The 111,670-nt window shown below is 65.2% G+C and carries 104 protein-coding genes (2 of these 104 cut by a window edge); 50 read left to right on the top strand and 54 right to left on the bottom strand.

Features of this window, described 5'->3' with window-relative positions:
- From ACSFCA_RS15970 to ACSFCA_RS15950, 5 genes are all read left to right on the top strand, one after another.
- Positions 1–958 carry the 3' portion of a VWA domain-containing protein gene (locus ACSFCA_RS15970; protein WP_435460157.1) on the top strand. The gene continues 23 nt to the left of window position 1, outside the view, so the window shows 958 of its 981 coding nt (coding positions 24–981); the start codon falls outside the window, past its left edge; its stop codon occupies positions 956–958.
- 7 nt (positions 959–965) lie between these two features.
- Positions 966–2,306, top strand: coding sequence for an adenylosuccinate synthetase (locus ACSFCA_RS15965; protein WP_435460156.1), 1,341 nt, complete (start codon positions 966–968; stop codon positions 2,304–2,306).
- Positions 2,303–2,740 (top strand): hypothetical protein, encoded by a 438-nt coding sequence (locus ACSFCA_RS15960; protein WP_258353645.1) that lies wholly within the window; start codon positions 2,303–2,305, stop codon positions 2,738–2,740. The genes ACSFCA_RS15965 and ACSFCA_RS15960 overlap by 4 nt, the downstream gene beginning before the upstream one ends.
- Positions 2,741–2,818: 78 nt before the next feature.
- Positions 2,819–3,967, top strand: a complete 1,149-nt coding sequence (locus tag ACSFCA_RS15955) for a DUF4419 domain-containing protein (RefSeq protein ID WP_435460155.1) — start codon at positions 2,819–2,821, stop codon at positions 3,965–3,967.
- A 22-nt stretch (positions 3,968–3,989) separates the two neighbouring features.
- Positions 3,990–4,868, top strand: coding sequence for an alpha/beta hydrolase (locus ACSFCA_RS15950; RefSeq protein WP_435460154.1), 879 nt, complete (start codon positions 3,990–3,992; stop codon positions 4,866–4,868).
- Between the two features lie 30 nt (positions 4,869–4,898).
- On the opposite strand, the gene ACSFCA_RS15945 is transcribed toward ACSFCA_RS15950, so the two are convergent.
- Positions 4,899–6,146, bottom strand: a complete 1,248-nt coding sequence (locus ACSFCA_RS15945; protein WP_435460153.1) for an MFS transporter — start codon at positions 6,144–6,146, stop codon at positions 4,899–4,901.
- Positions 6,147–6,215: 69 nt separating this feature from the next.
- Between ACSFCA_RS15945 and ACSFCA_RS15940 the strand changes: the two genes are divergently transcribed.
- The 11 genes from ACSFCA_RS15940 to ACSFCA_RS15890 all read left to right on the top strand — a co-directional run bounded on the left by ACSFCA_RS15940 (position 6,216) and on the right by ACSFCA_RS15890 (position 14,316).
- On the top strand, positions 6,216–7,010 hold the full coding sequence (locus ACSFCA_RS15940; RefSeq protein WP_435460152.1) for an AraC family transcriptional regulator: 795 nt from the start codon (positions 6,216–6,218) through the stop codon (positions 7,008–7,010).
- A gap of 28 nt (positions 7,011–7,038) precedes the next feature.
- A complete protein-coding gene (locus ACSFCA_RS15935; protein ID WP_435460151.1) occupies positions 7,039–7,575 on the top strand; it encodes a GrpB family protein in 537 nt (178 codons plus the stop codon).
- A gap of 15 nt (positions 7,576–7,590) precedes the next feature.
- Positions 7,591–7,731, top strand: coding sequence for a hypothetical protein (locus ACSFCA_RS15930; protein ID WP_435460150.1), 141 nt, complete (start codon positions 7,591–7,593; stop codon positions 7,729–7,731).
- 45 nt (positions 7,732–7,776) lie between these two features.
- Complete coding sequence (locus ACSFCA_RS15925) at positions 7,777–8,223, top strand: SRPBCC family protein (RefSeq protein WP_435460149.1); 447 nt, start codon at positions 7,777–7,779, stop codon at positions 8,221–8,223.
- A gap of 8 nt (positions 8,224–8,231) precedes the next feature.
- A complete protein-coding gene (locus ACSFCA_RS15920) occupies positions 8,232–9,071 on the top strand; it encodes a DUF6348 family protein (protein WP_435460148.1) in 840 nt (279 codons plus the stop codon).
- A 332-nt stretch (positions 9,072–9,403) separates the two neighbouring features.
- Positions 9,404–9,718 (top strand): 1-deoxy-D-xylulose-5-phosphate synthase, encoded by a 315-nt coding sequence (locus tag ACSFCA_RS15915; protein WP_258353654.1) that lies wholly within the window; start codon positions 9,404–9,406, stop codon positions 9,716–9,718.
- A 671-nt stretch (positions 9,719–10,389) separates the two neighbouring features.
- Positions 10,390–10,935, top strand: a complete 546-nt coding sequence (locus tag ACSFCA_RS15910) for a hypothetical protein (RefSeq protein ID WP_435460147.1) — start codon at positions 10,390–10,392, stop codon at positions 10,933–10,935.
- Between the two features lie 80 nt (positions 10,936–11,015).
- Positions 11,016–11,288: an immunity protein Tsi6 family protein gene (locus tag ACSFCA_RS15905; RefSeq protein WP_435460146.1), complete on the top strand. Its 273-nt coding sequence runs from the start codon at positions 11,016–11,018 to the stop codon at positions 11,286–11,288.
- A 392-nt stretch (positions 11,289–11,680) separates the two neighbouring features.
- Entirely contained in the window at positions 11,681–12,667 is a 987-nt protein-coding gene (locus ACSFCA_RS15900) for a glycosyltransferase family 2 protein (RefSeq protein ID WP_435477005.1), read from the top strand.
- 7 nt (positions 12,668–12,674) lie between these two features.
- Positions 12,675–13,943 (top strand): TCR/Tet family MFS transporter, encoded by a 1,269-nt coding sequence (locus ACSFCA_RS15895; RefSeq protein ID WP_435460144.1) that lies wholly within the window; start codon positions 12,675–12,677, stop codon positions 13,941–13,943.
- A gap of 82 nt (positions 13,944–14,025) precedes the next feature.
- Positions 14,026–14,316: a DUF1330 domain-containing protein gene (locus ACSFCA_RS15890; RefSeq protein ID WP_258353659.1), complete on the top strand. Its 291-nt coding sequence runs from the start codon at positions 14,026–14,028 to the stop codon at positions 14,314–14,316.
- Positions 14,317–14,345: 29 nt separating this feature from the next.
- Here ACSFCA_RS15890 and ACSFCA_RS15885 read toward each other — a convergent pair whose 3' ends face one another.
- Positions 14,346–15,236, bottom strand: coding sequence for a LysR family transcriptional regulator (locus ACSFCA_RS15885; RefSeq protein ID WP_435460143.1), 891 nt, complete (start codon positions 15,234–15,236; stop codon positions 14,346–14,348).
- A gap of 82 nt (positions 15,237–15,318) precedes the next feature.
- Between ACSFCA_RS15885 and argC the strand changes: the two genes are divergently transcribed.
- The 7 genes from argC to ACSFCA_RS15850 all read left to right on the top strand — a co-directional run bounded on the left by argC (position 15,319) and on the right by ACSFCA_RS15850 (position 21,973).
- Positions 15,319–16,257 (top strand): N-acetyl-gamma-glutamyl-phosphate reductase, encoded by a 939-nt coding sequence (gene argC, locus ACSFCA_RS15880; RefSeq protein ID WP_435460142.1) that lies wholly within the window; start codon positions 15,319–15,321, stop codon positions 16,255–16,257.
- Between the two features lie 166 nt (positions 16,258–16,423).
- Positions 16,424–16,945 carry a hypothetical protein gene (locus ACSFCA_RS15875; RefSeq protein WP_435460141.1) on the top strand — a complete coding sequence of 174 codons (522 nt, stop codon included), beginning with the start codon at positions 16,424–16,426 and terminating at the stop codon, positions 16,943–16,945.
- Positions 16,946–17,148: 203 nt separating this feature from the next.
- Positions 17,149–17,805, top strand: a complete 657-nt coding sequence (locus ACSFCA_RS15870; RefSeq protein ID WP_435460140.1) for a hypothetical protein — start codon at positions 17,149–17,151, stop codon at positions 17,803–17,805.
- Between the two features lie 93 nt (positions 17,806–17,898).
- Complete coding sequence (locus ACSFCA_RS15865) at positions 17,899–19,170, top strand: acyl-CoA thioesterase/bile acid-CoA:amino acid N-acyltransferase family protein (RefSeq protein ID WP_435460139.1); 1,272 nt, start codon at positions 17,899–17,901, stop codon at positions 19,168–19,170.
- Positions 19,171–19,303: 133 nt separating this feature from the next.
- Entirely contained in the window at positions 19,304–19,756 is a 453-nt protein-coding gene (locus tag ACSFCA_RS15860; RefSeq protein ID WP_435460138.1) for a hypothetical protein, read from the top strand.
- 579 nt (positions 19,757–20,335) lie between these two features.
- Positions 20,336–20,824 (top strand): DUF2262 domain-containing protein, encoded by a 489-nt coding sequence (locus tag ACSFCA_RS15855; protein ID WP_435460137.1) that lies wholly within the window; start codon positions 20,336–20,338, stop codon positions 20,822–20,824.
- A gap of 147 nt (positions 20,825–20,971) precedes the next feature.
- Positions 20,972–21,973 (top strand): hypothetical protein, encoded by a 1,002-nt coding sequence (locus ACSFCA_RS15850; protein WP_435460136.1) that lies wholly within the window; start codon positions 20,972–20,974, stop codon positions 21,971–21,973.
- A 223-nt stretch (positions 21,974–22,196) separates the two neighbouring features.
- Here ACSFCA_RS15850 and ACSFCA_RS15845 read toward each other — a convergent pair whose 3' ends face one another.
- On the bottom strand, positions 22,197–22,625 hold the full coding sequence (locus ACSFCA_RS15845) for a hypothetical protein (protein WP_435460135.1): 429 nt from the start codon (positions 22,623–22,625) through the stop codon (positions 22,197–22,199).
- A 68-nt stretch (positions 22,626–22,693) separates the two neighbouring features.
- On the opposite strand from ACSFCA_RS15845, the gene ACSFCA_RS15840 reads away from it, so the two are divergent.
- Entirely contained in the window at positions 22,694–23,632 is a 939-nt protein-coding gene (locus ACSFCA_RS15840) for a hypothetical protein (protein WP_435460134.1), read from the top strand.
- 78 nt (positions 23,633–23,710) lie between these two features.
- Positions 23,711–25,336 carry a phospholipase D family protein gene (locus ACSFCA_RS15835; protein ID WP_435460133.1) on the top strand — a complete coding sequence of 542 codons (1,626 nt, stop codon included), beginning with the start codon at positions 23,711–23,713 and terminating at the stop codon, positions 25,334–25,336.
- Between the two features lie 34 nt (positions 25,337–25,370).
- On the opposite strand, the gene ACSFCA_RS15830 is transcribed toward ACSFCA_RS15835, so the two are convergent.
- Positions 25,371–27,272, bottom strand: coding sequence for a GspE/PulE family protein (locus ACSFCA_RS15830; RefSeq protein WP_258353664.1), 1,902 nt, complete (start codon positions 27,270–27,272; stop codon positions 25,371–25,373).
- A 236-nt stretch (positions 27,273–27,508) separates the two neighbouring features.
- Between ACSFCA_RS15830 and ACSFCA_RS15825 the strand changes: the two genes are divergently transcribed.
- Complete coding sequence (locus tag ACSFCA_RS15825; RefSeq protein WP_435476999.1) at positions 27,509–27,859, top strand: hypothetical protein; 351 nt, start codon at positions 27,509–27,511, stop codon at positions 27,857–27,859.
- Positions 27,860–27,884: 25 nt separating this feature from the next.
- On the opposite strand, the gene ACSFCA_RS15820 is transcribed toward ACSFCA_RS15825, so the two are convergent.
- The 10 genes from ACSFCA_RS15820 to ACSFCA_RS15775 form a co-directional block, all read right to left on the bottom strand.
- On the bottom strand, positions 27,885–28,349 hold the full coding sequence (locus tag ACSFCA_RS15820; RefSeq protein ID WP_435460205.1) for a GNAT family N-acetyltransferase: 465 nt from the start codon (positions 28,347–28,349) through the stop codon (positions 27,885–27,887).
- A gap of 51 nt (positions 28,350–28,400) precedes the next feature.
- Positions 28,401–29,348, bottom strand: coding sequence for a CobW family GTP-binding protein (locus ACSFCA_RS15815; RefSeq protein ID WP_435460132.1), 948 nt, complete (start codon positions 29,346–29,348; stop codon positions 28,401–28,403).
- Positions 29,349–29,355: 7 nt separating this feature from the next.
- Complete coding sequence (locus ACSFCA_RS15810) at positions 29,356–31,032, bottom strand: amidohydrolase (protein WP_435460131.1); 1,677 nt, start codon at positions 31,030–31,032, stop codon at positions 29,356–29,358.
- 5 nt (positions 31,033–31,037) lie between these two features.
- Positions 31,038–32,075, bottom strand: coding sequence for an ABC transporter ATP-binding protein (locus ACSFCA_RS15805; RefSeq protein ID WP_435460130.1), 1,038 nt, complete (start codon positions 32,073–32,075; stop codon positions 31,038–31,040).
- The gene (locus tag ACSFCA_RS15800; RefSeq protein ID WP_435460129.1) at positions 32,072–33,118 is read right to left on the bottom strand and encodes an ABC transporter ATP-binding protein; all 1,047 of its coding nucleotides are present in this window, start codon (positions 33,116–33,118) and stop codon (positions 32,072–32,074) included. The genes ACSFCA_RS15805 and ACSFCA_RS15800 overlap by 4 nt, the downstream gene beginning before the upstream one ends.
- Positions 33,118–34,035, bottom strand: a complete 918-nt coding sequence (locus ACSFCA_RS15795) for an ABC transporter permease (RefSeq protein WP_435460128.1) — start codon at positions 34,033–34,035, stop codon at positions 33,118–33,120. The genes ACSFCA_RS15800 and ACSFCA_RS15795 overlap by 1 nt, the downstream gene beginning before the upstream one ends.
- On the bottom strand, positions 34,032–35,009 hold the full coding sequence (locus ACSFCA_RS15790; RefSeq protein ID WP_093058462.1) for an ABC transporter permease: 978 nt from the start codon (positions 35,007–35,009) through the stop codon (positions 34,032–34,034). Before ACSFCA_RS15790 ends, ACSFCA_RS15795 begins: the two co-directional genes overlap by 4 nt.
- Before the next feature lie 12 nt (positions 35,010–35,021).
- Positions 35,022–36,626 carry an ABC transporter substrate-binding protein gene (locus tag ACSFCA_RS15785; RefSeq protein WP_258353670.1) on the bottom strand — a complete coding sequence of 535 codons (1,605 nt, stop codon included), beginning with the start codon at positions 36,624–36,626 and terminating at the stop codon, positions 35,022–35,024.
- A gap of 198 nt (positions 36,627–36,824) precedes the next feature.
- The gene (locus ACSFCA_RS15780; RefSeq protein WP_258353671.1) at positions 36,825–38,315 is read right to left on the bottom strand and encodes an NAD(P)/FAD-dependent oxidoreductase; all 1,491 of its coding nucleotides are present in this window, start codon (positions 38,313–38,315) and stop codon (positions 36,825–36,827) included.
- Between the two features lie 62 nt (positions 38,316–38,377).
- Complete coding sequence (locus ACSFCA_RS15775; protein ID WP_435460127.1) at positions 38,378–38,773, bottom strand: nuclear transport factor 2 family protein; 396 nt, start codon at positions 38,771–38,773, stop codon at positions 38,378–38,380.
- A gap of 137 nt (positions 38,774–38,910) precedes the next feature.
- Here ACSFCA_RS15775 and pdxR point away from each other — a divergent pair, with 137 nt between their 5' ends.
- The 4 genes from pdxR to ACSFCA_RS15755 all read left to right on the top strand — a co-directional run bounded on the left by pdxR (position 38,911) and on the right by ACSFCA_RS15755 (position 43,580).
- Positions 38,911–40,449, top strand: coding sequence for a MocR-like pyridoxine biosynthesis transcription factor PdxR (pdxR, locus tag ACSFCA_RS15770; RefSeq protein WP_435460126.1), 1,539 nt, complete (start codon positions 38,911–38,913; stop codon positions 40,447–40,449).
- A gap of 166 nt (positions 40,450–40,615) precedes the next feature.
- The gene (gene tauA, locus ACSFCA_RS15765) at positions 40,616–41,629 is read left to right on the top strand and encodes a taurine ABC transporter substrate-binding protein (RefSeq protein ID WP_435460125.1); all 1,014 of its coding nucleotides are present in this window, start codon (positions 40,616–40,618) and stop codon (positions 41,627–41,629) included.
- A 285-nt stretch (positions 41,630–41,914) separates the two neighbouring features.
- Positions 41,915–42,703 carry a taurine ABC transporter ATP-binding protein gene (locus ACSFCA_RS15760; protein WP_435460124.1) on the top strand — a complete coding sequence of 263 codons (789 nt, stop codon included), beginning with the start codon at positions 41,915–41,917 and terminating at the stop codon, positions 42,701–42,703.
- Entirely contained in the window at positions 42,696–43,580 is an 885-nt protein-coding gene (locus ACSFCA_RS15755) for an ABC transporter permease subunit (RefSeq protein ID WP_435460123.1), read from the top strand. The genes ACSFCA_RS15760 and ACSFCA_RS15755 overlap by 8 nt, the downstream gene beginning before the upstream one ends.
- Here the strand turns inward: ACSFCA_RS15755 and ACSFCA_RS15750 are convergent.
- Positions 43,498–44,511 (bottom strand): LysR family transcriptional regulator, encoded by a 1,014-nt coding sequence (locus ACSFCA_RS15750; protein ID WP_258353676.1) that lies wholly within the window; start codon positions 44,509–44,511, stop codon positions 43,498–43,500. The two genes, ACSFCA_RS15755 and ACSFCA_RS15750, sit on opposite strands and share 83 nt — an antisense overlap.
- A 149-nt stretch (positions 44,512–44,660) precedes the next feature.
- On the opposite strand from ACSFCA_RS15750, the gene arr reads away from it, so the two are divergent.
- Positions 44,661–45,056, top strand: a complete 396-nt coding sequence (gene arr / locus ACSFCA_RS15745; protein WP_258353677.1) for an NAD(+)--rifampin ADP-ribosyltransferase — start codon at positions 44,661–44,663, stop codon at positions 45,054–45,056.
- A gap of 182 nt (positions 45,057–45,238) precedes the next feature.
- On the opposite strand, the gene ACSFCA_RS15740 is transcribed toward arr, so the two are convergent.
- Positions 45,239–45,784, bottom strand: a complete 546-nt coding sequence (locus ACSFCA_RS15740; protein WP_435460122.1) for a hypothetical protein — start codon at positions 45,782–45,784, stop codon at positions 45,239–45,241.
- Positions 45,785–46,184: 400 nt separating this feature from the next.
- Between ACSFCA_RS15740 and ACSFCA_RS15735 the strand changes: the two genes are divergently transcribed.
- Positions 46,185–47,342 carry a serine hydrolase domain-containing protein gene (locus ACSFCA_RS15735; protein ID WP_435460121.1) on the top strand — a complete coding sequence of 386 codons (1,158 nt, stop codon included), beginning with the start codon at positions 46,185–46,187 and terminating at the stop codon, positions 47,340–47,342.
- 211 nt (positions 47,343–47,553) lie between these two features.
- On the opposite strand, the gene ACSFCA_RS15730 is transcribed toward ACSFCA_RS15735, so the two are convergent.
- The 10 genes from ACSFCA_RS15730 to ACSFCA_RS15685 form a co-directional block, all read right to left on the bottom strand.
- Complete coding sequence (locus tag ACSFCA_RS15730) at positions 47,554–48,099, bottom strand: hypothetical protein (RefSeq protein WP_435476990.1); 546 nt, start codon at positions 48,097–48,099, stop codon at positions 47,554–47,556.
- Positions 48,100–48,149: 50 nt separating this feature from the next.
- Positions 48,150–48,473: a hypothetical protein gene (locus ACSFCA_RS15725; protein WP_435460119.1), complete on the bottom strand. Its 324-nt coding sequence runs from the start codon at positions 48,471–48,473 to the stop codon at positions 48,150–48,152.
- A gap of 130 nt (positions 48,474–48,603) precedes the next feature.
- Positions 48,604–48,879 (bottom strand): hypothetical protein, encoded by a 276-nt coding sequence (locus tag ACSFCA_RS15720; protein WP_435460118.1) that lies wholly within the window; start codon positions 48,877–48,879, stop codon positions 48,604–48,606.
- Between the two features lie 28 nt (positions 48,880–48,907).
- Positions 48,908–49,288, bottom strand: coding sequence for an armadillo/beta-catenin-like repeat-containing protein (locus tag ACSFCA_RS15715; protein ID WP_435460117.1), 381 nt, complete (start codon positions 49,286–49,288; stop codon positions 48,908–48,910).
- 310 nt (positions 49,289–49,598) lie between these two features.
- On the bottom strand, positions 49,599–49,937 hold the full coding sequence (locus ACSFCA_RS15710) for a hypothetical protein (protein ID WP_435460116.1): 339 nt from the start codon (positions 49,935–49,937) through the stop codon (positions 49,599–49,601).
- Between the two features lie 89 nt (positions 49,938–50,026).
- The gene (locus ACSFCA_RS15705; protein WP_435460115.1) at positions 50,027–50,287 is read right to left on the bottom strand and encodes a CPCC family cysteine-rich protein; all 261 of its coding nucleotides are present in this window, start codon (positions 50,285–50,287) and stop codon (positions 50,027–50,029) included.
- Positions 50,288–50,406: 119 nt separating this feature from the next.
- Positions 50,407–50,832: an NIF family HAD-type phosphatase gene (locus tag ACSFCA_RS15700; protein ID WP_435460114.1), complete on the bottom strand. Its 426-nt coding sequence runs from the start codon at positions 50,830–50,832 to the stop codon at positions 50,407–50,409.
- 88 nt (positions 50,833–50,920) lie between these two features.
- Entirely contained in the window at positions 50,921–51,208 is a 288-nt protein-coding gene (locus tag ACSFCA_RS15695) for a hypothetical protein (protein WP_435460113.1), read from the bottom strand.
- Positions 51,209–51,366: 158 nt separating this feature from the next.
- Positions 51,367–52,236, bottom strand: a complete 870-nt coding sequence (locus ACSFCA_RS15690) for an NmrA/HSCARG family protein (RefSeq protein WP_435460112.1) — start codon at positions 52,234–52,236, stop codon at positions 51,367–51,369.
- 40 nt (positions 52,237–52,276) lie between these two features.
- Positions 52,277–53,221: an NADP-dependent oxidoreductase gene (locus ACSFCA_RS15685; RefSeq protein ID WP_435460111.1), complete on the bottom strand. Its 945-nt coding sequence runs from the start codon at positions 53,219–53,221 to the stop codon at positions 52,277–52,279.
- A 105-nt stretch (positions 53,222–53,326) separates the two neighbouring features.
- On the opposite strand from ACSFCA_RS15685, the gene ACSFCA_RS15680 reads away from it, so the two are divergent.
- Positions 53,327–54,202: a LysR family transcriptional regulator gene (locus ACSFCA_RS15680; protein WP_435460110.1), complete on the top strand. Its 876-nt coding sequence runs from the start codon at positions 53,327–53,329 to the stop codon at positions 54,200–54,202.
- 61 nt (positions 54,203–54,263) lie between these two features.
- A complete protein-coding gene (locus tag ACSFCA_RS15675; RefSeq protein ID WP_435460109.1) occupies positions 54,264–55,901 on the top strand; it encodes an alpha-amylase family glycosyl hydrolase in 1,638 nt (545 codons plus the stop codon).
- Positions 55,902–55,905: 4 nt separating this feature from the next.
- Here ACSFCA_RS15675 and ACSFCA_RS15670 read toward each other — a convergent pair whose 3' ends face one another.
- Genes ACSFCA_RS15670 through ACSFCA_RS15655 form a run of 4 tightly spaced genes read right to left on the bottom strand, consistent with a single transcriptional unit; the run spans position 55,906 to position 62,646 of the window.
- The gene (locus tag ACSFCA_RS15670; protein WP_435460108.1) at positions 55,906–58,209 is read right to left on the bottom strand and encodes a CocE/NonD family hydrolase; all 2,304 of its coding nucleotides are present in this window, start codon (positions 58,207–58,209) and stop codon (positions 55,906–55,908) included.
- Complete coding sequence (locus ACSFCA_RS15665) at positions 58,206–59,966, bottom strand: ABC transporter ATP-binding protein/permease (protein WP_435476985.1); 1,761 nt, start codon at positions 59,964–59,966, stop codon at positions 58,206–58,208. The genes ACSFCA_RS15670 and ACSFCA_RS15665 overlap by 4 nt, the downstream gene beginning before the upstream one ends.
- On the bottom strand, positions 59,963–61,360 hold the full coding sequence (locus tag ACSFCA_RS15660) for a glycoside hydrolase family 15 protein (protein ID WP_435460107.1): 1,398 nt from the start codon (positions 61,358–61,360) through the stop codon (positions 59,963–59,965). Before ACSFCA_RS15660 ends, ACSFCA_RS15665 begins: the two co-directional genes overlap by 4 nt.
- Positions 61,357–62,646, bottom strand: coding sequence for a glucoamylase family protein (locus tag ACSFCA_RS15655; protein ID WP_435460106.1), 1,290 nt, complete (start codon positions 62,644–62,646; stop codon positions 61,357–61,359). The genes ACSFCA_RS15660 and ACSFCA_RS15655 overlap by 4 nt, the downstream gene beginning before the upstream one ends.
- Before the next feature lie 139 nt (positions 62,647–62,785).
- On the opposite strand from ACSFCA_RS15655, the gene ACSFCA_RS15650 reads away from it, so the two are divergent.
- On the top strand, positions 62,786–64,930 hold the full coding sequence (locus ACSFCA_RS15650) for a glycoside hydrolase family 3 N-terminal domain-containing protein (RefSeq protein WP_435460105.1): 2,145 nt from the start codon (positions 62,786–62,788) through the stop codon (positions 64,928–64,930).
- 295 nt (positions 64,931–65,225) lie between these two features.
- Positions 65,226–65,543, top strand: coding sequence for a hypothetical protein (locus ACSFCA_RS15645; RefSeq protein ID WP_435460104.1), 318 nt, complete (start codon positions 65,226–65,228; stop codon positions 65,541–65,543).
- 274 nt (positions 65,544–65,817) lie between these two features.
- On the opposite strand, the gene ACSFCA_RS15640 is transcribed toward ACSFCA_RS15645, so the two are convergent.
- The gene (locus ACSFCA_RS15640) at positions 65,818–67,974 is read right to left on the bottom strand and encodes a KAP family P-loop NTPase fold protein (protein WP_435460103.1); all 2,157 of its coding nucleotides are present in this window, start codon (positions 67,972–67,974) and stop codon (positions 65,818–65,820) included.
- A 281-nt stretch (positions 67,975–68,255) separates the two neighbouring features.
- Between ACSFCA_RS15640 and ACSFCA_RS15635 the strand changes: the two genes are divergently transcribed.
- The 3 genes from ACSFCA_RS15635 to ACSFCA_RS15625 are packed head-to-tail and all read left to right on the top strand — an operon-like array spanning position 68,256 to position 71,124.
- Complete coding sequence (locus tag ACSFCA_RS15635; RefSeq protein ID WP_435460102.1) at positions 68,256–69,299, top strand: SAM-dependent methyltransferase; 1,044 nt, start codon at positions 68,256–68,258, stop codon at positions 69,297–69,299.
- Complete coding sequence (locus tag ACSFCA_RS15630) at positions 69,296–70,099, top strand: DUF1295 domain-containing protein (protein ID WP_258353710.1); 804 nt, start codon at positions 69,296–69,298, stop codon at positions 70,097–70,099. The genes ACSFCA_RS15635 and ACSFCA_RS15630 overlap by 4 nt, the downstream gene beginning before the upstream one ends.
- 23 nt (positions 70,100–70,122) lie before the next feature.
- The gene (locus tag ACSFCA_RS15625) at positions 70,123–71,124 is read left to right on the top strand and encodes an alpha/beta fold hydrolase (protein WP_435460101.1); all 1,002 of its coding nucleotides are present in this window, start codon (positions 70,123–70,125) and stop codon (positions 71,122–71,124) included.
- Positions 71,125–71,133: 9 nt separating this feature from the next.
- Here the strand turns inward: ACSFCA_RS15625 and ACSFCA_RS15620 are convergent, their stop codons facing one another.
- From ACSFCA_RS15620 to ACSFCA_RS15610, 3 genes are all read right to left on the bottom strand, one after another.
- Positions 71,134–74,184, bottom strand: coding sequence for an autotransporter outer membrane beta-barrel domain-containing protein (locus ACSFCA_RS15620; RefSeq protein WP_435460100.1), 3,051 nt, complete (start codon positions 74,182–74,184; stop codon positions 71,134–71,136).
- Positions 74,185–74,506: 322 nt separating this feature from the next.
- Complete coding sequence (locus tag ACSFCA_RS15615) at positions 74,507–75,145, bottom strand: LysE family translocator (protein WP_435460099.1); 639 nt, start codon at positions 75,143–75,145, stop codon at positions 74,507–74,509.
- Positions 75,133–75,438 (bottom strand): DUF2917 domain-containing protein, encoded by a 306-nt coding sequence (locus tag ACSFCA_RS15610; RefSeq protein ID WP_435476979.1) that lies wholly within the window; start codon positions 75,436–75,438, stop codon positions 75,133–75,135. Before ACSFCA_RS15610 ends, ACSFCA_RS15615 begins: the two co-directional genes overlap by 13 nt.
- A 152-nt stretch (positions 75,439–75,590) precedes the next feature.
- Between ACSFCA_RS15610 and ACSFCA_RS15605 the strand changes: the two genes are divergently transcribed.
- Entirely contained in the window at positions 75,591–77,045 is a 1,455-nt protein-coding gene (locus ACSFCA_RS15605) for an aminotransferase-like domain-containing protein (protein WP_435460097.1), read from the top strand.
- On the opposite strand, the gene ACSFCA_RS15600 is transcribed toward ACSFCA_RS15605, so the two are convergent.
- Positions 77,031–77,708, bottom strand: a complete 678-nt coding sequence (locus tag ACSFCA_RS15600) for a TetR/AcrR family transcriptional regulator (protein ID WP_435460096.1) — start codon at positions 77,706–77,708, stop codon at positions 77,031–77,033. The two genes, ACSFCA_RS15605 and ACSFCA_RS15600, sit on opposite strands and share 15 nt — an antisense overlap.
- Positions 77,709–77,790: 82 nt before the next feature.
- On the opposite strand from ACSFCA_RS15600, the gene ACSFCA_RS15595 reads away from it, so the two are divergent.
- A complete protein-coding gene (locus tag ACSFCA_RS15595; protein ID WP_435460095.1) occupies positions 77,791–78,456 on the top strand; it encodes an O-methyltransferase in 666 nt (221 codons plus the stop codon).
- A 149-nt stretch (positions 78,457–78,605) separates the two neighbouring features.
- Positions 78,606–79,814: an MFS transporter gene (locus tag ACSFCA_RS15590; RefSeq protein ID WP_435460094.1), complete on the top strand. Its 1,209-nt coding sequence runs from the start codon at positions 78,606–78,608 to the stop codon at positions 79,812–79,814.
- On the opposite strand, the gene ACSFCA_RS15585 is transcribed toward ACSFCA_RS15590, so the two are convergent.
- The 6 genes from ACSFCA_RS15585 to ACSFCA_RS15560 all read right to left on the bottom strand — a co-directional run bounded on the left by ACSFCA_RS15585 (position 79,777) and on the right by ACSFCA_RS15560 (position 85,690).
- The gene (locus tag ACSFCA_RS15585) at positions 79,777–80,118 is read right to left on the bottom strand and encodes a hypothetical protein (protein WP_435460093.1); all 342 of its coding nucleotides are present in this window, start codon (positions 80,116–80,118) and stop codon (positions 79,777–79,779) included. The two genes, ACSFCA_RS15590 and ACSFCA_RS15585, sit on opposite strands and share 38 nt — an antisense overlap.
- A gap of 36 nt (positions 80,119–80,154) precedes the next feature.
- On the bottom strand, positions 80,155–81,462 hold the full coding sequence (locus ACSFCA_RS15580) for a c-type cytochrome (RefSeq protein ID WP_097198582.1): 1,308 nt from the start codon (positions 81,460–81,462) through the stop codon (positions 80,155–80,157).
- Positions 81,459–83,825, bottom strand: a complete 2,367-nt coding sequence (locus ACSFCA_RS15575; RefSeq protein ID WP_435460092.1) for a xanthine dehydrogenase family protein molybdopterin-binding subunit — start codon at positions 83,823–83,825, stop codon at positions 81,459–81,461. Before ACSFCA_RS15575 ends, ACSFCA_RS15580 begins: the two co-directional genes overlap by 4 nt.
- Positions 83,720–84,223: a (2Fe-2S)-binding protein gene (locus ACSFCA_RS15570; RefSeq protein ID WP_258353721.1), complete on the bottom strand. Its 504-nt coding sequence runs from the start codon at positions 84,221–84,223 to the stop codon at positions 83,720–83,722. Before ACSFCA_RS15570 ends, ACSFCA_RS15575 begins: the two co-directional genes overlap by 106 nt.
- 164 nt (positions 84,224–84,387) lie before the next feature.
- Entirely contained in the window at positions 84,388–84,609 is a 222-nt protein-coding gene (locus ACSFCA_RS15565) for a DUF1059 domain-containing protein (protein ID WP_093179937.1), read from the bottom strand.
- 19 nt (positions 84,610–84,628) lie between these two features.
- A complete protein-coding gene (locus tag ACSFCA_RS15560) occupies positions 84,629–85,690 on the bottom strand; it encodes a class I SAM-dependent methyltransferase (protein ID WP_435460091.1) in 1,062 nt (353 codons plus the stop codon).
- A gap of 147 nt (positions 85,691–85,837) precedes the next feature.
- Here ACSFCA_RS15560 and ACSFCA_RS15555 point away from each other — a divergent pair, with 147 nt between their 5' ends.
- Positions 85,838–86,311, top strand: a complete 474-nt coding sequence (locus tag ACSFCA_RS15555; RefSeq protein ID WP_435460090.1) for a helix-turn-helix transcriptional regulator — start codon at positions 85,838–85,840, stop codon at positions 86,309–86,311.
- A gap of 19 nt (positions 86,312–86,330) precedes the next feature.
- Here ACSFCA_RS15555 and ACSFCA_RS15550 read toward each other — a convergent pair whose 3' ends face one another.
- Together ACSFCA_RS15550 and ACSFCA_RS15545 are read right to left on the bottom strand one after the other, a co-directional pair.
- On the bottom strand, positions 86,331–87,644 hold the full coding sequence (locus tag ACSFCA_RS15550) for an MFS transporter (protein ID WP_435460089.1): 1,314 nt from the start codon (positions 87,642–87,644) through the stop codon (positions 86,331–86,333).
- A 60-nt stretch (positions 87,645–87,704) separates the two neighbouring features.
- The gene (locus tag ACSFCA_RS15545; RefSeq protein WP_435460088.1) at positions 87,705–89,345 is read right to left on the bottom strand and encodes a GMC family oxidoreductase; all 1,641 of its coding nucleotides are present in this window, start codon (positions 89,343–89,345) and stop codon (positions 87,705–87,707) included.
- 114 nt (positions 89,346–89,459) lie between these two features.
- Here ACSFCA_RS15545 and ACSFCA_RS15540 point away from each other — a divergent pair, with 114 nt between their 5' ends.
- Complete coding sequence (locus ACSFCA_RS15540) at positions 89,460–90,278, top strand: IclR family transcriptional regulator (RefSeq protein ID WP_435460087.1); 819 nt, start codon at positions 89,460–89,462, stop codon at positions 90,276–90,278.
- Positions 90,279–90,294: 16 nt separating this feature from the next.
- On the opposite strand, the gene ACSFCA_RS15535 is transcribed toward ACSFCA_RS15540, so the two are convergent.
- Together ACSFCA_RS15535 and ACSFCA_RS15530 are read right to left on the bottom strand one after the other, a co-directional pair.
- Positions 90,295–91,350 (bottom strand): DNA methyltransferase, encoded by a 1,056-nt coding sequence (locus ACSFCA_RS15535; RefSeq protein ID WP_435460086.1) that lies wholly within the window; start codon positions 91,348–91,350, stop codon positions 90,295–90,297.
- A complete protein-coding gene (locus tag ACSFCA_RS15530) occupies positions 91,343–92,527 on the bottom strand; it encodes a hypothetical protein (RefSeq protein WP_435460085.1) in 1,185 nt (394 codons plus the stop codon). Before ACSFCA_RS15530 ends, ACSFCA_RS15535 begins: the two co-directional genes overlap by 8 nt.
- A gap of 103 nt (positions 92,528–92,630) precedes the next feature.
- On the opposite strand from ACSFCA_RS15530, the gene ACSFCA_RS15525 reads away from it, so the two are divergent.
- The gene (locus ACSFCA_RS15525) at positions 92,631–93,857 is read left to right on the top strand and encodes a DUF2252 domain-containing protein (protein WP_435460084.1); all 1,227 of its coding nucleotides are present in this window, start codon (positions 92,631–92,633) and stop codon (positions 93,855–93,857) included.
- Positions 93,858–93,879: 22 nt separating this feature from the next.
- The gene (locus ACSFCA_RS15520; protein ID WP_435460083.1) at positions 93,880–94,647 is read left to right on the top strand and encodes a barstar family protein; all 768 of its coding nucleotides are present in this window, start codon (positions 93,880–93,882) and stop codon (positions 94,645–94,647) included.
- 124 nt (positions 94,648–94,771) lie between these two features.
- On the opposite strand, the gene ACSFCA_RS15515 is transcribed toward ACSFCA_RS15520, so the two are convergent.
- From ACSFCA_RS15515 to ACSFCA_RS15480, 8 genes are all read right to left on the bottom strand, one after another.
- Positions 94,772–95,569 carry a sulfite exporter TauE/SafE family protein gene (locus ACSFCA_RS15515; protein ID WP_435460082.1) on the bottom strand — a complete coding sequence of 266 codons (798 nt, stop codon included), beginning with the start codon at positions 95,567–95,569 and terminating at the stop codon, positions 94,772–94,774.
- Complete coding sequence (locus tag ACSFCA_RS15510) at positions 95,566–97,083, bottom strand: AMP-binding protein (RefSeq protein WP_435460081.1); 1,518 nt, start codon at positions 97,081–97,083, stop codon at positions 95,566–95,568. Before ACSFCA_RS15510 ends, ACSFCA_RS15515 begins: the two co-directional genes overlap by 4 nt.
- Positions 97,084–97,085: 2 nt before the next feature.
- Complete coding sequence (sauS, locus tag ACSFCA_RS15505; RefSeq protein ID WP_435460080.1) at positions 97,086–98,522, bottom strand: acylating sulfoacetaldehyde dehydrogenase; 1,437 nt, start codon at positions 98,520–98,522, stop codon at positions 97,086–97,088.
- Positions 98,523–98,539: 17 nt separating this feature from the next.
- Positions 98,540–99,529, bottom strand: coding sequence for a tripartite tricarboxylate transporter substrate binding protein (locus ACSFCA_RS15500; protein ID WP_435460079.1), 990 nt, complete (start codon positions 99,527–99,529; stop codon positions 98,540–98,542).
- Positions 99,526–100,338: an IclR family transcriptional regulator gene (locus ACSFCA_RS15495; protein ID WP_258353732.1), complete on the bottom strand. Its 813-nt coding sequence runs from the start codon at positions 100,336–100,338 to the stop codon at positions 99,526–99,528. The genes ACSFCA_RS15500 and ACSFCA_RS15495 overlap by 4 nt, the downstream gene beginning before the upstream one ends.
- Before the next feature lie 122 nt (positions 100,339–100,460).
- On the bottom strand, positions 100,461–102,197 hold the full coding sequence (locus ACSFCA_RS15490; protein WP_435460078.1) for a cobaltochelatase CobT-related protein: 1,737 nt from the start codon (positions 102,195–102,197) through the stop codon (positions 100,461–100,463).
- Complete coding sequence (locus ACSFCA_RS15485) at positions 102,194–103,177, bottom strand: AAA family ATPase (RefSeq protein ID WP_435460077.1); 984 nt, start codon at positions 103,175–103,177, stop codon at positions 102,194–102,196. Before ACSFCA_RS15485 ends, ACSFCA_RS15490 begins: the two co-directional genes overlap by 4 nt.
- 27 nt (positions 103,178–103,204) lie before the next feature.
- Positions 103,205–104,023, bottom strand: a complete 819-nt coding sequence (locus ACSFCA_RS15480) for an IclR family transcriptional regulator (RefSeq protein ID WP_435460076.1) — start codon at positions 104,021–104,023, stop codon at positions 103,205–103,207.
- A 172-nt stretch (positions 104,024–104,195) separates the two neighbouring features.
- On the opposite strand from ACSFCA_RS15480, the gene xsc reads away from it, so the two are divergent.
- Together xsc and ACSFCA_RS15470 are read left to right on the top strand one after the other, a co-directional pair.
- A complete protein-coding gene (xsc, locus tag ACSFCA_RS15475; protein WP_258353735.1) occupies positions 104,196–106,019 on the top strand; it encodes a sulfoacetaldehyde acetyltransferase in 1,824 nt (607 codons plus the stop codon).
- 8 nt (positions 106,020–106,027) lie between these two features.
- On the top strand, positions 106,028–107,230 hold the full coding sequence (locus ACSFCA_RS15470; protein WP_435460075.1) for an acetate/propionate family kinase: 1,203 nt from the start codon (positions 106,028–106,030) through the stop codon (positions 107,228–107,230).
- Between the two features lie 7 nt (positions 107,231–107,237).
- Here the strand turns inward: ACSFCA_RS15470 and ACSFCA_RS15465 are convergent, their stop codons facing one another.
- A complete protein-coding gene (locus ACSFCA_RS15465; RefSeq protein WP_435460074.1) occupies positions 107,238–108,182 on the bottom strand; it encodes a LysR family transcriptional regulator in 945 nt (314 codons plus the stop codon).
- 82 nt (positions 108,183–108,264) lie between these two features.
- On the opposite strand from ACSFCA_RS15465, the gene ACSFCA_RS15460 reads away from it, so the two are divergent.
- Both ACSFCA_RS15460 and ACSFCA_RS15455 read left to right on the top strand, forming a co-directional pair.
- On the top strand, positions 108,265–111,204 hold the full coding sequence (locus tag ACSFCA_RS15460) for a molybdopterin oxidoreductase family protein (RefSeq protein WP_435460073.1): 2,940 nt from the start codon (positions 108,265–108,267) through the stop codon (positions 111,202–111,204).
- A protein-coding gene (locus ACSFCA_RS15455; protein ID WP_435460072.1) for a 4Fe-4S dicluster domain-containing protein crosses the window boundary here: on the top strand, positions 111,201–111,670 show its 5' portion. Its footprint extends 370 nt past the window's final position; the window shows 470 of its 840 coding nt (coding positions 1–470); it begins with the start codon at positions 111,201–111,203; its stop codon lies beyond the right edge, outside the window. Before ACSFCA_RS15460 ends, ACSFCA_RS15455 begins: the two co-directional genes overlap by 4 nt.

Genomic DNA, 111,670 nt, shown 5'->3' with positions numbered 1-111,670 from the left:
CGCCGCCCACACGGCGCTCATTGCCGATCGTGCCGCCAAGCCCGGCGCCGAGGTCTTCACGCAGCGCTCCACCCACCCGCTGATGAACCCGAAGGGCCTGAAGGTGCGTGAGTCGCGCGACAACGCCGACCACCCCAACTCGCTGGGCATCGTCTTCGCGCTCGACGTCACCGGCTCCATGGGCGACATCCCGCAGACCCTGGCGCGCCGCGAGCTGCCCACCTTCATGAAGCTGCTTACCGATTGCGGCGTGGCAGACCCGCAGCTCATGTTCATGGCCATCGGCGACGCCACCTCCGACCACGCGCCGCTGCAGGTCGGCCAGTTCGAGTCGACCGCCAACCTCATGGACCAGTGGCTCACCTGGAGCTATCTCGAAGGCGGTGGCGGCGGTACCGGCGAAGAGAGCTACGAGCTGGCCTTCTACGTCATGGCGCAGCACACCGACATGGACTGCTGGGTCAAGCGCAAGAAGCGCGGCTACCTGTTCGTTACCGGCGACGAGCTGCCGTACCCGGCCGTCTCGCGCCACCAGGTCGAAGGCCTAGTCGGCGAGAAGCTCGACGAGGACATTCCCATCGAAGAAGTCATCGCCGCCGCGGCCGAGACCACCAACCTGTTCTTCCTGATTCCCGACGCCCAGCGCCGCCGCCGCTGCGAGCCGCGCTGGCGCGAATTGCTGGGCGATCACGTCATCTGCATGGATTCGCCCGACGATGCCTGCGCCGTGGCCGCCGGCATCGTCGCCCTCACCGAGAAGGCCGTGCCCAGCCTCGAAGCGCTGGCCGGCGTGATGAGCGGCACCGGCATGGCCAAGGAGCGCGTCGGCGGCGTGCTGCATGCGCTCGACGGCTATGCCGCGCTGCTCGACCCGAGCGCATCGCGCCGCGCACCGCCGGCCGTGGCCACCGCGGCAGCGGGCCCGCGTTCGTCGTGGTGGAAGCGGCTTTTCGGCTGATGGCCGTGTGACTGCCGCCACGCGCTACGTCTCGCTGCTGGGCCTTGGATTCGGAGACTGCGGCAAGGGACTCTTTACCGACCACCTGTGCGGCGCGTTGCAGGCCCACACCGTGGTGCGCTTCAACGGCGGCGCGCAGGCCGGGCACAACGTGGTGCTGGCCGACGGTCGGCATCACACCTTCTCGCAGTTCGGCGCCGGCAGCTTTCAGGCGGGCGTGGGCTCCGTGCTTGCGAGCCCGGTGGTGGTGCACCCGACGGCACTGCGCGTAGAGGAAGCGGCATTGCGCCGTGTGGGCGTCGAAGACGCCTTCTCGCGTTTGCTGATCGACGCACGCTGCCGCGTGACCACCCCGTTCCATCAGGCTGCAGGGCGGTTGCGCGAATGGGTGCGAGGGGAGGGCGCGCATGGCAGTTGTGGCGTGGGTGTTGGCGAGACCGTGCGGCACGCGCTTGCTTCACCCGACGAAGCCTTGCTCTACGGCGACTTGCTGCAGCCCGCACGCGCACTTGAAAAACTGGAAGCCTCGCGCACCACGCTGCTGCGCGAGTTCGCAACCAACTCAGTTCCCTCGCATGCCGATGCCGCGCAGGAGCTCGCCATGCTTCGAGACGACACGCTCGCACAGCGCTGGCTGGATGCCGTGGCGCCGTGCCTGAAGCAGTCGCCGCCCGCAAGCTCGGACCGCATCGCTGAACGCCTCGCGCAGCCCGGCACCATGATCTTCGAAGGCGCGCAGGGCGTGCTGCTCGACGAGTGGCGCGGGTTTCATCCGCACACCACGTGGAGCACCATCTCGACCACAGCGGTCGAAGCGGTGCTGCGCGACATGAGCATCGATGCGCCCGTGCAGCACCTCGGCGTGCTGCGCAGCTATCTCACGCGCCACGGCTCAGGTCCGCTGCCCACGCACGACCGCGCGCTCGACGCGCGGCTGGCCGAACCGCACAACGCTGACGACGGCTGGCAAGGGGCGTTTCGGCGAGGGCATCCGGATGCGGTGCTGCTGAGGTACGCGCTCGATGCGGTCGGCAAGCTCGATGGGTTGGTGGCGAGCCATCTCGATGCCATCGAAGGATCGAACCTGCGCTGGTGCTCGGGCTATCGCAGCGCAGATGGTTCACGGCTCGACTCGCTGCCTCTCAGCGATGCGCCTGACCTCGATCACCAGCATGCCCTGATGCAACTGCTGCAAAGCGCGCAGCCGCTGTACGAGTCCGATGCCGTCGCCACGCCGCAGGAATGGATCGAGCGCGTCGAGACCCTGAGCGGCCTTGCCGTGCGCTACGGCGCCTTCGGCCCGATGCGGAACGCGGTGAGCGCACTGAAGCCCATCATTCGTCTTTGAAAGACATCGTGCCCTGCAACATTCCCCTGATCGTCGGCGCCGCACTCAGCGCCATCGCCGCACTGCTGCATATCTGCGTGATCTTCGGTGGGCCCGCGTGGTATCGCTTCTTCGGCGCGGGCGAGCGCATGGCCGCAGGTGCGGCGGCCGGGCATCTGTATCCGCCCATCGTCACGTTGCTGATTGCGTGCGTGCTGGGGGTGTGGGCCGCGTATGCGCTCTCGGGGGCAGGGGTGCTGCAACCGCTGCCGCTGCTGGTGTTCGTGCTGCCTGCAATCACGGCTGTGTACCTGTTGCGCGGGCTCGTCGTATTGGCGTTGTTCGTCTTCGATCGGCGGCGCTTGACGGCCTTCTGGGTGTGGAGTTCGGCGATCTGTCTCGTGTTCGGCATCTTCCATCTGGTCGGATTGATCCAGGTGTGGGATAGGCTTTGAATTTGTCGAATGCGCGTCCGATCGGTTCGTACGCATCTGCGCATTGGTAAAAAAATAGATGAAACAAGGGATCAAGACATGAAGAAATTCGTGGTTTCCGATGTGGCCCGTGGCGGGCCATGCGAGACGCTCGATGCGCAGGAAAGCATCCGCAGCCTGCTCGCCAAGCCTGTCGAAGACCTGTACTGCGCGGCCTCTCGTCTCGTCTCATGCGATACACAGCATGCCTTGGTGAAGGCAGCGCACGACGCCTTCTACGATCACCATCCCCTGGTCATCCGACCAGACGACATCTGGTTCTGCATTGCCCAGGGTTTTGCGACGCATGTGGGGCAGAACGTCGAAGCGCTCCGGTCACGATTCGTCGCGCATGAAGGCAAGAAAACACTCGTTGTTGAAAGAGCAGACTTCGTTCTCGGCCAGCCAAACCCATGGCCCGAAGTTTTCGATGCTTTCTCCGCTCAGATCGGTGAACATGTGGGCGAGCTGAGGGACGTTGTCGGTGCCCGCTTCTCGACCACCACACCTACCGAGGCAGCCGCGTTCGACGTGTGCCTGATGGAAACCTTCGAGGGGTACTTCGACTATGAAGTGCGCTGCGGTTGCGGCATTCCTGAGATCACGCTGCTCGGCACCCCGGAAGACTGGGCTTCGATGATCCCGCGCGTGAAGCAGCTCGCGACCTACGGGCTCGAGGAGTGGGGTGAAACGCTCTGCGGTGTTCTGGACAAGATCCAGCGCGCTGCAGCGGGCGAGGTCGACATCGATTTCTGGCGCTCTTTCTTTCGCTACCAGAGTGGTTCGGGGTCCTCCGAGCTGACCGGCTGGATCGTTACCTTGTTCCCCTACCTGATCGTCGATTGGAGAACCAAGGCGCTTGGGCCAAACAAGTACCTGGGCAACTGGAAGGCGCACTTCGACGCTGCGAATGCGCGCACGGGATGGCTGCGTTACGACGTGCCATCAGAAGGCCCTGGCATCCATGCGGTGCCGCAGGCGCTGGCCAGCGCGCCCTTGCGCTGCATCGATCTGCTGAACGGCTCGAAGAAAGAGCTGCGATTTGTGGCGGGTATGTTCGGCGTCGCGCAGGATGGTGACACCGGCGCGCTGTCGGCGAGCTTTGGATGGGCGGTGGTGCATGAGCTGGCGGTTGATGAGGCCGCCAGCCCGCTTGCCGAGCCAGTGCCTGTTCTCGATGAAGTCACGGGACAGTCTGGCTTCCACTAAAACCATCATCAAGGAACGCGACATGGAGACAAGAGGGATTCTTCGCAGGCTCATGTTCACAGCGGGCTGCGCCCTGCTGCTGGGTCTTTCAGGCTGCGGCGGAGGAGGCGGTGGTGGCGGAGGGGGCGGAGGGGGCGGCGCAGCGGTATTGCCCGTAGCTCCTGTAGTCACCACACCGCCGCCCGCGAACACCTCGAGCGGCCGGGTGGTCAGCATCTCGATGAAGTCGGATGCCACGGGCGCGACCTATCCCATCCAGTTCTATCTGCCGGCCGGATACGACAGCGCGACGTCGTCCTATCCCGCGATCTACATCACCGATGGCGACGCCGTCTACAACAACAGCGTGACGCGCTTCAAGAACTTCACGGACATCCTCGAGGCGGCGGGCAAGAAGGCGATCGTCGTTGGCATCGGCGGCACCGCGCGCCGCAACACCGACTATCTGATGCCGGGTGCCAAGGCGTACCACGACTTCCTCACCGGCCAGCTGGTGCCGTACGTCGAGTCGAACTACCGTGCCAACCCGGCCAAACGCATGCTCTCGGGCTTGTCGAACGGCGGCATCTTTGTCGCATGCGCCTTCTTCATGGAGGGCGCGAGCCAATTCACCTTCCAGTATTTCTTCTCTTCCGAGGCGCCTTTCAACGGCGCACACGACCAGATCGATCCGCTCGAAAGCCAGATGTACGCGAGCAGCAGCGGGCGGGACATCCCCGTGACCTTGCTGCTCGGATATGGCATCGGCAACGTCGGAGGAACGGTGATCACCGCGATGTACGACCAGATCGCCAGTCGCAACTACAAGGGCCTGCAGCTGAGCGTGAAGGGCTATCCGGGCGGCCACACGCAGATGGACTTGCCGTCCTTCGAGGACATCGTGGCGAGGTTCATCGATTAGCAGCGCAAGCCGGTCCCCTTCTTCCATCGGTCAGGCCCGGCGGGTGCCCTTGGGCAACAGAGCCGCCACCACGCCCAGCAGCGGCAGGTAGGCGATGGTCTGGTAGACGAAGGCGATGCTGGTGTGGTCCGCGAAGATGCCCAGCACCGCGGCGCCCAGCCCGCCCATTCCGAAGGCGAAGCCGAAGAACAGGCCCGACACCATGCCCACCTTGCCCGGCATCAGTTCCTGCGCATAGACCAGGATCGCAGAGAAGGCCGAGGACAGCACCAGCCCGATCACGACGGTCAGCGCCGTGGTCCAGAACAGATCGGCATGCGGCAGCAAAAGCGCGAACGGCGCCACGCCCAGAATAGACACCCAGATCACCGGCTTGCGACCGATGCGATCGCCAATGGGGCCGCCGACCAGCGTGCCCAGCGCCGAGGCGAACAGGAAGAAGAACAGGTGCAGCTGCGCGCTCTGCACTGACAGGCCGAAGCGCTCCATCAGGTAGAACGTGTAGAAGGTACTGATGCCCGCAACGTAGAAGTACTTCGAAAAGATCAGCACCAGCAGCACCGCGATGGCGCCCATCACCACCTTGGGTGGATACGGCGCCGCGGCGGCCGGCTTCTTGCGGCCGGCGGCGGCGACATGGTGCGTTGCATACCAGCGGCTCACCTGCAGCAGCAGGACGATGCCCAGCAATGCCGCCAGCCCGAACCAGGCCACGCTGCGCTGGCCGAAGGGCACGATGACGGCGGCAGCCAGCAGCGGCCCGATGGCCGTGCCCGTGTTGCCGCCCACCTGGAACACCGATTGCGCGAAGCCGTGCTGCCCTCCCGAGGCCAGCCGCGCGATGCGCGACGACTCCGGATGGAAGATGGACGATCCGATACCCACGAACGCCGCGGCCAGCAGCACGAAGCCGAAGCTGGGCGCGAAGGCCAGCAGCATCAGGCCAATCAGCGTGGACACCATTCCGAAGGGCAGCGAATACGGCTGCGGCCGGCGGTCGGTGAACAAGCCCACCAGCGGCTGCAGCAGCGATGCGGTCAACTGATAGGTCAGCGTGATCAGCCCGATCTGGGTAAAGCTCAGCGAGAACTCGCCCTTCAGGATGGGATACATCGCCAGGATCAGCGACTGCATCATGTCGTTGATCATGTGCGAGCTGCTAATGCCGGCGAGGATGCCGAAGGCCGGCTTGGCTTTTTGAGAAGAAGAGGTCGGATCGCTGGCCGCGCCGGTCGGCGTGGCGCTGGCGTCCAGGGATGCTGCTGCGGAGGTTGTCATGGGAGAATTATCGAAAGCGCCGCAGCGCCTGTCTCGCGCCAATCCACCAGAAACCCTCGCGAAAAGGACATGGACTCATCTCGCAAGCCCAAGGCCCTGCCTCAGGTGCTCAAGGAGATCGACGACGCGCCCACGCCCGTCACCGGCCGGGCCACCGACTACCCAAGCGGCTGGTACATCGAACCGCACGTGCACGCCAAGCACCAGCTGATCTATGCCGTGCGCGGCGTCATGGTGGTGCAGGCCCGGGCGGGCCGCTGGGTGGTGCCGCCCACTCGCGGCATCTGGATGCTGGCCGGCATGACCCATGAGATCCGCTGCATCGGGGAAGTGCACATGCGCAGCCTGCAGGTGGCGACCGATGCCGCTCCCAAACTGCTGGGCGAGACCCGGGCGGTGGGCATATCGCCCCTGTTGCGCGAACTCATCCGAGCCGCCATGGAGGTGCAGCAGCCTTACGTGCCCGGCACCCGCGACGGCCGCGTCATGCGCTTGATCTTGGACGAGCTGCGTGCCTTGCCGGTGCTGCCACTGCACCTGCACATGCCGTCCGACCCGCGGCTGTTGCAGATCTGCGAACTGCTGCAGCAGCAACTGGACGACTCCTCCACCATGGCCGATTGGGCGCGGCGCCTTGCGGTGAACGTGAAGACCATCCAGCGCCTGTTCGTGAACGAGACCGGCATGACCTTCGGCCAATGGCGGCAGCAGGCTCGGCTGCTGCGGGCGCTTGAGCTGCTGGCGGCCGGAGAGAAAGTCATCGATGTTGCCCTTGCACTGGGTTACGAAAGCCCCAGTGCCTTTGCCACAATGTTCCGCAAGCAGTTCGACCAGACGCCCAGCCAGTTCTTCGCCGAAGGCTGAGCCCTCGCGGTAATCATTGGAACGAGCCATGAAGATCGACGCATTCGACGAAGGCCTTGAGCACCGGAATATCGTTCCGTATGACGCTGCATACGCCCGAGTCTTCGCCGGGGTGCAAGAGTACGTGCGAATGCATCTGAGCGACGTGGAACTCGTGCACATCGGGAGCACGGCGGTGGTCGGACTGCGTGGCAAGCCGATGATCGACATCACGGCGATCACGTCTCGCGATGACCTTCGGGAAGAGCAGAGGGCGTTCGAGCGCATCGGCTTTCACCGTCGGCCGGTCTGGGTCGACAGGGATGAGAAGCCGTATGTCTGTGGCTCCGTCTTGCACGAAGGGCGGCGCTTCAACGTCAACATCCACATCTGTCATCGCGGCGATCCTGTTCACAAGGATTCGCTGGCCTTCATCGACATACTCAGCCGCCGCCCGGATCTGCGCAGAAGGTACGAAGAAGCGAAGGATCGTGCCCATGCGGTAGACCCGGCCAATCCCCAGGTCTACAACCGGGAGAAAGAGGCCGTGATCAAGGAGATAGAGGCGCAGATTCCGAAGGCCTGAACAAAGGACGGATGCATGGAAGTTCATCAAATTGGCGCTTCGGAACTCAAGGATCTTCTGGCCTTGTACAGGCATCTCCACGACGCCGATGACCCCTTGCCCGACGCCGCAACTGTCGCAAAAGCGCCTGCCGACCAGGGCCGTTCCTTTCCGTGAGCCTCGGAACGAGGCTCATCCTCTTCACTTCAGGAGAACACAACCATGGCTACCAACACCGTCCGTCTGCACCGCGTGCTGCGCGCTCCGTCAGACCGGCTCTACCGTGCCTTCGTCGAGCCCGGTGCTTTCGAGCGCTGGCTGCCACCATTCGGATTCACCGGAAAAGTCCACAGCATGGAGCCCGTGGTCGGAGGTGCCTGGCGCATGTCGTTCACTAACTTTGGAGCCGGCCACAGCCACTCGTTCGGTGGGAAGTACCTGGAGCTCGTCCCCGGCCAGCGCATTGCATACGACGCGACGTTCGACGACCCCAACCTGCCAGGCACCATGAAGACCACCGTGACGCTGACCCCTGTGTCCTGCGGCACTGAAATGTCCGTCGTGCAGGAAGGCATCCCCGATGTCATTCCTGTCGAGATGTGCTACCTGGGCTGGCAGGAGTCGCTTGTCGCACTGGCCCAGTTGGTCGAGCCGAACATTCCGGGTTGAGGGGGCGCTTGCAGCTTGCGCTCAGCCTTGGCCGGGTGGTGCCACCTCTCATCTCTCTGGAGAAGGGTGTTGCGACCTGGCCAGAATTTGCTGACCAAAACTTCAGAGGAAAGGGTAATTCAATGCACCCTGTGATCCGTCTTTTTGCAACCCTCATCGTGTTGTTGAGTAGCGTGGCACACGCAGGACAGGGGCGCGAGTACGTCAACTCCTATTTCGAACTCTGGCTCAAGGCCCACAACTTCACGAAATTCGAGAAGACGCCGAATGGGCTTTTCTTCCCCGCGCAAGGGGTACTTCTCGACGGTGAGATCCATGAGGCAAAGGAGTTTTCCTCCAGCAAGTTGTACTCGGTCGAATCCCGGGTTTCCATCACGTTCAAGGGTGGGCGTCGGCTCGACGATTTTGTCGTGGGCATAGGGAGCACCGCCGAGGAAGCGTTCAAAGACTCGCTGCAGAACTTCTGTCTTACGACGTTGCACCCGATCTACGCAGAGCTCTTCGATCATGCCGACTCCCATGTCAGAAAGGATGCATGGGAGATCAACGGCACTCGGCGCCGGATTTTCTTGTCCGAGTGGGGGCAGCGGGGTGTGTCGATCAATGAGGCCACCCAGAAGCAGATCGAGCAGTTGATCGCTGCGGAGTTGCGGAACAGCTCCCCGACAAAGGAACTGCAATGGGCGAAGCTGGTTGTTCTGATCGTCAAGGGGAAGGTGGAGCAGGTGGTGTTCACGGTCAACGGCATGCAGGACGAGCGCATTACGCGACGGCTCTCCGCCTTCAAGTGGCCAGCCTCCGGCGAATTTACGATGGCGAAATTGTTCTTTGTGATCGGCGGGGTGTAGTCGCTCGAGCTGGCGCCGCCCTGTGTGCAGATGGAACTCACGGGCGACAGCCAGGCATCCGACCCGCGCGCCATGCCGCTTGCCGCGTACGTGGCGGAGGTCATGCAGCTGCTCCTCAACAGCGCGCGCTCTCCTGAAACAACGCCGCTGCCTCTTGCGCCAACTCCGCCGCGAGCCAGAGCACGTTGTTCAGATGTTCCCTAGGAAGTCTCGATTTGCGGGAATAACTTTTCTTCAGCCCACAATGGCAGCTTGAGTACAACGAAGTCGTGGCGTCGGGTTTCTTTTCCACTTCTTCACAATGGGAGCGCGACCTGATGAAGAGCCGAATCATGTACATCGAAGCGAAGTCGGGCGGCCTGACAGGACCGGCCCGCATCGGCCGAGTCACCAGTTCCAAGTCGGGGGCAACCCTGTACTACGGAGGAAAGGCCTTTCGCAGCCTGAAGGGAAGCGGCTTCAAGTCGAACTATTTCGACGTTGAAACCGGCGAGCACTATTGGATTTCAGGGCCTCGACGGGACGGGAAAGACGCCCTCTATGCGACGCACATTCGGCCCGTTATAGACGATGACGTTCGAGACGAGTATTGGTCGAAGATTCGCGGGGAGGCGGTGCTATGCGGGGGTGAGAAGCAACTCGCGTGAGTGCCGGTAGGCGCGACCCAGGGGTTCTACCAAGCAGCAAACTTCAAACCATGCCAGCAGCAAATATGCAGAAGTCCCGCTCGATAGCTCGGCGGGCACTAGTTCTTTCCGCGGTGTTATTGGTGACAAGCGGATGTGCTCCCATCGAAGTGAGGGAAAGTCAAAAGCTTGATGCCGTCTTGACAGCTTCCAAGGGAGCGCCGCCTGCAAAATTGGCTCAGAAGTTGGCTCTGCAAGGCTATACCTGTACTGCAGCCCTGAGGTTCCATCGAGCAAGAAGGCGATGCTGCAGTGCTCAAGTCAGAGAGACAACCTGTGGCCGCCCTACTCTTGCATCTTCCGCGTCGACCTGGAAGCTGAACCGCAGGCAGGCTCGAGCGGAACATCTCCAGTCGTGAGCCATGCATGCGCTGGACTATAGGCGGAATCCGGCCAGGCCCAGTCGCTCGGAAACTCGACTCAGCTCGCCCGGTAGTGGGCGTTCGAAGCTTCCGGGCAAGGGTGCGTTGGACCGCTGGAAGCCTGCCTTCGAGTACGATGCGCCTCGACTACGGGGAGCGCGCATGCGAATTGGAATCCGTGGCCGGGCCGTCGTGACGCTGAGCCTTGCTCTGGCGTGTGCAATTGGTCTGGCGCAAACCCCGTCCGAGCGGGACGGCAAGCTATCACCCATGAAGCTCGAACACGGCGTTTCTATTGACGCGCCGATCGACTGGATAGCGTCCAACACAGCGGGACGCCAAGCACTACTCGGAAAAATGGCGTCGACCTCCGGGGACGCTGGGCGCATCGCCCAAAAAGAGTCGATGGTGACCACGCTACTTGCGCGTCAGGCTGGGCCCCAGCCGTTCGGTACGAGCGTGCGCATCGTGAGCCAGCCTCCCAACACCTCCGAAGCCACTATTGCAAAAGCCACTGAAGAGGATCTTCGTGCCTACTCAAAGCAGGCCGAAATGGTCATGAGCAGCACGCTCCGCTCGTTGGGCATGGAACTTCTCAAGCTTTCACCTTTGCGGCGAGTTACGCTAGCGGGACGCCCCGCACTGTTCAGCGAGGCGGTGCAGACGACGCCGAGAGGCGATCTCTATGTACGGCAGTACATCGTGGCGACAAGTGACCACAACTTCCGTGTGACGTTCCAGATGCAAGACAGAGAGCGCGCGACCTGGATGCCCATGGTGGAACTGATGGAACGGTCGATAAAGTTAGCGGATTGAACAGCCGTCAAAGGCCGGCGGGGCGATTGGTCGGCGTTCGGCCCACAAGCGGACCTGGAACCTCGCACTTCGGATGAAGCATGAAAGAAGCACTTCTCGAGAAGATCGACGCTGCCCTCGCTGAGATTCGGCCCATGGCCGCGCAGTCGTTCGAGCCGGCCATAAGCATAGAGCGCCAACTTAGGTGGTGCCGAAACTTCGTTCTGGGTGGCTCTCAGAACGACCGGCCAGGTTCGTTCTCGATGGGCCTCATCGCCGTTCGCGAGTTCGATATGTACGGGGACCGGCCCGAACTCGCGGTCCTCATCAACGAAGTTCAAGGCCTGATGCAAGCAAAGTTGGGACGGTGCTGACAGGCTGAATCCAGCCAGAATCCGTTTTCGTTCTGTGTCTTTGTTGATGCAAAGGGATACTTTGCCGGTATCGACGTCGATTGCCGCACCAACTTTTTTCGTATCTATCCGACCACTGCGCCACTTCCTTCAGATGGACGTGACGTCTTGCTAGGGCGGCAAGACGCTCAAGCGAGCCGCACTCATACTTTGTTATGAACGCGGACAGGAACTCGCAACCTCTCCTCGCCATTCATCGCACCAGACTAGTACTTCGGTGAGCTCGATCGCGTATCGCTTTTGCGCAAAACCAACCGCCGGAGCGGCATATCGATCCGCGCCCGTAACAACGCTTGAAATTGTCATCGGTTCGGGCCCACACTCCGAACGCCTGTCACTCTGGATAGATCGCGATGTCCTTTTCGTTCGGTGCCGTTGTCGTCACCTATTTCCCTACAGACGGGCAACTGACGAACCTCCATTCGCTTGCAGAGGCGTGCCCGCGCCTTTGCGTGGTCGACAACACGCCAGAAGTGGGCGACTGGCATCGCGCGCTCATCGACGCGGAGATCCCCGTGCTGCACAACGGCAACCGTGGCGGCATCGCGGGTGCCTTCAACTGCGGCATCGTCGAACTCGAAGCGCGGGGCGTCGAACTCTTCTTTCTGCTCGACCAGGATTCGGAGCTGCCGCCCGGCTACTTCGACGCCATGTGCCGGGCTGCGGTAGCGGCACAGGGCAGGAAACACGACCGCGGCACAGGCGATGCCGGCGAGAGAGAAGAAGACGCTGCCTTCCTGATCGGCCCGCTCGTCCACGACACGAACCTGGACGCGCTGATCCCGCAATTCGGCATCGAGGGCAAGCGTGTCTATCAGTTCGACCTGCGAAAGCCCTTCACCGAGCCGCTGGTTCGCTGCGCCTTCCTGATCTCTTCTGGCTCTTTGATTTCGCGCGCGGCCTGGGCCAGGATCGGCCGCTTCGACGAGCGCTACGTGATCGACCACGTCGACACCGACTATTGCATGCGCGCACTGCACTGCGATGTACCGATCTATCTGAATCCGCAGGTCGTGCTTCGGCATCAGATCGGCGATCTCCAGGCGAAGTCGCTGTTCGGTTGGAAGATATACGTCATCAACTATTCGGCCGTGCGCCGCTATTACATTGCGCGCAACGCCCTCGACCTCTCGCTGGCGCATGTGCGTGCCTTTCCTGCGATTTTGTTCATCAACGTCTATACGCTGAAGCAGATCCTGCCCATGCTGATGTTCGAGCGCGATCGTTTGAGAAAGTGCATTGCGCTGATGGTCGGCTTATTCGATGGCCTGCTGGGTCGGCTTGGCGGCATCCGCGAGGCGCGTCCCCGGATGAGCAAGTACCTGAGCCGCAGCGGTTGAACTCGCGATGACTTCGACCCTTCAAGCGCCGCGCGCCCGCCGTGCCGCGCTCGCTTTCATATTCGTGACCGTGCTGATCGACTTCCTGGCGTTCGGGTTGATTCTTCCTGGTCTGCCGCATCTGGTGGAGCGCCTCGCTGGCGGCAGTACCGCGACAGCGGCGTACTGGATCGCAGTGTTCGGCACGGCGTTTGCGGCGATTCAGTTCATCTGCTCGCCGATTCAGGGCGCCTTGTCCGATCGCTTCGGGCGGCGGCCGGTGATCCTGCTGTCATGCCTGGGGCTGGCCGTGGACTTTGTGTTCATGGCCCTGGCCAACAGCTTGCCGTGGCTGTTCATCGGCCGGGTGGTGTCCGGTGTGTTCTCGGCCAGCCTCACGGCAGCCAATGCCTACATCGCCGATGTGACGGCGCCAGAGGAGCGCGCCAAGAGCTACGGCATAGTGGGCGCGGCGTTCGGTGTGGGCCTGGTGCTCGGGCCGGTGCTCGGCGGGCAACTGAGCCACATCGATTCACGCTTGCCGTTCTGGTTCGCGGCCGGCCTGACCATGCTCAACTTCTGCTACGGATGGTTCGTGTTGCCGGAGTCGCTGCCGCCGGAACAGCGCAGCCAGAAGTTCGACTGGTCGCATGCCAACCCGATCGGATCGCTGGTGCTGTTGAAGCGCTACCCGCAGGTGTTTGGGTTGGCGGCGGTGATCTTCCTTGTGAACCTCGCGCAGTACGTTTATCCCAGCGTGTTCGTGCTGTTCGCCGACTACCAATACCGCTGGAAGGAAGACGCCGTGGGTTGGGTGCTCGGACTGGTAGGCGTGCTCAGCGTGCTGGTCAACGTGCTGCTGATCGGGCCAGGCGTGAAGCGCTTCGGCGAGCACCGCACCCTGTTGTTCGGGCTGGGTTGCGGCGTGCTCGGTTTCGTTATCTACGGCTTCGCCGATGTCGGCTGGGTCCTTGTGGCTGCGCTGCCGTTCGGCACGTTGCTGACGGTCGCCGGACCAGCGGCACAGACGCTGCTCACCAAACAGGTCGATGCCAGTGAGCAAGGTCGTGTTCAGGGCGCGTTGACGAGCCTGGTGTCAGTGGCAGGTATCGTCGGGCCAGCGATGTTCGCCGGCAGCTTCGGTTATTTCATCGGCGCGGACGCGCCGGTGCACTTGCCAGGCGCGCCATTTTTTATCGCCGCGGTGTTTCTCAGCATCGGCGCGCTGATCGCATGGCGCTACGCACGGCCGACGGTGGTGGTGGACGCAACAACAGCGGTAGTCGAGCCGACCTAGCACGGTCTTCTCGACCATGCCCAGGCAAGGTCATGGGCAACGGAAGCTATATTGTTCATTCAGCAACAGGAGAGAAGTCACCATGGCAAAAGCCTATTGGGTCAGTGCGTACCGTGCCGTCAAGGACGCCGACAAACTTGCAGCCTATGCGAAGCTGGCTGGTCCGGCGATTACTGCTGGCGGTGGGCGCTTTCTGGCGCGTGGCCTGCCCGCCAAGGTCTACGAGTTCGGTTTGTCCGAACGCACCGTGTTGATCGAGTTCGACAGCATCGAGCAAGCTACGTCCACGCATGACAGCCCTGACTACCAAGCCGCGCTTGTCGCTCTGGGCGACGGTGCCGAACGGGATCTACGGATCATCGAAGGGGTCTGAGCAACCGCGGGCCAGGGCCCGGTGCCGACTCAGGCAGCCGAGTCCCTCGCAGGCAGCAACGCCTCCAGGACGAAACGTGTCGGGCCGCTTGCGCCCCGGTCACTGACCGCAAGACCGAGCTGCCGCCACAGAGCCGGGCTGAGCGGACGCACGGCGATGCGAGGATCACGCGCGGGCTCGTGCGATTCCTCCGGCAGCAAGGCCGCTCCGTAGCCGGCGGCGATCAGTGTCCTGATCGCATCGTTGTAGTTGAGCTCGATGCGCGGCCGACAATGGACGCCAGCCGCAGAGAACCATTCCGCTGTCAGCCGGTAGAGACGTGTGGAAGAGTCGTTCATGATCAGCGGACGCTGGGCCAGCCACTGCGGGGTAAGCCGCTTGGGTGCTTTCCAGTCCGCCGGCAGAAAGGCGACGACAGACTCGCGCCGCAGGGGAGTGACATGAACGCCCCGCACAGGCGCCTGCGGTAGCGCCACGACCGCCAAGTCAAGGCTGCCTGCGGCGAGCCGGGCCATGCTGTCGTTGGAGGTCAGTACCTGCACGTTCACGTCGATACCGGGATGGTTCCGGGCAAGGCGTTCGAGCGCGGGCGGCAGCAAGTGCGCAATGGCGCCCGTCGAGGCACCCACTCGCACGCGGCCTGTTTGGCCGGCGAGCTGACGTCGAACGTCCTCCACTGCGTCGTCCGCGTCCGCCAGCAGCCTGCGGGCACGCGCGATGAAGCGCTCTCCCAAGGCGGTCGCCTGCGCGGGGCCTCGCCCGCGAACGAGCAATTGGCCACCCAGGCGCGACTCCAGTTCCGCAATCTGAACGGTGACGGTGGGGGCCGCCAGGTGAAGGGCGCGCGCGGCATTGGCCAAAGACCCGAGGTCGGCGATGGCGACAAGGGTGCGCAGATGGTCAAGGCTCAGTTCTCGCATATCGCTAATTTAACTTTTCTTAATCTGGGGTTCCATATATTTAGCTGGAGCCATCGAGGTCGTATCCCTACGATTGCGCTCCATGGACCTCAATATCTTCATCGACGGCGACCAGGGCACCACCGGCCTTGATCTGCAGAACCGCTTGCGGGGCGGGGAATTTCGCATCCGCACATTGCCGACAAGCCTGCGCAAGGATGCGGCTGCCCGCCGGGCCGCTCTCAACGAGTGCGACATCGCAATCCTTTGCCTGCCCGATGCCGCGGCGCGCGACGCGGTGGCGATGATCGAGAACCCTGCCGTGCGTGTCATCGACGCCAGCTCGGCCCACCGCACCAGCCCGGGTTGGGTCTACGGCCTGCCGGAGCTCGATGCGCAGCAAGGCGAACGTATCGCCTCGGCACTGCGGGTCACGAATCCGGGCTGCTATCCCACCGCCGCGGTCGCCCTGCTGCGACCGCTGACGGATGCGGGCCTGTTGCCCACCGACTATCCGCTGGTCATCCATGCCGTCTCAGGCTATTCGGGTCAGGGCAGGGCGGGGGCGGAAGCGCACGAGGCCGCAGCTGGCGGCGCAGGAGCGCATTCGCTGAAGGTCTATGGCCTTGCACTCGAGCACAAGCACGTCGCGGAAATCGAGGCCTATGGCGGTTTGGCGCAGCGGCCCATCTTCGTGCCGGCCTATGGCAGCTACCGACAGGGCATCGTGCTCACCATCGGATTGCACGCGCGGATGCTTCCCTCTGATGCTTCGGGCCTGCGCATCCACGAATGCCTTGCGGAACGATACCGCGATGCGGCGCATGTGCGTGTGATGCCGATGTCGCCTGCAGCGCCGATGACCGAACTGGATCCGCAAGTCCACAACGGCTCGAACGACATGAGTCTGGCTGTTGCATTCAATGAACGCACAGGTCAGATCGTCTTGAGCGCTGTTCTCGACAATCTGGGCAAAGGTGCTGCAGGTGCGGCCGTGCAGAACCTGCGGTTGATGGCGAGAGCTTCGCAGCCCACGTGGTGAATACGGAGCGTTGATGGGAAGAGGGTGCACTTTGGGGAAAGGTATCGCCAACCTCGGTATGGCGAACTTCTGTTTTGGGTCCGATGTCGCGACACAATCAGTCGAGCAGTGAGGCCGGACCCGGCCACAAGCTATCCCCCAAACTACCGCATCAGATGAAATTTTCATGGCACTGATTTCAAAGTTGCTCAACTCACTTTGCATCGCCTCTTTCATGCTCTTCCCCCTCGGGGCGCATGCCGCCGCGGCCGATTTCAAGACGATGGATGAAGCGATGACAGCGGGTGCTGCCCGCGCTGTAGAGCTGGCCGCTGCTGCGGGGATCAAGCTCGACTACTCACCGGAAAGCGTCGAAGTCGTCGAGCGCCAACTTGGCGGGCTTCATGACACCTTGCAGAAGAGTGTCCAGAATCCTGTTGGCATGGCCCCTCCTTCAGATCGAGAGATCGTAGTCATGTCGTTCACGTTTGGCGCGTACATCGCTGAGGTTCTCAAGCGCAAATACGGCGGTACTTGGTCCAATCAGAGCGCTTTGTATCCTGGACGGGAAATTCCCACCTTTCATGTTGGGGCCAATCGAATGGAGATGTGGCCGCAGATCAAGGTACAGAAACGTCTTCAGAACGGTGCTGAAGACAATGTTTGGCACTATTTCCAGGTGTCGGTGAAGACGCTGGAGTCAAAGTAGGCAGGGCGGCAAACGGCCAGCAACCGACATCCGCAGGCGAGGCCCAGTTCGTCCCGCTGCAGACATTCGCGGCATCGACACAACAGGTTGCGACGCGGTTGGCGTTGCAAGCACGAAGCGCGTGCACACCAACCGGCCCTGCAGGAACAATCGGCATTCAAGATTCCAAGGACTCAGTCGTGCCAACTATCCGCTTCTCGGCAATGACCTCCGCATTCGCCCCCCGCCGGTCTGACCAAGGCGAATTCGTTGAAGACCGAGGCATTCTGCAAAGGCTGCATGTGCTCATCCTTGCGGTGTTCCTTGTCTTGAACGGATGTACTACCGTCGGAAGAGGCGTTGCTTCAGACATGTCAAACGTTCCACTGGGGAAGGGCATCGTCATTTTCTCGACGAGTTCGGCTGAGACCAGCCTTTCGTTTCCGTGGAAGATGACGCTCGTCGACGGCGCCTCCAGGAAACGATTCGACAAAGTCATCATCTTCATTGACGCCAAAACGGCGGCACCCACGTTCTCGGCGCGAAATACTATCGTCCGCTCTCTGACCCTAAATGCCGGAACTTACTATCTTGTCCCTCTGCCAGGCAATCCGGCGATGAGGGTCGTCAACACGCCCATCTTCACGTTTTCGGTTGAAGGAGGACAGATTCAGTACGTTGGAAACGTGATGCTAGGCAATCACGGTCTGTCAGTTGCGACCGATGGACGCGACCGCGACGTCGACTTCTTCATGGCCAAAAACCCGTCCCTGAAGGCCACGTCCGTGGTCACCCGGTCGATGACTGTCGACAGCTACATTGCGCCTGGGAGTCGCAATCCGTTTGCGATCGATGGGGTCATCTGGGAAGCACCGCAATAGGGCGCATCTTGCAATAACGCCGGCTTGCGGCCAGAAGCGGTCGCTCGCGGCCACGGCGGAATATGCTCAAAACCTGACATTCCTTCCTAGCCAATGAAGTTCGACACATTGCCCCAAACCTGTCTCGTTGACGAGACCGTTGCGATTCGTGTTCTGGACCTTCAGCCCGGGGTGGTAATTACCTTGAAGCTCTGGAGCAGCTTCAATGATGTTGTTCTCTTTTCGAGTGCCGCCTTCAAGGCGGACTCCAACGGAGTTGTGGACCTCAGTAGTCATGCCCCGATTTCGGGCTCATACGAAGGTGTGGATGCCATGGGGCTCTTCTGGTCTCGGGCGCCAGTGGATGGAGACCTTGCCAAGGGCTTCGAGGGCATGAGTAGGGACCCTCTTACCGCGACAATGGTTGCGGAGATGGAAGGCGAATCATCGCCGATCTCTCATCAAATTCGTCGCGTCTATGTCGGTCCAGGCGTCGTGTCGCGAGAGGTGCGAGAGGGCGGGCTTTTCGGCAAGATGTTTGAGCCCGCCCAACTCGGACCACACCGGGCTGTGCTCGTAGTTGGTGGTTCCAACGGAGGGCTGGCCTGGTCTCAGGAGATGGCGGCATTGTTGGCATCCCACGGGTATGCGGCGCTCGCTTTGGCGTATTTCGCCGCAGAAGGCTTGCCGCCAACGCTCGACCGCATCCCGCTCGAGTACTTTGGCACGGCACTGGATTGGATGTCGGCTCAAACTAGCGTCGCCGCGAAGCACATCGGCGTCGTGGGTGTCTCGCGAGGCGGCGAACTTGCATTGCTTCTAGGTGCGACCTACCCTGAGATTCGGACGGTGGTCGCCTACGTGCCCAGCGGAATCTTGTGGCCGTCGTACCCCGAAAGCGGATACGGCGCGTGGACGCAGAGCGGCCAAGAGATTCCCTATGCCCGAACACTTACCTATGAGCAATGGGACAAGGCGCTGGCCGCCGACGATGCAAGAAAGGACAGCTTCGACTGGTATTTCATTCCGTTGAGAGATGCTGCATACGCGAATAGAACTTCCATCCGAGTAGAAAGAATCAACGGGCCCGTCCTCATGATTACCGGCATCGATGACAAGCTTTGGCCGTCGACCGAACTGACGGAGTTCGCCGTTCAGCGCTTCAAGCAACAAGGCTTTCACCATCGCGTCGAGCATCTGGCGTACGCGGGTGCGGGACACAGCATTGCCTGGCCGAATGCTCCGACAACAATGCTCAAGTCGAAGCATCCCGTGTCCGGCGAAGCAATGGACATGGGTGGGACGCCTGAAGGTACGGCACGTGCACGACGGGAGTCGTGGCCCAGAATGCTCGCGTTCCTGCGCAGCGCCCTGGTTGACGACTAGGACTACAGTCGGCCACGACCGGTCCGTCGCTCCAACAGGTCAAATTCTGGCAGAGCTGGACGGTCGAGGAGCGGGCAGAATTTGCCTGTTCAAGAATGTTGAGTGAGCAAAACCTGCATCAAATGGAGCAAGCATGGCGGTCTCTCCCGAACAACTCAGCGCGCTGGTCACGTATTGCACCGACTTCGCTCGAACGATGCTCGAAGACGCGGGGGACTTCTATCCGTTTGGCGCAACGTTGACTAACGACGGCAAGCTCGGAAGTGTGGGCGGTCACAACGGCGAGGAGCGGCCGAATCCCCAGGAGATTTACGCACTGCTTGGCGGCAGCTTCGCTGCCGATGCGGCCGCCGGGAAGCTGTTGGCCGCGGCACTGGCCGCGAACGTAAACATTCCCGCTGAATACTCACCAAGCGCCCCTGACGGACTTCGTGTGCACCTCGAAGCATCAGGGTTCTCACGCTTCATCTACGTGCCCTACCGCATTACCGAAAAGGGCTTTCTGAAAAAGAAACGAGTCGCGGAGTTCGGCGAATCGTTTGCCGTCGCAATTGCTCCGCATTTCTTCCGGGCAAGCGACGGTTAGCCCGTATACGGCCAGAACCGGACACTGAAATGAGGGATGGAATGCGACTATTTTTCGCAACCTTGGGAGCTATAGCCGTTCAGCCTATCGTGTTGCTTGCCTCCCTGATTCCTGTGTACTTAACGAGTATGGAGTCGCTCGACGGCCTCGGATTCCTTATTGCCGCTGTGCTTGGCGTCAGTTTCGCGGTGATGGTCTGCTTGGGGCTTCCTGCCTTCTTCCTACTCCATAGATACAGACTCGACAGTTGGCTAACCATAGCGGCGGCAGGGATCATCCTTGGTGCCTTGCCCCTCGGAATCTTTTGGCCTCGCCAACTTCCCGGCTATTCCGCAGGAAACAACTGGCACGGCACCTATGTCGAGACGTACACGGATGGGGAGCCAACCAGGTTTGCTTGGTTCCAGTATGTTGAAAGTTTGGCCGTCTACTCGCTTCACGGTCTAGCAGGCGCTCTGATGTTCTACGCCATCCGGCGGGCTTACAAATCGCTCCGCTAGTGTCGACTTTGGGCCCTTTGCGCTAGTCAATCGTGAGGCTACAGTCGGCCACAAGCGGACCTAAACGAAGCTACATCAGATGAAGCGAATCAAACTCGCCGGCCTGGACCATCCGGTTCTGGGCAGGCTTGAACCGCACGAGACACTATCTGGCGTTCTTGCTACGTCCAAAAAGTTAGGTGATGTTGAACTGGAGATTTGGGTTGATTCAGACGGCGGCCCGCTTGACGATGCGCTAACGCTTGCGGCAAACGCGATGCCAAGGCTTGCAGAACTTGATGCTCGGTGCCGGACGCTCATCGCGGCTGACCTTCTACCGTCCTACAACACAGAATGGCGCTTTGGTCGAGTTACCAAAGCGGACGGTGCCATGGAGGAGTTCGAGAAGCCCGCACTCACGGAAACTGAGTTTGCGGCAAACCTTTCTCCGACTTCATTCCAGGTTACGGGTGGAGGCCTTATTGATTTCTGGTACTCCGACGGGGAGATGTTCTGGGGGCATAGCGTCGGATTGACCTCTTTCGATGGCTTAGCCCTGACCGACGTGCATGTCGGGATGTTCGGTTAGCTGGGGCCGGCTGCTTTCGCTCGCGATGAGCCTCCGCTTTGGCCTCTTCTCGACGGTGATTCCACCGGCTACAGTCGGCCAAGACTGGTCGGTCGAACCTCAGTTCCACACAGAAGACATGCAGAGGTTGACGAATCAATGAAGCCCATGAGATTTCTTTCAGCTATGGCCGGAGCCTTTGTATTTACAAGCCTCTTGGGAGTGGCGCATGCAGCAGACCAATCACCCTCATGCATGAAGGACGGCGAGGAAGCCGCGATGCGTTTCGTCACGCACGCGGCCTCTGACCGCGCCAAGACGCTGGACTTGCTGAACCGGGTATCGCTCAATCGATACCGCCAACGAGTACAGCAGCTCATGGACGACGAGTATTCGCCAGGGTCGAAGGCTTTCCGTGAACGTCGCCTAGGCGTTGATTGGACCTTTGCTCGGCTGAAGGCCGCGACAGACAGGGAATTCGCCACAGCCTTCTTGACCGCAGAAGGCTCGTCGACGCGGGTAAAGGACGTGGTCATTCTTAGTGGCGCGCCACAGTGGTTCGGGGAGGAGATCGTTGTTGGCTACACCACCATTGGTGAGCCCAATCCAGGCCGCAAACAGCGCATTCTTACCGTCAAAAAGTCGAACGCCTGCTGGACGGTAGAGATGCCGCAAGAGGCTTGGCTTCGTCTTGATCAAATTGCGGATCAGCTGAAGGCAACTCGAGCGAACCTACCTCCGGCACGCCTTGGCCCGTCCAGCGTTTCGCTCCAAGTGAAGCTGGCCAGTTACATAGAAGTTCCCGGCATGGAGGAGGCACGCCAGAGAGGGGGAGCAGGTCCACATGGCAGGGTATGGCTCTCCAAAGAGTCCGTTCTCTCGGACGTGGACATCGAGAGCGCGACAGCTGGCTCAGACTGCAACGTGACCACGCAAGAACTTGAGGAGCCATCGGTGCTGCTCACCTTCACAGATGAAGGAGCTGAGCGGCTCAAGCGCTGGTCGTCGGCCCACATGGGTCAGGTGCTGGCGGTAACTGTGGGAGACGAACCCATAGTCGTTGCCAAGGTGGCAGGCATTTGGGGAAAGAAGCTATCAATGTGCCTCAAAGAAGCTCGGATGGAAGAGGCCAATCTTATGGCTCGTCAATTGATGGGATGGCAGAAATAGGCCTGCTACCGGCGGTCGTAGCTTATCCGTTCTCTCTCGTATGCGACGGCTGAATTGAACGGCTGTTTTTCGCCGCCGCGTAGACCCGCAGTGGGCCCTAAACCGCCATCCAGCAGCATTCTTCGTCGACTCTCAGGATCCAATCGCAAAGCAGCCGTTCGAAACTCTGATACGAATCGCAGCGCGGTACATCGACGGCCCGCCGCAAGGCGATACGGTTCACTCAGCTCACGTTGCTGATGGTGGTGCCGGCGCCGCCGTTGGCGTTGAGTTGCAGCGATGTGCCGCCCGCGCCGTGCTGCGCCGAATTCTGCGCGAGGGACTGCGCAGTCGAGGCGGTCTGCTGCACGGTGTAGAGCTGGCTGCCGTTGACGGCATCGGTGCTCGTGGCGTTCACCGCGCCGGCACTGACGTTGACCAATGCGCGCGTCTGGCCGGCAGAGCCGAAGGAGACAGCATTGGCCGCGGTGGCGAGCGAGTTCGCATCGATGGCGACGCTGTTGGTCGCGCCGCCGGCTACCTGGCTGCCGGAGCGGAGGGCCACGCTGCCCGTGACCAATGCCGCCGCACCCGAAGACCCGCCGTTCGCGCCGCCGCTCGCCGAGGCCTGGGCGCCGCTTCCAAGGTGCGGGCCGGCGGCTCGCGTGACCAATTCATGGGAGGTGAAAAGTATTCATTCGATGGGAGACTCATCGCCTCCCGGTTTTCAAGGTGCCACGCATGCCCAGGCTGTCCGACTACGTCCGTCAGAACTTTCCCATCGAGTTGCAGTTGGGCAAGGTTCGCCACGCCATCCAGTTTGCAGACGGCCTCGGCCTCGGATTGATGAATCAGGAGCTGACGGTCGAAAGATGCCGGGAAATCGTCGACCAGGTGGTGCTGAAGCCCGCTGCCGGCAATCACCGCCATGTGCGCTTCGTCGGATTCGACCAGGCACGGGTCGACGAACTGGGGACTTGCCTCGACACCGCACTCCTGATGCTCCAGGAAGCCAGGCGCCATGTCGGCCTGTACACATGGCCGGGCAAGACGAGCTACGAAACCATTTTCGGCTCACGGGCGTGGCACGGCAGCAGCGCGACCCGCAAGGCAGGTGTTGCCGGTGGCAACGCAAGCGCCGAGTCCGGGTTCGCGTCGCGCGCGAGCTATGTGCGAACCAAGATCGACCAGATGGTGGTCGACCTGCGCGATCCACGCTGGATGGTGTACGACAGCAAGGAAAAAGGCGACGCCGCCCTGTTGAAGGGCGGCCGGGGCGGCTATCTCATGGCGATCGGGCCGGCATTTCCCAAGGGGGCGGTCGGGCACTTCCATGCCGGTGTGCTGATCCACGAAGTGGGGCACAACCTCGGACTCGCCGACATCTGCGGAGTGTGTCAGGAGCATCATGACCTGCTCAATGCCGCTCACTACGCGCCCCGTGCGGATGCCAATATCCCGCAATGCAGCGGCAACAACGCTCATGGAGAGCTGGCGGCTTCAGGGCGGGGCCACTTCATCGGATCGAAGCAGGTGAAGCGCCTTGCGGATGGACACAAGAACGCCACCATCTACAACACTGACTCCTACCGCTGGTACTGCTACGCCTTCTTCAAGAATCAGGTGGACGCGGGCATTGCGCAGCACAAGGCGTTGTCGCGGGCGGTGCCGACGGTCTGACGGTCAGGCTCGCGTCATACTCTCGGCCGGATCATCCCCTCGCGGGATGTTGCGCCAACCGAGCCGGGAGTAGAAGAAATGATGACTGCATGCTGGCGTGCGTCGCTTGCCGCACTGGCGCTTGCCTTCTCGATGCTGATGAGCGCCTGCTCCAGCCTGCCGCCCCGTGTGCCGGAACAGCCCGTCAGCGCCATCTCCGATTTCTCGGCCACGCCGTTGAGCGTGATCACGCAGAAGGTTCTGCCGCAGGACGCCCGCTCGGGCTTTCAGCTGTTGCCCTACGGCCCCACATCTTTCGTCACCCGCATGGAAATGGCGAAGCTCGCCACGCGCAGCCTCGACGTGCAGTACTACCTGCTGGCCGCAGACAACACGGGCCGTGCCCTCATGCGCGAGCTGCGCGACGCCGCGCTGCGCGGAGTGCGCGTGCGGCTGCTGGTCGATGACCTCTACACCACTGGCGAAGACGATCTGCTGCTGGCGCTCGCCAGCTATCCGAACGTGCAGGTGCGCCTGTTCAACCCGTTCCCGGGCGGGCGCGGCAGCGACGTGACGCGCTTCATCAGCTCGGGCCTGGACTTCGACCGCATCAACCGGCGCATGCACAACAAGCTCTTCGTGGCCGACAACGCCGCGGCCGTGGCGGGCGGTCGCAACATGGCAGACGAATACGTGATGAATGCCGCCGGCAGCAACTTCGTCGACATGGACGTCTTCGCGGCCGGCCCGGTGGTGCGCGAACTGTCGAACGAGTTCGACCACTACTGGAACAGCGAAGTCGTCTACCCCGTGGGCCAGATTGCACGCAGCACGCTCACGCCCGCGCAACTGCAGCAGAACTTCGAAGCGCTCACCGCCACGGCAAAACCGCCCGAGGCATTCCGAATCCCGCTGGACGGCAAGATCCTCAACGCCAGCGCAAACGAGCCTTCCGTCGTGCCGCTCGACATGGTGCCGATGCTGAACCTGCCTTTCGAGCTGGCCGAGCACCAGTTGAGCCCGCTGCTGTGGGCCAATGCGCGCGTGCTGTTCGATCCGCTCACCAAGACCGAGGGCCTGAACGAGCGCGAGAACTCCATCAAGGGCACGGTGACCGAAGGCGTGATCAAGTGGTTCGAGACTTCGCGCTCCAGCATCAAGATGGTGTCGCCGTATTTCGTTCCGTCCGACGCGGCCGTGGCCAACCTGGCGCGGGCGCAGGCCGAGGGCATCAGCGTGTCGCTGGTCACCAACTCGCTTGCGTCCACTGACGAGCCATGGGTGTACGTGGGCTACTGGCCGCACATCCACGAACTGCTCAGGTCCGGCGTGACCATCTACGAGCTGAGCCCCACGCTGAGTGTGAAGCGCGGCAAGTACGGCATCTTCGGCCACCGCACGGGCGCGTTGCACATGAAGAACGGCATCGTCGACCAGAAGCAGGTGTTCCTCGGTTCGATGAACCTCGACCCCCGCTCGGCCCGGCTCAACACTGAACTGGGCGTGATCATCGACAGCCCGGAGATGGCGCGGCAGCTGTTGAGCTTCGCGGATGCGGGCAGCTCCTATCGCTTGCGGCTCGACGCCACCGGCCGGAACGTCGAGTGGGTCGAAGAAGACGAGGACGGCAAGGAAACGGCCTACGACGTGCCGCCCGAAACCTCGGCGTGGCAGCGCTTCAAGCTGCGATTGATCGCGCCGTTCATTCCGCAGAGCCAGCTGTAGCGGCTCTGCGTTCGCGGGCTCGCCCTTACCGCTCTTACACGTTGCTGGTGGCGCGCACTTCCTCGATGGTGGTGTGCCCGGCCAGCACCTTCTCGATGCCGTCCTGTCGCAGCGTGCGCATGCCTTCCTGCAGGGCAGCCTGCTGAAGCTCTTCCGCGCGTGCGCCGGTCTGCACCAGTCGACGCAGCGTCTTCGACATGGTCATCAGTTCGTGGATGCCTACGCGCCCCTTGAAGCCGGTGTCGCCGCAATGCTTGCAGCCGGTGCTGGTGTAGGTATGCAGGTGCCCGTCGCGGCCGTAGCGTTGCACCCAGTCGTTGCGCACCGCCTGGCGCTGGGCCGCATCGTGCTGCTGCGCGCCGAAGGCGTGCATGTAGTCGTCCAGCAGTTCGTCGACGGTCTCGGGGCTTGCGGGCTTGCTGCTGGTGCATTGCTTGCACAGGCGGCGCACCAGCCGTTGCGCGAGCACGGCCAGCAGCGAGTCCGCGAAGTTGAACGGGTCCATGCCCATGTCGAGCAGGCGCGTCACAGTCTCGGGCGCGCTGTTGGTGTGCAGGGTCGACAGCACGAGGTGGCCGGTCAGCGAGGCCTCGATGGCGGTCTTCGCGGTTTCCTCGTCGCGGATTTCGCCGACCATGATCACGTCCGGGTCGGCGCGCACGAAGGCGCGCAGTGCCTTGGCAAAGGTCCAGTCGATGCGCGGATTGATCTGCACCTGGCGCAACCCGGCCTGCGTGATTTCGACCGGGTCTTCCGCCGTCCAGATCTTTCGCTCCGGCGTGTTGATGTGCATCAGCGCCGAGTGCAGCGTCGTCGTCTTGCCCGAGCCCGTGGGGCCCACGCACAGCACCATGCCGTAGGGGCGCTCGACGGCCTTGGTCAGCTGCGCAAGGTTGTTCGGCGAGAGACCCAGCTCGCGCATGGGAATGGGCTTGGCCGATGCCAGGATGCGCATCACCACGTCTTCGAGCCCGTTGTTGGTGGGAATGGTCGCCACGCGCAGTTCGATGCGGTGCTGCGGCGAGTACTTCGCGAAGTTGATCTTGCCGTCCTGCGGGTTGCGCTTTTCGCTGATGTCCAGGTCGCACATGATCTTCACGCGCGCGACGATGGCGTTGCGGTAGCTCGGCGGCAGCTCCAGGTAGGTGTAGAGCAGGCCGTCGCGGCGAAAGCGGATGCGGGTCTTTTCCTGGCCGGGATAGCTCTCGATGTGAATGTCCGATGCGCCCTCGCGATGCGCCTCGAGAATCATGCTGTTGATCATGCGCACCAGCGAGTTGTCAGACTGCTCGATGGGCGCGTCGGAAGTGGGCGCGGCGGGGCCTTCCTTCTCGAGCGTCTGCAGCAGTTCGCTGGTGCCGGCCATGTCGAAATCGAGCGGCTGGCTGGGATCGAGGCTGGACGAGAAGACGCCAGGAGAGGAGGTTGTGTGCTCGCCGATCTTTTCGTACACCGCTCGCAGCACGCCGTCGAGGTCGAGGCATTGCCCGACGACCGGCGTGACCTTCATCTGGGCGATGAACTCCACTTCGTCGAGTGCCGAATGCCGGCTGGTCGGGTCGTCGATCGCCACGACGAGGCGCCCTTCGTGCAGCATCAGCGGCATCACCTGCAGGCGGCGCGACACCGCATACGGGAGCTTGCGCAACGCCTCGGCTGCCGCGGGAAACAGATGCAGGTTGACGAGGGGATAGCCCATCTTGCGCACCAGCGCGGTCTGCAACTGGCCGCGGCTCACTACGCCCATGCGCACCAGCGTCTCGCCCAGCGGCACCGTGGGCTCGAGCTGTTGCTGCGCGAGCCCCGCGCGAAGCTGCTCGTCGGTGATCATGCCCAGCGAAGTCAGCGCCTCGCCGATGCGTGCGATCGGCGTGCGGCTCTGGGCTTCGAGCGCGCTATGCAACTGCTCGGGCATGACGACTTCGATGGGGGGCATGGGGCGATCTCCTGTCTGGATTGCGGACAGGTAATCGTAGAGCGTGATCGATGCACTTGCCACTAGCTTGACCCTTGAGTACACAAGTTCTCAATGCTGTAATGAAATGCCCCCCAAGGCTTCGCGCACTTCGTGTCGCTTCGCCTGCCCCTCGCCGGGGGCGACACCTTCTCGGCCGTGGTTCGCACCCCGAATCTCCTTTAGTCCTACGCGGATTGCCCGCCAGCTGACCAAGCATGGCCACGATGCGTCAATTGATCCTTGCAACAACCCTGGGGCTGAGCGCGCTCGGCGCTTCCACACAGGCCGAGCCCGTCAAGGTGCCCGTCGACAGCGACGAGAAGGGCTCCGTGTACGTCGCGCCCAACGTCAACCCGACCGAAACATCGGCCACCGTCAAGGGCGGCACGGTCGGCGTGCTGCGGCCCGATGGCAGCGGCACCTACATCGGTACCGACACCTCCATGCCACGGCCCACTTACTCGCTGGGCGGAAGCACGGGCGGCAATCTGTCGCTCTCGGGCGGGTTGTCGTCGGACGGCAAGAACAACAACGGCGTGAAGGCCGGCGTCACCATCAAGTACTGAGTCGGGTACCGAAGGCCCCGCGGGCTCAGACCAGCGTGCCGTAGACGATGAACCCGTCGTGCGTTGCGACCTTGTCGTAGAGCGTGCGGCCGGCGGTGTTGGTCACGTGCGTTTGCCAGTACACGCGATGCACGCCCGCATCCTTCGCGCGCTCGTACACACCCTGGATGAGCTGGCGGCCGACGCCGCGCCCGCGCTCCGACGGCAGCGTGAACAAGTCCTGCAGATAGCAATTCGGCTCCAGGCGCGTGGTGCTGCGGTGAAAGAGGTAGTGCGTCAACCCGACCAACTGGCCGTCGCGTTCGGCGACCAGCGCGTGCACCGGCTCGTAGGCATCGAAGAAGCGCTGCCAGGTGGCCTGTGTGATCTCGTCGGCCAGGGCGGTAGTGCCCTCGCGTCCGTAGAAGGCGTTGTAGCCGTCCCAGAGCGGCTTCCATGCCACGTAGTCTTGCGGCGTCGGCGGGCGAATCAGGAGGGAGGGGGAGGTCATGGCGTCGGTGGTCTGCACGTTGAAAGACATGCGATTGCAACATGACCCGGCTCAGGGCGCGAAGAACTCCTTCAGGGCTTCTTCAGGCAACTGTCCGCGCAGGCCGATGGCGACAACGCCGGGGTGCGTGTCATCGGCGGGTGGCGCGGCCTTGCGCAAGCTGCCATGGCGGCCGGCGAATTGCACCTCCGACCATTCACCGTCGCCAGTGCGCAGCAAGCCCTTGAGCCTCAGCACACCGGGCGGCACCTCGCGCAGCCAGGCGCGCAGCGTGGCTGTGGGAATCACCGCTTCAGGCCGCGCGCTCCACGTCTGAAACAACGATCCGTGATCGGGGTTGTCATGGCCGTGGTGATCGTGGCAGTCATGACCGCAGACATGCGGGGCCACATCCCCATGCGGCAACCCCGACAGCAGCGCCAGCGGCACCGCCGATTCAGTCGTCTCGATGCACGGCGTTCCCGGTGCTGTCGCCCCGACCCACGCTCTGGCCGCAGCGAGCGCCTCGGCGGATGCAATGTCGGCCTTGTTCACCACCACCAGGTCGGCCGATTTCAGCTGCCGCACCAGCGTGTCCGCCAGCAGCGGGTCTGCCGACTGCTGCGCCACCGCGCTCGCATCCACCAACACGATCACGCCTTCGAGACTCAGCTCCGGCGCGGCCATGCCGATCTGCGCGATGCGCCACGGGTCTGACACGCCGCTGGCCTCGATCACCACTGCGTCGAACGGAGTCTTGGCCTCGATCACGTCTACCAACGCGCGCCCCAGGTCGTCGCCGATCTGGCAGCACACGCAGCCGTTGGTCAGCGCGGTGGTGTCGCCGTGCGTGGCGGCGATGAGTCCGGCGTCGATGTTGAGTGCGCCGAAATCGTTCACCAGCACCGCCATGCGCAGGCCGTTCGCCTCGCGCAGCCAGCGGTTGAGCAGCGTGGTCTTGCCCGCGCCCAGGAAGCCGCCGATGACGGTGAGCGGCAGGCGCTTCTTCTTCGGCGTCATGTGGCCTTCAAGCTCTTTGCGCCTCGAACACGCGGCCCGACAGCACCGTGCCCCACACGCGAGCATCCTTCAGAGCCATCGGGTCCATCTCCAGCGGATCGTCTTCCAGCACGCAGAAGTCGGCGCGCTTGCCGCATTCGATGCTGCCGATCTCGCCGTCGAGCTTCAGCGTCCACGCGGCGCCTAGCGTGATGGCGCGCAATGCCTGCGGCACGCTGATGCGCTCGGCCTCGCCCAGCAGCCGGCCCTTGGGCGTGATGCGGTTCACGGCGCACCATGCGGTGAAGAGCGGCCCGAGCGGCGTGACGGGTGCATCGGAGTGGATGGCCAGCGGCACGCCCGCCGCCAGCGCGCTGCCGCAGGCGTCGAGCCGGTTGGCGCGGTCGGGGCCCATGGTCATTTCGTAGTGTTGGTCGCCCCAGTACCAGATGTGGTTGGCGAACAGGTTGGCGCACAGGCCCAGCGATGCCATGCGGCGGAACAATGGCGCATCGATCATCTGGCCGTGCTGCAGCGTGTGGCGGTGGTCGGGGCGCGGCGCGAGCGCGAGCACGCGGCCGATGGCGTCGATGGCAACCTCGCTGGCCTCGTCGCCGTTGGTGTGCGTGTGGATGGTGAGCCCGGCGCGGTGATAGGTCTCGAAGTCGGCCTCGTACTGCGCGGGCGCGGTCACCCAGATGCCGTTGGGCGCGCCGTTGAAATGCCCCGGCCAGCGCAGCCGCGCCGAGAAGCCCTGGATGGAGCCGTCGAGCATCATCTTCACGAGACCGTAGCGCAGGCGGTCGGTGTTGCGCGGGATCAGGCCCTTCACATGCTCCGCGCCCTGTGCAGCGCCGTGCGTACCGTGGAAGGCCTGGAACGCGGGCAATATGCGTACGCCGAAGCCGTCGTCCTGCGTCACCGTCTCCAGCACGCCGCAGTCTTCGGGCGTGAGCTTGTTGACGAGGTCGGTCGCGGTGGTCACGCCCTGCAGGCAGGCCAGCCGCGCGAAAGAGCGCACGCCGGCTTCGGTCATCGGCGCGAGCAAGCCGGCGTTGCCGATCTTGCGCAGCACCAGGAACATGGCAGCCGGCTCCTGCAGCTCGCCGGTGGGCTCGCCTTCGCTGGCTCCGTCCGCAAACTTGACCACGCCTTCGACCTCGTTGTCGCGCGTGATCTCGGCGATGTTCAGCATCGCGCCGTTGACGTTCATCAGGTGACCATTGGCATGGCCAATGACGATGGGGCGCGTGCTGCTCGCGCGGTCAACGTGCTGCACCGTCATGCGCTCGCCGCCGAAGTAGATGGGATCGAACCCCCAGGCGATGAGCGGCTCGGTGTCGGGCACGCCGTCGGCCGTCATCTTCGCGGCCACTTCGGTCAGGCGAGCGACCACCTCGTCCATTGAGCGCAAGCCGCTCCACACCTTGCCTTCGGGGTCGCGGCGGTCGAACCAGCCGAGGTACGTCCAGTCCCACATGCTGCCTTCCTTCAGGTGGCAGTGGCCTTCGACGAGGCCGGGCATCAGCACCTTGCCGGCAAAGCGCTCGTCGAGCGTGAAGGGGCCCCAGCCCTGAATGTCCGCCAGCGCACCGACGGCCAGCACGCGGCCGTCGCGCACCGCCACGTGGGTGGCGTGCGGCTGCATAGGGTTCATGGTGATGATCTTGCGGGCGGGGTAGACGGTGGTTGTTGCTTGGCTCATGGCGCTCATGGCGATATGGAAATCGAAAGAGGAGGGCGCGGCAAGCCGTCGATGACATCGACGCGCCTGCAGCGTACCCAATGATCGGGCGCGACTTCGCGCAGCGGCGGCAGCTCGGCCGCGCAGGCCGGCTCCGCCACGGGGCAGCGGCCGGCAAAGCGGCAGCCTTGCGGCGGGTTGATGGGGCTCGGCGGATCGCCGCTGAGCTTGATGCGGTTTGCCGCGCGCCGCCGCCCGCCGCTTACCGTGGGCACGGCCGACATCAGCGCCACGCTGTACGGGTGCAGCGGCCGCGCGAAGAAACTGCGCCGCGGCGCGCGCTCGACGATCTGGCCGAGGTACATCACCGCGATGTCGTCGCAGATGTGCTCCACCACCGCCATGTCGTGCGAGATGAAGAGGTAGGTCAGGCCCAGCTCGCGCTGCAGCCGGGCGAGCAGGTTCAGTATCTGCGCGCGAATGGCGATGTCGAGTGCCGACACCGGTTCGTCGCACACCACCAGCTCCGGGTTGGTGGCCAGCGCCCGCGCAATGTTGATGCGCTGGCGCTGCCCGCCCGAGAACTGGTGCGGAAACAGGTGCTGCTGCTCGGGCCGCAAGCCCACCGCCTCGAACAGCTCGGCCACGCGGCGTGTGCGTTCTTCCGGCGTGCCCACCCGCATCAGGTCGAGCGGCGCGCGCACCGCTGCGCCGGCCCGCTCGCGCGGATTGAGCGAGGAGAACGGGTCCTGAAAAATGATCTGCATGCGCGTGCGCGCTTGCCGCAATGCTTCGCCCTGCAGCTCGCCCAGGTCGGTGTCGCCAAGCCGCATGCGGCCCGAGGTAACGGGCGACAGCCGCATCACCGCAAGCGCGGTCGTGGTCTTGCCCGAGCCCGATTCGCCGACCACCGCGAGCGTGCTGCCACGCCGGACCTCGAAAGAGACACCATCCACCGCCTTCACTACTTCGGGCGTGCGGCCCCAGCCGGCCTTGCCGCGCGGAAAGTGCACCTTCAGGTCGTCGACCGAAAGCAGCGTGTCGGTCTTGCCGATGAATGTCATGCGGCCTCTCTTTCGCGTTGATCGAGCGCTTCGGCATGCAGCCAGCAGGCGGCGCCGTGCGGCACGCCAGCGGCGACATTGCCGTGCAGCGCGAACATCGGCGGCACTTCGGCGGCGCAGCGCGCCATCGCGCGCGGGCAGCGTTCTCGAAAGGCGCAGCCCGTGCCCAGCTCCCATATCGATGGCACCACGCCCGCGATCTCGGCCAGGTCTTCTCTTGCATCGTCGTCGTAGGCGGCGCTGCTGCCGAGCTCGGGCAGGCAATCGATCAGCCCGCGTGTGTAAGGATGGCCGGGCTCCGCCAGCACCTGCTCGGTCGTGCCCTGTTCGATGACGCGGCCGGCGTACATCACCATCACGCGGTCGGCCATTTCGGCCACCGCGCCCATGTCGTGCGTGATGAGCATGATGGCCGTGCCCTTCTCGCGTTGCAGCTCGCGCAGCAGATCGAAGATCTGCGCCTGTACCGTCACGTCGAGCGCGGTGGTGGGTTCGTCGGCAATGAGGATGTCGGGGCGGCAGGCCAGCGCCATCGCGATCATCACGCGCTGGCGCATGCCGCCGGAGAGCTGGTGCGGGTACTCGTCCACGCGCCGCTCGGGTGCGGGAATGCCCACCTGCTGCAGCATTTCGATGGCGCGCTGCCTCGCTGCACGTGCGTTCATGCCCGCATGCAGCTGAAGCGATTCGCCGATCTGGTCGCCCACGGTGAACACCGGGTTCAGTGATGTCATCGGCTCCTGGAAGATCATCGAGATGCGGTTGCCGCGCACCTCGCGCATGCGTGCGTCGGTGGCCTGCACCAGGTCTTCGCCCTGGAACAACACCCGGCCGTCGCGGATGCGGCCCGGCGGCGAGGGAATGAGCCGCAGCAGCGCCAGCGCCGTCATGCTCTTGCCGCAGCCCGACTCGCCGACCACGCACAGCGTTTCGCCGGCGCGGATCTCGAAGTCGACTCCGTTGAGCACCAGCGCCTGGCCGCGGCGGGTCTTGAACTCGACGTGCAGGTTCTGCACGCGCAGCAATGCGTCGTCGTTCGTCATCAGCGCTCCCTCAGCTTGGGGTTGAGGGCATCGTTCAGGCCGTCGCCGATCAGGCTCACGGCCAGCACGGTGACGAAGATCGCCGCGCCCGGAAAGGCCACGGCCCACCAGCAAGAGAGCACGTACTGCCGGCTGGAGCCGATCATCAGCCCCCAGCTCATCTGGTTCGGGTCGCCCAGCCCGAGGAAGGACAGGCCCGCCTCGAACAGAATCGCCGCGCCGATGGCCAGCGTGGCCGACACCACCAGCGGCGGCAGCGCATTCGGCAAGATCACCTTCCAGATGATGCGCGCGTCGCGCGCGCCGATGGCGCGCTCTGCCCGCACGAACTCCAGCCCGCGAAACTTCATGAACTCGGCGCGCGTGAGTCGCGCGGTGCCGGTCCAGCTCACGATGCCGATGGCCAGCGTCACCGTTACCAGCGTGGGCGAGAACAGCGTTACCACCACCATCGCAAACAGCAGCGCGGGCAGCACCTGGAAGAACTCGGTCAGCTTCATCAGCGCGGCATCGACCTTGCCGCCGTAGTAGCCCGCGAAGGCGCCGAGCGTGATGCCGATCAGCACCGAGAGCAACGCGGCCACCGCACCCACCAGCAGCGTGGCGCGCCCGCCGTAGATCAGCGCGGTGAGCACGTCGCGGCCCAGATAGTCGCTGCCGAGCCAGGCGTCTTCGCTGAAGGGCGGCGTAAGCGGCGCGGCCTTGATCTCGAACGGGTCGGCCGGGTAGACCCATGGCCCGGCAATGGCCACGAGCAGCACGATCAGCAGCATCGCCATGCCGGCGATAGCGGCAGGGTTGCGCAGGAACATGCGCATCGCCTCCACGCCCGGGTGCTCGACGCGCATGGCGGGCTTTGCCTGGGCCTTGGAAGATGCGGCAGCAGCAGCGGTGGGCATCGTGATCACCTTGCTCATGAGGCCTTGATCCGTGGATCGATGAAGCGGTAGCACAGGTCGGTGAGCTGGTTCATCACCACCACCACGATGGAAGAGAACAGCAGCACGCCAAGAATGGTCGGGTAGTCGCGCCGCAGCACCGACTCGAAGGCCAGCCGGCCGAGGCCCGGCCAGTTGAACACCGTCTCCACCAGAATGGCGCCGGCCAGCACGTTGCCGAACTGCAGCCCCAGCACCGTGACCACCGGCAGCAGCGCGTTGCGCAGCGCATGCTTGTAGAGCACCACGCGGTCGGCCAGACCTTTTGCGCGTGCGGTGCGGATGAAGTCGGAGCCCAGCACGTCGAGCATCGACGAGCGCGCAAGCCGGCTGTATTGCGCCAGGTACACCAGGCTCAGCGTGAGCGTGGGCAGCACCAGGTGCTGTGCCACGTCGAGCATGTCCGCGAAGCCGCCGGTGCCCGTCGAGTCGATGGAGCGCATGCCCGCGACAGGAAGAATCGGAAACACCGATGCCAGCAGGATCACCAGCATGATCCCCAGCCAGAACACTGGCGCCGCGAAGCCCACCAGCGACAGCACGGTGATGAACTGCGAGAGCAGCCCGTTCGGCCTGCGCGATGACAGCACGCCCAGGGCAGTGCCCACGAAGAAGGCCAGCAGCACCGAGCTGAGCACCAGCAGCAGCGTGGCCGGCACGCGCTCGGCGATCATGCTCGTCACCGGCAGGTTGAAGAAGTACGAGTAGCCCAGGTCGCCCTGCGCCACCTTGCCCAGGTACACGCCGAGCTGCACCGGCAGCGACTTGTCGAGCCCGTACTGCGTGCGCAGTTGCGCCATCAGCTCGGGCGACATGCCGCCGCTGGCGCCGGCAATGGTTTCCACCGGGTCGCCCGGCGCCGCGTGCACCAGCACGAAATTGAGCACCACCACCGCGAGCACCAGGCCCAGGGCCTGAAGCAGTCGCGAGGCGGTGTAGCGAAGCGTGCCCATGTCGTGCCCGCCTTACTTGAGATACACCTCGTCGAGCGGCGACAGCGGCCCCCAGATGGTGGTCGGCACGTTGCCCACCTTCTTGCTGGTGATGGTGTGATACGGCACCTGGTTGATGAACTCGATGGGCAGCTCATCGGTCACGATCTTCTGGAAGGTCGCGTAGTAGGCCTTGCGCTGTGTCGGATCGATCAGGCCGCCGGCTGTGTTGAGCAGCTCGTCGACCTTCGGGTTGGCGTACGACTGCGTGTTGGTCCACACAATGGGCTTGATGTTGGTCGACAGGTAGGTGCGGTGCACGCCGATGATCGGGTCGCCCCAGTTGAACACCGCGTCCATCGACATGTCGAAGTCGTGCGAGGCCAGGCGCTTGGCCCAGGCCGGGAAGTCGGCCGAGGCGCGCACCTCCACCGTGATGCCCACTTTCTTGAGCTGGCCGCGGATGTACTCGGCCACGTTCTTCTGCTGGTCGTCGCCGCCGGGCAGGTAGTCGATGGTGAGCTTGAAGCGCTCGCCGCCAGCGCCTGCCTTGTAGCCCGCCGCGTCGAGCATCTCGCCGGCCTTTTTGAGGTCGAGCGGGTAGCGCACGAGGTCGGGCACGGCAAAGGGGCTGCTGGCCACCAGCGGGCCGTCGGACACGGTGGCAAAGCCGCCCATCAGCGCCTTGGTGATGAAGTTCTTGTCGATGGACGTGGCGATGGCCTTGCGCACCTGCACGTCCGACAGCGGCTTCTTCGCGGTGTTGAAGGCCAGCCAGTTGAGCGGGCCGATGCCGTCATAGCCCTTGGGCGTGAGCGACACCCTGGGGTCGTTCGCGAAGCGCTTCAGGTCGGTGGGCAGCGTGGCGAAGGGCAGCATCTGGATGTCGCCGCGCTCCAGCCCGAGCACCAGGCTCGCCATGTCGGGCGTGACGTTGACGATGATCTTGTCGAGATAAGGCTTGCCGGGCAGGAAGAACTTGTCGAAGCGCTCGAGCACGATGCGCTGCGCGGGCTTGAACTCCGTCACGCGGAAGGGCCCCGAGCCGATCACGTCGGTGGTGTTGCGCGGGTGGTTCTTCAGGTCTTGCCCATCGCCGTAGATGTGCTTGGGAAGAATGGGGCACAGCGCCGGCGACATCGCAAGCACGATGGCCGGGTGCGGCACGCTCATGCGGATGATGGCTGTGTACGCATCGGGCGTTTCCACCTTCTCGACCGGGCCGAGCATGGTGGTGAACGGGTGGTTGGCCTTGATGGCCATGATGGAGAAGGCCACGTCGGCCGAGGTGACGGGCTTGCCGTCATGGAACACAGCGTCTTTGCGCAGCTTGAGCGTGAGCGACTTGCCGTCGTCGGCCAGCTTCCACGACTCTGCAAGGTAGGGCTGCGGGTTCCACTTGTCGTCGAAGCGCAGCGGGCTCGCGAAGATCTGTGTCGAGGGCAGGGCGGTGGCAATGCCCGACTGCACCGCGCCGTTCAGGTGCCGCGGCGTCTGCGTGCTGCCGATGACCAGCGTGCCGCCGCGCTTGGGCTCATCGGCCGCGGAGGCGGGCTGCGGGAGCAGAGTGCTCGCGGCCAGGAGCGCGGCGGAAAGCAGTGTGGTGCGGCGCGTGAAAAGGGAAAGCGGGAGCTGCATGACAAGACCTCGGAGAGTTCGACACAGGCAATCGGATTCGGCCAACGCCAACGCGAAGACCTTGTGTCGAAGATAGGCGCTTGGTACACACCGGCGAAGAGCCAACGCGGCACGACTCACAGGGCCAGAAGGGGCGGGTTTGCCCCGTTGTGCAGCAGGGGCGTGCGCCACTTCGGTGAATGCGCGCAGGCGGTGCGCCTACTTCTCGTCGCGCAGCCAGTACCACTTGTAGAGCATGCGCTGGCCGATGCGCCGGAACGGCGCGAACGCGCGCGACTCGACCACCCCCAGCACGTTGGGAAAGGGCAGCGGCGAGCGGTAGATGGGCAGCTCGAACACGTCCTTGCCCGAGTCCTTGCCGGCCACGCGCTCGGCCAGCCGCTTGCCTGCCCAGGTCGAGAACGACACGCCGTTGCCGCCGTACCCCACTGCGTACCAGATCTTCTTGCCGGTATCGGGCTGCGTGATGCGCGGCATCATGTCGTGGCTCATGTCGACCCAGCCCCACCACGAGTAGTCGATGCGGATGCCTGCCAGCGGCGGGAACTTGCGCGCGATGGCGTCGGTGAGCAGCTTCAGGTGCACCGGGCCTTCGGCGTCGGCGCCGCTCACCGCGCTGCGGCTGCCTATCTGCAGCCGGTTGCCCTTGAGCAGCCGGTAATAGAAGCGCAGCGTGCGCGTGTCGGTCAGGAAGGTCTGCGACTTGAAGTTGGTGGCTTGCAGCTCGGCATCGGTGAGCGGACGAGTGACCACCGAGTTCGACAGGATCGGCATGATCCGGTTCTTCAGCAGCGGGTTGAGCGCCTGCCCCGTGTAGCCGCCGGTGCACACCGCCACGCGGCGCGCGCGCACCACGCCGGCCGGCGTCTGCAGATGGTGCACGCCGTCGATGGTCTGCCAGCCCTGCACCGGGCTGGATGTGTGCACCGTCACGCCCAGCGCGCGGGCGCGCCGCATCAGGCCGAAGGTGAACTTCAGCGGGTGGATGCCCACGCCTTCGGCCTCGTACATCGCGCCGACAGTCTCGCGCTCGTCGCAGTAGTCGTGGCGCACTTCCTCGGCGCTCATCATGCGGGTGGCGTAGCCGAACTTCTCGCGCATGAGCCGTGCTTCGGCGTCGAGGCCGGCGAGCTTTTCGGGGCGGTGCGCGAGGTAGAGATGGCCGCCGTCGTAGGCGTCGCAGTCGATCTGCGTGGTGAGGTGGCGGAAGTTCTCGAAGCCGCTGCGGATCTCGGCGTCGAGCCGCTTGGCGGTGTCGAGGCCCCAGCGTTCGATCCACTGCGAGCGCTTGAGCCTGCCGCTCGCGTTCTGGCCCTGGCCGCCGCTGCGGCTGGAGCAGCCCCATGCGGCCTGGTTGGCTTCGAGCACGGTGGCGCAGATGCCGTGTTCTTGCGCGAGGTAGAGCGCGGTCGACATGCCGGTGGCGCCCGAGCCGATGATGGCCACGTCTACATCGATGTCGCGCAGCAGCGGGCCGTCGTCTTCCGGCGGCTCGCCGGCGCTGGCCACCCACCAGGTGGGCGCGTAGGCGCGGCCGGCGCCGGGGTCGGGGGCGCGCAGCGGGTCGTACTGCGGGTCGTAGGGGCGGAAGGGGGCCTGCGGCGGCTGTTGCTCGAACGCGGCGGCGTCGATGGCCGCGCTGGCGGTGGCCGTGGCGGAGGCGAACTGCACGGTGCCTGTCATGGTCATGAAGGGCTCCAGGAGAAGGGGAAGAAGAGGGCCGGAAAGAAGTGGGCCGGGGCGTGCTTGCCTTACTTCGCGGCCGGCAGGTTCGGGCGTGCCTTGCGGAACACGTTCTTCAGTTGGATCTTTCCGCCCTTGAAGGTGAAGACGTCGATGCCGTCGGTCTCGATGCGGCTGCCGTCGGCGGCGGTGCCGGTGAAGGTCCACTGCGAGGTGCCGAAGTCGCCGTGCACGAAGTGCTGGCCGTTGATCCACTGCGCATCGGGCACGGCCTGCCATGCGGCGGCAAAGGCCTTGCGCACCGCCTCGGTGCCAACGTGGCGGGTGCCGCAGGCGTCGGGGCCGGCGGCCGTCTGGAAGATGCAGTCGGGCGTCATGAAGCTCATGAGGGCGTCGATGTCGTGGCGGTTCCAGGCGTCGCTGAAGGCGGCAAGGGTGTCGGTGGTCACTGAAGTGGAAGGCATTGCGGTCACGCGGGAACTCCGGAAATTGATGCGGCAAGAGTAGGCAGCCGCCTGCCGACGCGATAGGGCCAGTTGGGAGGATTCGACCGAGCCAGAGCACCACGAACCGTGTGCGCTGCCCTAAACTGCGGCGCACCATGCCCCCGAATCCGCGAGCCACCCAGTGGGCGCAGCTCTTCGCGCTGCCCGATCAACCGGCGCTGCCGCTGCAGGCCCGTTTGCGCGCCGCCGTGGTGCAGGCCATTCTTGAAGAGCACCTGGCGCCAGGCGCGCCGCTGCCTTCGTCGCGCGAGCTTGCCGCGTTGCTGGGGCTGAGCCGCAACACAGTCACTTCGGCCTACCTGCAGCTCATTGACGAAGGCTTTCTGGAAGCGCGTCCGCGCAGCGGCGTGTTCGTGGCGCACGATGCCCGTCCGCTTTCAGCTGTGCATGCCGAGCCGCTGGTGGGCCGCAGCGGGCAGGCGAGCCAGCCGCCCGACTGGTCGGGCCGCGTGCTGCGCTCGCTGGTCGACAAGCCCACGCTGTCGAAGCCTGACCGGTGGCGCGACTATCCGTACCCTTTTGTCTACGGCAACTACGACCCGCAGCTCTTTCCCACCGAAGACTTCCGCGAGTGCTGCGCGCGCAGCCTGGCGCGCTCGCAGCTGCCGCACTGGACGCCCGACTTCGAGACCGACGACGTGCCCGACCTGATCGAGCAGATCCGCACGCGCCTCTTGCCCAAGCGCGGCGTGTTCGCGCTGAAGGAAGAGATCCTGGTGACGATGGGCGCACAGCATGCCTACTACCTACTGGCCGAGGCGCTGTTCGACGAGCAGACGCGAGTGGGGCTGGAAGAGCCGGGCCATCCGCATGCGCGCAACAGCTTCTCGCTGCGGCAGCCGAAGTGGGTGGATGTGGATGTCGATGAAGACGGGCTGGTGGTCGATGCGCTGCCCGCGGCGGACTACCTGTTCGTTACGCCCTCGCACCAGAGCCCCACAACCGCGACGCTGAGTCTCGAACGTCGCCAGTGGCTGCTGCGCAAGGCCGAGCTGCAGGACTTCGTGATCATCGAGGACGACTACGAGGCGGAGAACCTGTACGAAGGCACACCGATGCCCGCGCTCAAGAGCCTGGACAAGACGGGGCGGGTGATCTATGTGGGGTCGGTGTCGAAGAGCCTGTCGCCGGCCCTGCGGTTGGGCTTTATCGTGGCGCCGCGTGCGCTCATCAAGGAGCTGCGCGTGATTAGGCATGCGATGGTGCGGCACCCGAGCGCATTCCTGCAGCATGCATATGCGCTGTTTCTTTCGCTGGGGCACCACGAGTCGCATGCGCGGCGGGTGAACCACGCGATGCAGGAACGGCTTGCCCTGGCTGCCCAGGCGCTGCGGGACCATCTGCCCGATTTCGAGTTCCGGCTGCCTTCTGGCGGGGCTTCGATCTGGGTGCAGGCGCCGACCTGGGTAGATGCCACGGAGCTGTCGCTGATGGCGCGCAACCACGGGGTGTTGATTGAGGCGGGCGATGTGTTCTTTGCGAAGCCGCCGTATCCGTGTCCCTTCTTCCGGCTGCGACTGTCGTCCATTGCGGCCTCGCAGATTCCGGCGGGGATCCGGGCCTTGGGCTTAGCCGTGGAAGAACTGGCCCTGGCGCGCGGCGAGAAGCGGCCAGCGGGCGGACGGACCCACTGACCGGCTGAAGAGTCCGGGGGAGGCAACGCCCCGTCTGAGTGCCATGTGCACCAGAACAAGGGTATTCACCCATCGGCTGGCTCCATGCCCGCCCCGGTGCTGGTACTTCCTGGCTGGAGGCGATGCGTGCAAAGTCGCTGCGAGATTCACCTACTGGAGAAACCCGATGACCATGTCCCGCCGTCTCCCCCTGCAACTCGCCGTGCTGGCCGCCACGCTGGCAGCCTTGTGCGGCACCGCTTCCGCACAGCAGGCCAAGGAAGTCACCTTCGCCCACCAGGACATGCTGGTGCCGCTGCGCCTCGTCATGGAGTCCGGCGAGGTCGAAAAGGCCACGGGCTACAAGATCAACTGGCGCATGTTCGCGGGCGGCGGCGACGTGATCCGCGCGATGGCTTCAGGCGACGTGCAGATGGGTGAAACCGGCTCCAGCCCGCTGACGGCCGCGGCCAGCCAGGGGCAGGACATCAAGCTGTTCTGGATCTCCGCCGACATCGCGAATGCAGAAGCACTCATCGCCCGCAATGCATCGGGCATCAACAGCATGAAGGACCTGGCCGGCAAGAAAGTGGCCACGCCCTTCGTGTCGACCGCGCACTACCAGCTCATGGCCGGCATGAAGATGGACGGCGTCGACCCCAAGAGCGTGAACGTGATGAACATGCGCCCGCCGGAGATCGCGGCTGCATGGGAGCGCGGCGACATCGACGCCACCTTCATCTGGGACCCGGTGCTCTCCAAGATCAAGGCCACCGGCAAGACCATCGCCACCTCGGGCAGCATCGGCAAGCGAGGCGCGCCCACCTTCGAGGGCATCGTGGTCAACGCCAAGTGGGCAGCCGCCAACGAGCCCTTCATGATCGCCTTCGTGAAGGCGCTCAACCGCGCGAACGAGGAATACAAGGCAACGGGCAAGAGCTGGACGCCCGACTCACCGCAGACCAAGGCCATGGCCAAGTGGACCAAGGCCGACCCGAAGGACGTTGGCGCGGCCATGGCGCTGTACACCTTCCCGACGATGGCTGAGCAGGTTTCGCCGACGTGGTTGGGCGGTGGTGCTGCCAAGGCGATGGCTAACACGGCGGCCTTCCTGAAGGAGCAGGGGCGGGTGCAGGAGGTAAAGCCGGACTACGGCGCTTTCGTGACCACTACTTATGTCGAGAAGGCGATGGGCAAGTAGCGGAGGGCGCTCACGCCGACGGCGTGCTCTGCTCCGCGAATGTCCCCCGGCCTGCGGCCTCCTCCTTTATTTCGCTGCGCAGAGCACACCATCGACGTGATCGATGGACGCAGCGGTCGATCGGCCGGCATAAGCGCTGCGTCCATGTGCGAATGGCATCGGGTGCTCCCCGCAGCGAAATAAAGGAGGAGCCGAAGGCGGGGGACATTCGCGGAGGGGAGTACCCGGTGTCATTCGCACGCACCCCGAACAAACGAACAGACGAACAGAAAACGGAGATCTGAAATGCCCACGCTAGACATCCGAGACCTGACGGTCAACTACGCGGTAAAGGGCGGCACGCTGCAGGCGCTGGCCCCCGTCAACCTGACGATGCATGACGGCGACTTCGTCGTAGCGCTAGGCGCCTCGGGCTGCGGCAAGACCACGCTGCTCAACACCATCGCGGGCTTCCTGCCGCCGTCAACCGGCGAGATCCTGCTGGACGGAAAACCGGTAGTCGGCCCCGGCGCCGACCGCGGCGTGGTATTCCAGAAGCATGCGCTGATGCCCTGGCTCAACGTGCGCGACAACGTGGCACTCGGCCTGCGGCTAGGGGGAGTGGGCAAGGCCGAACGCGACCGCATCGCCGAAGAAAAGCTGGGCCTCGTTGGCCTGCAGAAATACGCCGACCGCGCGGTGTATGAGTTGTCGGGCGGCATGCAGCAGCGCGTAGGCATTGCGCGCGCACTCGCCAGCGACCCCGCCGTGCTGCTCATGGACGAACCCATGGGCGCGCTCGATGCCTTCACGCGCGAACAGGTGCAAGAGATTCTTCTGCAGGCCTGGTCCAAGTCGAACAAGATGGTGTTCTTCATCACCCACTCGGTGGAAGAGGCGCTGTTCCTCGCCACGCGGCTCATCGTGATGAGCCCCAGCCCCGGGCGCATCTCGCACGTCTACGACGACGTGCCTTTCTCTCGCCAGTACCTGTCGCACGGCGATTCGCGCAAGGTGAAATCCGAGCCCGAATTCATCCGCATGCGTGAAGAAGTGCTGTCGATCATTCATCATCGCGAGGTTGCCCATGTCTGAGGTGTCGATCGCATCCCCCGTCGCCATGACGCCACCGCCTTCCAAACCCGCCGCATCGCCCGCACCAGCAGCAGGCGCCAAGCTCAAGACCAGCGCCTTCAAGGTGCCGGGCGAAGGCTCGAGCGTGACCATCAGCATCGTCACCGTAGTGGCGCTGGTGGCGCTTTGGTTCATCGTCACCAACATGGGTTGGATCAAGCCGCTGTTCCTGCCCACGCCGCAGGCGGTGTTCCAGCAGTTCTACGAATATCTCACCGGCCAGGCCAACGACAAGCCGCTGTGGCAGCATTTTCTTGCCAGCATGTTCCGCGTGTTCTCTGCCTTCTTCCTGGCCTGCGCCACGGCGATTCCGGTGGGCATCGCGATGGGCATGAGCCGCTTCTGGCGCGGCATCTTCGATCCGCCGCTGGAGTTCTACCGGCCGCTGCCACCGCTGGCGTACCTGCCGCTCATCATCATCTGGTTTGGCATCGACGAGCTGCCGAAGGTGCTGCTCATCTTCCTGAGTTGCTTCGCGCCGCTGGCGCTGGCTGCGCGCTCGGGCATGCGCAGTGCCTCACAGGAGCAGATCAACGCGGCCTACTCGATGGGCGCGAGCTACATGCAGGTGATCCGCCACGTGATATTGCCGTCGGCGTTGCCCGACATTCTGGTGGGCATGCGCATCGCCATCGGCTTCGGCTGGACTACGCTGGTGGCCGCCGAGATGGTGGCGGCCAACATGGGGTTGGGTCAGATGGTGCTGAACGCGTCGAACTTCCTGCGCACCGACATCGTCATCATGGGCATCATCGTCATCGGGGTGGTTGCTTATCTGTTCGACCTGCTGATGCGGTGGCTCGAGCGACGTCTGGTGCCCTGGAAAGGGCGCATGTAGTCGGCGCCATGTGTACGGGCTGCTGTGGTGGCAGCGCCGGGCCTTCGGCCAGCGCGCCCATCGATTGCTCCAGAAAATCGAGCATCGCGCGCATCGCGGCGCTGTTGTGGCGGCGTTGCGAGTACGCGGCATACAGCCAGTGCTCGCGCGGCATGTGCTCGCGCAGCACCGGCACCAGTGCCCCGCGCTCCAGGTGCGACTGCGCCAGCGGCTCGGGCACATAGGCCACGCCCACGCCCCGCAGCGCCAGTTCGATCAGCGCCACGGCGTCGTTGGCTTCCATGCGGCTGTGCACGGGCACGTCGTATGGCTTGCCGTCGGTCTCGAAGGGCAGGTGAGTGGTCGGCTTCGCCGAAAAGCTCAGCACATCGTGCCGCCCCAGGTCTTCGGGCGTCTGCGGCATGCCGCGCTGGGCCCAGTAGCCTGGCGTGGCGCAGACCACCATGTCGAACTGCACCAGCCGGCGCACGATCAGGTTCATGTCGTCGATGCGCCCGCCCGTCAGGTGGATGTCGATGCCTTCCTCGATCAGGTCGAGGTTGTCGTTGGTGAACACCAGGCTCACGTACACGTCGGGGTAGAGCTTGATGAACCCGGCGATCACATCCGAGAGCCAGCCGGCGATAAGCCCGTGCGGCGCGCTCATGCGCAACCGCCCGCGCGGATGCGAGCCGTGGGCCTGCAGGTCGTTCAGCGTGTTCTCGGCCATCGTCACCAGCTGCGTGCTGCGGTCGAGCAGCACCTGGCCGGCATCGGTCAGGCTCAGGGAGCGGGTGGAGCGGTTCAGCAGGCGCACGCCGCTGCGGGTTTCGAGCTCCGCCACATAGCGGCTCACCGTGGCTTTCGACATGCCCAGCGAAATCGCTGCGCGGGAGAAGCTGCGCCGGAACGCGACTTCACGGAATGTTTTGATGAGATCGAGGCCGTCCATGGTGGAGGCATTGTTCCAGCATCGGGGATGAGGCCGTGGGGCGTAGGGGCATACCCAGGCCTGGATCGGACTTCACGCGAGACGGCTTCCGTGACGATCGACACGAGTAGACTCCGCGGCTTTTCCTTTCTGCAGAGGAGCGAGCTGCGATGGCTATCTTGGACGCCGGCCCCTACTTCCACGGTACGCGGGCGGACCTTCAGGTGGGCGATCTGCTCACGGCCGGCTTTCGGTCAAACTACGACGGCCGCGTCGTCATGAACCACATCTACTTCACCGCCTGGCCCAAGGGCGCCGGGCTGGCTGCCGAAATGGCGAGGGGCGACGGCCGTGGCCGCGTCTACATCGTCGAACCCACGGGCGCTTACGAAGACGACCCCAACGTCACCGACAAGAAGTTTCCGGGCAATCCCACACGCTCGTACCGCAGCCGGGAGCCGCTTCGAATCGTCGGCGAACTGGAGACCTGGGAATCCTTCGATCCGGAGTACATCCGGCAGCTCAGGGAGCGCGTACGCGTTGGCATGGGAGAGATCATCAACTGAATCCCGCCTGCCGTGCCCGCGCCGGGTAGCGAACGGAAATGGACTGGGTTGTTGACCGTCTTGGGCCTCTCGGCGCCACTGCTGTGCGGCAGAATTTGGCCAGGAGCGCTCCCTCGCGGCCGACGTTCGAAGCTGAGGCAGGCAGCCGCAACGAGTTCAACCCGCAGGTCCACGGCAGTTGGTCATTTTGGATCGATGACATCAAACTCGAACTGCACCGGAGCGGAGTCTTCGACGTAGGCGCTGATCAGGTAGTGGCCGGCAGGATCGCCATCGGCCACGTCCCAAGACTTCGAAATGGTGCCGTCGTAGATGGTCAGGGTCACGTCCAGCGAAATAGTCTTGCGATCCGCCGACGTACCGTAAGGCTGGCCACCGCTGCCCCACGTCTTCGGCGTTTCCGGCAATGTCACGCGTTCGAGAACGCGGACTTTGCCAGATTTCTGGTTGAGTTTCAGGATCCAACCGTAGTTTTGGTTGATCGCCCGTGGCACGGTGTTCGAAACCTTGAAGTCCAGCACGTCGTTGTTGGGCGCGAGCTTGAAGAGCCCAAAGACCGCATCGAGCGGGCACGCTCCATTCGCTGTCGGGGCGACGGCGCAAGCTTTGAACACGGCGGCATTGGATTCAGAAATGGATCCATGCGATGCGGCGCCCGTTGTTTGAGCGCCAATGTGGGTGCACGCGACCGCGGCGAAAAGAACAAGAAGGTGGCGTAAATTTTTCATGGCGGATGAGGCTCAGCAAGCGACTGTCAAACGATCAAACCTTGCATGTCTTATGGCATAGGTTGAGCCAGGAGCAAGCTCGACCTTCGATGCGAGATGCGCCCGCCATGCTCTCCCGGCGAAACGCAGCAGCAGGATTGCCAGCGAGACCTACTTGAATGTAAGGCTCAAGGGAATCCGGCGGAATCCTAAGCGTCCGCTTTCGAGAGCGTCGCACATCCGCTTTCGGCCCTTTGCGCAGACTTCCCGTGCGGCCACAAGCGGCCAATCGCGAAAGGCTGCTTCGGCGATGCTCTATCCTCATTCAAGAGGTGTGGGATCGCTAACTCGGAGGAGTAGGCGATTGACGCGCGCAGCCTTCGCCGCTTAGCATCAATGCACCTTCCGCCGTCGACGTGTCATGAAACGCCGTGAGTTCGTTCTTGTTGGCACTGCGCTCGCCTCACTCGGCGGGTCGGGGTGCACCCATTCGATCGAAGGCTTCGCCGCGAAAACCTCGCGAGACGATGGCTGGAACATCGCCGCGGGCGACGACAAGCTCGTTGACACCATCGCGCTGAGCAAGATGGCCGATCGGCTTGCGGCTTCGCGCGCGAACATCCACGCCGTGCTCGTCGTGCATCGCGGCAAGCTCGTCTTCGAGCGCTACCTGCAAGGCAGCGATCAGGTGCCGACCAGCTTTTTCGGCAGCCGCGTGGAGAACATCGTCTTCGACGCCAACACGCGCCATGCAATGAAGTCGGCGACGAAGAGCGTCGCGTCGCTCGCCGTCGGCATCGCGATCGACCGGGGGCTGATCCATGACATCGACGAGCCGATCCTTAGCTTCTTCCCCGAACTCGCAGACCTGCGAACGCCAGAATCGGATCGCCTGTTGCTGCGACACGCGCTAAGCATGACGCTCGGTCTCGAATGGATCGAGTCAACGCCCGCGACCGGCGATCTCGCGAACGACGAAACGCGCATGTATTTTTCGGGAGATCCGTGCCGCTATGTGCTCACGCGCCGAACTGCGGCGGCGGCTGGGCAGCAGTTCTTCTACAGTACCGGCGCGCTGGCGCTTGTATCAGCGATCCTGCATCGGGCCACCGGCAAACCGCTCGACGAGTTCGCGCGAGCGAGCCTGCTGGAGCCCCTGGGCATCTCGGGCGAGGAATGGAGCCGAATGGGCAGAGACAGCGACGCCGGCGGAGGCCTTCGCATGCGTCCACGGGACATGGCAAAGATCGGACAGCTCGTGCTGGCGGGCGGCCTCTGGGATGGACGCCAGATCGTGTCGAAGGGCTGGATCGAAGCTTCCACCGCGTCGCTCATCAAGGCAACGGACGATCAGGACTACGGCTACCTTTGGTGGAGCGGCCATGCCGCTGCGCACCGACGAATAGTCCGCTGGATCGGTGCGCTCGGTCGAGGCGGGCAATCGATCCGCATCGTGCCCGAGCTCGATCTCGTCGTTGCCGTGACGGCAGGCTACTACCAGGACTACAGCCCGCAGGCATTCAAGTTGCAGTACGGCGTGTTCAACGATGTGCTGCAGGCTATCTCACCGTCCCGGTGACTCGGCTACCGTGACTGGCGTCCGTGCTGTCAGCGCTTAATTGAACCGCGAAACACCGAGCGATCTTCGCGAAACGCCTACTACGGTGACTGGCCGCTTGGCGATGGCCCACGTTGCACTCGCTACATCCGCTTGGGGCCCCGAGCCGTCTTTGCCATCGCTCCGAAGCGGTCGTCAAAAGTCCCTGATTGAATTTGCGGAACGAAGTCGTTTACTGTTTCACGTAGTTGTCTACGGAAAGGCCATGGAGGCCAGCTCGACCTTCAAGCCTCAGCTTGTCGCCGCGCACGAGTGTTCTCGCGAATTCGGCAGGAACGCAAAGCACAAAGCCAGATAAGACGGAGTATTCAGCCATGCTGATCCGAACCTTGGCGCCGCATGTTCTGCTCCCCGAGAAAATGGCGTCGACCGTCGCAACGCTGCTCGCACGTGGAAAGTCTGCGAAATTTACAGCGATCCGAGGAGTCCAGAGAACAGCTACACCGAACATCACGTAAAGGGTAAGCGAGAAGAAAATCCAGACACCCGGCTTTCCTTTTGTCCTATCTCGCGCGGTTGAAAGAATCAAGATTGCCGTCGGTATTGATAACAGCGCGGAGTACTTCCACGCCAAGGCCATCAGATATTGGTCGGGCGCAAACCATGGGAACCACCATGCCCAAAAGAAGGCCACACCCCCCAAAGCCATGCAACCAAGCGCGAACATCAGCACCAATCGATGGATGGCCGATCGCATTTGTGATTGATCCATTTTCATATCTTGATTGAGAACTCGGTGTGAATGTCCGGAAGTGGCCGCAACGAGCCCTAGTCATCGACCTCAACAATCTCAGGCCCCAATCGACTGAGCTCGTTCCGCTGACCCTCGGTGAAGGTGCGTCGCGCGAGCACAAGCGACTGCAACCCGGTGATGCCTGCCAATGCCGCGATGGTCGCAATGGAGAGCCGCGAGGCATCGAGCGCAATTTGCTGGACGCCTCGCAGACCGCAAAGCGGAATGACCTTATCGTCCGCCAAAGGTACATCCATAAGAGTGGCTGCAAAGACCTCCGCGTCCCACACGTAGCCGCCACCGACGGCTTCCACGCCGTCGAGAATCGACTGATTGGCTTGGTTTTCTTCAGGCGTCATTTTCGGTTCACTGAAAGCGGCGGGAGGCAGGCGCGCCCCGTCTGGAAAGCTGAGAGGCGCCGACGAACTTCCGCTCTTGGCCGGATTCCGCCGCCGCATGGCAGGCCGAACGGACCTGTAGTAGGCATCATTAACCTCCAATTTCGGAGAAGCCGTCGGTGTCAAACCGGCAGCACCATTTGACATGAGACCAGGTGCCCGTTGAGTTGGCCTCAACGACTCCCCGAGCAAACAGCACTTCGTGCGTGCCGTCGTCATAGAGGTTTTCTTCTTGGACCTCAACGGGCAGACCTTCAACGAGTAGCACGGACGAGCCGTTGATGTCCTTCCGGAGATCGGTCTGGGACAGCATGACGAGATCGCGCTCCAGGAGTTCGTTGAAATCAACGGAGAAGCGAGGTGGCATATCGAATGTCTGGAGCTGGCCAAAACCGCTAGCAAAATTCGAGCAGCCAAGCCGCGTGAGATTTCTCGATCTCATCGCCGATCTCAAGCAATGTGCCGAGGGGCTTTCGGGCCTTGACCAGATCCATGTCAAGTAGGGCGGCAGTGAAGCCATCGTTGTCATGACCTTGTTCAAAGCCCAATTGGTAGGCGGCGAAAAGCTCCTTCAAAACTAGAGGCCCTGCTAGGTGACACAACGGCCAAGCGGCAGCCTCGCGGATAAAGAAGTCTTCGTGCCGTAGCAAGGTCAGCAAGCGAGGCACGTCATCGACGCTTGCTCGTGCATCTAACTGTTCAGCTGCATCCACGGCCATGTCGACATCTGACGCTTCGAGCCTGTAAACGATCTCAGTCCACTCTTGGTCGTTCATGATGAATTTTGAATGGTCTTCAGAGTCTTCATTGATTTGCTATTCGGCCCGGAATGGAACGTCGATACGGAGGGTAATTCTCATCCAGTCAACAGCCGTACTTGGACTTCGCTGTACATCGCAGACCGGACGCGCAAAGAGCCTCCAGTGACGATTGAGGCGAGCGAAGACGATCCTGGACTCTTTCAGGTGGAGTCGGCGTCGACGCGACTTGAGGAACTGGCGGCGTTGTACCTCTTCTTGTACAGCGGCTCCGCCATAGCCGTCCCCGAGGGCGCGCTTGATGACACCCAACGTCTGGCACTGCAGGCTAGTTACTCCGCCGAACTTCAACGAGCAGCGCGGGCGCTCTGGCACCAGTCATCCGATAGCAATCCATATCCGAACTTGACCGCTTTCCGGCGCCCATCCTGGCGCACAGAACTGTGAGCCACCCGGTCCACAAAGGCGTCTCGACCTCGCCAAAAAATTGAATGCCGCTGGGTTCGACCGAGGCACCGATGTAGCGCGCGTCACCCTCTCGACCGTACCAAGCGGGTTCGTTTTGGTCGCCTAGCCAGCCATCGAGCGACGCATAGACAGCCGCGACCTTCACCCACTCCTCGTTGGAAAGGTCATACGGAATATTCAGGGTGATGTCTTGACGCAAAGCGGCTTCTCCAGTCCGCGGCCGTGGCAATCGGCCGCTATCCACGAATTCCGAGCTACAGCCGACCGGCTGCTTATGGCCGCAAGGCGTCACGGTAGCTCGAAAGAGTATGGTTGCCGAACATACTGCACGCTTCGCTCATCGCAGGCGCCCACCAATCTGTAGTTAGCCCTGGCCTGAGCCAGACTGAGACTGCGGTTTGGGCCGCCCCGGACGACAAACACGTCCAGTTCGTCTTGCCCGTCATCCTCCCAGAAGCACACCGGGCATATCTCGTATGCGCCTCGCTCCAGAAGAGTGAAGCAGGAGCAACATGAACAGGGTTGCACAGATTTTTCCTTGGAAGGCATGCTGACAAATCGAATCCCTGTAGTGAATGGCAGGTTTTGGCCGGCTGTAGCCGGTCGCACTGCCGGCGAAAAGGTCCTTCGCCGATTCTTGCCGCGACCGTGCTGAACCAAGTCGGAAATCAAGCACGCGCCACCAGAACTTGAAGCATCTTGGCAAGGCCGGTATCTGCCGAACTATAGGGGTAGTCGAAGTACTCGATCTGCAGCCACTGAGCTTCCTGGCCCGGATGCACGTACTTCTCAAAATCGTCTACAAGCAACACCTGGTGCGGTTGCACGCCGGGCACAAATCGGAGGTCCTTTGTCTCCCCGTTCCATGTGACGTACTCGACATCCGCAAACCAATCGGGTGCGACCTTTTCGTCCACCAGCAAGCGCGCGATCCTTCTGAATCGATCTTCCTTGACGGTGGTGAACATGACGATGCGGGGAAAAATTTCAGCGCAACGCGTCAGAAAATTTGCCAGACCCGGTCGAGGGATCTGGCTCATCGCATTCGAGATCAAGGTGCCTTCGAGATCGAGGGCGAGGACGTAGCTGGTCATGAACAGATGTGGCTCGGTTGGTAAGAGTCCGCTTCCGGCCGAATTCTGCCTCGCCTGCGGCACTACGGTTGCTCGAAGCCAAATGCACTCAGAGTCGGCGGACGTCTTCCGCTGCAGGGTCAGTTGGCCCTGCAGCCACGCAGACTCCGGCCAGCCCCGCCACGTGCAGAGACTCGACCACTGAGGCTCGAAACCAGTTGAATTGCTCCTGGTCATGCAGGTCGATCTCTTCAGGGTCGTCTGGCATCAGCAGCGCACAAGTTGGCCCGGCGTGCGATACGAAGCCTAGATCGACCAACCACGATGACGCGAAGCCAATCAGGCTTTCAACGCTCTCGTGATTAGTGATCTTGAGTGCAATCTCGCCCTTATTCATTTAAGTTGAGTCTCTGGCATGAGTGACGGCTATTGGCCGATAGTACTCATCCGCGCTCTGCCGCCGAATGCCGGCAACCGCTGCGCACGCAACAGACATCAGATCCCCAGAGCGCAGCGTGTGATGCGGTCCCAGCTGACGTACGCCAAGCACGCAGCCTACGACGCGGCAACGGCCTCCTTGACGAAGTCGGTGTAATTGCGCAGAGGACGTCCGAGGATGGCCTGCAGGCGATCCACGGCGCCGTCCGCGCCATGCATGCCGAACTTCTGGATCCCGGCCATCATCAGGCGCATATCGTAGGCAAGCCAGGACGGCGCCGATGTGGCCATCTGCGCTTCGAAGGCCGCCACGTCGTCTCCGCCGTAAGTCACTTCACGACCGAGCGCAGCACTCCAGATTTTGGCCACCGACTCTCCGGTCAACAGCTCGGGCCCGACCAGCTCCAGCGTCACGCGTGGTGACGGCGCGGTCGCGCGATCGCGGCGCAGCAGTTCGGCGACGGCGGCGTCCGCGATGTCTCGCGCATCGATCATCGCGACGCCCGTGGAGCCGATCGGCATCGGGTAGACGCCATAGCCCTGGATCACCTGCTGGACCATGCGCTCGTTCTGCATGAAGTAGGCCGGCCGAAGGATGGTCGCCGGAATGTCGAGGCTTTCGATCATTCGCTCGACCGTGTGCTTGCCGGTGAAGTGCGGCACATCGGTGAACTTGTCTGCATGGATGACCGAGAGGTAGACGATGCGCTCGATGCCGGCCTCGCGCGCCAGGTTCAGCGCGACGAGGGCTTGCGTCACTTCGTCGGGCGTGACGGCGTTCAGCAGGAACAGCGTGCGCACCGACGACAGTGCCGCGCGCAATGAGGGCACGTCGGTCAGGTCGCCGACGACCTCCTTGACGCCGGCCGGAAAGCTCTGCTTTCCGGGTGTGCGAACGAAGGCGCCGACTTCGGCGCCGGCACTGGCCAGGCCTTGGACGACGAGGGAACCGATGGTGCCGGTGGCACCTGTGACGAGAATACTCATGGAAATCTCCTGGGAGGTTGGTGGGGGATGAAAAGATCGATCAGCGCGAGAAGTCCGCAACGACCTTGCCGATGCGCGGGTCGGTGCGATTGCGTTCGATGGCGGCGGGGATGTCGCCGAAGCCCACGACTTCGTCGAGCTTCGAGATCAGCGTGCCTTGGGCGATCTCTGCCGCCAGCCGTTCCAGCAGAGCAGCGTCCGGCTTGGTCATGAACCACAGTCCGCGGCGGCCGGGGGGCGTGCGTGCAAGGATGTCAGGCGAGGACGTACCGACGATCGCGCCGTCCTTCGTCAGCACCTGCCACGAGCGATCGAGCACTTCGCCGCCAACGTAGTCGAGCACCAGGTCGATGTCGCGCACGACCGACTCGAAGCGTTCGGTGCGGTAGTCGATGACGTGGTCCGCGCCCAGGCTGCGCACGTACTCGACGTGGGCGGTAGACGCCGTCGCGAAGACTTCGGCGCCTGCCTGCTTGGCGTACTGCACGGCATAGCCGCCCAGCCCTCCTGCTGCACCATGAATGAGGATTCGCTGACCTGCGGCGATCGGACCTGCGTGGTGCAGGCTTTGCCAGGCGGCCACGGCCGCGACGGGGACGGCGGCCGCATGAACGTCGTCCAGGCCTTGCGGCGTGCGCACGAGCTTCGCCTCGTCGACTGCCACGAACTCGGCATAGGCACCCAGGCCGCCCAGCGGGCCCATGACGCGATCGCCCACGCGAAAACGCGAGGCGTCGGAGCCAAGCGCTTCGACAACACCTGCAAGCTCGATACCCAGCACGGCGGGCAGTTGAAGCGGGAAAGCATCCCGGACGAAGCCTTCACGAATCTTCCAGTCGATGCCGTTCACGCCGGCCGCCCGGACGCGCACCAGGACCTGGCCTTGTCCGGCCGTGGGCCTCGCGGTCTCGGCGACCTCGGCGGCGGCAGCACCGCCGTAGGCCCGGATAAGCACAGCGCGTTGAGTGATGGTGGTGGTGGTCATTTCAGTTTTCTCCTGTTGAAGTTGCGGTAAGGAGAAGATTAGGTCGTTGCATTGTTAAAACAAAGATCCGAAAATGAAGACACCTCGTTTCAATTACGGAACACCATGGATCTGAACGCACTGAGCGACTTCGCGCTCGTCGCAATGAACGGCGGCCTGGGAAAAGCAAGCCGCGCGAGCGGTAGATCGAAGGCGACCTTGTCCCGGCGCATCGCCGATCTGGAAGAGCAGCTCGGCGTACGGCTCATCGAGCGCAGCGCCCGCGGGCTCAAGCTCACCGAAGCCGGGCAGATGCTGATGGACCGCACCGAAGGGCCGATGCACGAGGTGGCCGACGCCATGACTTCCGCGCGTGAGGGCTTGTCGGTGCCCCGCGGACGCTTGCGCATCGCTTCGCCGGTGCTGTTCTCTCAACTGGCGATGGGTCGCATCTCCGCCGAGTTCTGCACCGCCTACCCCGAGGTCGCCTGCGAGGTGGTGGCGGACGATCGCCTGGTCGACCTCGTCGAGGAGCAGTTCGATGCCGCGATCCGGATCAATCCAAGCCCGGACAGCAGCCTCGTCGGCCGGTGTTTTGCCAAGGACAGGCTGGTGGTCGTGGCCGCGCCCTCCGTGCCCGTGCCTACGCCAGGCAAGGTAAGCCCGGTTCCCGGCATCGTTTCAACGAGCTTTCAACCGACGAACTGGACGCTTGACGACGGACGCCTTGTCCTGGAGCCGATTCCGAGGCTCAGACTTTCCTCGTTCCTGATGATTCGCGACGCTGCGATCGCCGGCGCTGGCGTTGCCCTGATGCCGCAGTCGATCGCATGGAACCAGCTGACGCGCGGAGAACTGGTTCAGTGGGGCATGGTTTCAGGCGCGGAGGTCGCGCTCTGGGTCCTGCATACGTCGAGGCGACTCCCTGCACCGAAGGTTCGGGCGTTCGTCGATTTCATGTGCGCGCAGTATCCGCAGGGGTCTCTCGTACTGAACGGCTAGGCCAGCTGTTTTCTTTCTGGAGAAAATGGACCCACCCGAAACCGAGCATGAGGGGATCAAGATGTCAGCCGACGACTGGTGGAAGTGCGGAATCGTCTATCAGGTCTACCCGCGTTCGTTTCAGGACAGCAACGGCGATGGCATCGGAGACCTGGGCGGAATCCGCGCCCGGCTGGATCATCTGGTCTCGCTCGGCGTCGATGCCGTCTGGATCTCGCCGATCTATCCCTCGCCGATGGCCGACTTCGGGTACGACATCTCCGATTTTTGCGACATCGATCCGCGCTTCGGCACGCTGGACGGCTTCGATGCGCTGGTGCAGGAGGCCCACGCGAGAGGGCTCAAGCTCATTCTGGACTTCGTGCCCAACCACACGTCAGACCGTCATCCGTGGTTTGTGCAGAGCCGCAGCGCACGCAGCGATCCGCAGCGCGACTGGTACATCTGGCGCGACCCGGCGCCGGACGGTGGGCCGCCCAACAACTGGCTCAGCAATTTCGGCGGCCCGGCCTGGGCCTTCGATGCGACCACCGGCCAGTACTACTGCCATTCGTTCCTGAAGGAGCAGCCCGACCTCAACTGGCGCAACCCCGAAGTGCGAGCCGCGATGTACGAGGTGCTGCGCTTCTGGCTTCGGCGCGGCGTCGACGGGTTCCGCGTCGACGTGCTCTCTCAAATCATCAAGGACGCGCAGTTCCGCGACAACCCGCCGAATCCGGACTTCGCAGAGGGACAAGACCCATTTTTTCGCTGGCTGATGCTCTACAACACCGACCTGCCGGAGGTGCAGCCGATCGTGGCCGAGATGCGCCGCGTGGTCGATGCGTTCAGCGACGCACGCTCGTCGCGCATGTTGATCGGCGAGCTCTACCTGCCGCTCCCGCGCCTGGTCGCCTACTACGGACTCAACGCCGAAGGTGTGCTCGAAGGCGTGCAGCTGCCCTTCAACTTTCAGCTGATCTCAACCGAGTGGCAGGCGGCGCGCATCGACCGCTTCGTGCGCGACTACGAAGCCGCCTTGCCCGCCGGCGCCCAGCCGAACTGGGTGCTGGGCAACCACGACAGATCCCGCATTGCGAGCCGCGTCGGGCCACAGATGGCGCGGCTCGCGGCCATGCTGCTGCTCACGCTGCGCGGCACGCCGACGCTCTACTACGGCGACGAGATCGGCATGACGGACGTCCCCATTCCCGCCGATGAAGTGCAGGACCCGTTCGAGAAGAACAAGCCTGGCATGGGCCTGGGTCGCGACCCGGAGCGAACACCCATGCAGTGGAGCGCCGCAGAGCATGCGGGCTTCACGACCGGTGCGCCGTGGCTGCGCCTGGCAGCCGACTGGCCCACGAACAACGTGGAAGCGCAATCACGTGACGCAGGGTCGATGCTGGCGCTCTACCGGCGCCTCATCGCGTTGCGCCGCGCGCAGCCTGCGCTGAACCGGGGCAACTATGAAACGCTTGAAGCCGGGGGCGAGGTGCTCGCCTATGCGCGCAACGGCGAAGGGCAGCGACTGGTGGTGCTTTTGAACTTTGGCGCCATTCCGGCGCCGATTTCGCCGGCGCTAATGTCGCACCAGCCGATCGTGCTGGCATCGACCAATCCTGCGCGCGCCGAGTTCATCAAGGGGCCCCTGGTGCTGGCGCCCTACGAAGGCGTCGTTATCGGCGCCACGAACGACAAAGGTCCGAAGACACGATGAGCAATCAAGACTTGCCGGTCTGGATCTCGACGTAGCTGCGCGCATGCCAGCGCACGCGCACGGGCCACTTCGCGTCGGCGATGGTTTCCGAATTCACGTCCTTGCCGCTGCCGTAGTTGATCTGCCGGTCGGGGCGCCTGTTGATGCTGATCAGCAGCACGATGCGGCTGCCTGCTGCAAGCCTGCAAGCCGTTACGCGTTCGGTGGTGAACGCAAGCAGCTGACGCTCCCCGGCCCGCAGAAGCCTGCGACGCACGCGATGGCCTGCGTAGCTGGCGCGAAAGTCGTAGGGATCGAACAGCAGCTGGTATTCGCCGCTTTCCGTCTGCTCGTACAGCGAGATGTTGAAGTCCACGTCCTGCCGCGAGGGCGTGATGTCGAACACGCCGCGCAGGCTGCCGACGATCTCGGTGCCCTCCGGGAGCGGATCACTGACAAAGCTGATGCTGTTGCGCGCCGGCAGTTGGTTCATGCGAAGCGCGTCCGGCCACGGAGTGCGCACGTCGCGTCGATCGGCGAGATCGATCGAGAGCCGCACGTTGCCACCGCCTTCGGATGGCGACGATGGCAACAGGCGGTGCGGGTCGTCGCGCTCGCGGGTGTCGAGGTAAAGGCGCAGGCGGGTGCGCTCCGGCGCGTCCAGCGTCGGCACATGGCGCCACTGGTCCGCGCCCATCACCTGGTAGTTGACGCGATCCATCAGCAGAGAAGGCTTGTTCGCGCCCTTCAGGATGTGGTCGAGCCATTGGTAGCGCAGTTCGGGCAGGTCGACGCGTGCGGCGGGGTCGAGCGTGTAGCCGCGCAGCGTCGGCGCCGTGCCGCGCCGGATCGAGGCCGCGTCGTAGGGGCCGAGCAGCAGCGTCGTGTCGGCCTGCGGCCGGTTGCGAAGATGCTCGTGGTGGTAGTAGAGCGCGCCGGCGTCGACGCCGTAGTAGCCGGCAAAGCTGAGCACCGGGATGTCGATTCGCGCAAACTGCTCCGCCGACGGCAAGAACTTCTGCCAGTAGCGATCGTGGCTCGGGTGCGTCAGCCAGGTTCGGATCAGCCTGCTGCGCTTGCCCAGCAGGACGCGGTCTATGTCCCAGTAGGGGCGATTGCCGCGATGCCAGCGCGCGTCGAGTGCCTGCCACATTGCGTCCGGGTCGGCGTCGGCGTCGACGCCGGCCCGCAGGGGCTCGGCAGCCGCGTGCTCCTGCGCCCAGCGGACCATGGCATTGCGGAAGATCTGTCCGGCCATCGGGAAGTCGATGCCCGGCGCCATTGGTGCGATCGTGGCGATGGCCTTGAGGGCAGCCGGTCTCCTGCGGGCGGCGGCCCAGGCGGCGTAGCCGGAGTAGCCGTCGCCGAGCATGGCGACGCGGCCGTCGCTCCACGCCTGTTGGGCAATCCAGTCGATGACGGCAGCGGCATCTTCGCCGTCGCGAACGAACGGCCACACGGCACCCTTGCCGTCGGGCGTGCGTCCGCGCACGTACGCCGTGACGCCGACGTAGCCTTTGGCAGCGCTGCGCTGGGCGTCGTCCTCGGCGGGATCGAGCGTGAAGCGCAGCAGCGTCGGCAGGGCTGCCAGTGCGTCGTTCGCGCGGCCGGGCCGAACCAGGCGCGCATGGATCACACCCCCGCGCACGGGGATCCTGAGGTCAGCCTCCGCCACGTAGCGGTTGCGGTTTTCCGCAGCGAACAATTCGGGCAGCAGCGCACGGAAGCTGCTGCGCGACTGGTACGAAAGCCAGGTTCGCACGAGCGCCAGAGCATCGGCCTGCGGAAGGCTGCCCTTCGCGCGCCAGAGATCGAAGGCCTGGCGCAGCGGCTCTCTGTACACCGCCGGTGGGGTTTCGAGCCGCGCCATGATGGCCTGGGCTTGCGCGTTGTCGAGCGGCGACACCAGTTCCTGGAACGAGCGCGCGTAGGCTTCTGCGAAGCCGAGGCGTCCGTCCGCTTCGAGCGTGCGCGCATGGGCATAGATGCCGTCGAGGATCGCGCGCTCGACCAGACCGTCGAACGGCTTGCCCTGGCGGCGGCTGCGCAGGGACGTGCTGCTGTCGTAGGCTGCACGATAGGCGCCGCTGACGATCTGCAGGGCGGTCAGGTTGGCCAGGAAGACATCGGTGTCCGCCTCCTGGTACACCGGCAAGATGCGCTCGGCCAAGTCTCGCATCAGGTCCGCCGCGGTGGCATCGTCAGGATCGCGCGGTGGCCGGAAGCCGAAATCCGCCGCCCAGGACCAGGTCGGCCAGGCAGGTAGCGCAAGCATCAGCCGCATGAGGGCGCGACGCGCACGACTGGCGGTTGACCCGGGGTGTCTCATGGTCGCTGCTCCTCGGGCACGGCGTTCGGCGCCTTGACCAGGTGCACCACCTGCGTGAACAGCCGGTCGTGCGCTCCTCCGGCCGAGCCTATGTGAACGATGCCCGTGTGCGTGAGCTTGCCCAGCGCGTCGATGATGAGTTCGAGCGTGTCGTCGTCGAACGCGCCGAAGGCTTCGTCCATCACCAGCCAGGGCGGTGCCTGCAGCACCACGCGGGCGAAGCCCAGCCGCAACTGCTCGTCCATGCTGAGCTCGCTCTCCCAGCGACCCGTCTTGTTCAGCAACTGTTCCAGACGCTGGAGGCCCACACTTGCCAGTGCGGCCACCATGGCTTCTCTCGGATAGGTCGATGGCTCCATCGCATACGACAGCACTTCGGCCAGCGTGCCGCGGGGAATGTAGGGCGTGCCGCGCGGCATGTAGTGGATCGTCTCGCCGACGGGCCGGCGCACGGTGCCGCAGCCCCAGGGCCAGAGGCCCGCCAGCGCCCGGAACAGCAGGGTCTTCTCCGTGCCCGGTGTGCCGAGGATCAAGACTCGCTGGCCGCGGTGCACGACGAGACTGGGGTCGTCCAGCTGATCGTGGCCGGTCCAGGAGCGAACCTCGAGCGCTTCGATTGCGAGCGTCCCGGCTTCGCTCTCCTGATAAGCGATGCGGCTGCCGCCTGCCTGTGCCTCCAGATCGGACGCCAGCATCCGGCGCAGGTCGGTGACACGCAGCAGCGTGGCGCGCCAGTCGGCAATGATGCTGAAGTTGTCGACGAACCAGCGCAGCGACGACTGCGCCTGGGTGAAGGCCGCGGCAGCCATCATCAGGCCACCGAACGAAACTTTCCCCGAGAAGTAGAGGGGGGCGGCCACCAGCGTCGGCGCGATGATGGTGACCCAGCCGAAGCCCGCGGTGACCCAGGTCAGGTTGGTCAGCCCGAGCACCACGCGCGACGTGGCGCGCAAGACGTCGCCGAAATGCATGGCAACGCGACGCTTCTCGTCGGCCTCGCCACCAGCCAGGGAGATGCCGTCGAGATGCTCGTTGATGCGCGTCAGCGAGAAGCGCAATTCGCCTTCACGCGCGTAGCGCTCGGCGTTGCGCGAGATCAGGCCGTTGCCGACCCAGTAGGTAAGCAGCGAGCCGGCGATCGCATAGGCAATTGCCGCCCACAACATGAAGCCCGGCAACACGTGGTCCTCGCCGTTGAAGAAGAGGCTGAAGTCCTTGGAGATGACCCACAGCACGCTCGCAAAGCTGCCGAACAGCATCGCTGCCTGCAACAGACCCACGCCGAGGGTGACCGAGAGATCGCACAGCTTCAGCGTGTCGTCGTGCATGCGCTGATCCGGATGGGCTCCCATCGGGCCGCTGGCCTGGAGCCAGAACGCCCGGCGCGGCTGCAGCCACAGCCCTACGAGGTCAGTGACCACGGCCTCGCGCAGCTTCCGCTGCAAGGTTTCGCCCAGCCACCTCTGCGCGACGTTCAAGACCAGCAGCACGCCCGCAATGATGGCGAAGACGCCTACCTGCACGACGAATTCGCTCAGGTCGCGACGCGAGATCGCATCGTAGAAAGGCTTGTTCCAGCTATTGAGTTCGATCTGCCCATACGCCGTGAGAGCGACGACCACGACGATCGCGCCCATCAGCGCGACAAGCGATTTCGCGACCGGGGACACTCGCAAGGCGCCGAGCAACTCGCGAACCTGACGGAAGACGCCGGCTCTTGCAGCCGGCTCGACACGGTTCTCCGGCCTTGCGCTCATCGCTCCTGCGGCGCCTGGCGAGCGGCGGCCGCGATGCGGCGCGCCGAGACACACGAAATGAACGCGGCGTGGCTCCATGCCAGTTGCTTCGCCGAGGTCTGCGCGCCGCTGCGCTGGTCGAACTGCTCCGACAGATCACCACTGGCCGGCGTGTATGCGCGTACCGTGGCGAGGTAGGCGTCACCGCGCTCCATCCACTGGCTCCAATGGCGTGCATCGCCGCCCATCGCCGCAGCGCGGAAACAGAACTCGGCGGCGCCGAGCGTCGAGAAAAAGTACGCACCGCCCGAGTAGTACACGTCGCCAGCGTACCGACCCATCGCCGCGCCACGGCCTGCGGCACGGCCGTGGTTGATCGGATAGGCCGCATCGAACAGCGCGTCGAGTCGCGCCAGCGTGGCTTGCATGCGCGGATCGGCCGGTCCATGCGTGGCCTCGGTGTCGAGGCCGTGGATTGCCGACAGGATCACCGCGATGTCCAGCGCCTTCGGGCTGGGCTGGCCGTCCGCCAGCACGCGTGAACGGTAGTAGCCGCGCAGCGAGTCGCGATCGTCTCGCTCGTCCACCCAGAAGTCGTCTAGCAGGCGCCGCACGGCCCGCGACTCCTCCCGGCAGCGCTGCGCCAGCGCCGCGTCGCCCAGGCCCTCCAGCCATGCCGCGCCTTCGGCCAGCGCGGCCCCTGCGACGCGCAGTGTGTAGTAGTGGCGGCCGAGTTCTTCCTCCCAGATGTCGTACGACGGCTCGCGCCAGTGACGCAACGTGAAGTCGATGTCGAAGCGAATCAGCGGCGTGACCTCCGCCAGCAGGGCCGCGTCGAGGTGCCCGCCGGCCGCCCAGCGCAGCAGCGCCAGCGCGCGCAATGGCGGCCCGTCGTGCTGGGGGCGCGCCCATCGGAGGACGTCGAGCGTGCCGTCGGGGTTCACCCTCGTTTCGGCCACGACGGCATCGCCGTGGACGCTCGCGAGGTCATGGTCTTCGCGCAGGTACTGCAGGAGTTCGGGGGCCACGCGCGCTCTGCGGCCTGGCTCCGCGGCAACCGCGCGGCCGTCGAGCCCGTTCACGGCAAGGCTGAAGCGGGTGAAATCGCGCAGATGCTGCAGGGCTTCGTCGCCGATGCGTCGGTCAGCGTAGAGCAGGCGCAATGCATCGATGACGACAGCAGAGTCGCGGAACCAATGAAAGAAGTAGTCCGGGTCCGGGTCGTAGTTGCCGAGTACGGGCGAAGCGATGATGGCGCCGGCAACCGGCCGTATGGTCTGACCGAAGCCTGGGCGATGCTTGACGATCGACACCGGCGAGATGCAGGGCAGCATCGCGCTCGCCGAAGCAGACAGCTGTCTTTCGAGCCATGACTCGAAAGCCGGGTCTTGCTGGCTCGCCACGCTGAAGGTCACGGTGCAGGCGACCCGAGATGCGGGCTGCTGAAGTCCAGGGCGCGCAGCCCGGCCTGCACTTCGGGCACGCTCATGAACAGTTTCCACAGAAGGCCCGTGCGATGGTTCTCCATCATCACGACGATCGGGCCCTGGTCGATGGCGAGATATGTCTCTGCGAACCAATCGCGCCGTTCGCAGAACGCATCGATGAAGCCGTAGTCCTTCCACAATCGCGTGCCATGCACGGTGAGGAAATGCCGCAGAACCTGCATTACCTCGGTGGGCGCATACGGCAGGCTGGCCAGCGCGGCCGTCGGCGAAATGGTGCCGTTGTCGATGTCCGGGGCGTGGGCGAGGTAGCCGTCGGGGTCGTCGCTGGCGGTCAGGCCCCAGCACGATTCGCCGTAGCCCGGGTGGCCATGAGGATTGGCGATGCAGTGCGCACGGTTGATCTGCAGGTGGCGGCAGTTGAGGTCCCAGTAGTCGGCGTAGCGATCCTTCAGGCCGTGCGGATCGAGGCCGCAGAACGAGTAATGCGTGAAGAACAGCGGGCCGGCGTACGGCATGCCCAGCGGTATTTCGATGCCGTAGTACGACCGGCCGTTGAGGAAACCGGGCCCCGCCGCAAAGCCGCGGTGGTACACCCGCGGATCGATCGCATGGCGCGGCGCGGCCGCCGCCAGCAGGTAGGTGATGAGGCACTCGTTCCAGCCGCGCACTTCATGGTTCATCGCCCAGCCGTGGTTCGGGCTCCAGTGCCAATACAGCACGTCCCGCCCGCCCTGGGTGAACCAGTTCCATTCGACCTCGTGCCACAGCGTGTCGATGTCACTGCGCAACCGGCGCGCCGCGGCCGTGTCCTCGCTGAAATACTGACGCGCACAGAGCAGGCCCATGCAGAGGAACGAGGTCTCGACCAGATCGCCCGCGTCGTCCTTGGGGCTCATCGGGATCGTCGCGCCGCTCGCTGCGTCCATGAAGTGAGGGAAGGCGCCGTGGTAGCGCCTGGCGCGAAAGAGGGCGTCCCGCATGCGCCCCAGGCGCTCCAGCGCTGCGTCCCGCGTGACCCAGCCGCGCTCCACCGCGACGATCAAGGCCATGATGCCGAAGCCCGTGCCGCCGATCGCGACCCTGTCGTCGGCCAGGTCCTCGCCCGTGGCGCCGACGAGCGTACGGCGGTCGAGCGCCAGGCCGCTGTCTGCATCCGCACCGTCCCAGAAATAGCGGAAGGTCTGCCGCTGCACGGCGTCGATCAAGGCTTCATCGGGCAGGGCTGCCAGTGCCCTCGGGTTCCTGTCATCCATCAACACGAACGGCTCCTTTCGTTGTTGTCCCGGGTGTCACTTTTGGTTTCACCGAATCGTCGGCGGCGCCACGCGGCCGAGGGCTCTCTGCCCGCAGCATGCCATCATTAAGGCCCTTGGGTTCTATTCGAAATCCCTGATGAGCCGCATCGACACCCTCATGGCCCGGATGACACTAGCCGAAAAGCTGGGTCAACTGACGATGACTGCCTCCGGCTACACGGTCACCGGGCCGGTGCTCGCGGGGGACTCCACGCAGTCGATCATCGACGGCACCGTCGGCAATCTGCTGAACATGGTCGGCGCCGGCCACACGCACGAGATGCAGCGACTGGCCGTCGAGAAGTCACGGCTCGGCATTCCGCTGCTGATCGGCCTGGACATCATTCATGGCCATCGCACGCTCTTTCCGATCCCGCTTGCGGAGGCCGGCACCTTCGACGAAGACCTCTGGGAGCGCACGGCGCGCGAGGCCGCGCGCGAAGGCGCTGCCGACGGCCTGGCGATGACTTTCGCGCCGATGCTCGATGTATCGCGCGATCCCCGCTGGGGCCGCACCGCGGAAGGGCCCGGAGAAGACCCTTGGCTGAACGCACGCATCGCGCAGGCCAAGGTGCGCGGCTTCCAGGGGGCCGACCTGTCATCGGCCGAATCGCTGGCCGCCTGTGCGAAGCATTTCGTCGCGTACGGCGCAGTCACCGCGGGGCGGGAGTACGCCGCCGTGGACATCTCCGAGCGCACCTTGCACGAGGTGCATCTGCCGGGCTTTGCAGCAGCGGTGCGTGCCGGCGTTGCGACGCTGATGCCCGCCTTCACCGATCTCAACGGTGTGCCGATGACGGCGCACATCCCCTTGCTGCGCGACTGGCTGCGCGGCGAGATGGGCTGGGACGGCGTCATCGTCAGCGACTACAACGCGATCGCGGAACTGATCAAGCACGGCGTTGCGGCCGATCTCGTCGACGCCGCGGTACTGGCGCTGAAGGCCGGCGTCGACATCGACATGATGGCCGACGCGTATCGCAAGGGTCTGCCGATCGCGCTCGAGCAGGGGCGGGTGACGATCGAAGAGATCGACGCGAGCGTGCGCCGCGTGTTGCGGCTCAAGGAACAGCTCGGTCTGTTCGACGACCCCTACCGCCGCGGCGCGACACCCGAACTCGCGGCGGTTGTCGCCGAGCGGCACGCAGTTGCGCGCGACGCCGCGCGCAAGGCCATCGTCATGCTGAAGAACGAGCGGGACACCCTGCCTTTGCCTGCTGCGGCGAAGGCACTGTGCGTGATTGGCCCGCTGGCCGACGCAAGCACCGAGATGAAAGGCCCGTGGTGGGGTGCCGGCGGGGACGAGCCGGCCGTCAGCGTGCTTGCCGGCTTGCGCGCCGCGCTGCCGCAGACCGACATACGCCATGCACCCGGCGTTGCCATCGAGAGTGATGACGACAGCGGCATTGAGGCTGCCGCCCTGCTGTGCGACGGCGTCGACGCCGTCCTGCTGTGCCTGGGCGAGCGTGCCACCATGAGTGGCGAGGCAGCGAGCCGCGCCACGCCCGCGCTTCCCGGCCGGCAACAGGCTCTGGCCGAAGCGGTGACGGCACGTGCACACGCGCTCGGCATCCCCGTCGTCGCAATCTTGTTCTCGGGCCGTCCGCTCGTCGTCCCCTGGCTGGCCGAACACGCCGATGCGCTGCTGGCTGCGTGGTTCCTCGGCGTCGAAGCCGGCCATGCGATCGCCGACGTGGTCACGGGCCGGGTATCGCCTAGCGGTCGCACACCGATGAGCTGGCCGCGCGCCGTCGGGCAACTGCCGATCTACTTCGGCCAGCGCCCCACTGGCCGGCCGATGAATCCCGCCGACTACTTCACGAGCAGGTACCAGGACGTTGAAAATACGCCGCTGTATGCCTTCGGCCACGGCGTGACTTACGGCCGGTTTTTATACGACGAGCTTCAGGTCGAGCCGCGGCGCGTGTGCGAGCAGGACGCGCTGAAGATCAGCGTCAGACTGCGCAACGTTGGCGCGCGCGAGGCTGAAGAGACTGTCTTCCTGTTCGTTCGCGGCAAGCTAGGCCGTGTTACCCGGCCGCTGCTGGAACTCAAGGGCTACGCGAAGCTGCGATTGATGCCGGGCGTTGCCGGTTCGGTGAACCTGGAGCTGCCGGCCGCCGAGTTGCGCTACCTCGGGCCAGACCTGCAGCCCTTGTTCGAGGCGGGCGAAGTCGAGATCCTCGTCGGGCCGAGTGCCGAGCAATCAGCGTTGCTGCGCCAGACCATCGAGTTGTGTTGAAGCCCTAGGGGGTAGGGGCATACCGTTGCCCGTGGCTATACTGCGCCGGTCACGTCAAAAAGAGGCGTGATCGGGCTTGGACTCCCGTGCAATCACTGCGACGCAAGCCGCAGTTTCCCCGCAGGGTCTGCGGCTTTGTCGTTCGTGCCTCCAGTTTTGGCGGCTCGATGGGCGGGCGCGAGCCCGGCCGGTTTCACGCAAGTGGTTGCCCGGTAGTCCAACCCGTCGAGCTGCCGCCTCCGCTTGGACTCGGGTGCGGCGGTTTCAGCAAACCGCAATCACTTGGAGGCCATTCATGGCTGCATCCGCTCGCGCATCTGCGCACGTTCACTCACTTCCCGAATCTTCTGAAGCCGCTAGCGTTGAATCGCTTGTGCTGCAGGCGTGCGATGACATCGACAGCTTTCACGCTGTGCATCGCGCCTATGCGTGTCTTGAAAAGCTCATCGTTCCGCAACGGGTGAACGACACGGAAGAGGTTTATCCGACGCGCACCGAACTCGGTGCTCTGGTGCGGCTGGTCAATGAAGAACTGCAACGGCGTATTGAAGCGGCCGAGGTCACGATTCAGTCGTGGCGTGTGGCCGTAGGCGAGGGTGGCGGTGCGCAGTGAAAAGCCCGCAATGACCAGTCGGCCGTGCCGTGGTGCGGCTGTCGGCTTTGCTCCCTAAAAGGTCCTTGGAGGCCGCGCCACGAACTCTCGCTTTGTGGCGATGGCCGCCAGTCGCTCGAAGACCGAGAACTAAAGCAGTTGACTAAGAGCAGCAGTTCGGACTGTTTGACCGAGCAACTGCTAACCGTCCAATGGACGTCATCGAAATGGACGCTGTCAATCCTTGCTGCCGGCCGCTCATGGGCTGGTTTACGGCCATCACGCGAGCACAGCTTCAATAGTGGTCAAAAACGCCGGCGCCAGTCGGTTTCCCTTCTCGCAAGAGAGCCATACCGCGCAGATATCTCTCCGCGGCCTTTCGACTTAGCGAATCGCTGGGCAGATTAGGCAAGAGCGCTTCGACTCGGGCCGCTAGGTCTTCTAGCTCGAAAAATGGTTCCAAGCTGCGAGGGTCGAGGTGATATGTCGTTCGTGCCACTCGATCACCAAAGGCGTGAGAGCTTCCAAGGCCAAGAAACTTCTCAAGCATTCGGGCGATCTGCGTGTCGTCGTTCAGCACCGTGGCAAGCTTGTCTTTCACGAAGGCCGGGTCGCTCCAGCCCGACCAGGCGTTGAGGATGAGGCGGGTGTCACTCGTGGTCAGCAACTCGTCCATGGACACTTTCTCCAGCTCCGCTAACACGGCAGCTTTCAAGGCATCAATGGCCGCTTGATCGATGCCGTCCATCCAAGGGCGATGCTTTTCCGGGTCGTCCTTGCTTGTTGCAAGTTGGCTAACAACGTCGATCATGGCCGCGTAGGCTTTGCTGCCTTCAATGCAATGGATCAGGAAGCCAGCTCTATTAGCTTCGGGTACGAATGCGAGGAGACGGTTCAGCAAGAAATTGAGGCGCCATGAGTTTGGTAGCCGCATCATGCCGCCACGCTCGTCAGCGGCGATCAATAAGTCCTCGTCCAGTGCGAAGATTCCACGAAGCAAGCGCTCAGCGGTCTCGCTTGAGATCTCTCCGTCCTGCAATTGAGTCAGGCGATCGACGATATCTCTGGCCTTCGAGTGTCCATCTGGTCGGACGGCCTTAGTTGCGCTCTTCAGGGTCGCAACTAGAACGGGGAGATCAGCCGACAGATCCAGCAACCTAGTGAATTCCGCTCGGGACAAGTAGCCGTCCGGTACGCTGAACTGGAAGTAGAGGTCGAACAGATCGGCAGAGCACGCGCGTAACTCTTGTCGCCAGCGTCCTAGAAAGTCGATGCCGTAATTCATGTTGCCGAGAGCCGATTCGACCTTCGGGAACAGGCGGATCATCAATGGCTTGATCACCTGGCGTGTTCTCGCGTCCAACTCGCCTAGCCATGCTTCGTGGAAGTCCTTTACGTCGTTGCGTTGGTACGCCGAATCACTCAGCACGCCGGTGAACATATCCCTGTTGTCGCGAACGACCCCATAGACTGTCGATTGGAAGACCCGCAGGAACTCAAGAGCGATGAAGTCGACAGGGTTGACTTCGCCAGCGACGGGGGGATAGGTGACCGCCAAAGCATTAACTACGCGGACGATATCTCTCGGTTTAGCGATGAAAGCATCCAGGCCATCGAAGTAGACGTTGCCCCAATAGGTGGTATCAAACTTGACCATGGGGAGTGAATCCACCAAGACGTTTAGGTCTACGAACAGCTTCTGTTGTAGGCGTAGCTTGTCGACGGCGGGCAAGGAAAACGAGGCTTGGACAATTTTTTCCAGGTAGGCGCTGCCATCCACACCCAAAGACTTGCCTAGGGCCTCGGCGACGACGTTTTTGTCGAAAGACAGCAGGTAGATTAGGTTCGGGAAGTCCGCGAGCGCCTTGATCACCTTGAACACCTCGCGGATCTCATCGGGTGTCAGGCGATCCAGATCATCGATGATGACCAGGACCCGCCGTTTGGAATTCCTCAAGAGCTTTGCAATCTCCGACTTGAGCTGAGGGACCTCGCGCGGCTTGCGCTTTAGCATCTTCAGGATGGCATTGACGGGCTTGTCGATCCAGGGCAACCCGGTTGATAGTGCAACAGCTTGGGACAGAGCTCCCGAATACTCCGCCATCAGCTCGCCGATTTTGAGAAGCGTTGCCGACTCGTTGCGCAGTCTGATGCTGAACTGCGCTAACAGCTGGGAAGCGAGCTGGTCCCGGCCGTTGAACCACCACGGGTTGAACTCAATGACGATGGGGCATTCGGCCTCATGAACGGTATTGAGATCGTGCATCACCAGATTCAACAGGCTAGATTTGCCTGCGCCCCAAGGGCCGTTGATAGCCATCACTAGGCCATTTGGGCTTGGTGTGCCGCGAATGGCCTTAGCCAGATTCCTCGCGAAGCTCGAGAATCCGAAGGCATCATCCGCGGGGTTGTCGACAGGTGCGTCGGAGCTAATCTTGGATTGATAGTTCATGGTCCCTTCACTCGCCTCCGCCGGGCGGGCGGTTCTTGTTGGCAGCCACATTTTGAGACACAACACGATGAGTACTGGCGTCGATGGGAACACGAGACGCTTTGCGCGATCTGGAGGGAAGGTCTGTAATCAGGCTGAAGTGAAAGTTCGAAGCCCGATCCCGAGCGACCGCTCTTGGTACTGAAGTCCACAATTGGCAAGGGCTCATCCAAAATCCATCCCGCCGCGTACAGGCATGTACGACACGCGCACCGACGTGCCCGCCAACGAGGAACCCGCACATGCCGCAGGACATCGCATTCGCCATCCGCTGGGTCGAAAAGGGCCTGGTGCCCGACACTGTCGTCCGCCAGGGCATCCGCCGCCTGCTGAAAGACCGGCTCACCGAACTGCACGCTGGCAACGCCCTGGCAGTGGCCGAGCTGACGCAAGACTTCGTCGCTCGCATGGGCGCGGCGAACCTGGCGCCCCTGCCCGAAAAAGCCAACGAACAGCACTACGAAGTCCCCGCCGCCTTCTTCGCCGAGGTGCTGGGCAATCACCGCAAGTACAGCAGCTGCTACTGGCCCGAGGGCACCCGCACGCTGGAGCAGGCCGAGTCCGCCGCGCTGGCCGCCACCTGCGAGCGCGCCGGCCTGGGCAATGGGCAAGACGTGCTGGAGCTGGGCTGCGGCTGGGGTTCGCTCACGCTGTGGATGGCCGAGCGCTATCCGGGCAGCCGGATCACGGCGCTGTCGAACTCGAATTCGCAGCGCGAGTACATCGAGACGCAGGCGGCGCAGCGGGGGCTGGGCAATGTGCGCGTGCTGACGCGCGACATCAACGTCTTCGACACCGACGAGCGCTTCGACCGGGTGGTGTCCGTCGAAATGTTCGAGCACCTGCGCAACTGGCCGCAGGCTTTTGCCAACGTGGCGCGCTGGCTCAAGCCCGGAGGGCGCTTCTTCATGCATGTGTTTGCCCATCGCGAGGCGCCGTATCCCTTCGAGGTGCGTGACCCCAGCGACTGGATGAGCAAGTATTTTTTCTCCGGCGGCATGATGCCCAGCGACGATCTGGCGCTGCACTGCCAGGACGACTTGCGGCTGCTGCGCCGCTGGCGTTGGGAAGGCAGCCACTACCAGCGCACGGCCGAGGCCTGGCTGCGCAACATGGACGAGCGTCGTGACGCGCTGCGTCCGTTGTTCCAGGCCACGTACGGCGCCGAGGCCAATGTGTGGTGGACGCGCTGGCGGCTGTTCTTCATGTCGGTGGCTGAGCTGTTCGGCTTCGACCATGGGCAGCGCTGGTGGGTGAGCCACTATCTTTTCGAGCGCAGGGCATGAGTGGCGTAACGGAAGTAGCGATTGCGGGCCTGGCATGGACCGTATCGCTGGCGCTGCTGACGTGGGTGGTGAGCCTCGTGCGGCACGACGCGAGCCTTGTCGATCGCATGTGGCCGGTCTTCATCGTGGGCGCGGGTCTCGTGTATTTCGCGCTGCTGCCGGTGCAGACGGTGCGCGGGTTGTGGATGGCGGTGCTTGGCGCAGCGTGGGCTGTGCGGCTGTGCCTGTACATCACCTGGCGCAACTGGGGCCACGGCGAAGACCGGCGCTACCAGGCGATTCGCGCGCGCAATCAGCCGAACTTCGGCTTCAGGAGCCTGTATCTCGTGTTCGCCTTGCAGGCGGTGCTGGCGTGGATCGTCTCCGCGCCGTTTCTGCCGGGCATGGCGGCGGCGCGGCCGCTGGGAGTGTTCGACGCAGTGGGCGCGGCGCTGGCGCTGTTCGGCATCTTCTTCGAGGCCATCGGCGATGCGCAGATGGCGCGCTTCAGGGCCGACCCGAAGAATGCAGGCCAGGTAATGGACCGCGGCCTGTGGCGCCACACGCGGCATCCCAACTACTTCGGTGAGGCCTGTGTCTGGTGGGGCATCTGGCTGATGGCCATGGGCGGGGCAGGGTGGAGCGGCGCGTGGAGCGTGGTGTCGCCGCTGCTCATGACGTGGCTGCTGCTCAAGGTCTCGGGCGTGCGCATGCTCGAGGCCGACATCGGAGAGCGTCGCCCCGCATACCGCGAGTACGTCGCGCGCACCAATGCCTTTGTTCCGGGGCCGGTGCGGCGGTGGCACTATCCGGATCAGTGAAGCCTTCGTTCAAAAGCCTCGTGATGCGCATCGTCCTCTGGAGCACGGCAATCGTCGTGCTGGTCGTTCTCGTGGGCGTGGTGTATGAGCAGGTCGGCCGCTACCGCGCGGCGCGCGACTTTCCCGCGCCGGGGAAGATGGTCGACATCGGCGGGCGAAAAATCCAGCTGGACTGCCGGGGCTCCGGCTCACCCACCGTCGTGTTCGAGGCAGGGCTGAGCGTTGACGGTTCGTTGAGCTGGTCGGCTGTGCAGTCGAAGATCGCGGCGCACACGCGTGCATGCTCGTACAGCCGCGCAGGCTTGATGTGGAGCGACGCTTCGGATGCGCCCTATAGCGCCAGGCAAGTGGCGCAAGACCTTCACGAGGCCTTGACCCGTGCGGGCGAGCACGGCCCCTTCGTGCTGGTCGGCCAGTCGCTGGGCGGCCTTTATGCGACGAGCTTCACGAAGTACTTCGGCGCGGAGGTGGCGGGGCTGGTTCTTGTCGATCCCTCGCATCCGGACCAGGTCGCGCGTGTCGCGGCCTTCATGACGGAAACGCGGTCGCTGCGCTCCCGCATCGCAGTGTGGCTTGCGTGGTCTGGCCTGCTGCGCGCGGCGGCCCCTTCGTTGCTGCCGCAGGCGCCGAACCAGACGGCGCGCGATGCACAGGCGGTTCGTTCCTTTGCGCCGAAGTCGATGGTCACGCAACTGGCGGAGAGCGATGCGACCGATGCGTCGCTCGCAGAAGCCGGTGTCTTCCGGAGTCTGGGCAACCGGCCGCTGGTGGTGCTCACCGCGATGGCGCCTTACACCGAGGCGGAACTGCGGGGAATGAGGATCACGCCCGAGCAGGGCAAACAGGTGCAGGCCATCTGGGAGAAGCTGCACGAGGACATGGCGACATGGTCCTCGCGAAGCACGCACCGGCTGTTGCCGAACGCAGGGCACGACATCCAGTTCGACGACCCGGCTGCGGTGATCGACGCAGTGCTCTCAGTCGTCGAAACGGTCCGTGCGGACCGCGACAACGGGTCGCACTGACGCCGCGCCTCACCAGCGGATCTTCACGCCCACGCTGCCGTTGACTCCGCTCTTCGTGCGCGTCGCGCCGCCCGAGTCCCACAGCTTGCCCAGTTCCGCATACACGCTGGTGCTTGGCGTCAGCTGCAGCGTGGCGCCCACCGCGAGCTCGGTGCTCGTGCCGCCCGTGCGGGTGGCGATGTCGGTGTACGCGGCCGGGCCGATGAAGCGGCTGACGTCGGTGCCGCTGCTGCTGCGGTAGACATTGGCCCGCACATAGGGCTGCAGCAGGCCGGCGGAAGTGGCGATCTCGCCCTTGACCCGCACGCCCGCGCGCGCCAGCCAGCCGTTGTGGCTGTCTTGTTGCACCAGTGCGCCCGTGATGCTGCCGTCGTCGAGGTTCACGCGCTGGTGCACCAGCTGCAACTGGGGCTCGATGGTCCAGCCCGGGGCAATGCTGAAGGCCTGGCCGACCTCGATGGAGGCCAGCAGGCTGCTGCCCTTGCCGGAACTGCCGAAGCCCAGCGTGGGCGACACGGTGTAGCGGTGGCGCCCGGCCTGCAGCACGCCGTCGACATACAGGCCGCTGTCGTTTTTCCAGGTGGCGTAGGCGCCCAGGTACTGGCTGCGCAGGTCGTTGGAGCCGGCTGCGTAGTTCACGATGCCGCGTGCGAAGCCGGTCACGCTCATGTCGCCGTCGAGCTGCCCGACGTAGACGCCAGCGCGCCAGTTGGCATCGGCCCACAGGTCGGTGCCGGCCTGAAAGCCCGTAAGGCGCCCCTTGCTTGTGGGGCTGACGGTGCCGCTCTGGCTGATGGTGCGGTCGGTGCTGATGATGCGGGCCCAGGCCTGGCGGTAGCCTTGGTCGGGGCTGGCGGTGTTGGCTCCGGCCGTGCCGTCGTCGCCCACGCGCTGGTGCATGTTGCCCAGCATCGCCAGGTTGGACTGGCGGAACTGCTCGGGCAGCGCGGCGTAGAGCGGCACTTCGGTGCGGTAGGTGGGCACGGTCACGCCGCCACCACCGCCGCTTCCGCCACCGCTGGCTGGTGGAACGACGGTGGCAGTGGAGCGCAAGTACCAGTTCTCGCCCGCGCCACTTGCGTCGGCGGCGTACAGCCGGTACTCGTAGGCGCCGGCATCGACGTGGCCTCCTGCCAGGGCGAAGGCGCTCTTCGTGGTCTGGGCGGTGGTCGTGGCCCCGTTCAGCGCGCTGACGACTTCGATGCCGCTGCCGCTGGTCAGCGCGCCCAGGCCTCCCAAGTTGGTGATCTGCACGTTGGTCGTGCCGCTCGCAATGGCGGTGCTGCCGCTGAGGATCAGCCGGTCGCTCGCGCTGCTGCTGTCGCCCAGCGCGGTGCCAAGGCGCAGCGTGCCGCCGCTGCCCACCCATGGGCCGGTGACAGTGAGGGTGGTGCCGGGTGCGGTGCCCACCAGCGAGACGGTGCCGCCGTTGGTCATCGACGCGATGGTCTGGCTCCGGCCGGCCAGGTCGAGCGTGGCGCCCGATGCGACCGTGAAGGCGCTGGCGCTGCTCAGGGTGTTGGCCGCACCGGCGCGCAAGGTGCCGGCGGTAACGTTGGTGGCGCCGGTGTAGATGTTGGCGCCAGCCAGGGTCAGGGTGCCCGCGCCGCTCTTCACCAGATCGCCGGCACCCGAGATCGGGCCCGACCAGCCCATGTCGTGGCCGTTGGTGTTGATGGTGCCTGTGCCGCCCAGCAGAAGGGCATTGCTCAGGCTCAGGCCGTCGGCGCCGGCAATCACGCTGGCGGTGGCGCCGCTGTCGATGGCAACGGCGCCCGTGAGTGCCGCGCCGGCGTTCAGCGTCAGGCTGTTGCTGCCCCCGGTAAATTCCACTGCCGACGCACGGGTGAGGCCGTCGCCGGCCAGTCCGCCCGAGATGGCGCCACTGTTGGCGATGGTGAGGTTGGCACCCATCACGCCGACGCCGCCCACGCCGTTGGCACCGCTCGCGCCTCCGTTGCTGTTGGCTCCACCGGTGCTGCCGGCCCCGCCCGCGATAGTGCCGCTGTTGGTGATCGTTGCGCTGGCGCCTGTGGCCCACAGGCCGATGCCACCGTCGCCGCCGGCCCCCGGTGCACCGGTGCCGCCCGCGCCGCCGCCACCGGCTCCGCCTGCACCCCCTGCGCCACCAGTGACCGTGCCCGTGTTTGTCACCGACACCGCGCTGCCGGCCAGCGTTATGCCGTTGCCGCCGGCCCCGCCGCCGCCGCCCGATGCATTGCTGCGCGCCGGCAGCAGTTCCGATCCACCAGTGCCGCCTGCACCACCCGCAATGGTGCCGCTGTTGGTGAACGTGAGCCCCGATGTCGTGGCGTTCAGGAAGAACCCGCCGCCGCCACTGCCGCCGCCGCCACCCTGCGAGAAGGCATTGCCGCCGTTGCCGCCCACGCCGCCCGTGGAACTGCCGGAGGCCGTGTAGTTGCCGGTGGGCCCGATGAGGATGGAGCCGAAGCCGCCCGCGCCGCCGCCGCCAGCAGCCCAATAGCCGTTGCCGCCCAGGCCGCCGGTGCCGCCGGTGTAGCTGTTGGAAGAGGAGGTAACTGCGCTGCCGATCGTGGAGCCCTGGAAGCCGCCGCCGCCACCACCGCCATATCCGTTGCCGTTGGCAGCGTCGCCGGTCTGCGATTGGCCCGCGCCGCCGTTGTCGCCCTGCAGCACGCCAGGGCTGACGACGTTGCTGGTCGTGCCCGCCGCGCCGCCCGTGCCCGCGGTGGCGCCGGCGAAGGAGCCGATGTTGGCTGTGGAGCCTGCCGTAACGCCGGCATCGGTCGACGATCCGCCGGCTCCGCCGTTCGCACCCACCGTGGTGTCGTTGAGCCCGCCGCTGCCACCGCTGCCGTTGCTGCCGCCCGCGCCGGCGTGCAGCGAAGGGTCGCCGACGGGCTGGCCGCCAGCGCCGCCGGCAGCCATCGCAGGCCCGGCGCCCAGGAGCAGCACCGCTACGGCGACGGCCCCCAGTTCGCCCAGTCTGGCTGACCGTGCGTGGCCGCGAGATGTTTCAGGAGCGGCTACCCAAGTGCCGAGCGTTGGATTCCAGAGGGTGCGAAAAATCTTGTTCATGACTTCAATTTGTTCGTTTGTTGTTACCTGACAGGCAGGCTCCCGTGCACAGGTGCGCTCTCTCTTGCACCTGCGCGTTCCGTCGTTTTCCATTTACAAGTCAAAAATGTAAGTACGCGTACACGCTGGCGATATGCCTGAAAGCGGGTACCCCCTGAGGGAGTGATTGGCGAGGAACGGGAGCACCAGGCCCGTCCCGAGGCTGCGTACTGAGGCCTACGGCACTACAGGCGCAGCGCCGCCTGACGCAGCTCTACCCTGAACTGCGTCTGAAAGTAACCAATGATTCGCGGCGGATACAAAGATCCGGCCGCAAGGTGAGCTAAGCGCCCGGCCTTTGGGAGATCGCCAGGCGCGCGGCCAGGCCGGCCAGCACCGAGCCCATCGCATAGCGCTGCACGGCCAGCCAATGCGGGTTGTGCTTGAACCATCCGGCAATGCGGGAGGCAGACATAGCCATGGTCAGCAGCACGACAAAGCTGATCGCGAGCTGCGTGGCGCCGAGGATCAGGCTCTGCGCGAACAAGGAGCCGTGCTCCGGCGAAATGAACTGCGGGAACAGCGAGAGATAGAAGAACGCGACCTTCGGATTCAGCAGGTTCGTCAAGAGTCCCATGACGAAGAGTTTCCGGGGCGAGTCATGCGGCAGCTGCCGCCCCTGAAACGGCGAGCGCGCTCCTGGCCGCACGGCTTGCCAGGCCAGGTACGCCAGGTACACCGCGCCCGCCCACTTCAGCAGCTCGTACGCCAGCGGCACGGTCACGAACAGTGCCGAGAGGCCCAGTGCGGCCGCCATCATGTGCGCGATGAATCCGGCGAGCACGCCGAGCAGCGAAACAAAACCGGCCTGTCGTCCCTGGCAGATCGACCGCGAGATCAGATACACCATGTTGGGCCCGGGCGTGATGGCCAGCAGAACCACCGCACCGGCAAAGATCGCCAGATCGGTCAGGGGGACCATGGCAGCCTCCGTGCGGAAGATGTGGTGACGATGCGCAGCACCGCAGCACTTGCGCCATCGCTCTGGACCACGACGGGTCCGTTGTGATGCAGCAGCAGCGATTCGCCACTGGCGACGAAGTAGTCGTCGAGGTCGTCGGGTTCGGTGAGCCACACGCGGCCGCTCGTCACTTCGAGGCGTGCGCCGGCGCGGTGGCGCAGCGTGCGCGCCTCGCCGATGGGTAGCGTCATGAGGGACGGGGCGGAAGCGTTGTGGCGTGTTCCGGACGATGGGGTGTGAGTGAGTGTGTTCATGGACTCGACAGTACGGATCGGGTGTCGAGTCGCACAGCCACAGGCATTCGCCATCTGGAGTGGTACAGACCGGGCGCAGCCGCATCTGTGCCAGTCGCGGCGGCCGTCATCTGTACCTGTCGGGCCGCGTTGGTGCGGTACAGAATGCGGTCATGCCCGAGCACGACCACGCCGAGATGCTGTACCTGCAGATCGCCGAATCGATCGCCATGCCGATCCGTGCCGGCACGCTCGCGCGGGGCGAGCGCATTCCGTCGGTGCGCGAGCTGGCGCGCCATCACAGCGTCTCGCTGGGCACTGTGGTGCAGGCCTATCGCATGCTGGAGGACTCGCGCCTGATCGTGGCCCGGCCGCGCTCGGGCTACTTCGTCGCGGCGCGCCCGCCGAGGCCGCCCGAGCCCGAAGCCTCCAACCCGCCCCCGGACTCCATGGCGGTGGACGTCAGCTCGCTCGCGGCGCGCGTGATGCAGCTGGCGCACGATCCGGGTTACGTCTCTTTCGGCGCTGTATGCCCGAGCCCGGACCTGTTCGCCGAGGAGCGCGTGCGCCGCGCCGTCAGCCGCGCCGTGCAGCGCCACCGCGCAACGCTCACCCAGTACACCATCGGCTCCGGCGACGAGAGCCTGCGCCGCGCGGTCGCGCGCCACGCGCTGCGCATGGGCTGCCAGCTCGACGCGCGCGACGTCATCGTGACGAACAGCTGCCTCGAATCGATTGCGCTGTGCCTGCGGGCCGTGACGACGCCGGGCGACGTGGTCGCGCTCGAATCGCCGACGCTCTTCAGCTTTCTGGAGATCCTCGAAGACCTGCACCTGCGCGCGCTCGAGATACCGACGCATCCGCGCACCGGGCTCTCGCTGAACGCGCTGCGGCTGGCTTTCGACACCCAGCCGGTGAAGGCCGTGCTCGCCGTGCCCACGCTTTCGAACCCGATGGGCGCGAGCATGCCCACTGCCGAGCGTCGGCGCCTCGCGCAGATGGTTGCCGAGCGGGGCATCCCGCTGATCGAGGACGTGATCTACAACGACCTCGCCGAGCAGGACGAGCAGCGCCGCGCCGTGCGCTCGTTCGACACGACGGGGCACGTGATGCTGTGCGGCTCCTTCTCCAAGACCATTGCGCCCGGGTTGCGGCTGGGCTGGGTCGATGCGGGGCGCTGGGGCACGAAGGTGTCGCGCATGAAGCAAGTGACCAGCGGCAGCCAGTCGGCGATGCTCGAGCGCGCGATGGCCGACCTGATGACGCAGCCGGGCATCGAGGCCAACTACCGGCAGATGCGCGCGACCATCGCGGCACGCGTCGACGAGGTGCGGGGGCTGATCGCGCAGCACTTTCCGAAGGGCACGCGCGTCACCGATCCGCCGGGCGGGTTCATCCTGTGGGTCGAGCTGCCGCAAGGCGTCGATTCGCTCGCGCTGTTCCAGGCCTGCCTCGCCGAGGGCATCGTCATATCTCCGGGCACGATGTTCAGTGCCACGAATCACTTCCGCAATTGCATCCGGCTGGCGCTCGCCGGCCTCTGGGACGACGCGCATCGCCATGCGCTGCGGCGCGTGGGCGCATTGGCCGCGACGATGGTGCGGCCGGGGGATTCAACGACGCGTTGAGCGGCGCGGGCGCTTCTCTTGCCCATCTCCATGCCTGTATCCGAGGTTTTGGAGGTATGCACAGAACATGTCGGCCATGGCATCGGCATAGGCTTCGATCTCTGCGTCTGTTCGCGGGCTCTCCGAGAACTGCTTTCCCACCGCGCTGAACGTCGTCGTGATCAGGTCGCCGGCCAACGCGCGCGTGGCTTCGGAGGCGTCGGGCAGGGCCTCTTGCATGAAGGCCTGCACGGTGCGGTCTCCGGCGGCCCTGGCCTCATGCGCCTCGGGTGCGTCCCGGTAGAGCGGGGCGGCGTCGCTCAGCGCCACGCGCATTCCGGCTTCTTCGCACTCAGAGCGGATGAAGGCGTGCACCAGCATGCGCAGCCGCTCCAGCGGCGGCCTTTGTGCGTCTTCGAGGATGCTGCACAGCATCTCCGTCGTCTGCCGCCATTCGTCGCTCTGGAGGCGAAAAAGGATCGACGCCTTGTTCGGAAAATACTGATACACCGAGCCGACACTGACGCCGGCCCTCTCGGCCACTCGCGTGGTGGTGAAGCGGCTTGCGCCTTCCTTCGCCAAAACCTGAAGGGCGGCTTCGAGGATCGTGGCGACGAGCCCGGTCGAGCGGGCCTGCTTGGGCTGTCTTCTAGAGGAGATTGGTGCGCTTCTGCGTTCGGTCATCGGTGGGGCTCGCAACGCGAATAGGAAATGTGAATGTTCCTTCATATTATGAGCGCTCGTTCACTCCAACACGAAGACCCCTGTGACAACCCTGACCACAACACCGCTCGCGCCCCTGCTGGAGCGCCTGTTCGAAGAGGCCGCCGCCGCGTCGCCTGCGATGAGCTCCGCAGTCGCTGATCTCTCCAGCGAAGAGCGCACGCGCCTGATGCTCAGCAAGACCGACTACCTCGACTTCTACGCAAAGCTGAAGGACGTTCCGCTCCCCGTTTCGCGCGAGACCGGCGCGCTGCTCTACATGCTGGCGCGCAACAGCGGCGCGCGAACCATCGTCGAGTTCGGAACCTCGTTCGGCATCTCCACGCTGCATCTCGCCGCGGCTCTTCGGGACAACGGCGGCGGGCGCCTCATCACCACCGAGTTCGAGCCGTCGAAGGTGGCGCGGGCTCGCCGCAACCTGGTGGCTGGCGGCCTCGACGACCTGGTCGAAATCCGCGAGGGAGACGCGCTGCAGACGCTTGCCGCCGACCTCCCTGAATCGATCGACCTGCTGCTGCTCGATGGCGCCAAGGCGCTCTATCCCGAGATCCTGGCCTTGGTCGAGAGCCGCCTCAGGCCGGGCGCTTTCATCGTCGCCGACAACGCCGACTACAGCCCCGAGTACCTGGCGCTCGTGCGCTCGCCTGGGGCGGGCTACATGTCCACGCCGTTCGGCGGAGATGTCGAGCTGTCGATGCGGCTCGGCTGACAACAACACCAGCGCGGACACAGCGTCCGCCGTGCCAGTCGCACTGGCCGTAAGCGTCTGACGTCAAGCAACGCACTCAACGATCCTCGTCGGTCGGAGTACGTTCGCTCGCGCGCTCCGGTCGATGGAGGAAAAGCCTGGACAACACCATGACTTTCCAATCGACACAGTCGACAACAACATCGACGCGCCACCCGGCGCAGGGCCGCCTTCTGCTGCTGACGGCCATCCTTTTCATCTCCTATCTTTGCGTCGGCATGTCCCTGCCCATCGTGCCGATCTTCGTGACCGGGCAACTGGGGCTTGGCAACGTGTGGGCCGGGCTCGGTGTCGGCATTGCCTTTCTCTCCACCGTCGTCAGCCGGGCGCATGCCGGTAGCCTTTCCGACCGTCGCGGGGCCAAGGTCGCGGTGGCGCGCGGGCTGGCTTTCTATGTGGGCGGGGCGGTGGTCTCGCTGGTTGCGGGGCTGTTGCCTCAGGCGCCATGGATGACCTTCCTGGTCCTCATCGCAGGCCGACTGCTCATCGGGCTTGGCGAGAGCCTTGTCGCGGTCGGCGTGATCGGCTGGGGGATCGGTCTCGTCGGTCCCGCCCGTTCGGGCCACGTGCTGGCCCTGGTCGGCGCAGCCATCTACGGCGCTCTGGCAGTCGGCGGGCCCATCGGCTTGGCATTGCTCGACCGGTTCGGATTTGCCGGCGCGATGGGCGTCAGCGCTGTCCTGCCCTGCCTCGGGTTGCTGACGATCTGGCGCATCGCTGGCGTTGCCCCGCACTCCGGCGCCGAGCGCCCGCCGTTCTGGCGCGTGATCGGAAGGATCTGGCCGCACGGCTCCATCGTCTGCCTCCAGGGCATCGGCTTCGCCGCCATCGGGGCGTTCTTCACGCTCCATTTTCTGGACCAGCACTGGCGCTATGCCGGGCTGGGACTGACGGCCTTCGGCAGCGGATTCGTTCTGGTCCGCGTGCTCTTCGGCCACCTGCCGGATCGCGTGGGCGGCCTGCCCGTGGCGATCGGATCGCTCGCCGTCGAGACGCTCGGCCAGGTCCTGATCTGGAGCGCGGCCGATCCGGTGCTTGCCCTTGTCGGCGCGTTTCTCACTGGGCTCGGCTGCTCGATGATCTTTCCGGCCATGGGGCGCGAGGTCGTGCGCCTTGTGGAGCCGCATCTGCGAGGCTCGGCGCTGGGCGGGTTCTCGGCATTCCAGGACATCGCCTACGGCCTGACGGGTCCCGTGGCCGGGCTTCTGGCCGACCGGGCGGGTTACAGCGGCGTTTTTCTCATCGGCGCAGGTGCTGCGGCGGCGGGTCTTGTGATTGCGATCAGCCTTCGCCGAGCGCAGACAACGGCTCTACGTTGAGTTCGCAGGCCGCCTGCAACGCGGCCGCGACCTTCTCCGGCTCCAGGCGCAGTTCCGCGATGTCGCGCTCCCCGACGCAGAAGCCGTCGAGCCGCACGTAGATGCGTGAGAAGTCGCCGCCAAGCGCCCGCGCCACGTCGCTCAGGCAGTCGGCAAGCGTGGCGAAGCCGCCGTCGCGGTACGAGCTGGGCGGTATCACGCCCTTGGAGCGCGGCGCGCGAACGGAATACGCGTACGACGCGGCTTCCTTCCGAAGCTCCACCACAGGCTGCAGGCAGCGTTGAACTTCCCTGGTTCTATCCATGGCCTCAGTTTAGATGCGGCGCTGCGCCCCATCCAGCTAGCGCGTGCGCTGCTTTGCAACGAATTCCGGCGTCACCGTGCCTTGCTTGTTGCCGAACTGCGCGATGACGTAGTTGGCCAGCGCCGCGACTTCGGTGTCGGTGTAGGCCTTGCCGAACGCCGGCATGTAGACCTCCCTGTCGTGCACGTGCATCCGCACGCCCTGCAGGATCATCTGCGTGACGTTGGAGCCGTCGGGGTCGTTCACGCCGCGCGTTCCAAGCAGCGATGCGTTGGCGGTCTGCTGGCCTTGTCCGTTCCACTGGTGGCAACTCGCGCATGCCGCGGCGAAGAGCCTGAGCCCCTGCTCGTGGCCCTCGGCCGTGTTGGCCGCGGGCGCCGCCGCGCTCGCGGCCACGGCCCATGGCGCCTTCGCATCGACCTCGATCGGGTCTTTGCCGGCCTTGGCGGGCACCGTGCGCAGATAGCTCACCAGCGCCGAGGCGTCCTCCGGCTTCAGGTACTGCAGGCTGTGCTCCACAGCCTCGCCCATGGGGCCAGAGGCCGAGCCGCGGCCGTCGGCATGGCCGGTCGTGAGGTAAGAGGCGATCTCGGCGTCGCTCCATGCGCCGATGCCGTTCTTCGCGTCGGAGGTGATGTTGTAGGCGCGCCAGCCCTGGATCGATTCGCCCGCGAGGTTGTTGCCCGCATCCATCGCGAATGCGAAGTTGCGCGGCGTATGGCATTCCGCGCAGTGGCCCAGCGCCGTGGCGAGGTACTTGCCCTGGTTCCACGCAAGCGGCTTCGACGCGTCGGCCTCGAACCGGCTGCTCTTGAAGAAGGCCGCGTTCCAGAAGCCCATGGCCCAGCGCTGGTTGAACGGGAAGCCCAGGTCAGCCTCCTTGTTCGGCTGGTTCACCTTGGGCAGGCTGAAGATATAGGCCTTGATCGCGAGCACGTCGTTGCGGCTCAGCGTGGTGTACGAGGTGTACGGGAACGCCGGGTACAGGCGTTTGCCGTCGGCGCGCACACCGTCGTGCAGCGCGCGCACGAAGTCGTCGTCGCTCCATTTGCCGATGCCCGTTTCCGGGTCGGCCGTGATGTTCGACGAGTAGATCGTGCCGAAGGGCAGCACGAAGGGCAGGCCGCCTGCAAAGGGCTGCCCCTTGCCGCCGGGCACCGTGTGGCAAGCGATGCAGTCGGCAGCCTTGGTGAGGTATTCGCCGCGCACGAGCAGCGCCGCGTCGCTGGGCGCGCCGGCCAGCACCGGCGCCTCGCCCTCAGACTTGTCGGTGCGGTTCAAAAAGAAATACAGCGCCGCCCCAACGACGAACACCGCCACCAGAAATTTGAGAAGCCGCTTCATGCTGCGCTCCTTTCGCCGAGCCCGGTGGGCCCGCTGGACTCAGCACTGGCGATCTTTTTCTTCAGCGCTTCCTTGTCCTGCGCCAGCAGCGCGCGGTTCACCGGCAGCTCGCGCAGGCGCACGCCCGTGGCCGCGAAGATCGCGTTGGCCAGCGCTGGTGCGGCAATGGCCGTGCCGACTTCGCCGAGCCCGCCGGGGGCCTCGCCGCTCTTGACGGTGTGCACTTCTATCGGCGGTGCCTCGTTGATGCGCAGCATCCGGTAGTCGTGGAAGTTGCTCTGCTCGATGGCGCCTTCGCGCAGCGTGATTTCGCTGAACAGCGCCGAGCTCAGCCCGAACAGCAGCCCGCCCTGGATCTGCGCCTCGATGGAGCTCGCGTTCACCGCAATGCCGCAGTCGAGCCCGACCACCGCGCGACGCATGCGCACCTCGCCCTGCGGCGTGACCTCGGCCTCGACGATGGCGCACACGCGGCTGCCGAAGGCATCGCCCACCGCCACGCCACGCCCGACTCGCGCCGGCAGCGTGCCTTGCCCCCAGCCGATCTTGCTGGCTGCAAGGTCGAGCACCGCGAGCGTGCGCGGGTTCTTCTTCAGCATGGCGCGCCGATAGGCCACCGGGTCTTTCTTCGCGCGGTGCGCCAGCTCGTCGATGAAGCTCTCCATCACGAAGAGGTTGTGCGTCGGCCCCACGCCGCGCCACCAGCCGACGTTCAGGCCCGCCGGCATGTCGTGCCGCACCCACTCGACCTTGAGGTTCGGCAGGTCGTAGCAGGGCTCGGCAACGCACTCGATCAAATCGCCGTCCATGCCATCCTTGCCCATGAAGGCGGGAGCCCAGCGGCCCAGCACCGTGCCGCCCGAGATGCGGTCGCCGAACCAGAGGATCTGGCCCTCGCCGTCGACCACGGCCGAGATGTCGTCGTGGTACATCGGGCGCACGATGTCGTGGCGGATGTCTTCCTCGCGCGTCCACACCACCTTGAGCGGGTAGGGCACCTGCTTGGCGAAGGCCACGGCCTGCTCGACCGAATCGGTCTCCAGCCGTCGGCCGAAGCCGCCGCCCAGGTACTGGTTGTGCACCACGACCTTGTCTTCGGCCAGGCCGGTGATCTTTGCGGCGGCGCTCACGCAGCGCGTGGGCACCTGCGTGCCGACCCAGATCTCGCACTCGCCGGGCCGCACGTGCACCGTGGTGTTGAGCGGCTCCATGGTCGCGTGGGCCAGCATCGGCAGATCGTAGGTGGCCTGCACCAGCGTGCCCTCGGGCCGCTTGCCGGCTTCCTTGCCGATGATGGCCTTGTCTTTTGCCAGCGCGTTGGCCAGCGCCGCGCGCAGCTGCTGCGTGGTGAGCGCGGCGTTCTGCCCCGGCGTCCACTGGATCTTCAATGCATCGAGGCCGCGCTTCGCGGCCCAGAAATGCTCGCCCACCACGGCGACCGCGTCCTTGATGCGCAGCACGTCGATCACGCCGGGAATCGCGCGCGCCGCCTTGTCGTCCACAGAGGCCAGCACGCCGCCGAGCGTGGGGCTGGCCTTGACCGTTGCCACCTTCATGCCCGGCAGGCGCACGTCGATGCCGAACTGCGTCGTGCCGTTGACCTTGCCGGCCGAGTCGACGCGCCGCAGCGGCTGGCCGATCAGCTTGAAATCTTTCGGCTCCTTCAGCGTCACCTTTTCCGGCATCGGCAGCTTGGCAGCGGCACCGGCGAGCGCGCCGAAGCCGAGCTGCCGGTTGGATGCCGCATGGCTCACCACGCCGCGCGCAACCGTGCAGCTTGCGGGTTCGACCTTCCATTGCGCGGCGGCGGCGCTCACCAGCAGCGTGCGCGCCACAGCGCCTGCTTCGCGCAGCACGCCATAGGTGCCGCGCGTGCTGGTCGAGCCGCCGGTGATCTGCCCGCCGAGCAGCGGCATGCCGTAGAGCGCCTCGTTCGGCGGTGAATGCTCCACGCGCACCTGGTCGAGCTCGACGCCGAGTTCTTCGGCCAGCAGCATCGCCGAGCCGGTGTAGATCGCCTGGCCCATCTCGGCCATCGGCATCACGAGGCGCACGCCGCCGTCGGCATCGATGCGGATGAAGGCATTCGGTGCGAATGCCGGGTTGCCGTCGGCGAGCGCGGCGGCCGCGTCGGCCGGTTGCTGCCTGGGGTTGATCGCGGCGAAGGCCTTGCTGCCTCCGACCCAGGTGAAGGCCAGCGCAAGGCCGCCGGCCTGCAGGGCGGCGCGCCTGCTGATGCCTCCGATACCGGCGGCCTTCACGATGCGCTCCTTGCCGGCATCGCGACGACCGACTGCAGCACCTCGGCCTTGCCGGTGGCGGCCTGCTTGATGGCCGCGCGTATCCGCGAGTAGGTACAGCATCGACAGACGTTGCCCGACATGGCCAGGTCGATGTCGGCGTCGCTCGGGTTGGGCGTGCGCTGTATCAGCGCGGCCGCCGACATGATCTGGCCCGACTGGCAGTAGCCGCACTGCACCACGTCGACATCGAGCCAGGCTTTCTGGATGCTCTTGCCCGCAGGGGTCTGCGAGATGGCTTCGATGGTGGTGACGGCTTTCTTGCCTATCGAGCCGACCGGCAGCACGCATGAGCGCACCGGCTGGCCGTCGAGGTGCACGGTGCAGGCGCCGCACTGCGCGATGCCGCAACCGAACTTGGTGCCGGTAAGTCCGACGATGTCGCGCAATGCCCAGAGCAGGGGCATGTCCTCGGGCGCGTTGAGGGCAACGGACTGGCCGTTGATGTTGAGATCGATCATGGGCCCCGCCTTTTTTCTGGTTCGCCGTGGGTGGCAGCGCGAACCATAGCGCGACTTCGGAAAGCGCGCTTGGCGGACAGGGCAACGCTCAACCGGGTTACCCGGATTTCATCGACGGGCGCCTATCGAAAGCACCCGAAGGTATTCATCCCCGTGCAGGATCGTCAGGCCGGCACCTTCTGTGCGGGCGCCTGCAGCGGCGGCGTGCCGGTCTTGAACAGGCTTGCCAGCTGCGTGCGCAATTCCGGCGTGTCGGCATGGCCGTGGACAGCCACGGCGTGCTGCACGGCAGCATCGAGCAGTTCGCTCTCGGTGTCGGCGGATAGCGCGACGCTGCAGTTCGTCGTGCTCGGATACTCGCGGCAGTCGATGTATTGGCGTGACATGGTGGCTCCTGGAATGTCCTTACGGACGTGCTTCGAAGATCAGGTTGAACGGGGTCTCGCTCGCGCGGCGGAAGTGCGAGAAGCCGCCCTGCGCGGCCACGTCGCGAAGGCGCGCCTCGCCGGCCTGCGCACCCAGGCACAGGCCCACTTCCTGGGAGCGCGAGGCCGGCGTGCAGATGAAGTTCGACGCCGAATAGAAAACCCGCCCCACGGGGTTCATGTTGTCCTGCAGCCGGTCGTTGGCGAAGGGCTCCACGAGCATCCACGTGCCCTGCGGCTTCAGGCTGCCGCGCACGTGCGCCGCCGCGCCGACGGGGTCTCCCATGTCGTGCAGGCAGTCGAAGAACGCAACGAGGTCGTAGTCCTTGCCCGGAAAGTCCTTCGCGCTCGCGACCTCGAAGCGCAGGCGCTTTTCATCGTCGATGCCGGCCTTGCGCGCCGTCTCGCGCGCATGCTCGATCGAAGGCAGGTGATAGTCGAAGCCGACGAAGCTGGACTGGGGATAGGCCTGTGCCATCAGCAGCGTCGACGCGCCATGCCCGCAGCCCACGTCCGCCACGCGCGCGCCGCGATCGAGCTGGGCCGACACGCCTTCGAGCGCCGGGATCCACTGGCTCACCAGGTTGGCTGCATAGCCGGGCCGGAAGAAGCGCTCGGTGCCGTGGAAGAGCGCGGGATCGTGCTCGTGCCACCCGATGCCCAGGCCGGTGCGCATGGCCTGGACCATCTTGGGAATGGCCTTGAACTGCGCCACGGCGATCTGGAAGGCTCCGGGCACGAAGGCCGGGCTGCCTTCCTCGGCGAGCGCGAAGGCCTGTTCCTCGGTCAGCGAGAACATCTCGCCTTTCGGGTCGTACTCCACGTAGCCGCTGGCGGCCTGGGCCGAGAGCCATTCGCGCAGGTAGCGCGGGTCGGTCTCGGTGCGGCGGGCCAGTGCCTCCGAGGTGGTGGGGCCTTCGGCCAGCGCCTTGTACAGGCCGAGCTGGTCGCCGACGACGATGGTTGCCGCGTGCATCACGGCACCGATGTCGTGGACGAAGTTACCCATGAACGCGTTAAGCCGTGTTTCGTCGATGGCCATGTGTATCCCCTTCGCCGGCAAGCGGTTTGCACGGCCCATGCATGCCTATACTGAATTTCGGCAAGGGGCCAGCGAGCATCCTGTGTCTCGATGCGAGCGGGCGCCATACGCAGCAATGCGTATGCATCGTGAAAGGGGCGTGCCGCTATGACGCATCTGACGCGCAACGATCGTGCGAACACGCTTCGCCTGCTGGAGCAGTTGGAGTCCGGGCACTCGCCCGTGCGGCATTACGGTGCCGGCGGCAATGGCTTGCGCGCGATCCACCGCGTCGCGACAAGAAAGGCGCCGGCACTGCGTGAGTTCCGCCGCGCAGCGCTGCAGGCCGACTACTACCGGCGCGCAGGGCTGGAGCACGCGGTGGCGGTAGCCTTCCTGTACCGGCTGGCCTGCGGCGCCGAGGCGCCGTTGCCCGATGCACCGCCTCCCGGCCTCACGCCCCGCGAGGGCGAGGTCATGCATTGGCTTTCAAGCGGCAAGACCGATGCGGAGATCGCCGCCTTGCTGGAGATCAGTCCGCGCACCGTGCACAAGCACCTGGAGCATGTGTACGTGAAGCTGGGCGTCGAGACGCGCACGGCAGCCGTGATGCGCGCGCTCGCCATGGGCAGGGGCCCATAGAGAAGAAAGGCCCTCGCCGTCAGCGCGAGGCCACCGCCACCGGCGCATCTGCCGGCGAGGCAGACCGCCCGATCATCCACGCGCACACCGCCGACACCACGCCCGCGAACAGCACATACAGGCAGATCTGCCACGGATCGCCGCCGCCCGACTTCAGCAGCGCGGTCGCGATGATCGGCGTGATGCCCGAGGCGAAGATGCCCGAGAACTGGTAGACGAAGCTGATGCCCGTGTAGCGCACCTTGGCGTCGAACAGGTCGCAGAACAGCGCCGCCTCCGGCCCGTACACAGATGCATACAGGATGCCGAAGGGCACGATGATCGACAGCCAGATGAGCATCACGTTGCCGCCGCTGTGCGTCATGAGCCAGAAGCCCGGGAACGCCGACACCGCAGTAATGAGCGAACCCCACATGTATACCCGGGGCCGCCCCAGCCGGTCGGACATGCGCCCGAAGAATGGAATGGCAAAGCACATCACCACGGCCGCCGCCATCACGCCCAGCAGCGCCTCGGTGCGGCTGATCTTGATGGTGGTCGTGAGGTAGTTGATGGAGAACACGCCGAAGATGTTGAAGAACACGCCGTCGATGTAGCGCGCGCCCATGCCCTTGAGCACATTGCCGGGGTAGCGCCGGATCATGTCCATGAACGGAATGCGCAGCTCGGCGTTGCGCGCCTTCACGGCCGCGAACTCCGGCGTTTCCTTCACGTGCAGGCGGATGTACATGCCCACCATCACCATCGCGCCGGAGATGAGGAAGGCGATGCGCCAGCCCCAGGCCAGGAACTGCTCGTCGGTGAGCAGCGACGACAGCAGCGCCACCACGCCCGAAGCCAGGCACAGGCCGATGGCCAGCCCGATCTGCGGCAGCGAGGCATAGAAGCCGCGCTTTTCCTTCGGCGCGTATTCGTATGCCATCAGCACCGCGCCGCCCCATTCGCCGCCCAGACCGATGCCCTGCGCCACGCGAAGCAGCAAGAGCAGCAGCGGCGCCGCAATGCCGATCTGCGCATAGGTGGGCACCAGCCCTATGAGGAAGGTAGCCACGCCCATGATCATCAGCGTGATGATGAGCATGCTCTTGCGGCCGATCTTGTCGCCGAAGTGGCCGAAGATCACGCCGCCCAGCGGCCGCGTGACAAAGCCCACCGCGAAGGTCGTGTACGCCAGCAAGGTCGACACCACCGGGTCGCTGCCCGGAAAGTAGAGCTTGTTGAACACGATGCCGGCCACCACGCCGTACAGGAAGAAGTCGTACCACTCGATGGTGGCGCCCACCAGGGCCGAGACCACCACCCTGCGAATCGCTTTCTCGTCGCTTGCGCTCATGTCGTTGTCTCCGATGAGGTTGTCGTGGCGGCCTCTGCGGGCCTTGTGATTTGCAAAAACTCAGTGCGCGGCTGCCGCCGCTCTCGCGTCCTCTCTGATCAGGTCGACGGCCTTCTCGGCCATCATCACGGCGGGTGCGTTGGTGTTGCCCGACACCAGCGTCGGCATCGCCGAACAGTCGATCACGCGCAGCCCCGCCACGCCGTGCACGCGCAGGCGCGCATCGACCACCGCGAGCGCATCGCTGCCCATGCGGCAGGTGCCGGTGGGATGGAAGATGGTGGCGCCGTTGTTGCGGCAGAACTCCAGCAGGTCGGCGTCGCTCGCGGCATCGGGGCCGGGCTTCACTTCGCGCTTCACGTAGGGCCGCATCGCGGGTGAATCGGCGATGGCGCGCGCGGCCTTCACGCCGGCCACGGTGGTCGCGCGGTCGAGCTCGGTGGCGAGGTAGTTCGGCTGCATCTCCGGCGGCTCGGCCGCGTCGAGCGAGCGAATGCGCACGTGGCCGCGCGACTCGGGCCGCAACTGGCACACCGACATCGTGAAGCCCGAATACGGATGCACCTTGCCGCCCGCCATGTCGGCCGAGAGTGTGGCCACGTGGAACTGGATGTCGGGCGTGGCCGCCACCGGCTTGCCGTTTGCATCCTTCAGCGCGCGCATGAAGCAGCCGCCCTGGTTGATGCCCACCGCCAGCGGGCCGGTGCGGTGCAGCAGCCATTCCAGCCCCATGCCCATCTGGCCGAACCAGGAGTTGAGCTGGTCGTTGGTGGTGATGGGCTTGGTGCACTCGTAGCCCAGGCGGATCTGCAGATGGTCTTGCAGGTTCTCGCCGACGCCGGCAAGTTCGTGCACCACCGGAATGCCGAAGCGGTCGAGCAGCGCACGCGGCCCGATGCCCGAGAGCTGCAGCAGTTGCGGCGACTGGATCGAGCCAGCCGACAGCAGCACTTCGGCGCGGCAGCGTGCGGTCTTCAACTCGCCGCCTTGCCGGTACGTGACGCCGACGGCACGCCGGCCTTCGAACACCAGTTTCTGCACCATCGCTTCGGTCTCGATGCGCAGGTTGGGCCGGCGCTTCACGGCCGGCGTCAGGTAGGCCTTGGCCGTGCTGCAGCGCCAGCCCCTGTGCGTGGTCAGCTGGTAGTAGCCCGCGCCTTCCTGCGCGGCGCCGTTGAAGTCGTCGGTGCGCGGCACGCCTGTCTGCCCGGCGCCGTCGATGAAGGCCTCGATCAGCTCGTGCTTCGCGGCGATGTCCGAAACCCTCAGCGGGCCGTTGCCGCCGTGGAAGGCATCGCCGCCGCGCTGGTTGCCCTCTGATTTGATGAAGTAGGGCAGCACGTCGTCGTAGCCCCAGCCGGCGTTGCCCAGCGCGGCCCAGTGGTCGTAGTCCTCGCGCTGGCCGCGGATGTAGATCAGGCCGTTGATTGCGCTCGATCCGCCCAGCGTCTTGCCGCGCGGCCAGTAGATGCGCCGGCCGTTCATGTTCGGGTCGGGGTCGGTCTCGAAGCGCCAGTTGTAGGTGGGGCTCCACATCGTCTTGCCGTAGCCGATGGGCAGGTGGATCCACAGCGAGCGGTCGGCGGGCCCTGCTTCGAGCAGCAGCACGCGCGTGGCCGGGTCTTCGCTCAGCCGGCCAGCCAGCACGCAGCCGGCCGAGCCGGCGCCGACGACGATGTAGTCGAACTCTTCTTCAGGCATGAAGGGGTCCTGTAGGGGCCTGTGGGGTCCGGGAGTGGAACAATCGCTTCGCTCGGCCGCATCCTAGGCTATTGATTTTCGGAACGCAATGTTCCATTTTTAAGGTTTACCCGCATGCCTCGTCCCGCGCGCACGCCTGCCGCAGTGATCTCAGCAGTGATTTCTCCAGAGGAGGCGGAGTCCGCCTCCGCCTCCGGCTCGTCGGCCGAGCGCAGCCTTCGCTTGCTGGCGCTGCTGGCCAACGAAGGCCGCGCGCTCACGCTCGCCGAGCTGGCCGCACAGCTCGGCCTGCCCAAGGGCACGGCGCACCGCATCTGCACCCAGCTGCTGGCCACCGGCTTCCTGGCGCGCGACGTGGATGAGCGCTCCTTCAGCGTCGGCCCCGCGCTACGCAAGCTCGCCTTCGACACGCTGAACCACGGCGTGGTGCGCGGGCTGCGGCACGAGGTGCTGTCGGAACTGGTGCGCCAGGTGGGCGAAACCTGCAACCTCACCACGCTCGACGGCGCGCAGGTGCTCTACCTCGACCGCGTCGAAGCGCAATGGCCGCTGCGGCTGACGCTCGACGTCGGCTCGCACGTGCCGCTGCACTGCACGGCCAGCGGCAAGCTGTTTCTCGCGCAGATGCCGAAGAAGGAACGCGACGCGCTCATCGACAAGCTGCCGCTGGAGCGCATGACGGCCAACACCATCACCAAGGCTGCTGCGCTGCGCACCGAGTGCGAGGCGATTGCCAAGGGCGGCTACTCGTGCGACCGCGAAGAGTTCATCGCCGGGCTGGTGGCCGTGGCCGTGCCGGTGCGCGATGCGGCGGGCGCGGTGCGCGCCGCGCTGGCGGTGCATGCGCCGACGGCGCGCATGTCGATGGACGATGCAGTGAAGCGCATCGATGCGCTGAAGGTGGCGGCGGCGAAGATGAGCGGGCTGCTCTGAGCTTGCCGGCCTGCTCTTACCCTTCGTAGCTGATGTCCAGCCTCACCATGGCGCCGTCGCTGTCGATTCTTTCCGCGCGGAAGTAATAGCGCCCGCGGTAGCTCTCGAAATGCAGGGGAAGGGCGACGGGTTCGTCCCAGCTTGTCAGCGCGAAGCCCTGGTTGCGCAGTTCATGCAACAGCGCATCCAGGCGCTGCGGATCGGGGTCGACGCGAATGTCGGCATCGGCCGGCGGTGTGCCTTGTGGGTCGCGCAGCCATCGCGCGAAGCTGCCGATCAGGGTGAAGACATGGCCCTGTGCGCGCAGGGCATCGAGCAGCTGCGCCGTGCCCTGCAGGTCGATGTGCGCGCGCTGCTTGCGAAACACCAGCGCGTATTCGTGGCGGCGATCCGTGCGCGCTGCGAAAGCTTCGCTGTCGGCGCTCGCTTTCTCCTCATGCGGATATATCAGCACGCGCTCTTCCTCCATGGTGAAGAGCGCACCGAGGATGCGTGCGAGATCGAAAGCCAAGGGTAGAACGCGGTCGCCGAGGCGAATGTTCTGCACCATCGCAATGCAATGGCCGCCTTCGCGCAAGCGCGTGCGAACGGTGTGAAACACGTTGCGCAGGCCCTCCAGGTGCTGCGCATAGCTGTGGCTGTCGTAGAGCTGCGAAGCCGCAGGGGCGCCCGGCCACTGGCATCCGAAGTAGGGCACGTTGGTAAGGCAAAGCTCGAAGGGCTGCAGCGCGTCGGTCTCGAGCGCATCGCATGAGCCGTGCAGCAGGGTGACGTCGTTGCTGCCGATGCCGTGGCGCGCCAGCCGTTCGCCTATGAGCTGGATGCGGTCCGCATCGACTTCGCAGCCGGCCGCCAGCCGGTCTTCCAGGCGCGCCGCAAGCAAGGTCGTGCCAAAGCCCGCGAAGGGGTCGAAGACCGTGTCGCCGCGCTGCGAGAACTGGCGCACGAACGGCGTCATCTGCTCGACCCACCCGCAGTCGCGTGCGCCCAGCGGGTCACGCGCACGAAGGTCGTCGGGCAGGCGGTGGAGCGGCGACTCGTGGTCGAGCATCAGCCAGCTATGACTAGGCATCGGCATGCACCTGCACTGAACGCGTGTCGAGCAGCACGTCGCGCCCGGGCTCCCAGCCGGCGCACAGCCGTCCATCGGGAAAGTAGACCAGCTTGTAGATGTCTTCGGTCGCGTGGCGCGCGTGCATGGCGCCGTAGTCGGAACTCTCGAAGATCACGGACAGGCCATTCGCGGTGCGCAGGCGCAGGTTCCAGAAGTAGTAGCCCTCGGTCAGGCTCTCGACCGTCCATCCGCGCGAGACGGCGGCGTCGTCGAGGCAGGCCGTCAGCAGTGCGTCCATAGGCACCCGTTGGGCGTGCAGATAGCGCGCCGTGGCGTTGTCCCGGTAGCTGCCGTCGAGCCGGGAGAACTCCCGGAAGACGACGGTGCCGGCGCCGCAGTGCTGCTGCGCCCACGAGAGGTAGGCCGAGACGTCCTGCGGCCGTGCGACGCCGCTGCGCTGAAGAATGCACACCAGGCGTAACGGCATCGCATCTGCCAGTTGCCGCGCGGTGCGTTCGAACACCGCCAGATCGCTGATTTCCAGCCCGGGCCTGAAACGCATGATGGCCTGGTTGGTTGCACCTTCATGGTGATGGCGGGACAGTTCTAGCCAGCTCAATCCGAAGTCCTGCAGCGCACGCGTCAGGGTGGCACCGCCCGCCTTGGCAAAGCCGGCGCCGTTGGTGTACAGCACGCGGTCTTCGACGAGCGGGCCGTCGCTTGCTTCACTGGCGGCCAGCGTGTCGAGCAGCTGCAGCATCCAGCCGGCGTCGTCGCTGGTCTCCAGGCCCGAGAGCGACCACGAGAGCGGCACGCCGCGCAAGGCCCGCAGCGCACGGGCAAGGCCATCGAAGTACGTGCCGTTAGGCCGCAGCCGAGAGGCCGGCACACCGCCATCGGTCTTGCGAAGATTTTCCGAGCAGAAGCCGCAGCGCGCCGAGCAGGGCTGAACGGCTGCGTACGGCGTAAAGGTCAGAGGCTGCGCAAGGCGCCGCCGGACACCGCCAATGGTGTGCGAGTGCCAGCGTGCCGCCTGCCGTGGGTCGGGCGCACGCAGGTTGACCTGCGCGGCGGCGGCGCGCAGGCGCTCGAAGAACGGAGAGCTTGCGCTGCGTGGCAGATCGGCGACGGCCACGCTGCCCATGGGGACGGTGGGGGAGCGCGTGGCGCTGTCGGAAGGCGTTGCGGAAGGCATGTCGGGCAAAGGAGCCAGGAGTCGATGCACCCGCAACGATACGACACCGCGCCGCGCGCGTTGAACGAGAATCTGCCGCTCACCAACCGGGAGAAGCAACGCCATGGCGAATGTCGTCAAAACCATCCGCAACTTCAACGCCGGCCGCGACCCCGAGCGCCTGGCGATGAAGTACGAGAAGCTGCGCTCCAGTCCGTTCGTCTTCCTGCGCGGCACCTGCCACCTGTTCTACGACCGCCTGCCGGCCGATGCGCTGTTTGCCAGCAAGGCGCCAGTGGCCTGGCTTTGCGGCGATGCCCATCTGGAGAACTTCGGCAGCTACAAGGGCGACAACCGGCTCGCGTACTTCGATCTCAACGACTTCGACGAAGCGGCACTCGCGCCGGTAACGTGGGAGCTGGTGCGATTCCTCACGAGCATCCTGGTGGCCGGCGACAGCCTGCGTGCCTCGCGCGACGATGCGAATGCGCTGTGCAAGGTGTTTCTTGAAGGCTATGCCGGCGCATTGGCGCTCGGCAAGGCCCGCTGGGTGGAGCGCGACACAGCCAGTGGCCTGATCCACGAGTTGCTCGCGAAGCTCAAGGTCCGGACCCGGCCTGAGTTTCTGAACAAGCGCACCAAACGGGAGGACGGTCGCCGAAGCATCCTGCGCGACGGAGAGCATGCGTTGCCAGTCGACAAGGTCGGGCGCGAACGGGCGGAAAATCTGATCGGCGCATTCGCGGCGACGCAGGGCAACCCCGACTTCTTCAAGGTGCTCGACGTGGCGCGGCGTATCGCCGGCACCGGCAGCCTGGGCGTGGAGCGCTATGTTGTCCTCGTCAAAGGCAAGGGATCGCCCGACGGCAACTACCTGCTCGACCTGAAGCAGGCGCCCGTGTCGTCGCTCGTGCCGCACCTGAAGAAGATCAAGCAGCCCGTGTGGCCGTCGAATGCGCACCGCGTCGTGGGACTGCAGCGCCGCATGCAGGCCGTGTCGATGGCCTTCCTGCACCCGATCGTCGACGGCAAGTCTTCCTACGTGCTGCGCGACCTGCAGCCCAGCGAAGACCGGGTGACCCTCGACGTGCGCCACACCGGGCTCGACCAAGTCGGCGGCGTGATCGGGGAGATGGGGCAGATGATGGCCTGGGCGCACCTGCGCAGTTCGGGGCGCCAGGGCTCGGCGATTGCAGATGCGCTGGTCGACTTCGGCGCTTCGGCGAAGTCGTGGCGGCGCGATCTGCTGGACGCAGCGCACCGGTGCGCCGCGCAGGTCGAGAGCGACTGGGAGGTCTACTGCGAGGCTTATGACGCGGGGGCGATGGTGCCTGCGAAGGCGAAGCCCTAGCCGTGCTACTCCTATGAACTCAATGACTGACAACGCGCCCAAGCCCTCAAAGCCTCTGCCTGAAAAGAAATACTGCTTGCGGAGCGAGTCGAATGGCGACGACATCGTCCTATTCTTTGATTCGGTCGAGGGGCTGCCCGACGGGTGTGTCGAAAAAGAAGGCACCGAGACCGAAGACTTGCTCCTTGTCATCGAAGGCATGGAGGCGCCGAAAAACTGCCCGGCGTTGAGAGAGGGGGCTGTCTACACGATCTGCAGAGTCATCGGTGATATCGAGGTGGACGTCGCGGGAATCCATTGCAAGCAACTGCTGCATCGCGCGGGAACGCGTCACCATTGGCTCATCTCGGTTGGCTGGGCCCGCATGCCGCTTGCTCTTATCCTGGATGCTTGGCTGGGCGGCGTTCCCGTCGGGTGGCGTGCGCTGAATCCGTTGTACAGGCCCTCGTGGATCGAGGCCTGCATGAAGTTGGCTGCATCTCGAAACTGGCGGCAGGTACTGGTAACAGAGCGTGTGGTGCTGAGCGTGGTAGGGCTGCAAGCAATAGAAGACTTTTATTGCCATCTGGGGGAAGCGCTCTTTGGTGATTGGGGTTATGCGGGTAACAGCAACCTCGATGCCTTCGAGGAAGTGCTGAGAGCCAACCAACCCGAGCGCATCCTGTTCTGTATTTCGAACGAGGCTGGGTTTGACGCGTTCCTTGCGCGAACTACGGGCAGACCAGACTACGCCACTGTCTTCAAGCAGATCGTCACCGAGGCGGGAGCTCGCCTGAGCACGGCGTGCTAGAGCCAGAGGGTTTGCAGCAAGGCCGTTGAGACCAGGCGTGACCGGGACTTAGCGGCACCGGACGGCTGACGACGCATATACCCGTGCGGCACCTGAGCATTTCCGCGCCCGTGAGGGGGCTGGCTCACCCGACCAGGCTGACCACCGCACGCACCACACTCACCGCCGCCAGCGCAATCAGCAAGTTCAGCACATGCCTCCTGAACTGCTCCGGCGACACGCCCTTGAAGGAGCGCTGCCCGTACCAGATGCCCGCGAGCATCGCCGGCGCGAGCCACAGCGCCCACTTGAGCGTGTCCGGCCCCAGCAGGTTGCCGGACGCATGGGTTGAAGAAGGCATCAGCGCCGCGCAGATCAGCGACACCACGTCGCTGAACAGCAGCAGCGCAATCAGCGTGGCGCGCAGCGCGGCCGGTGCCATCTTCGCGGTGCTGAGCAGCACGGCGATAGCGATGCCTCCGATGGCCGCCACGCCGTTGATGAAGCCAGAGGCCAGCCCGGCCGCGAGCCGCACACCGCGCGTGGGCACCAGCGTGACGTGCGCGCCGCCCCGCAGCAGCAGCGCGGCCGCCATCAGCAGCGCGCCGATCAACAGGCGCAGTGGTGTCTCAGGCAGCCATGCAAGCAGCGCCACGCCGATGGGAATGCAGATCAGGTTGCCCAGCATCAGCCAGCTGAGCCATGGCATGTCGACGTCGCGCGCGATGCCGCGCAGCTGGCTCAGGCTTGCCAGGATTTCGAGCATGAAGATCGCGGGCACGACCAGCGCGGGCGACACCACCAGCGACATGCCCGCCACGGTGATGGCCGAGAAGCCGAAGCCCGCGAAGCCGCGCACGATGCCCGCCGCGAACACCACGCACAAGCTGTAGACCAGCGTTACCGGCGCCAGCGGCGGCACCAGCAGTTCAGCCGCCGTCATGCCTCGAACAGCGGCAACAGCTTCAGGCGCTGCACCTTTCCGGAAGGGCCGCGTGGCAGGTCTTGCACGAAGCGGTAGTGGCCGGGCGTCTTGTAGCGGCCGAGCGCGGTGGCACTGAACTCGCGCAGCTCGTCTTCGGTGCAGGCGCAGCCTTCGCGCAGCACGATGCACACGCCGATCTCCTGTCCGTAGTGGCGGTCGGGCACACCCACGGCTGCGGCTTCGAGTACGGCGGGGTGCCGCAGCAGGGCTTCGTCGATTTCGCGCGGCGCGATGTTCTCGCCGCCCTTGATGATCAGCTCCTTGATGCGGCCGGTGACGAAGAAGAAGCCGTCTTCGTCGCGGTGGCCGAGGTCGCCGGTGCGCAGCCAGCCGTCGGGCGTGAAGCTCGCGCGGGTGGCTTCCTCGTTCTTGTAGTAGCCGAGCATCACGTTGGGCCCGCGGATCACGATCTCGCCGGTCACGCCGGTGGGCACGGCTGCGAGCCGGTCATCGACCACGCCGGCCATGCAGCCTGACGCGCGCCCCACCGAGCCGAGCTTGCGAGCGGCCGGGTCCATGGGGTTGGAGAACGAAGGCGCCGCCGTCTCGGTGAGGCCCATGGTCTCGACGATGCCGATGCCGAACATCCGCTCGAAGGCACGCAGGTGCTCGGGCGGCAGCGCAGCCGAGGCCGAGCGACAGAAGCGGATGGCCAGCGTCTGTGCAAGCGGTGGCTTCGGGCCTTCGAGCAGGTACGAGATCATGGTGGGCACCACGTTGATCCAGCTGCACTGCGTTTGCGTGGCCTGTTCCCAGAAGCGGCCGGCCGAGAACTTCGGCGGCATCGCAAGGCTGCCGCCATGCGCGAGCGGCGCGAGCATGGTCACGGCGAAGGCGTTGATGTGATACAGCGGCAGCACAGCGAGCACACGGTCGGAGGGCCGCAGCGCATGCTCGACGCTGATGGCGTGCGCGTTGGCCGCGAGGTTGCGCTGCGTGAGCATCACGCCCTTGGGCATGCCCGTGGTGCCGGATGTGTACATCAACAGCGCGACGGCATCGGGCGAGGGCGGCGGTGTGTCGACGGCCGGTTCTTCCTCGTCGAGCAATGCATCGCCTTCGGGGTCGACCACGACCAGTGTCACGGGTCGGTCGAAGCCTTCAACGATGCCGCGCACGCGCTCTTCCCACTCGGGCGCAACGCAGACCACGCGGCAGTCGGAGTGCGAGAGCACATAGCGTATCTGCTCCGGCTGCGACAGCAGGTTGACGGGGTTCACGCAGAAGCCACCATGCATCGCGCCCAGCAGCAGGCGCAAGGTCTGCAGGCCGTTGGGCATGACGACGGACACGGTGTCGCCCGGCTGCATGCCATGGCCACGCAGCACGGCCGCCACGCGGCGGCAACCGGTCGCGAGGTCGCCGTAGTCCAGGTGGCGTTCGGTTTCGGTGGCGCGCGCATACACCGCGTGCGGCTGCTGCCGCGCCTGTTGCTCGATCAGCGCATGAACCGTTGTTGCAGCCGCTGTCATGCTTACTGCGCGCCGTGCGCGGCGAAGAAGGCGCCGAAGATTTCTTCCTCGCTCGGCACCTTCTCCGGAATCGGCCGCGACACGCGCGTGATGTTCAGGTAGTGGCGGTAGTTCATGTTGTCCGAGAAGTTGTTCTTGCCCCAGGTGCCGCAACCCATCGACAGCGAGAACGGCAGGCCGTTGTCGAAGCTGCCGCCGGTGGCGATGCAGTGCGCCTGGTCGACGATCACGCGCGACACCGGCAGCGTGAGGCCCAGCGTGAGCGCGCGTTCGGGCACTGTGCTGTGCAGGCCCACCGAATGGCCGGCGCCTTCGTATGCGTAGATGCGCTCGACGGTGGCCATGGCATGCGCGAAGTCGCGCGCCGCATACACCGCGAGTACCGGGCTCAGCTTCTCGCCGGAGAACGGATGGTCGTGGCCCACGCCATCTTCGGCCACCATGAGGATGCGCGGATCGGCATCGGCAATTGCCAGCCAGGCGGCGCGGTTGGCGCCGTCGATAGCCGCCGCGCGCTCGGCGATGGTGCGTGCCGACTGGCCGATGACGGCGGGCGACAGCTTGCCTTCGGGCCACATCAGCGCCTGCAGCGTGGCCTTCTGCGCGTCGGCGAGCATGACGGCACCGCGATCCTTCAGCGCAGCGAGCGTCTGCGCGCGCACCGCATCGACGATGACGAGGCTGTTTTCCGACGAGCAACTGGTCGCGTTGTCGAAGGTCTTCGAACGCACGATGCGGTCGGCAGCGGCCGCGATGTCCGCCGTTTCGTCGACGATGCCCGCCACGTTGCCAGCGCCCACGCCGAAGGCCGGCGTGCCGCTCGCATAGGCCGCGCGCACGTTGGCCTGCGAGCCGGTGGCCACCACCAGGTCGCACAGGCGCATCAGCTCGGCGGTCGATTGCTTGTTGACCGGCGAGGGCAGCAGCTGCACCAGGTCGCGCGGCGCGCCGATGCGATCGAACTGCTGGTGGATGAATTCGATGAGCCGCGCAGCCGTGGACCAGCCCTTGGGCGAGGGCGCGACGATGACCGCGTTGCGCCCCTTGAGCGCATTGATGATCTTGTTGGCCGGCGTGGCGCCCGGGTTGGTCGAAGGCGTGACGGCGCACACCACGCCCACGGGCCGCGCAATTTCGACGATGCCGCGCGCCGGGTCTTCGGCAATCACGCCGACCGAGCGCGCGCCATGCAGGTCGCGCAGCAGGCCGAAGGTCTTGCGGTGGTTCTTGCGCACCTTGTCCTCGACGTTGCCCACGCCGGTGTCGGCCACGGCCAGTTCGGCCAGCTCGCGGTTACGCGCCGGCTCGATGATGGCCCAGCCGGCCGCGACCACGGCGGTGTCGACCTGCGCTTGCGACCAGGTTTCGTAGATGCGCTGCGCGGCGCGGGCGCGCGCCACGAGTTCGGCGATGGGGGAGGAGGGGGCTGCGTTTTCCATGGGGTTGTCCGTGTCGATCAGTCGACTTTGATGCTGGCTTCCTTGGCGAGCTTTTGCCAGCGCACGAGTTCGGTGGTGACGACCTTGCCGAGTTGCTCGGGCGTACCGCCGACGCCTTCGCTGCCTTGTGCGAGCAGCTTGTCGCGGATGTCCGGTTCCTTCACCACGGTGTTGATCACGCGGTTGAGCTTGTCGATGGCAGGCTGCGGCGTCTTCGCGGGCACGAACACGGCGTACCACGAGTCCACGTCGAAGTCGGGCACACCGGCTTCCTGCATCGTCGGCACGTCGGGGAAGGCCGCGCTGCGCTTGGTGGTGGACACCGCGAGCGCCTTGAGCTTGCCTGCCTTCACGAACTGCGCGGCCGCCGGAATCGACACCCACAGCAGCGGCACCTGCCCGCCCATCACGTCGGTTACGGCAGGGCCGCCGCCACGGTAGGGGATATGCGTCATGTGCGTGCCGGTGCGCAGCTTCAGCAGCTCGCCCGCCAGGTGCCCGGGCGAGCCGTTGCCCACAGAGGCGAAGGCGATGCTGTCGGGCTTGGCCTTGGCCAGCGCAATGAGTTCGGCCACGGTGTTGGGCGCGAACTGCGTGTTGGCCACCAGAATCTGCGGCAGCGAGGCGACCATTCCGACCGGCGCGAAGTCTTTCGCGGTGTCAAAGCTCAGCTTGGCGTAGATGGCCGGGTTGATGGTGTGCGACGACAGCGTGAACAGCACCGTGTAGCCGTCGGGCGCCGACTTGGCAACCACCTCGGTGCCGATGGAGCCGGCCGCGCCGCCGCGGTTGTCGATCAGCACCGGCTGGCCCAGCAGCGTTTGAAAGCGCTCCTGCACGATGCGCGCGATCACGTCGGTGCCGCCGCCGGGCGGGTAGGGCACGATCAGGCGGATCGGCTTCGTCGGGTAGTCGCTGCCGTTCTGCGCCTGCGCGGCGAAGGGCGACGACAGGGCGGCCAGAGCCAGCAGGCCGGCGCGTAGCCAGGGGGCGAAGAACAAACTCATTCGGATCTCCTTCTCTTTGTGATGGGCGTCGGCGGCAACGGGGCGGCCGGTGCGGCGTTCAGGCGATAGCCCAGCGTGACGCTGGCGTCGCGCGCGCAGGCCATCAGGTGGTCGGCCAGCCCGCGCGCCTGTGTGCGCGCAAAGCGGATCGAGGGCACGCTCATGCCGACGGCCGCCACGGCCTCGCCGCGCGCATTGAGCACGGGCACGCCGAGGCCGCAGACGCCGATGCGCCATTCCTCGCGGTTCTCGGCATAGCCGCGGGCGCGCGAGCGTTCCAGTTCGGAGAAGAGAGCGTCGAAGTCGGTGATGCTGTTCTTTGTGTGTGCCACCAGCGTGCCCAGGCGCTCTTGCAGCGCCGGCACGTCGAGCGCGGCCGCCGCGAGCAGCGCCTTGCCCGAAGCCACGCAGTACGCCGCCGCCCGGCCGCCGATGCGCGAGTAGGCAGCCACGGGCAGTGGGCTGTCGAACTTGTCGAGGTAGACGATCTCGGCGTCGTCCAGCACCGCGAGGTGGATGGTTTCGCCCGTGGCCTGCGCCAGCAGCGCGAGGTGGGGTCGCAGCAGCGCGCCGATGTCCGATGCGTCGGACACCATGGCCCCCAGCTCGAACAGCCGCAGGCTTGGCCGGTAGGCGCTTGTGTCTGGGTCTTGCACGGCCCAGCCGCATTCGACCAGCGTCTGCAGCGTGCGGTGCGCGTTGCTGCGCGCCATGCCGAAGGCCTGGGCCAGTTCGGTGACGCGGCAGTCGCGCTGCTGGCGCACCATCCATTCGATGGCGGCGAGGCCCTTGGCAAGCGTGGAGTCCATGAGGCTTTCTGTGGCACATCCGATGTTCCAAATATTGGAACTGCGTTCTCGGATGTGAAACGCAATGTAAGAACCCCGGGTGCCCTTTGTCAATCGGGGACTTGGATGTAGTTCTAAACGCCTCAGCGGCGGTGGCGTCCGGCCATGAGCTCGATCACCTCGCGAAAGATGGTGTTGCCGCTGGAGGTGGCCAGGTCGAGCACGTGGCTGCGGCTGTAGTAGGGGCTCAGGTCGAGGCCCACGCCGATGCCGGCAATGGCGATGTCGCCGCGCTGCTCCTGGCGTGCGACCACGTCGCGCAGGTGGTGGTCGAGGTAGTGCGCGTCGTTGGCCAGATGCGTGGCGCTGTCCATCGGCGAGCCGTCGGAGATCACGAGCAGCAGCTTGCGCCCCTCGCTGCGCTGGCGCAGCCGCATGCAGGCCCAGTCGATGGCTTCGCCTTCGATGCCTTCGCGGAACAGGTCGGCTTTCAGCAGAGCCGCCATTGCGGGACGCGCGCGCCGCCATGGCGTGGCCGCAGCCTTGAAGACGAGGTGGCAGCGCTCGTTGAGCCGGCCCGGATGCGGCGGCCGGCCGGCGCGCACCCATTCGCGCTGCGGGCGTCCGCCGTTCCACGCGCCGGTGGTGAAGCCCAGCACCTCGCTGGTCACGCCGGCCTGTTCGAGCGCACGCGCGAACACGTCGGCCATCATCGCGACCGATTCGGCATGCTCCTTCATCGAGCCCGAACAGTCGATGAGAAAGGTGACGATGCAATCGGCCACGGGCTCCATGCGCTCGGTGCGGAACAGGCGGCGCTCGGTGGGCGAGGCCACGAGCTGCGCGAGGCGGCGGCCATCGATCAGGCCTTCTTCCTGGGTGCCGTCCCAGCCATCGCGCTCGGGCTCGGCCAGCAGGGCGCGCAACTCACGCGCGAGGCGAGCGATGTTCACGCCCTGCGCGGCGATGCGGCGGTCGAGCTTTTCGCGGTGGTCGGCGAGCACTTCCTTGCGTGCGAGCGTGGCGGCGTCGTGCTCGCGGTCGTAGGCGTTGGAGAAGACGCGATACGCGCCGCCCGCATCGTCGAGCACCGCACTGCGGCCCGACTCGGCGGTGGTGAAGCGCTCGACGATCTCCTGGTCCATGTCGGCCACGAGGCTGAACACGCTGCGCTTGTCGTCCACATGCGGGTCGCGCGCGGCGCTGCTGCCTTCTTCATCGGCTTCGTGCAGCATCGCGGCGACGGTGCGCGCGATGGCGCAGGCGTGCACGGCGTAGGCGGCCTGGTCGGCACGGTCCTTGCGCAAGCCTGCCAGCGCGTGGCCTATCAAGGGCGCCAATGCGAAGCGCGTGGCTTCGAGCATGTCTTCTGTTTCTTCCACCACCTGCTGGCCGCTGACGCGGGCGCGGCAGATCTGCGCCACGGCGTACAGCAACAGGCCGCGCGCGGTATCGGTCAGGCCCGAGTGATGGAAGGCGAGCGACCACTGTTCGTGGCGGTGCCGTAGGTTGTGGCGCATGCCGGCCATGACTTCGGGCGCCATTGCTTCGACGCGGAACTGCTCGAGCATTTCGAACAGCATGCGTTCGACTGGCTCTTCAGGGCGCAGGCTTTCGTGCAGCGCGGCGTCCGATTCGGTGAGCCGCAGCGCGAGCCCGTCGGCCACGCCACGGAACGAAGCGAAGTCGTCGGTGTCGGGCGAGGGATGCAGATGCGGCGCAAACCACGGCAGCGCCATGCGGCCACGATGCAACCGCCGACCACGAAAGTGCAGGTCGCGCTCTCCGCTGAAGGCGCGCACCACGCCCGCACAAAGCTCCGCGACCTGTTCTTCTTGCCGCACGCGGCGCTGCATCGCGCTCGCGGGTTCGGCACTCATTCGCGCGGGCCTGCGGAGAGCTGGTGCGACTCCTTCAGTTCGCGGTCGAAGCAGCGCTGGAAGTATTCGGCGACCAGGGGGCGCTCGGCGTCGTCGCATTTGTTGACGAAGGACAGGCGAAACGCCAGCGCCGGATCCTTGAAGATCTCGATGTTCTCGGCCCAGGTGATCACGGTGCGGGGTGACATCAGTGTCGACAGGTCACCCGCCGCGAAGCCCTTGCGCGTGAGGTCGGCCACGGCCACCATCGACGCGACCAGCTTGGTGCCGGCCTCGTCGGCCAACGATGGCACGCGCGCCTGCACGATGGCGATCTCTTCGGCCGCAGGCAGGTAGTTGAGCGAGGCCACGATGTTCCAGCGGTCGATCTGCGCATGGTTGAGCCGCTGCGCGCCGTGGTACAGGCCGTTGAGGTTGCCCAGCCCCACCGTGTTGGCGGTGGCGAACAGGCGAAAGAAGGGGTGCGGCCGCAGCACCTTGTTCTGGTCCATCAGCGTGAACTTGCCGTCGCGCTCCAGGATGCGCTGGATGACGAACATCACGTCGGGCCGTCCCGCGTCGTACTCGTCGAAGACCAGCGCCACGGGCCGCTGCAGCGACCACGGCACGATGCCTTCCTGAAACTCGGTGACCTGCTTTCCTTCGCGCAGCACCACCGCATCTTTGCCGACGAGGTCGAGCCGGCTGATGTGGCCGTCGAGGTTGAGTCGCACGCAGGGCCAGTTCAGCCGCGCCGCCACCTGCTCGATGTGCGTCGACTTGCCGGTGCCGTGCAGGCCCTGCACCATCACGCGCCGGTCACGTGTGAAGCCCGCGAGGATGGCGAGCGTCACGTCGGGGTTGAAGCGGTAGACCGCGTCGACCTCGGGTACGTGGTCGTCGCGTTCGCTGAAGGCGGGCACCTGCAGGTCGGTGTCGATGCCGAACACATCGCGCACGCTGAGCATCCTGTCGGGTCGAAGGTCGGCGGTATCGGTCATGGCGGCTTTCGGGGAATGTGGGGTTCTTCAGGCCTGCGCGCGATCGGAGGCTGCGTCGGCATCGATGCGGCTCAGCGCCTGTGCGGCGCGTTGAAGTGCGGGCAGCAGCGTCTTCGCCTTGGCGGCGTCGAGCCGCATCACTGGCGCCTGCACCGCGATGCACAGGTTGGAAGGCGCGTCGTCGCCCGAAGGCACCAGCGTGGCGATGCATAGCAGGCCCGGCAGGAACTCTTCATGGTCGATGGCGTAGCCGTCCTTGCGCACGCGCTGTACTTCCTTCTCCAGCGCCTCGGGGTCGGTCAGCGTTCTGGGTGTGTACGGTTCGAGCGGCGCGTTCGATAGCAGCCGGCGGCGCTGCGCCGCGCTCATCTGCGACAAGAAGATCTTGCCGCTGGCCGAGCAGTGCACCGGCACGCGCGAACCCGAGTGCAGGTAGAAGCGCAACGGCGCGGCGGTTTCCACGCGGTCGAGGTACACGACCTCGCTGCCCGAAAGGGCCGTGAGGTTGCAGCTCTCGCCGATCTCTTCCACCAGCTGGCGCAGCACCGTATGGCGCGCACCGTGCAGGCTGTCGTTGAGCAGCAGGTTTTCGGCAAGTCGCCGCAGCCGTGTGCCGATGCCGTAGTGGCGGCCATCGCCTTCGCGCTGCAGCAGTCCTGCGCCTTCGAGCTGCTGGAGCATGCGGTGCAGCGTGGGCTTGGGCAGGCCGGTTTCTTCCACCAGGCCCTGCAGCGAGTAGCGCTGGTCTTTCGCGGCCATGGCTTCGAGCAGCGCGAACAGGCGCATGGTGGGCGTGTCGCCCGCCGGCTCCTGCGCTTCCGGTGAGAGGCCTTTGACGATCTTCATGGGGCCGGATCATATTCTTTTTACGAAAAACAAGACAATACGTTCCGATTTTTGTAAATTATTTGACGACGCGGCGATGCCGACCTATATTCCGCCGGAATGAAATCCGGAACGAGAAGTTCCGACTTTTGACTCGCAACCACTGCCCACTTTCCTTCAGGAGACGCCTTCCATGAGCCAGAAGCAACCCGCAGCACCCACACGCGAAGCCGTCACCGGCGTGCAGAAGATGACGCCCTCCGAGGCCTTCGTCGAGACCATGGTCGCCAACGGCGTGACCGACATCTTCGGCATCATGGGCTCGGCCTTCATGGACGCGATGGACATCTTCGCGCCCGCCGGCATCCGCCTGATTCCGGTGGTGCATGAGCAGGGCGGCGCCCATATGGCCGACGGCTATGCGCGCGTGTCGGGCCGCCATGGCCTCGTGATCGGCCAGAACGGCCCCGGCATCAGCAATTGCGTGACGGCCATCGCGGCCGCCTACTGGGCACACAGCCCGGTCGTGATGATCACGCCCGAGACCGGCACCATGGGCATGGGCCTCGGCGGTTTCCAGGAGGCCAACCAGCTGCCGATGTTCCAGGAGTTCACCAAGTACCAGGGCCACGTGAACAACCCCAAGCGCATGGCCGAGTACACGGCGCGCTGCTTCGACCGTGCCATCTCAGAGATGGGCCCGACGCAGCTGAACATTCCGCGCGACTACTTCTATGGTGAGATCACCACCGAGATCCCGAAGCCGATGCGCGTGGAGCGCGGCGCGGGCGGCGAGAACAGCCTGAATGCCGCCGTCGAGCTGCTGGCTTCGGCGAAGTTTCCGGTGATTCTCTCGGGCGGCGGCGTGGTCATGGGCGATGCGGTGGAAGAGTGCAAGGCACTCGCCGAGCGCCTCGGCGCGCCGGTGGCCAACGGCTACCTGCGCAACGACTCCTTCCCCGCGAGCCACCCGCTGGCAGCGGGCCCGTTGGGCTACCAAGGCTCCAAGGCCGCGATGAAGCTCATCGCGCAGGCCGACGTGGTGCTCGCACTCGGCTCGCGCATGGGCCCCTTCGGCACACTGCCGCAGCACGGCATGGACTACTGGCCGAAGGACGCGAAGATCATCCAGGTAGAAGCCGATCACACCAACCTCGGCCTCGTGAAGAAGATCACCGTGGGCATCCACGGCGACGCCAAGGCCACGGCGAAGGAACTGCTCAAGCGCCTGCAAGGTAAGACGCTGGCCTGCGACGCCACCAAGGCCGATCGCGCCGCGAAGATCAAGGCCGAGAAAGCCGCATGGGAAAAAGAGCTCGACGAGTGGACCCACGAGCGCGACCAGTTCAGCCTCGATGCCATCGAGGAAGCCAAGGGCGAGAAGACACCCACCGGCGGCAGCTACCTGCACCCGCGCCAGGTACTGCGCGAACTCGAAAAAGCCATGCCGCCGCGCGTGATGGTCTCCACCGACATCGGCAACATCAACGCCATTGCCAACAGCTACCTGCGCTTCGAGGAGCCGCGCAGCTTCTTCGCGCCGATGAGCTTCGGCAACTGCGGCTACTCGCTGCCGACCATGATCGGCGCCAAGTGCGCGGCGCCTGATCGCCCGGCCGTGGCCTATGCCGGTGACGGTGCCTGGGGCATGAGCATGGTGGAAATCATGACGGCCGTGCGGCACGACATTCCGGTGACGGCCGTGGTCTTCCACAACCGGCAGTGGGGTGCGGAGAAGAAGAACCAGGTCGACTTCTACAATCGCCGCTTCGTGGCCGGCGAACTCGAAAGCGAAAGCTTCGCGGGCATCGCCAAGGCCATGGGCGCCGAGGGCATCGTGGTCGACAAGCTCGAAGACGTGGGCCCGGCGCTGAAGAAGGCCATCGACATGCAGATGAACGAAGGCAAGACCTGCGTGATAGAGATCATGTGCACGCGCGAGCTGGGAGACCCCTTCCGCCGCGACGCGCTGTCGAAGCCGGTGCGCTTCCTCGACAAGTACAAGGACTACGTCTGAGCCATTCCATGACCGACTCGCTGCTGACGCTGAACGCGGGGTCGTCGTCGATCAAGGTTGCATTGTTCGATGCGACTGGTGACGGCGATGCATCGTTGCCCGCAGCGCGTTGGTCGGGGCAGGCGGATGGGCTTGGCGCGGGCCTGAAAGCTCGGCTGCGTGTGCGCGATGCCCACGGGCAGACGCTGCACGATGCGGCGCTCGATGGCGCGCAGGCTTCGCATCAAGGCGCGCTGGCGGCCTTGCTCGAATGGCATGCGCAGCAGGCCGATGGCCGGCGCATCGCGGTGGTCGGGCATCGCATCGTGCATGGCGGCGCGGACTTCGTGGCGCCGGTGCGTGTCGATGCTTCGGTGCTCGATGCGCTCGCCAAGCTCGAGCCACTGGCGCCGTTGCACCAGCCGCACAACCTTGCGGGCGTGCGCGCTGCAATGGCGGCGTTCGAAGGCGTACCGCAGGTCGCGTGCTTCGACACGGCCTTTCATGCGGTGCAGCCAGAGGTCAACCGCCGCTTCGCGTTGCCGCGCGCGCTGCATGACGCCGGCGTGCGGCGCTACGGCTTTCACGGCCTTTCCTATGAATCGATCGTCGCGCAGTTCGCGGGCATCGCGCCCGAGCTGGCACAGCGGCGCGTGATCGTCGCGCACCTGGGCAATGGTGCGTCGATGTGCGGCATTGCACAGGGCCGATCGGTCGCGACGACCATGACTTTCTCGCCGCTCGACGGGTTGACGATGGGCACGCGCTGCGGCCACATCGATGCGGCCGTCGTGCTGTACCTGATGCGTTCGCACGGCATGTCGGCCGACCGGGTCGAGGCGCTGCTGTTCCGCGAATCGGGCCTGCTCGGCATCTCGGGCGTGTCGAGCGACATGCGTGCACTGGAGGCTTCTGCCGAGCCTGCCGCGGCCGAGGCCATCGGGCACTTCGCTGAGCAGGTGGTGCAGCACATGGGCAGCCTCGCGGCTGCGCTGCGCGGTGTCGATGCCATCGTGTTCACCGGCGGCATCGGCGAGAACGCGGCCCCGCTGCGTGAACGCATCCTCGAAGACTGCGAATGGCTGGGTGTGAATGTCGACGCGGCAGCCAACCGCAGCGGAGCCGCGCGGCTCACCACCGCCGAGAGCCCTGTCAGCGCGTGGGTGCTGCGCACTGACGAAGAGGCGGTCATTGCGCGCCACACGGCGAACGTGCTGCGCGCTGCTGGCTGAGGGCTTCCTAGCGCGCCGATGAAGCGCGTGGCACGCTGGCGCCGCAGTGGCGCAGGAAGTCCGCGGTTGCGCGGCCCAGCAGCTTGTCGCGGTGCATCACCGTTGCCAGCCGCCGCATGCCCGCCGGCAACCGCGTACGCAGCTCGATCAGGTGGCCGTCTTCCAGCGCCTGCGCCACCGTGTAGCGAGAGAGGCAGGCCAGCCCGGTGCCCGAGGCCACCACGCGCTTGATTGCTTCGGTGCTGCCCAGCTCGAAGCCCACGCGCACCTGCTCGAGGTTCTGGATCAGCCATGCGTCTGTTACCTGCCGCGTGCCCGAGCCGTGCTCGCGCAGCACCCACGTGGCTTGCGAGAGCTGCTTGTGCGTGGCGATGCGGCCCGCCAGCGCGTGGCCAGGCGCGGCGACGATCACCAGCTCGTCTTCGCGCCAGGCGCGCACCACGAGGTCGGGGTGCGTCTGCGGGCCTTCGATGAAGCCAACGTCCACGTCGAAGCCCGCGACCGCCTCGATCACGTCGTGCGTATTCGCGATGTGCAGGTGCACTTGGCTCTGCGGATGCAGGTGCGTCCATTGCGACACCTTCTCGGGCAGCAGGTACTCGCCGATGGTGAAGCTGGCCGCCACGCGCAGCGGCGCCGCATGCTCGCCGCTGAACAGCGCCTCGACCTCGCCCGCCTGATCGAGCAGCGCCTGCGCCTTGGGCAACAGCGCGCGGCCGTTCTCGTTGAGCACCAGCCGGCGTCCGAGCCGGTCGAAGAGCAAAACGCCCACGGAGGACTCCAGGTCGGCCAGCGCGCTGCTCGCGGCCGATTGCGAACGCGCGATGCGGTCGGCGGCGGCGCGGGTGCTGCCTTCTCGCGCGGTGGCGACGAACACTTCAAGCTGCCGCAGGTTGAGGCGCAGGCGCTGGCTTGGGGCCGGGCTCTGGAGCTGATCTGTTTTTCCGGTCATGGTGAGCGATATTCTCTGCTTTTTCGTTTGATCGAGGCTGCATAACATCGCACGGACCCCGCCTGAAAACAAAGGACCGCCAGTGTTCAGCTTCCTGTCTCGCGAGCCGGTGCACGACCCGCTGGTCGCGCCCACGCCCACGGCCGACACCACGGTCAAGACCACCACCTGCTACATGTGCGCCTGCCGCTGCGGCATTCGCGTGCACCTGCGTGAAGGTGAAAAGGGCCCCGAAGTTCGCTACATCGACGGCAACCCGAACCATCCGCTGAACCAGGGCGTGATCTGCGCCAAGGGATCGTCGGGAATCATGAAGCAGGTGTCGCCCGCGCGCATCACGCAGCCGCTGCTGCGCAAGGCCGGCAGCGAGCGCGGAGCCGGCGAGTTCGAGCCCATCAGCTGGGAGCGCGCCTTCGACATGCTCACCGAGCGGCTCGGCAAGATCCGCGCGACCGATCCGAAGAAGTTCGCGCTGTTCACCGGGCGCGACCAGATGCAGGCGCTCACCGGCCTGTTCGCGCGGCAGTTCGGCACGCCCAACTATGCGGCGCACGGCGGCTTCTGCTCGGTCAACATGGCCGCGGGAATGATCTACACCATCGGCGGCAGTTTCTGGGAATTCGGCGGCCCCGACCTGGAGCGCGCCAGGCTGTTCGTGATGATCGGCACGGCCGAGGACCATCACAGCAACCCGATGAAGATCGCGATCAGCAAGTTCAAGCGGGCTGGCGGTCGCTTCATCTCGATCAATCCGGTGCGCACGGGCTACTCGGCGATTGCCGATGAGTGGATTCCGATCAAGCCGGGGACCGATGGCGCACTGTTCATGGCGCTGCTGCATGAGCTGATAGCGAATGAGCTGGTGGACCACGCCTTCCTCAAGCGCTTCACCAACGCACCGCAGCTCGTGGTGCTCGACAACTGCGAGCGCGAAGGGCTGTTTGCCTTCGACCCTGAACGCGGCCCTCCGGGTGATGGCCGCAGCCCGCACAACAAGCTGGTGTGGGACAAGGCCAGCGGCACTGTGAAGCCTGCATACCCCGAAGGCATTGCCGACGGCTGCGATCCGGCGCTCGAAGGCCACTACACGCTGGCCGACGGCACGTGCGTCGCGCCTTCTTTCCAGCTGCTGCGCGAGCGCGTGGCGAGCTGCACTCCCGAGTGGGCGCAGGCTATCACCGGCATCGACGCGGCGCGCATCCGCAAGCTGGCGCGCGAGATGGGCGAGACGGCGCTGCAGCAGGCCTTCGAGCTGCCCATTCCGTGGACCGATGCATGGGGCAAGCAGCACCCCACCACACAGGCGCGCCCCGTGGCCTTCCATGCGATGCGCGGGCTGGCGGCGCACTCCAATGGCTTCCAGACCGTGCGTGCGCTCGCGGTGCTGATGAGCGTGCTCGGCACCATCGACGCGCCCGGCGGCTTCAGGCACAAGGCGCCGTATCCGCGCCACATCGTGCCGAACTACCGGGCCTTCAACGACCCGGGGATGATCCAGCCGAACACGCCGCTCAACGCCGCGCCACTGGGTTTTCCGGCCAGCCCCGATGAACTGGCGATCAACCCCGACGGCTCGCCGATCCGCATCGATCATGCGTTCTCGTGGGAGCATCCGCTGTCGGCGCACGGACTCATGCACAACGTGATCACCAACGCGGCAAAGGGCGATCCGTACCGCATCGACACGCTGCTGATTTTCATGGCCAACATGGCGTGGAACTCCAGCATGAACACGATGGCGGTGCGCGAAATGCTCAACCGCAAGGACGAGAAGGGCGAGCACATGATCCCCTTCCTCGTGGTGTGCGACGCCTTCCAGAGCGAGACCGTGGCCTTTGCCGACCTGGTGCTGCCCGACACCACGTACCTCGAACGACACGACGTGATGGGCATGCTCGACCGGCCCATTTCCGAATTCGACGGGCCGGTGGATTCGGTGCGCGTGCCGGTGGTGCCACCGACGGGCGAGTGCAAGCCCTTCCAGGAGGTGCTGATCGAGCTGGCCTCGCGGCTGAAGTTTCCGGCCTTCACCACGCCGGAAGGCGGGCGCAAGTTCACGGGCTACCCTGACTTTGTCGTCAACTTCGAGCCGCAGCCGGGCATCGGTTTTCTCATGGGCTGGCGCGGCAAGGACGGCACCGAGCATTTGCGCGGCGCGCCCAATCCGAAGCAGTGGGAGGCCTACGCGCAGAACAACTGCGTGTTCCAGTACCACATGCCCGAGACCATGCACTACATGCGCAACTGGAACCGGGAGTACCTCGACTTTGCAAAAGACAAGGGCTGGCGCCAGCGCAACGATCCGGTGCAGCTGGCGCTGTACTCCGACACGCTGCAGAGCTTTCGCCTCGCGGCACAGGGCAAGAGCCCGGGGCGGCAGCCGCCCGATGCGCTGCGCGAGCGCATCGATAAATACTTCGATCCGCTGCCGTTCTGGTATGCGCCGCTCGAGGAGGCTGCGACCGATCTCGATGCGTACCCGCTCAATGCGCTCACGCAGCGGCCTATGGCGATGTACCACTCGTGGGACTCGCAGAACGCATGGCTGCGACAGATCCACAGCCACAACTACCTGCACGTGAACCCGCTGACTGCGCAGGCCGCGAACATTGCCGATGGCGGCTGGTGCTGGGTTGAGAGCCGCTGGGGCAAGGTGCGCTGCATGCTGCGCTACAGCGAGGCGGTGGAGCCAGGCACGGTGTGGACATGGAACGCAATCGGCAAGGCGGACGGGGCGTGGCAATTGGCGCCGGGCGCGGACGAGGCGCGCAAGGGCTTTCTGCTGAACCACCTGATCAGCGAGGAGCTTCCCTGCGCCGGCACCGCGAGCGGGACCATCAGCAACTCCGACCCGATCACCGGGCAGGCCGGCTGGTACGACGTGCGCGTGCGCATACGGCCGGCCGAACCTGGCGAACCCGAAGAGAGCTATCCGCAGATCGCGAGCATGCCGGCAGTGCCCGGGGTGCTGGGCAAGGCGGCGAGCGTGCTGACTTACTTTGCGGGGAGGGGGAAGAAATGATGCAGTGGTTGAAGGACCTGATGGCGTCGGCTCCGGTCTTGCCCCCTCTCCCGCAAGCGGGAGAGGGCTGGGGTGAGGGCGGCGGCGCTGGAACTGGAAGCCTTGCCGTCATGAAGGCCGCTGCACCCTCACCCCAACCCTCTCCCGCAAGCGGGAGAGGGAGCAACACAGTGTGCGCGGAGCAGGGCGAAACCCTCGCCAAGCAACTCGCCCTCGTCATCGACCTCAACGTCTGCGTCGGCTGCCATGCCTGCGTCACCTCGTGCAAGCAATGGAACACCTCCGGCAGCGCAGGCCCGCTCGCCGACGAGCGGCCCTATGCCGCCAACCCCACCGGCACCTTCTTCAACCGCGTGCAGACCTACGAGGCCGGTGCCTTCCCGGTCACTGAAACCATCCACTTCCCCAAGAGCTGCCTGCACTGCGAAGACCCGCCCTGCGTGCCCGTGTGCCCCACGGGCGCGAG

It is taken from the genome of Variovorax multivorans, assembly GCF_051216835.1.
GTDB lineage: Bacteria > Pseudomonadota > Gammaproteobacteria > Burkholderiales > Burkholderiaceae_C > Variovorax.
Note: the sequence above shows the minus strand (reverse complement) of the source record. Positions and strands in the feature narration are given on the sequence as shown.

Excerpts from the sequence above, each read along its gene's own strand:
- ACSFCA_RS15720 (WP_435460118.1), bottom strand. The coding sequence starts at position 48,879 with ATGCCACCTCGCTTCTCCGTTGATTTCAACGAACTCCTGGAGCGCGAT.
- ACSFCA_RS15730 (WP_435476990.1), bottom strand. The coding sequence starts at position 48,099 with ATGAAAATGGATCAATCACAAATGCGATCGGCCATCCATCGATTGGTG.
- ACSFCA_RS15620 (WP_435460100.1), bottom strand. The coding sequence starts at position 74,184 with ATGAACAAGATTTTTCGCACCCTCTGGAATCCAACGCTCGGCACTTGG.
- tauA (WP_435460125.1), top strand. The coding sequence starts at position 40,616 with ATGACCATGTCCCGCCGTCTCCCCCTGCAACTCGCCGTGCTGGCCGCC.
- ACSFCA_RS15795 (WP_435460128.1), bottom strand. The coding sequence starts at position 34,035 with ATGAGCAAGGTGATCACGATGCCCACCGCTGCTGCTGCCGCATCTTCC.
- ACSFCA_RS15465 (WP_435460074.1), bottom strand. The coding sequence starts at position 108,182 with ATGACCGGAAAAACAGATCAGCTCCAGAGCCCGGCCCCAAGCCAGCGC.
- ACSFCA_RS15870 (WP_435460140.1), top strand. The coding sequence starts at position 17,149 with ATGACCTCCGCATTCGCCCCCCGCCGGTCTGACCAAGGCGAATTCGTT.
- ACSFCA_RS15640 (WP_435460103.1), bottom strand. The coding sequence starts at position 67,974 with ATGAACTATCAATCCAAGATTAGCTCCGACGCACCTGTCGACAACCCC.
- ACSFCA_RS15495 (WP_258353732.1), bottom strand. The coding sequence starts at position 100,338 with ATGGACTCCACGCTTGCCAAGGGCCTCGCCGCCATCGAATGGATGGTG.
- ACSFCA_RS15955 (WP_435460155.1), top strand. The coding sequence starts at position 2,819 with ATGAAGAAATTCGTGGTTTCCGATGTGGCCCGTGGCGGGCCATGCGAG.
- ACSFCA_RS15790 (WP_093058462.1), bottom strand. The coding sequence starts at position 35,009 with ATGGGCACGCTTCGCTACACCGCCTCGCGACTGCTTCAGGCCCTGGGC.
- ACSFCA_RS15740 (WP_435460122.1), bottom strand. The coding sequence starts at position 45,784 with ATGAAAAATTTACGCCACCTTCTTGTTCTTTTCGCCGCGGTCGCGTGC.
- ACSFCA_RS15665 (WP_435476985.1), bottom strand. The coding sequence starts at position 59,966 with ATGAGCGCAAGGCCGGAGAACCGTGTCGAGCCGGCTGCAAGAGCCGGC.
- ACSFCA_RS15830 (WP_258353664.1), bottom strand. The coding sequence starts at position 27,272 with ATGCCCCCCATCGAAGTCGTCATGCCCGAGCAGTTGCATAGCGCGCTC.
- ACSFCA_RS15855 (WP_435460137.1), top strand. The coding sequence starts at position 20,336 with ATGAAGCGAATCAAACTCGCCGGCCTGGACCATCCGGTTCTGGGCAGG.
- ACSFCA_RS15760 (WP_435460124.1), top strand. The coding sequence starts at position 41,915 with ATGCCCACGCTAGACATCCGAGACCTGACGGTCAACTACGCGGTAAAG.
- ACSFCA_RS15670 (WP_435460108.1), bottom strand. The coding sequence starts at position 58,209 with ATGAGACACCCCGGGTCAACCGCCAGTCGTGCGCGTCGCGCCCTCATG.
- ACSFCA_RS15615 (WP_435460099.1), bottom strand. The coding sequence starts at position 75,145 with ATGGTCCCCCTGACCGATCTGGCGATCTTTGCCGGTGCGGTGGTTCTG.
- ACSFCA_RS15675 (WP_435460109.1), top strand. The coding sequence starts at position 54,264 with ATGTCAGCCGACGACTGGTGGAAGTGCGGAATCGTCTATCAGGTCTAC.
- ACSFCA_RS15940 (WP_435460152.1), top strand. The coding sequence starts at position 6,216 with ATGGACTCATCTCGCAAGCCCAAGGCCCTGCCTCAGGTGCTCAAGGAG.
- ACSFCA_RS15875 (WP_435460141.1), top strand. The coding sequence starts at position 16,424 with ATGGCACTGATTTCAAAGTTGCTCAACTCACTTTGCATCGCCTCTTTC.
- ACSFCA_RS15915 (WP_258353654.1), top strand. The coding sequence starts at position 9,404 with ATGTACATCGAAGCGAAGTCGGGCGGCCTGACAGGACCGGCCCGCATC.
- ACSFCA_RS15550 (WP_435460089.1), bottom strand. The coding sequence starts at position 87,644 with ATGAGCGCAAGCGACGAGAAAGCGATTCGCAGGGTGGTGGTCTCGGCC.
- ACSFCA_RS15735 (WP_435460121.1), top strand. The coding sequence starts at position 46,185 with ATGAAACGCCGTGAGTTCGTTCTTGTTGGCACTGCGCTCGCCTCACTC.
- ACSFCA_RS15930 (WP_435460150.1), top strand. The coding sequence starts at position 7,591 with ATGGAAGTTCATCAAATTGGCGCTTCGGAACTCAAGGATCTTCTGGCC.
- ACSFCA_RS15555 (WP_435460090.1), top strand. The coding sequence starts at position 85,838 with ATGACGCATCTGACGCGCAACGATCGTGCGAACACGCTTCGCCTGCTG.
- ACSFCA_RS15695 (WP_435460113.1), bottom strand. The coding sequence starts at position 51,208 with ATGAATAAGGGCGAGATTGCACTCAAGATCACTAATCACGAGAGCGTT.
- sauS (WP_435460080.1), bottom strand. The coding sequence starts at position 98,522 with ATGGAAAACGCAGCCCCCTCCTCCCCCATCGCCGAACTCGTGGCGCGC.
- ACSFCA_RS15850 (WP_435460136.1), top strand. The coding sequence starts at position 20,972 with ATGAGATTTCTTTCAGCTATGGCCGGAGCCTTTGTATTTACAAGCCTC.
- ACSFCA_RS15895 (WP_435460144.1), top strand. The coding sequence starts at position 12,675 with ATGACTTCGACCCTTCAAGCGCCGCGCGCCCGCCGTGCCGCGCTCGCT.
- ACSFCA_RS15575 (WP_435460092.1), bottom strand. The coding sequence starts at position 83,825 with ATGCTGTACCTACTCGCGGATACGCGCGGCCATCAAGCAGGCCGCCAC.
- ACSFCA_RS15685 (WP_435460111.1), bottom strand. The coding sequence starts at position 53,221 with ATGACCACCACCACCATCACTCAACGCGCTGTGCTTATCCGGGCCTAC.
- ACSFCA_RS15900 (WP_435477005.1), top strand. The coding sequence starts at position 11,681 with ATGTCCTTTTCGTTCGGTGCCGTTGTCGTCACCTATTTCCCTACAGAC.
- ACSFCA_RS15500 (WP_435460079.1), bottom strand. The coding sequence starts at position 99,529 with ATGAGTTTGTTCTTCGCCCCCTGGCTACGCGCCGGCCTGCTGGCTCTG.
- ACSFCA_RS15775 (WP_435460127.1), bottom strand. The coding sequence starts at position 38,773 with ATGCCTTCCACTTCAGTGACCACCGACACCCTTGCCGCCTTCAGCGAC.
- ACSFCA_RS15560 (WP_435460091.1), bottom strand. The coding sequence starts at position 85,690 with ATGGCCATCGACGAAACACGGCTTAACGCGTTCATGGGTAACTTCGTC.
- ACSFCA_RS15605 (WP_435460097.1), top strand. The coding sequence starts at position 75,591 with ATGCCCGAGCACGACCACGCCGAGATGCTGTACCTGCAGATCGCCGAA.
- pdxR (WP_435460126.1), top strand. The coding sequence starts at position 38,911 with ATGCCCCCGAATCCGCGAGCCACCCAGTGGGCGCAGCTCTTCGCGCTG.
- ACSFCA_RS15480 (WP_435460076.1), bottom strand. The coding sequence starts at position 104,023 with ATGAAGATCGTCAAAGGCCTCTCACCGGAAGCGCAGGAGCCGGCGGGC.
- ACSFCA_RS15590 (WP_435460094.1), top strand. The coding sequence starts at position 78,606 with ATGACTTTCCAATCGACACAGTCGACAACAACATCGACGCGCCACCCG.
- ACSFCA_RS15925 (WP_435460149.1), top strand. The coding sequence starts at position 7,777 with ATGGCTACCAACACCGTCCGTCTGCACCGCGTGCTGCGCGCTCCGTCA.
- ACSFCA_RS15545 (WP_435460088.1), bottom strand. The coding sequence starts at position 89,345 with ATGCCTGAAGAAGAGTTCGACTACATCGTCGTCGGCGCCGGCTCGGCC.
- ACSFCA_RS15935 (WP_435460151.1), top strand. The coding sequence starts at position 7,039 with ATGAAGATCGACGCATTCGACGAAGGCCTTGAGCACCGGAATATCGTT.
- ACSFCA_RS15490 (WP_435460078.1), bottom strand. The coding sequence starts at position 102,197 with ATGAGTGCCGAACCCGCGAGCGCGATGCAGCGCCGCGTGCGGCAAGAA.
- argC (WP_435460142.1), top strand. The coding sequence starts at position 15,319 with ATGGACCTCAATATCTTCATCGACGGCGACCAGGGCACCACCGGCCTT.
- ACSFCA_RS15945 (WP_435460153.1), bottom strand. The coding sequence starts at position 6,146 with ATGACAACCTCCGCAGCAGCATCCCTGGACGCCAGCGCCACGCCGACC.
- ACSFCA_RS15470 (WP_435460075.1), top strand. The coding sequence starts at position 106,028 with ATGACCGACTCGCTGCTGACGCTGAACGCGGGGTCGTCGTCGATCAAG.
- ACSFCA_RS15530 (WP_435460085.1), bottom strand. The coding sequence starts at position 92,527 with ATGCCTTCCGCAACGCCTTCCGACAGCGCCACGCGCTCCCCCACCGTC.
- ACSFCA_RS15750 (WP_258353676.1), bottom strand. The coding sequence starts at position 44,511 with ATGGACGGCCTCGATCTCATCAAAACATTCCGTGAAGTCGCGTTCCGG.
- ACSFCA_RS15650 (WP_435460105.1), top strand. The coding sequence starts at position 62,786 with ATGAGCCGCATCGACACCCTCATGGCCCGGATGACACTAGCCGAAAAG.
- ACSFCA_RS15800 (WP_435460129.1), bottom strand. The coding sequence starts at position 33,118 with ATGACGAACGACGACGCATTGCTGCGCGTGCAGAACCTGCACGTCGAG.
- ACSFCA_RS15810 (WP_435460131.1), bottom strand. The coding sequence starts at position 31,032 with ATGAGCCAAGCAACAACCACCGTCTACCCCGCCCGCAAGATCATCACC.
- ACSFCA_RS15755 (WP_435460123.1), top strand. The coding sequence starts at position 42,696 with ATGTCTGAGGTGTCGATCGCATCCCCCGTCGCCATGACGCCACCGCCT.
- ACSFCA_RS15715 (WP_435460117.1), bottom strand. The coding sequence starts at position 49,288 with ATGAACGACCAAGAGTGGACTGAGATCGTTTACAGGCTCGAAGCGTCA.
- ACSFCA_RS15785 (WP_258353670.1), bottom strand. The coding sequence starts at position 36,626 with ATGCAGCTCCCGCTTTCCCTTTTCACGCGCCGCACCACACTGCTTTCC.
- ACSFCA_RS15585 (WP_435460093.1), bottom strand. The coding sequence starts at position 80,118 with ATGGATAGAACCAGGGAAGTTCAACGCTGCCTGCAGCCTGTGGTGGAG.
- ACSFCA_RS15885 (WP_435460143.1), bottom strand. The coding sequence starts at position 15,236 with ATGCGAGAACTGAGCCTTGACCATCTGCGCACCCTTGTCGCCATCGCC.
- ACSFCA_RS15565 (WP_093179937.1), bottom strand. The coding sequence starts at position 84,609 with ATGTCACGCCAATACATCGACTGCCGCGAGTATCCGAGCACGACGAAC.
- ACSFCA_RS15840 (WP_435460134.1), top strand. The coding sequence starts at position 22,694 with ATGCCCAGGCTGTCCGACTACGTCCGTCAGAACTTTCCCATCGAGTTG.
- ACSFCA_RS15690 (WP_435460112.1), bottom strand. The coding sequence starts at position 52,236 with ATGAGTATTCTCGTCACAGGTGCCACCGGCACCATCGGTTCCCTCGTC.
- ACSFCA_RS15815 (WP_435460132.1), bottom strand. The coding sequence starts at position 29,348 with ATGACGCCGAAGAAGAAGCGCCTGCCGCTCACCGTCATCGGCGGCTTC.
- ACSFCA_RS15950 (WP_435460154.1), top strand. The coding sequence starts at position 3,990 with ATGGAGACAAGAGGGATTCTTCGCAGGCTCATGTTCACAGCGGGCTGC.
- ACSFCA_RS15865 (WP_435460139.1), top strand. The coding sequence starts at position 17,899 with ATGAAGTTCGACACATTGCCCCAAACCTGTCTCGTTGACGAGACCGTT.
- ACSFCA_RS15525 (WP_435460084.1), top strand. The coding sequence starts at position 92,631 with ATGGCGAATGTCGTCAAAACCATCCGCAACTTCAACGCCGGCCGCGAC.
- ACSFCA_RS15600 (WP_435460096.1), bottom strand. The coding sequence starts at position 77,708 with ATGACCGAACGCAGAAGCGCACCAATCTCCTCTAGAAGACAGCCCAAG.
- ACSFCA_RS15910 (WP_435460147.1), top strand. The coding sequence starts at position 10,390 with ATGAAGCTCGAACACGGCGTTTCTATTGACGCGCCGATCGACTGGATA.
- ACSFCA_RS15680 (WP_435460110.1), top strand. The coding sequence starts at position 53,327 with ATGGATCTGAACGCACTGAGCGACTTCGCGCTCGTCGCAATGAACGGC.
- ACSFCA_RS15625 (WP_435460101.1), top strand. The coding sequence starts at position 70,123 with ATGCGCATCGTCCTCTGGAGCACGGCAATCGTCGTGCTGGTCGTTCTC.
- ACSFCA_RS15820 (WP_435460205.1), bottom strand. The coding sequence starts at position 28,349 with ATGACCTCCCCCTCCCTCCTGATTCGCCCGCCGACGCCGCAAGACTAC.
- ACSFCA_RS15645 (WP_435460104.1), top strand. The coding sequence starts at position 65,226 with ATGGCTGCATCCGCTCGCGCATCTGCGCACGTTCACTCACTTCCCGAA.
- ACSFCA_RS15610 (WP_435476979.1), bottom strand. The coding sequence starts at position 75,438 with ATGAACACACTCACTCACACCCCATCGTCCGGAACACGCCACAACGCT.
- ACSFCA_RS15700 (WP_435460114.1), bottom strand. The coding sequence starts at position 50,832 with ATGACCAGCTACGTCCTCGCCCTCGATCTCGAAGGCACCTTGATCTCG.
- ACSFCA_RS15635 (WP_435460102.1), top strand. The coding sequence starts at position 68,256 with ATGCCGCAGGACATCGCATTCGCCATCCGCTGGGTCGAAAAGGGCCTG.
- ACSFCA_RS15485 (WP_435460077.1), bottom strand. The coding sequence starts at position 103,177 with ATGACCGATACCGCCGACCTTCGACCCGACAGGATGCTCAGCGTGCGC.
- ACSFCA_RS15655 (WP_435460106.1), bottom strand. The coding sequence starts at position 62,646 with ATGGATGACAGGAACCCGAGGGCACTGGCAGCCCTGCCCGATGAAGCC.
- ACSFCA_RS15705 (WP_435460115.1), bottom strand. The coding sequence starts at position 50,287 with ATGCCTTCCAAGGAAAAATCTGTGCAACCCTGTTCATGTTGCTCCTGC.
- arr (WP_258353677.1), top strand. The coding sequence starts at position 44,661 with ATGGCTATCTTGGACGCCGGCCCCTACTTCCACGGTACGCGGGCGGAC.
- xsc (WP_258353735.1), top strand. The coding sequence starts at position 104,196 with ATGAGCCAGAAGCAACCCGCAGCACCCACACGCGAAGCCGTCACCGGC.
- ACSFCA_RS15825 (WP_435476999.1), top strand. The coding sequence starts at position 27,509 with ATGGCCACGATGCGTCAATTGATCCTTGCAACAACCCTGGGGCTGAGC.
- ACSFCA_RS15535 (WP_435460086.1), bottom strand. The coding sequence starts at position 91,350 with ATGCCTAGTCATAGCTGGCTGATGCTCGACCACGAGTCGCCGCTCCAC.
- ACSFCA_RS15725 (WP_435460119.1), bottom strand. The coding sequence starts at position 48,473 with ATGACGCCTGAAGAAAACCAAGCCAATCAGTCGATTCTCGACGGCGTG.
- ACSFCA_RS15515 (WP_435460082.1), bottom strand. The coding sequence starts at position 95,569 with ATGACGGCGGCTGAACTGCTGGTGCCGCCGCTGGCGCCGGTAACGCTG.
- ACSFCA_RS15780 (WP_258353671.1), bottom strand. The coding sequence starts at position 38,315 with ATGACCATGACAGGCACCGTGCAGTTCGCCTCCGCCACGGCCACCGCC.
- ACSFCA_RS15540 (WP_435460087.1), top strand. The coding sequence starts at position 89,460 with ATGCCTCGTCCCGCGCGCACGCCTGCCGCAGTGATCTCAGCAGTGATT.
- ACSFCA_RS15835 (WP_435460133.1), top strand. The coding sequence starts at position 23,711 with ATGATGACTGCATGCTGGCGTGCGTCGCTTGCCGCACTGGCGCTTGCC.
- ACSFCA_RS15510 (WP_435460081.1), bottom strand. The coding sequence starts at position 97,083 with ATGACAGCGGCTGCAACAACGGTTCATGCGCTGATCGAGCAACAGGCG.
- ACSFCA_RS15570 (WP_258353721.1), bottom strand. The coding sequence starts at position 84,223 with ATGATCGATCTCAACATCAACGGCCAGTCCGTTGCCCTCAACGCGCCC.
- ACSFCA_RS15520 (WP_435460083.1), top strand. The coding sequence starts at position 93,880 with ATGACTGACAACGCGCCCAAGCCCTCAAAGCCTCTGCCTGAAAAGAAA.
- ACSFCA_RS15905 (WP_435460146.1), top strand. The coding sequence starts at position 11,016 with ATGAAAGAAGCACTTCTCGAGAAGATCGACGCTGCCCTCGCTGAGATT.
- ACSFCA_RS15630 (WP_258353710.1), top strand. The coding sequence starts at position 69,296 with ATGAGTGGCGTAACGGAAGTAGCGATTGCGGGCCTGGCATGGACCGTA.
- ACSFCA_RS15805 (WP_435460130.1), bottom strand. The coding sequence starts at position 32,075 with ATGACATTCATCGGCAAGACCGACACGCTGCTTTCGGTCGACGACCTG.
- ACSFCA_RS15860 (WP_435460138.1), top strand. The coding sequence starts at position 19,304 with ATGGCGGTCTCTCCCGAACAACTCAGCGCGCTGGTCACGTATTGCACC.
- ACSFCA_RS15890 (WP_258353659.1), top strand. The coding sequence starts at position 14,026 with ATGGCAAAAGCCTATTGGGTCAGTGCGTACCGTGCCGTCAAGGACGCC.
- ACSFCA_RS15580 (WP_097198582.1), bottom strand. The coding sequence starts at position 81,462 with ATGAAGCGGCTTCTCAAATTTCTGGTGGCGGTGTTCGTCGTTGGGGCG.